Source organism: Pseudoalteromonas sp. M58 (genome assembly GCF_042604605.1).
GTDB lineage: Bacteria > Pseudomonadota > Gammaproteobacteria > Enterobacterales > Alteromonadaceae > Pseudoalteromonas > Pseudoalteromonas tetraodonis.
The window spans coordinates 3141806-3257148 of sequence record NZ_CP152390.1 but is presented as its reverse complement, the minus strand read 5'-3'; the positions used below and the strand labels follow the sequence as shown (position 1 = coordinate 3257148).

The 115343-nt window shown below is 40.8% G+C and carries 105 protein-coding genes, 4 tRNA genes and 1 pseudogene (2 of these 110 running past the window's edge); 62 read left to right on the top strand and 48 right to left on the bottom strand.

Translation table 11 applies throughout. From position 1 onward, the window contains the following. The 3 genes from AAGD16_RS15015 to AAGD16_RS15005 all read left to right on the top strand — a co-directional run. Positions 1 to 1253, top strand: the 3' portion of a protein-coding gene (locus tag AAGD16_RS15015) for an efflux RND transporter permease subunit (protein ID WP_013466226.1). It extends 1879 nt beyond the left edge of the window; the window shows 1253 of its 3132 coding nt (coding positions 1880-3132); the start codon falls outside the window, past its left edge; its stop codon occupies positions 1251 to 1253. A gap of 277 nt (positions 1254 to 1530) precedes the next feature. Next, positions 1531 to 2106: a hypothetical protein gene (locus tag AAGD16_RS15010; RefSeq protein WP_013466224.1), complete on the top strand. Its 576-nt coding sequence runs from the start codon at positions 1531 to 1533 to the stop codon at positions 2104 to 2106. A gap of 151 nt (positions 2107 to 2257) precedes the next feature. Continuing rightward, on the top strand, positions 2258 to 4330 hold the full coding sequence (locus tag AAGD16_RS15005; RefSeq protein ID WP_036957027.1) for a S9 family peptidase: 2073 nt from the start codon (positions 2258 to 2260) through the stop codon (positions 4328 to 4330). A 64-nt stretch (positions 4331 to 4394) separates the two neighbouring features. On the opposite strand, the gene AAGD16_RS15000 is transcribed toward AAGD16_RS15005, so the two are convergent. Further along, positions 4395 to 4868 (bottom strand): Dps family protein, encoded by a 474-nt coding sequence (locus tag AAGD16_RS15000; RefSeq protein ID WP_008112861.1) that lies wholly within the window; start codon positions 4866 to 4868, stop codon positions 4395 to 4397. Positions 4869 to 5267: 399 nt separating this feature from the next. Here AAGD16_RS15000 and AAGD16_RS14995 point away from each other — a divergent pair, with 399 nt between their 5' ends. Next, entirely contained in the window at positions 5268 to 5477 is a 210-nt protein-coding gene (locus AAGD16_RS14995; RefSeq protein ID WP_016899028.1) for a hypothetical protein, read from the top strand. On the opposite strand, the gene AAGD16_RS14990 is transcribed toward AAGD16_RS14995, so the two are convergent. Beyond that, positions 5474 to 6079, bottom strand: coding sequence for an alpha/beta hydrolase (locus AAGD16_RS14990; RefSeq protein ID WP_028834704.1), 606 nt, complete (start codon positions 6077 to 6079; stop codon positions 5474 to 5476). The genes AAGD16_RS14995 and AAGD16_RS14990 overlap by 4 nt on opposite strands. A gap of 184 nt (positions 6080 to 6263) precedes the next feature. Continuing rightward, the gene (locus tag AAGD16_RS14985; RefSeq protein ID WP_016899030.1) at positions 6264 to 6800 is read right to left on the bottom strand and encodes a YaeQ family protein; all 537 of its coding nucleotides are present in this window, start codon (positions 6798 to 6800) and stop codon (positions 6264 to 6266) included. Between the two features lie 91 nt (positions 6801 to 6891). Here AAGD16_RS14985 and ylqF point away from each other — a divergent pair, with 91 nt between their 5' ends. Together ylqF and AAGD16_RS14975 are read left to right on the top strand one after the other, a co-directional pair. Further along, positions 6892 to 7836, top strand: coding sequence for a ribosome biogenesis GTPase YlqF (gene ylqF / locus AAGD16_RS14980; protein ID WP_008465001.1), 945 nt, complete (start codon positions 6892 to 6894; stop codon positions 7834 to 7836). Between the two features lie 425 nt (positions 7837 to 8261). Beyond that, positions 8262 to 11717 carry a PAS domain-containing hybrid sensor histidine kinase/response regulator gene (locus AAGD16_RS14975; RefSeq protein ID WP_096038853.1) on the top strand — a complete coding sequence of 1152 codons (3456 nt, stop codon included), beginning with the start codon at positions 8262 to 8264 and terminating at the stop codon, positions 11715 to 11717. A gap of 104 nt (positions 11718 to 11821) precedes the next feature. On the opposite strand, the gene AAGD16_RS14970 is transcribed toward AAGD16_RS14975, so the two are convergent. From AAGD16_RS14970 to AAGD16_RS14955, 4 genes are all read right to left on the bottom strand, one after another. Then, a complete protein-coding gene (locus AAGD16_RS14970; protein WP_290172099.1) occupies positions 11822 to 13366 on the bottom strand; it encodes a tetratricopeptide repeat-containing sulfotransferase family protein in 1545 nt (514 codons plus the stop codon). A 71-nt stretch (positions 13367 to 13437) separates the two neighbouring features. Next, entirely contained in the window at positions 13438 to 15834 is a 2397-nt protein-coding gene (locus AAGD16_RS14965; RefSeq protein ID WP_016899050.1) for a TonB-dependent receptor, read from the bottom strand. A gap of 370 nt (positions 15835 to 16204) precedes the next feature. After that, positions 16205 to 16867: a response regulator transcription factor gene (locus tag AAGD16_RS14960; protein ID WP_010392247.1), complete on the bottom strand. Its 663-nt coding sequence runs from the start codon at positions 16865 to 16867 to the stop codon at positions 16205 to 16207. 102 nt (positions 16868 to 16969) lie between these two features. Then, on the bottom strand, positions 16970 to 19258 hold the full coding sequence (locus AAGD16_RS14955) for a TonB-dependent receptor (RefSeq protein ID WP_377112740.1): 2289 nt from the start codon (positions 19256 to 19258) through the stop codon (positions 16970 to 16972). A 256-nt stretch (positions 19259 to 19514) separates the two neighbouring features. Between AAGD16_RS14955 and AAGD16_RS14950 the strand changes: the two genes are divergently transcribed. The 6 genes from AAGD16_RS14950 to fusA all read left to right on the top strand — a co-directional run bounded on the left by AAGD16_RS14950 (position 19515) and on the right by fusA (position 26524). Next, positions 19515 to 20816: a GntP family permease gene (locus AAGD16_RS14950; protein ID WP_024602249.1), complete on the top strand. Its 1302-nt coding sequence runs from the start codon at positions 19515 to 19517 to the stop codon at positions 20814 to 20816. A 9-nt stretch (positions 20817 to 20825) separates the two neighbouring features. Then, positions 20826 to 22007, top strand: coding sequence for a homoserine O-acetyltransferase (locus tag AAGD16_RS14945; protein ID WP_016899054.1), 1182 nt, complete (start codon positions 20826 to 20828; stop codon positions 22005 to 22007). Between the two features lie 4 nt (positions 22008 to 22011). Further along, positions 22012 to 22773, top strand: a complete 762-nt coding sequence (locus AAGD16_RS14940) for a 3-hydroxybutyrate dehydrogenase (RefSeq protein WP_377112735.1) — start codon at positions 22012 to 22014, stop codon at positions 22771 to 22773. 10 nt (positions 22774 to 22783) lie between these two features. Next, positions 22784 to 23491, top strand: a complete 708-nt coding sequence (locus tag AAGD16_RS14935; RefSeq protein ID WP_016899056.1) for a CoA transferase subunit A — start codon at positions 22784 to 22786, stop codon at positions 23489 to 23491. 10 nt (positions 23492 to 23501) lie between these two features. After that, positions 23502 to 24161, top strand: coding sequence for a CoA transferase subunit B (locus AAGD16_RS14930; RefSeq protein WP_016899057.1), 660 nt, complete (start codon positions 23502 to 23504; stop codon positions 24159 to 24161). Positions 24162 to 24439: 278 nt separating this feature from the next. Then, positions 24440 to 26524: an elongation factor G gene (gene fusA / locus AAGD16_RS14925; RefSeq protein WP_013466210.1), complete on the top strand. Its 2085-nt coding sequence runs from the start codon at positions 24440 to 24442 to the stop codon at positions 26522 to 26524. 182 nt (positions 26525 to 26706) lie between these two features. On the opposite strand, the gene mdoH is transcribed toward fusA, so the two are convergent. From mdoH to AAGD16_RS14855, 14 genes are all read right to left on the bottom strand, one after another. Then, positions 26707 to 28671: a glucans biosynthesis glucosyltransferase MdoH gene (mdoH, locus tag AAGD16_RS14920; protein ID WP_377112729.1), complete on the bottom strand. Its 1965-nt coding sequence runs from the start codon at positions 28669 to 28671 to the stop codon at positions 26707 to 26709. Beyond that, a complete protein-coding gene (locus AAGD16_RS14915; RefSeq protein WP_064662681.1) occupies positions 28643 to 30262 on the bottom strand; it encodes a glucan biosynthesis protein G in 1620 nt (539 codons plus the stop codon). The genes mdoH and AAGD16_RS14915 overlap by 29 nt, the downstream gene beginning before the upstream one ends. Positions 30263 to 30585: 323 nt before the next feature. Beyond that, complete coding sequence (locus AAGD16_RS14910) at positions 30586 to 33249, bottom strand: ExeM/NucH family extracellular endonuclease (RefSeq protein WP_377112725.1); 2664 nt, start codon at positions 33247 to 33249, stop codon at positions 30586 to 30588. Between the two features lie 274 nt (positions 33250 to 33523). After that, positions 33524 to 34531: a porphobilinogen synthase gene (hemB, locus tag AAGD16_RS14905; protein WP_008108557.1), complete on the bottom strand. Its 1008-nt coding sequence runs from the start codon at positions 34529 to 34531 to the stop codon at positions 33524 to 33526. Positions 34532 to 34544: 13 nt separating this feature from the next. Further along, positions 34545 to 36404: a diguanylate cyclase gene (locus AAGD16_RS14900; RefSeq protein ID WP_377112721.1), complete on the bottom strand. Its 1860-nt coding sequence runs from the start codon at positions 36402 to 36404 to the stop codon at positions 34545 to 34547. Then, positions 36404 to 37189: a TatD family hydrolase gene (locus AAGD16_RS14895; protein WP_377112718.1), complete on the bottom strand. Its 786-nt coding sequence runs from the start codon at positions 37187 to 37189 to the stop codon at positions 36404 to 36406. The genes AAGD16_RS14900 and AAGD16_RS14895 overlap by 1 nt, the downstream gene beginning before the upstream one ends. Continuing rightward, complete coding sequence (locus AAGD16_RS14890; protein ID WP_033103535.1) at positions 37189 to 37698, bottom strand: hypothetical protein; 510 nt, start codon at positions 37696 to 37698, stop codon at positions 37189 to 37191. Before AAGD16_RS14890 ends, AAGD16_RS14895 begins: the two co-directional genes overlap by 1 nt. Before the next feature lies 1 nt (position 37699). Further along, the gene (tatC, locus tag AAGD16_RS14885; protein ID WP_013466202.1) at positions 37700 to 38440 is read right to left on the bottom strand and encodes a twin-arginine translocase subunit TatC; all 741 of its coding nucleotides are present in this window, start codon (positions 38438 to 38440) and stop codon (positions 37700 to 37702) included. Positions 38441 to 38489: 49 nt separating this feature from the next. Further along, positions 38490 to 38822 (bottom strand): Sec-independent protein translocase protein TatB, encoded by a 333-nt coding sequence (gene tatB, locus AAGD16_RS14880; RefSeq protein ID WP_013466201.1) that lies wholly within the window; start codon positions 38820 to 38822, stop codon positions 38490 to 38492. 5 nt (positions 38823 to 38827) lie between these two features. Next, a complete protein-coding gene (gene tatA, locus AAGD16_RS14875) occupies positions 38828 to 39088 on the bottom strand; it encodes a Sec-independent protein translocase subunit TatA (protein ID WP_013466200.1) in 261 nt (86 codons plus the stop codon). A 79-nt stretch (positions 39089 to 39167) separates the two neighbouring features. Continuing rightward, positions 39168 to 40769, bottom strand: coding sequence for a ubiquinone biosynthesis regulatory protein kinase UbiB (ubiB, locus tag AAGD16_RS14870; RefSeq protein WP_013466199.1), 1602 nt, complete (start codon positions 40767 to 40769; stop codon positions 39168 to 39170). A 17-nt stretch (positions 40770 to 40786) separates the two neighbouring features. After that, positions 40787 to 41446, bottom strand: coding sequence for an SCP2 domain-containing protein (locus AAGD16_RS14865; protein ID WP_377112713.1), 660 nt, complete (start codon positions 41444 to 41446; stop codon positions 40787 to 40789). A 12-nt stretch (positions 41447 to 41458) separates the two neighbouring features. Further along, complete coding sequence (ubiE, locus tag AAGD16_RS14860; RefSeq protein ID WP_008108541.1) at positions 41459 to 42214, bottom strand: bifunctional demethylmenaquinone methyltransferase/2-methoxy-6-polyprenyl-1,4-benzoquinol methylase UbiE; 756 nt, start codon at positions 42212 to 42214, stop codon at positions 41459 to 41461. A 108-nt stretch (positions 42215 to 42322) separates the two neighbouring features. Continuing rightward, on the bottom strand, positions 42323 to 43282 hold the full coding sequence (locus AAGD16_RS14855) for a diguanylate cyclase domain-containing protein (protein ID WP_013466197.1): 960 nt from the start codon (positions 43280 to 43282) through the stop codon (positions 42323 to 42325). Between the two features lie 342 nt (positions 43283 to 43624). Between AAGD16_RS14855 and AAGD16_RS14850 the strand changes: the two genes are divergently transcribed. Together AAGD16_RS14850 and AAGD16_RS14845 are read left to right on the top strand one after the other, a co-directional pair. Continuing rightward, positions 43625 to 45403, top strand: coding sequence for a DUF885 family protein (locus AAGD16_RS14850; protein ID WP_013466196.1), 1779 nt, complete (start codon positions 43625 to 43627; stop codon positions 45401 to 45403). Between the two features lie 77 nt (positions 45404 to 45480). Beyond that, positions 45481 to 46962, top strand: a complete 1482-nt coding sequence (locus AAGD16_RS14845) for an FMN-binding glutamate synthase family protein (protein ID WP_016899068.1) — start codon at positions 45481 to 45483, stop codon at positions 46960 to 46962. A gap of 70 nt (positions 46963 to 47032) precedes the next feature. Here AAGD16_RS14845 and mtnK read toward each other — a convergent pair whose 3' ends face one another. Then, the gene (mtnK, locus tag AAGD16_RS14840) at positions 47033 to 48250 is read right to left on the bottom strand and encodes an S-methyl-5-thioribose kinase (protein WP_218029678.1); all 1218 of its coding nucleotides are present in this window, start codon (positions 48248 to 48250) and stop codon (positions 47033 to 47035) included. Between the two features lie 130 nt (positions 48251 to 48380). Here mtnK and mtnA point away from each other — a divergent pair, with 130 nt between their 5' ends. Beyond that, positions 48381 to 49406, top strand: a complete 1026-nt coding sequence (mtnA, locus tag AAGD16_RS14835; RefSeq protein WP_290191622.1) for an S-methyl-5-thioribose-1-phosphate isomerase — start codon at positions 48381 to 48383, stop codon at positions 49404 to 49406. A gap of 63 nt (positions 49407 to 49469) precedes the next feature. Here mtnA and AAGD16_RS14830 read toward each other — a convergent pair whose 3' ends face one another. The 3 genes from AAGD16_RS14830 to AAGD16_RS14820 are packed head-to-tail and all read right to left on the bottom strand — an operon-like array spanning position 49470 to position 51309. Continuing rightward, a complete protein-coding gene (locus AAGD16_RS14830; protein ID WP_096038839.1) occupies positions 49470 to 50012 on the bottom strand; it encodes an acireductone dioxygenase in 543 nt (180 codons plus the stop codon). Then, positions 50009 to 50695 (bottom strand): acireductone synthase, encoded by a 687-nt coding sequence (gene mtnC, locus AAGD16_RS14825; RefSeq protein WP_290191624.1) that lies wholly within the window; start codon positions 50693 to 50695, stop codon positions 50009 to 50011. Before mtnC ends, AAGD16_RS14830 begins: the two co-directional genes overlap by 4 nt. Continuing rightward, positions 50692 to 51309, bottom strand: a complete 618-nt coding sequence (locus AAGD16_RS14820; protein ID WP_013466190.1) for a methylthioribulose 1-phosphate dehydratase — start codon at positions 51307 to 51309, stop codon at positions 50692 to 50694. The genes mtnC and AAGD16_RS14820 overlap by 4 nt, the downstream gene beginning before the upstream one ends. 107 nt (positions 51310 to 51416) lie before the next feature. Between AAGD16_RS14820 and AAGD16_RS14815 the strand changes: the two genes are divergently transcribed. The 3 genes from AAGD16_RS14815 to AAGD16_RS14805 are packed head-to-tail and all read left to right on the top strand — an operon-like array spanning position 51417 to position 54803. Next, the gene (locus tag AAGD16_RS14815) at positions 51417 to 52559 is read left to right on the top strand and encodes a methionine aminotransferase (protein WP_013466189.1); all 1143 of its coding nucleotides are present in this window, start codon (positions 51417 to 51419) and stop codon (positions 52557 to 52559) included. After that, entirely contained in the window at positions 52547 to 53320 is a 774-nt protein-coding gene (locus AAGD16_RS14810; RefSeq protein WP_290191626.1) for an amidohydrolase, read from the top strand. Before AAGD16_RS14815 ends, AAGD16_RS14810 begins: the two co-directional genes overlap by 13 nt. A gap of 58 nt (positions 53321 to 53378) precedes the next feature. Beyond that, positions 53379 to 54803 carry a mannose-1-phosphate guanylyltransferase/mannose-6-phosphate isomerase gene (locus tag AAGD16_RS14805; protein WP_377112703.1) on the top strand — a complete coding sequence of 475 codons (1425 nt, stop codon included), beginning with the start codon at positions 53379 to 53381 and terminating at the stop codon, positions 54801 to 54803. Positions 54804 to 54955: 152 nt separating this feature from the next. Here AAGD16_RS14805 and AAGD16_RS14800 read toward each other — a convergent pair whose 3' ends face one another. The 3 genes from AAGD16_RS14800 to AAGD16_RS14790 all read right to left on the bottom strand — a co-directional run bounded on the left by AAGD16_RS14800 (position 54956) and on the right by AAGD16_RS14790 (position 58434). Beyond that, positions 54956 to 57112 (bottom strand): response regulator, encoded by a 2157-nt coding sequence (locus tag AAGD16_RS14800; RefSeq protein ID WP_013466186.1) that lies wholly within the window; start codon positions 57110 to 57112, stop codon positions 54956 to 54958. An 80-nt stretch (positions 57113 to 57192) separates the two neighbouring features. Further along, positions 57193 to 57849, bottom strand: a complete 657-nt coding sequence (locus AAGD16_RS14795; RefSeq protein WP_008108518.1) for a response regulator transcription factor — start codon at positions 57847 to 57849, stop codon at positions 57193 to 57195. 213 nt (positions 57850 to 58062) lie between these two features. Further along, a complete protein-coding gene (locus AAGD16_RS14790) occupies positions 58063 to 58434 on the bottom strand; it encodes a histidine triad nucleotide-binding protein (protein ID WP_013466185.1) in 372 nt (123 codons plus the stop codon). Positions 58435 to 58526: 92 nt separating this feature from the next. Between AAGD16_RS14790 and AAGD16_RS14785 the strand changes: the two genes are divergently transcribed. Then, positions 58527 to 59129, top strand: a complete 603-nt coding sequence (locus AAGD16_RS14785; RefSeq protein ID WP_377112698.1) for a DUF2057 domain-containing protein — start codon at positions 58527 to 58529, stop codon at positions 59127 to 59129. A gap of 57 nt (positions 59130 to 59186) precedes the next feature. Here the strand turns inward: AAGD16_RS14785 and AAGD16_RS14780 are convergent, their stop codons facing one another. Then, positions 59187 to 61028, bottom strand: coding sequence for a M1 family metallopeptidase (locus AAGD16_RS14780; RefSeq protein ID WP_377112695.1), 1842 nt, complete (start codon positions 61026 to 61028; stop codon positions 59187 to 59189). A gap of 142 nt (positions 61029 to 61170) precedes the next feature. On the opposite strand from AAGD16_RS14780, the gene murB reads away from it, so the two are divergent. The 9 genes and pseudogenes from murB to AAGD16_RS14735 all read left to right on the top strand — a co-directional run bounded on the left by murB (position 61171) and on the right by AAGD16_RS14735 (position 66183). Beyond that, a complete protein-coding gene (gene murB, locus AAGD16_RS14775) occupies positions 61171 to 62181 on the top strand; it encodes a UDP-N-acetylmuramate dehydrogenase (protein WP_377112692.1) in 1011 nt (336 codons plus the stop codon). After that, entirely contained in the window at positions 62178 to 63170 is a 993-nt protein-coding gene (gene birA / locus AAGD16_RS14770; RefSeq protein WP_377112689.1) for a bifunctional biotin--[acetyl-CoA-carboxylase] ligase/biotin operon repressor BirA, read from the top strand. Before murB ends, birA begins: the two co-directional genes overlap by 4 nt. After that, complete coding sequence (locus AAGD16_RS14765; RefSeq protein WP_377112686.1) at positions 63167 to 63865, top strand: type III pantothenate kinase; 699 nt, start codon at positions 63167 to 63169, stop codon at positions 63863 to 63865. Before birA ends, AAGD16_RS14765 begins: the two co-directional genes overlap by 4 nt. Positions 63866 to 63991: 126 nt before the next feature. Further along, positions 63992 to 64067, top strand: a tRNA-Thr gene (locus AAGD16_RS14760). A 39-nt stretch (positions 64068 to 64106) separates the two neighbouring features. Beyond that, positions 64107 to 64191 (top strand) — tRNA-Tyr (locus AAGD16_RS14755). A gap of 46 nt (positions 64192 to 64237) precedes the next feature. Next, positions 64238 to 64312 (top strand) — tRNA-Gly (locus tag AAGD16_RS14750). A gap of 10 nt (positions 64313 to 64322) precedes the next feature. After that, a tRNA-Thr gene (locus AAGD16_RS14745) sits at positions 64323 to 64398 on the top strand. A 135-nt stretch (positions 64399 to 64533) separates the two neighbouring features. After that, positions 64534 to 65722 (top strand): annotated as a pseudogene (gene tuf, locus AAGD16_RS14740) (elongation factor Tu). A 320-nt stretch (positions 65723 to 66042) separates the two neighbouring features. Then, positions 66043 to 66183: a hypothetical protein gene (locus tag AAGD16_RS14735; RefSeq protein ID WP_164907914.1), complete on the top strand. Its 141-nt coding sequence runs from the start codon at positions 66043 to 66045 to the stop codon at positions 66181 to 66183. 158 nt (positions 66184 to 66341) lie between these two features. On the opposite strand, the gene AAGD16_RS14730 is transcribed toward AAGD16_RS14735, so the two are convergent. The 4 genes from AAGD16_RS14730 to AAGD16_RS14715 form a co-directional block, all read right to left on the bottom strand. Further along, positions 66342 to 67253 carry a hypothetical protein gene (locus AAGD16_RS14730; RefSeq protein WP_377112682.1) on the bottom strand — a complete coding sequence of 304 codons (912 nt, stop codon included), beginning with the start codon at positions 67251 to 67253 and terminating at the stop codon, positions 66342 to 66344. A 174-nt stretch (positions 67254 to 67427) separates the two neighbouring features. After that, positions 67428 to 68618, bottom strand: a complete 1191-nt coding sequence (locus AAGD16_RS14725; protein ID WP_377112679.1) for a dipeptidase — start codon at positions 68616 to 68618, stop codon at positions 67428 to 67430. A 60-nt stretch (positions 68619 to 68678) separates the two neighbouring features. Next, a complete protein-coding gene (locus AAGD16_RS14720; RefSeq protein ID WP_008114225.1) occupies positions 68679 to 68924 on the bottom strand; it encodes a YheU family protein in 246 nt (81 codons plus the stop codon). After that, on the bottom strand, positions 68921 to 69913 hold the full coding sequence (locus tag AAGD16_RS14715; RefSeq protein WP_064664247.1) for a hydrolase: 993 nt from the start codon (positions 69911 to 69913) through the stop codon (positions 68921 to 68923). Before AAGD16_RS14715 ends, AAGD16_RS14720 begins: the two co-directional genes overlap by 4 nt. A gap of 588 nt (positions 69914 to 70501) precedes the next feature. On the opposite strand from AAGD16_RS14715, the gene AAGD16_RS14710 reads away from it, so the two are divergent. Further along, complete coding sequence (locus AAGD16_RS14710) at positions 70502 to 71002, top strand: hypothetical protein (protein WP_016900071.1); 501 nt, start codon at positions 70502 to 70504, stop codon at positions 71000 to 71002. Beyond that, positions 70995 to 71228 carry a helix-turn-helix transcriptional regulator gene (locus AAGD16_RS14705; protein ID WP_013466171.1) on the top strand — a complete coding sequence of 78 codons (234 nt, stop codon included), beginning with the start codon at positions 70995 to 70997 and terminating at the stop codon, positions 71226 to 71228. Before AAGD16_RS14710 ends, AAGD16_RS14705 begins: the two co-directional genes overlap by 8 nt. 77 nt (positions 71229 to 71305) lie before the next feature. On the opposite strand, the gene AAGD16_RS14700 is transcribed toward AAGD16_RS14705, so the two are convergent. Together AAGD16_RS14700 and AAGD16_RS14695 are read right to left on the bottom strand one after the other, a co-directional pair. Further along, a complete protein-coding gene (locus tag AAGD16_RS14700; RefSeq protein WP_013466170.1) occupies positions 71306 to 71722 on the bottom strand; it encodes a TIGR02444 family protein in 417 nt (138 codons plus the stop codon). Then, complete coding sequence (locus AAGD16_RS14695) at positions 71709 to 73628, bottom strand: ATP-binding cassette domain-containing protein (protein WP_013466169.1); 1920 nt, start codon at positions 73626 to 73628, stop codon at positions 71709 to 71711. Before AAGD16_RS14695 ends, AAGD16_RS14700 begins: the two co-directional genes overlap by 14 nt. Positions 73629 to 73760: 132 nt before the next feature. On the opposite strand from AAGD16_RS14695, the gene AAGD16_RS14690 reads away from it, so the two are divergent. Beyond that, a complete protein-coding gene (locus AAGD16_RS14690; RefSeq protein WP_008114218.1) occupies positions 73761 to 73964 on the top strand; it encodes a YheV family putative zinc ribbon protein in 204 nt (67 codons plus the stop codon). Positions 73965 to 73975: 11 nt separating this feature from the next. Here AAGD16_RS14690 and AAGD16_RS14685 read toward each other — a convergent pair whose 3' ends face one another. Continuing rightward, positions 73976 to 74191: a SlyX family protein gene (locus AAGD16_RS14685; RefSeq protein ID WP_013466167.1), complete on the bottom strand. Its 216-nt coding sequence runs from the start codon at positions 74189 to 74191 to the stop codon at positions 73976 to 73978. Beyond that, positions 74178 to 75176 carry a WD40 repeat domain-containing protein gene (locus AAGD16_RS14680; protein ID WP_377112671.1) on the bottom strand — a complete coding sequence of 333 codons (999 nt, stop codon included), beginning with the start codon at positions 75174 to 75176 and terminating at the stop codon, positions 74178 to 74180. The genes AAGD16_RS14685 and AAGD16_RS14680 overlap by 14 nt, the downstream gene beginning before the upstream one ends. Before the next feature lie 195 nt (positions 75177 to 75371). On the opposite strand from AAGD16_RS14680, the gene fkpA reads away from it, so the two are divergent. Beyond that, a complete protein-coding gene (gene fkpA, locus AAGD16_RS14675; protein ID WP_013466165.1) occupies positions 75372 to 76124 on the top strand; it encodes an FKBP-type peptidyl-prolyl cis-trans isomerase in 753 nt (250 codons plus the stop codon). Positions 76125 to 76183: 59 nt separating this feature from the next. Here fkpA and AAGD16_RS14670 read toward each other — a convergent pair whose 3' ends face one another. Further along, positions 76184 to 76654 (bottom strand): Rsd/AlgQ family anti-sigma factor, encoded by a 471-nt coding sequence (locus AAGD16_RS14670; protein WP_013466164.1) that lies wholly within the window; start codon positions 76652 to 76654, stop codon positions 76184 to 76186. Between the two features lie 507 nt (positions 76655 to 77161). Here AAGD16_RS14670 and hemE point away from each other — a divergent pair. Then, positions 77162 to 78226 carry a uroporphyrinogen decarboxylase gene (gene hemE / locus AAGD16_RS14665; protein ID WP_013466162.1) on the top strand — a complete coding sequence of 355 codons (1065 nt, stop codon included), beginning with the start codon at positions 77162 to 77164 and terminating at the stop codon, positions 78224 to 78226. Positions 78227 to 78299: 73 nt separating this feature from the next. Here the strand turns inward: hemE and sthA are convergent, their stop codons facing one another. Together sthA and AAGD16_RS14655 are read right to left on the bottom strand one after the other, a co-directional pair. Next, positions 78300 to 79730, bottom strand: coding sequence for a Si-specific NAD(P)(+) transhydrogenase (gene sthA / locus AAGD16_RS14660; RefSeq protein ID WP_016900074.1), 1431 nt, complete (start codon positions 79728 to 79730; stop codon positions 78300 to 78302). Between the two features lie 13 nt (positions 79731 to 79743). Next, the gene (locus tag AAGD16_RS14655; RefSeq protein ID WP_013466160.1) at positions 79744 to 80877 is read right to left on the bottom strand and encodes a fatty acid desaturase; all 1134 of its coding nucleotides are present in this window, start codon (positions 80875 to 80877) and stop codon (positions 79744 to 79746) included. Between the two features lie 130 nt (positions 80878 to 81007). Between AAGD16_RS14655 and fabR the strand changes: the two genes are divergently transcribed. From fabR to leuD, 5 genes are all read left to right on the top strand, one after another. Continuing rightward, positions 81008 to 81625, top strand: a complete 618-nt coding sequence (gene fabR / locus AAGD16_RS14650; RefSeq protein ID WP_013466159.1) for an HTH-type transcriptional repressor FabR — start codon at positions 81008 to 81010, stop codon at positions 81623 to 81625. 395 nt (positions 81626 to 82020) lie between these two features. Beyond that, the gene (gene leuA, locus AAGD16_RS14645; protein ID WP_377112664.1) at positions 82021 to 83574 is read left to right on the top strand and encodes a 2-isopropylmalate synthase; all 1554 of its coding nucleotides are present in this window, start codon (positions 82021 to 82023) and stop codon (positions 83572 to 83574) included. After that, positions 83571 to 84647: a 3-isopropylmalate dehydrogenase gene (gene leuB / locus AAGD16_RS14640; protein ID WP_013466156.1), complete on the top strand. Its 1077-nt coding sequence runs from the start codon at positions 83571 to 83573 to the stop codon at positions 84645 to 84647. Before leuA ends, leuB begins: the two co-directional genes overlap by 4 nt. A gap of 56 nt (positions 84648 to 84703) precedes the next feature. Next, entirely contained in the window at positions 84704 to 86104 is a 1401-nt protein-coding gene (gene leuC / locus AAGD16_RS14635; protein ID WP_008465616.1) for a 3-isopropylmalate dehydratase large subunit, read from the top strand. Continuing rightward, entirely contained in the window at positions 86104 to 86703 is a 600-nt protein-coding gene (gene leuD, locus AAGD16_RS14630) for a 3-isopropylmalate dehydratase small subunit (RefSeq protein ID WP_013466155.1), read from the top strand. The genes leuC and leuD overlap by 1 nt, the downstream gene beginning before the upstream one ends. 51 nt (positions 86704 to 86754) lie before the next feature. On the opposite strand, the gene AAGD16_RS14625 is transcribed toward leuD, so the two are convergent. Then, positions 86755 to 87048: a hypothetical protein gene (locus AAGD16_RS14625; RefSeq protein ID WP_013466154.1), complete on the bottom strand. Its 294-nt coding sequence runs from the start codon at positions 87046 to 87048 to the stop codon at positions 86755 to 86757. A 385-nt stretch (positions 87049 to 87433) separates the two neighbouring features. On the opposite strand from AAGD16_RS14625, the gene AAGD16_RS14620 reads away from it, so the two are divergent. Then, positions 87434 to 88030: a hypothetical protein gene (locus AAGD16_RS14620; RefSeq protein WP_028834823.1), complete on the top strand. Its 597-nt coding sequence runs from the start codon at positions 87434 to 87436 to the stop codon at positions 88028 to 88030. Between the two features lie 74 nt (positions 88031 to 88104). On the opposite strand, the gene AAGD16_RS14615 is transcribed toward AAGD16_RS14620, so the two are convergent. Continuing rightward, positions 88105 to 88485 (bottom strand): hypothetical protein, encoded by a 381-nt coding sequence (locus tag AAGD16_RS14615; protein ID WP_377112659.1) that lies wholly within the window; start codon positions 88483 to 88485, stop codon positions 88105 to 88107. 95 nt (positions 88486 to 88580) lie between these two features. Between AAGD16_RS14615 and AAGD16_RS14610 the strand changes: the two genes are divergently transcribed. Further along, a complete protein-coding gene (locus tag AAGD16_RS14610) occupies positions 88581 to 89024 on the top strand; it encodes a TerB family tellurite resistance protein (protein WP_013466151.1) in 444 nt (147 codons plus the stop codon). Positions 89025 to 89031: 7 nt separating this feature from the next. On the opposite strand, the gene AAGD16_RS14605 is transcribed toward AAGD16_RS14610, so the two are convergent. After that, positions 89032 to 89598, bottom strand: a complete 567-nt coding sequence (locus AAGD16_RS14605; RefSeq protein WP_377112656.1) for an NADPH-dependent FMN reductase — start codon at positions 89596 to 89598, stop codon at positions 89032 to 89034. A gap of 116 nt (positions 89599 to 89714) precedes the next feature. Between AAGD16_RS14605 and AAGD16_RS14600 the strand changes: the two genes are divergently transcribed. Beyond that, positions 89715 to 90611 (top strand): LysR family transcriptional regulator, encoded by an 897-nt coding sequence (locus tag AAGD16_RS14600; protein ID WP_013466149.1) that lies wholly within the window; start codon positions 89715 to 89717, stop codon positions 90609 to 90611. Between the two features lie 5 nt (positions 90612 to 90616). On the opposite strand, the gene norR is transcribed toward AAGD16_RS14600, so the two are convergent. After that, on the bottom strand, positions 90617 to 92182 hold the full coding sequence (gene norR / locus AAGD16_RS14595) for a nitric oxide reductase transcriptional regulator NorR (protein WP_377114834.1): 1566 nt from the start codon (positions 92180 to 92182) through the stop codon (positions 90617 to 90619). A gap of 165 nt (positions 92183 to 92347) precedes the next feature. On the opposite strand from norR, the gene hmpA reads away from it, so the two are divergent. Beyond that, positions 92348 to 93529 (top strand): NO-inducible flavohemoprotein, encoded by a 1182-nt coding sequence (hmpA, locus tag AAGD16_RS14590; RefSeq protein ID WP_377112651.1) that lies wholly within the window; start codon positions 92348 to 92350, stop codon positions 93527 to 93529. Positions 93530 to 93568: 39 nt separating this feature from the next. Here the strand turns inward: hmpA and AAGD16_RS14585 are convergent, their stop codons facing one another. Further along, positions 93569 to 94222 carry an endonuclease gene (locus AAGD16_RS14585; RefSeq protein ID WP_013466146.1) on the bottom strand — a complete coding sequence of 218 codons (654 nt, stop codon included), beginning with the start codon at positions 94220 to 94222 and terminating at the stop codon, positions 93569 to 93571. A gap of 252 nt (positions 94223 to 94474) precedes the next feature. Here AAGD16_RS14585 and AAGD16_RS14580 point away from each other — a divergent pair, with 252 nt between their 5' ends. Further along, complete coding sequence (locus AAGD16_RS14580; protein ID WP_036983336.1) at positions 94475 to 94855, top strand: hypothetical protein; 381 nt, start codon at positions 94475 to 94477, stop codon at positions 94853 to 94855. Positions 94856 to 94884: 29 nt separating this feature from the next. Here AAGD16_RS14580 and AAGD16_RS14575 read toward each other — a convergent pair whose 3' ends face one another. Further along, positions 94885 to 95328 (bottom strand): PaaI family thioesterase, encoded by a 444-nt coding sequence (locus AAGD16_RS14575; protein WP_013466144.1) that lies wholly within the window; start codon positions 95326 to 95328, stop codon positions 94885 to 94887. A 198-nt stretch (positions 95329 to 95526) separates the two neighbouring features. Between AAGD16_RS14575 and lexA the strand changes: the two genes are divergently transcribed. The 5 genes from lexA (at position 95527) to AAGD16_RS14550 (ending at position 100813) form a co-directional block, all read left to right on the top strand. Beyond that, positions 95527 to 96144 (top strand): transcriptional repressor LexA, encoded by a 618-nt coding sequence (lexA, locus tag AAGD16_RS14570; RefSeq protein WP_008114166.1) that lies wholly within the window; start codon positions 95527 to 95529, stop codon positions 96142 to 96144. 493 nt (positions 96145 to 96637) lie between these two features. Beyond that, positions 96638 to 97780, top strand: coding sequence for a cytochrome c oxidase subunit II (gene coxB / locus AAGD16_RS14565; RefSeq protein ID WP_013466140.1), 1143 nt, complete (start codon positions 96638 to 96640; stop codon positions 97778 to 97780). After that, positions 97780 to 99372 carry a cytochrome c oxidase subunit I gene (gene ctaD / locus AAGD16_RS14560; RefSeq protein WP_028834828.1) on the top strand — a complete coding sequence of 531 codons (1593 nt, stop codon included), beginning with the start codon at positions 97780 to 97782 and terminating at the stop codon, positions 99370 to 99372. The genes coxB and ctaD overlap by 1 nt, the downstream gene beginning before the upstream one ends. After that, positions 99372 to 99902 (top strand): cytochrome c oxidase assembly protein, encoded by a 531-nt coding sequence (locus tag AAGD16_RS14555; protein ID WP_013466139.1) that lies wholly within the window; start codon positions 99372 to 99374, stop codon positions 99900 to 99902. The genes ctaD and AAGD16_RS14555 overlap by 1 nt, the downstream gene beginning before the upstream one ends. A 35-nt stretch (positions 99903 to 99937) precedes the next feature. Then, the gene (locus tag AAGD16_RS14550; protein ID WP_028834829.1) at positions 99938 to 100813 is read left to right on the top strand and encodes a cytochrome c oxidase subunit 3; all 876 of its coding nucleotides are present in this window, start codon (positions 99938 to 99940) and stop codon (positions 100811 to 100813) included. Here AAGD16_RS14550 and AAGD16_RS14545 read toward each other — a convergent pair. Further along, positions 100716 to 101024, bottom strand: coding sequence for a DUF2909 family protein (locus AAGD16_RS14545; RefSeq protein WP_081745118.1), 309 nt, complete (start codon positions 101022 to 101024; stop codon positions 100716 to 100718). The genes AAGD16_RS14550 and AAGD16_RS14545 overlap by 98 nt on opposite strands. 14 nt (positions 101025 to 101038) lie before the next feature. Between AAGD16_RS14545 and AAGD16_RS14540 the strand changes: the two genes are divergently transcribed. The 13 genes from AAGD16_RS14540 to AAGD16_RS14480 all read left to right on the top strand — a co-directional run bounded on the left by AAGD16_RS14540 (position 101039) and on the right by AAGD16_RS14480 (position 113475). After that, the gene (locus AAGD16_RS14540; protein WP_013466137.1) at positions 101039 to 101779 is read left to right on the top strand and encodes an SURF1 family protein; all 741 of its coding nucleotides are present in this window, start codon (positions 101039 to 101041) and stop codon (positions 101777 to 101779) included. Beyond that, positions 101769 to 102263 (top strand): hypothetical protein, encoded by a 495-nt coding sequence (locus AAGD16_RS14535; protein WP_013466136.1) that lies wholly within the window; start codon positions 101769 to 101771, stop codon positions 102261 to 102263. Before AAGD16_RS14540 ends, AAGD16_RS14535 begins: the two co-directional genes overlap by 11 nt. Before the next feature lie 12 nt (positions 102264 to 102275). Beyond that, on the top strand, positions 102276 to 103265 hold the full coding sequence (locus AAGD16_RS14530; protein ID WP_024602181.1) for a heme A synthase: 990 nt from the start codon (positions 102276 to 102278) through the stop codon (positions 103263 to 103265). A 12-nt stretch (positions 103266 to 103277) separates the two neighbouring features. Beyond that, on the top strand, positions 103278 to 104207 hold the full coding sequence (cyoE, locus tag AAGD16_RS14525; protein WP_377112641.1) for a heme o synthase: 930 nt from the start codon (positions 103278 to 103280) through the stop codon (positions 104205 to 104207). Beyond that, on the top strand, positions 104204 to 104821 hold the full coding sequence (locus AAGD16_RS14520) for an SCO family protein (RefSeq protein WP_058155347.1): 618 nt from the start codon (positions 104204 to 104206) through the stop codon (positions 104819 to 104821). Before cyoE ends, AAGD16_RS14520 begins: the two co-directional genes overlap by 4 nt. 164 nt (positions 104822 to 104985) lie before the next feature. Further along, entirely contained in the window at positions 104986 to 105258 is a 273-nt protein-coding gene (locus AAGD16_RS14515) for a lipid asymmetry maintenance protein MlaB (RefSeq protein WP_024602184.1), read from the top strand. Positions 105259 to 105266: 8 nt separating this feature from the next. After that, positions 105267 to 105629, top strand: coding sequence for a response regulator (locus AAGD16_RS14510; protein ID WP_013466131.1), 363 nt, complete (start codon positions 105267 to 105269; stop codon positions 105627 to 105629). A gap of 14 nt (positions 105630 to 105643) precedes the next feature. Then, the gene (locus AAGD16_RS14505) at positions 105644 to 107719 is read left to right on the top strand and encodes a chemotaxis protein CheA (protein ID WP_138686994.1); all 2076 of its coding nucleotides are present in this window, start codon (positions 105644 to 105646) and stop codon (positions 107717 to 107719) included. After that, positions 107701 to 108186 (top strand): chemotaxis protein CheW, encoded by a 486-nt coding sequence (locus AAGD16_RS14500; protein WP_013466129.1) that lies wholly within the window; start codon positions 107701 to 107703, stop codon positions 108184 to 108186. The genes AAGD16_RS14505 and AAGD16_RS14500 overlap by 19 nt, the downstream gene beginning before the upstream one ends. 48 nt (positions 108187 to 108234) lie before the next feature. Next, positions 108235 to 110934, top strand: coding sequence for a methyl-accepting chemotaxis protein (locus AAGD16_RS14495; RefSeq protein WP_377112636.1), 2700 nt, complete (start codon positions 108235 to 108237; stop codon positions 110932 to 110934). Between the two features lie 69 nt (positions 110935 to 111003). Continuing rightward, positions 111004 to 111834 (top strand): CheR family methyltransferase, encoded by an 831-nt coding sequence (locus AAGD16_RS14490; RefSeq protein WP_377112633.1) that lies wholly within the window; start codon positions 111004 to 111006, stop codon positions 111832 to 111834. After that, positions 111818 to 112435 carry a chemoreceptor glutamine deamidase CheD gene (gene cheD / locus AAGD16_RS14485; protein WP_024602188.1) on the top strand — a complete coding sequence of 206 codons (618 nt, stop codon included), beginning with the start codon at positions 111818 to 111820 and terminating at the stop codon, positions 112433 to 112435. Before AAGD16_RS14490 ends, cheD begins: the two co-directional genes overlap by 17 nt. Positions 112436 to 112443: 8 nt before the next feature. Then, entirely contained in the window at positions 112444 to 113475 is a 1032-nt protein-coding gene (locus AAGD16_RS14480) for a chemotaxis response regulator protein-glutamate methylesterase (protein ID WP_028834833.1), read from the top strand. A 3-nt stretch (positions 113476 to 113478) separates the two neighbouring features. Here AAGD16_RS14480 and AAGD16_RS14475 read toward each other — a convergent pair whose 3' ends face one another. Then, on the bottom strand, positions 113479 to 114504 hold the full coding sequence (locus AAGD16_RS14475; RefSeq protein WP_377112629.1) for a polysaccharide deacetylase family protein: 1026 nt from the start codon (positions 114502 to 114504) through the stop codon (positions 113479 to 113481). Positions 114505 to 114546: 42 nt separating this feature from the next. Between AAGD16_RS14475 and AAGD16_RS14470 the strand changes: the two genes are divergently transcribed. Continuing rightward, positions 114547 to 115343, top strand: the 5' portion of a protein-coding gene (locus tag AAGD16_RS14470; protein ID WP_028834835.1) for an MATE family efflux transporter. The gene runs 475 nt beyond the window's last position; only the first 797 of its 1272 coding nucleotides appear in the window; the start codon lies at positions 114547 to 114549; its stop codon lies beyond the right edge, outside the window.

Below are 115343 nucleotides of genomic sequence, written 5' to 3'. Positions count from 1 at the left end.
CGCCATTGGTTGATGAAGATTTACGCCCTTATAATGCCTTTGAGCTTTCGCGCCGCTGGCGTGAAGCGATGCCTAATATTGCGGGCGTTAAATCGTTAACTATTCAGGATGATGTTGGCGGTGGAGGTGGCGGCGGTAACGGTGAGTTTGGTTACTTGCTGTATGGCTCTGATATCGATACATTGAATGAAGCAGGGCGTCGCTTTATTGGATTATTGCAGCAGCAAGAAGGCTTATTTGATATAAGCTCTACCATTGATCCTGCTAGCAAAGAAGTACAAATGAGCTTAAAACCAGTCGCCTTTGACTTAGGGTTAGATTTGGCCTCAATTGCAAATCAAGTCGGTGCCAGTTTTTATGGTGGCGAGGCGCAACGTGTTATTCGTCGCGGTGAAGAAGTACGGGTGATGGTACGTTACCCTAAGCTTACTCGCGAAGCGTTTTCATCGCTTAAACACGCGGTTATCACCACGCCCCAAGGCAAAGAAGTATTGCTAGGAGATGTGGTTGAGCTAACTGAAACCCCTGGTATTAGTTATATTCGTCGTGAAGGCGGTTATCGCACTGTTTATGTGTATGGCAACATTGATGAGGAAGTGATTGAGCCAGGCGAAGTGGTTAAGCAAGTAAAAGAAAATTTACTACCACAACTGTTGGACGAATACCCAAGTGTTAAGTCAGAACTAGGTGGCGCAATTGAAGAACAGCAGGCGCAAGCTAATGAGCAACTGCTATTTTTTGCTGGTGGTATGATTTTAGTTTATATACTACTTGCCGTACCGTTAAAAAGTTACTCACAACCTCTCATTGTAATGTCGGTTATTCCATTTAGTTTAACGGGGGCAATATGGGGTCATTTTTGGTTTGGTTTAGATATTAGTTTAATGTCGGGCTTTGGTTTAATTGCTGCTGCAGGGGTGGTTATTAACGACTCCTTAGTGATGACTGATTTTATTAATCAGGCGCGTCGTGCTGGTATCAGTATAAAAGATGCGGTTATTGAAGCAGGCTGTGCACGTTTTAGGCCCATATTACTTACCTCAATTACGACCTTTGCAGGGGTATTGCCGATTATGTTTGAGACCAGTTTACAAGCCAAATTTGTAATACCTATGGCGGTAGCTCTGGGCTTTGCGGTTATGTTTGCAACACTGATCACCCTTATTTTGGTGCCGTGTTTGTATATTATTTTAACCGACATAGGCGCGCTATTTAAGCGCCCGTTCGCAAGTAAAAAAGCGAGCGTAAGTTAACATCACCCAGATCATGTAGCTGAAAAAAGCCAACCGTTTATAAAGCGGTTGGCTTTTTTGTTTTATGCTCATTAGTGCAAACTTTAGTATTGTTTTTAAACTCTGGTTACATTCTTTTGTTTGATTATTGCAACATTGCGAATTACAATCAGTCGGTATTGGTATTACACAATGGTTTTTAACCTAATACTTTAGTTAACGCATATTAGCTCACGAGCTAGTTTGCCTGTTGAAAGCCATATGTTATGGGCGACGTTTGACTCTTTAAGGTTTTGCAGTGTTTATACATTCATCATTAACATGTGGAGAATGGTTAACTATTGGCTGTCTTGGGCTCGATCAGTATAGCCAGCTCTTTGTTGGTGATACGGTTAGTGTGAGCTTTTACGATGAGCATGGCGAATTAACTCAGCTAGCGTTTGATTATGAAATACTCTCTCCAGAGCAGGGCGAACCGCATGCTTGGAGTTTGCTGGTGGTTGAGCATATTAATATGCATATTCCGCTTGTGTGCGCTGGTAGAATGACAGAGCAAGGATTGGTGGTTGCGTACCGACATAACAAAATATTTGCACTTGAAAGCAGTGGTATTTGTAGCGCGGTGGTTCACTTTAATCGCGCTGAAAAAAATAAAAAATTAATCACAGTCAATAGCCTTGGATACGACGCGGTTTATCCTCAAAATGGCGATATGTACAGTGCGGGCACCAAAGTATTACAGCCAAAAACAGGGCATATATACCAGTGTAAGGCATGGCCATTTAGTGAGTTTTGCCGTGTGAATGAGAATAGCGCTATGTTTGAGCCAGGCGTTGGTGAAAGCTGGGCGATGGCTTGGCAGCAAATACAGTAAATCAACTTCCCTTAGGTATAACGACAACAATAAAAATTCTCGTAGTTTTTAGTTATCGAATTTATACCGCTTTAGCCCACTCAACTATGAGTGGGCTTTTTTATTTTTATGATAAACTGACCGCCATTGTTATTTTTTAAGCGGTTTTTTTGTGTCTTCTTCTGATTATTCTTTAAGCTTATTACCTAATTTCCCTGTTGCTAAAAAGCAAGCTCATGCGCTGACTACTCATGCTAAAACACGCAGTGATGATTATTATTGGATGCGCGATGATGAGCGACAAAATGCCGATATACTCGCACATTTAGCGCAAGAAAATGCCTATTGTGATGCACAATTAGCTGCCATTAAGCCACTACAAAATACATTATTTGAGGAGCTTAAAGGTCGTATTGTAAAAGACGATAACACTGTACCGGTAAAAGACGGCCAGTATTGGTATCACTCAGAGGTTCGCGGAGATGATGAATATGCGCGTCATTATCGCAGCCGCAGTATGGCAATGGCTGATAAAGAACTACTACTTGATGTTAATGAGCTTGCCAATGGCTATGAATTTTATGAGTTAGGGGAAGTGGCACTGAGCCCCAACGAGCAATTAATGGCTTACTCTGAAGATACCGACGGCAGACGTATATACACAGTACGGTTTAAAGATTTAAGTAGCAATACAATGCTCGACGATGCACTTGAGATTACCGAGGGGCAAGTTGTTTGGGCGAACGACAATAAAACCGTATTTTATGTAAAAAAGGATTTAAAAACCTTATTGGGTTATCAAGTTTTTAGACATGAGCTAGGGACTGAGCAACACCAAGATGTGCTGGTATACGAAGAGCAAGACAGCAGCTTTTTTATGGGCTTAGGTAAAAGTCGTGATGAAAGCTTAATTATTATTGATTTAGCGAGCACAGAAACTAACGACATGTGGGTGCTTGATGCCAATCAACCGCAAGGTGAGTTTACCGCTTTAATGCCGCGCGAAGAGGGGCATGAATTTGATATCGATAAGCTTGGTGATACTTTTTATATAGTGACTAACTGGCAGGCCAAAAACTTTAGATTAATGACCGCAACAAGCGACACCATTGCTGATAAAAACCAGTGGCAAGCACATACCCCTCACCGTGAAACTGTATTATTAGAAGGCGTTGAACTATTTAACGACTTTTTAGTGCTTAGCGAGCGCGAACAAGGCCAAGCACGCTTTGTTGTGGTTAACAAAAACGGCGAGCGAATGAACCTTGAGTTTGATGATCCTTGTTACTACGCCGCTATTGCGATGAACCCAGAGCCAAGTGTAACCCATGCACGCATTTACTATTCAAGCTTAACAACGCCAGGTTCGCTCTATAATGTTGATTTAACCACAGGCGAAAAAACCTTACTTAAACAACAAAAAATACTCGGTGATTTTAACGCAGAAGGCTACCAGTCAGAGCGACTTATGGTAAGCGCTCGAGATGGAGTAAAAGTACCCGTGTCGTTGGTATATCGTAAAGATAGCTTTAACAAAGATGGCTCAAATCCGTTGTTTCAATATGGTTATGGCGCGTATGGGATCACCATAGATCCTAGTTTTTCGAGTACATCACTGAGTTTACTAGACCGTGGCTTTGTCTATGCGATTGCGCATGTGCGTGGTAGCGAAATGCTAGGGCGTTCATGGTACGAACATGGTAAAAAACAGCATAAACAAAATAGCTTTAATGACTTTATAGATGTAACCAAAGCGCTCACTGAGCAAGGATATGGCAACAAAAGTAAAGTGTTTGCCTCTGGTGGCAGTGCTGGGGGGTTATTAATGGGAGCTGTGGTAAATCAAGCGCCTGAGCTTTACTGTGGAGTGGGCTGCCATGTGCCATTTTTAGATGTACTCACCACAATGTTAGATGAAAGCATTCCGCTTACAACAAATGAGTATGATGAATGGGGTAACCCAAATGACCCCCATTTTTACGACATTATTGAAGCGTATTCACCGTACGACAATATTAGTGCGCAACACTATCCCAATATACTGGTGACAACCGGTTTGCACGACTCACAAGTACAGTATTGGGAACCAATGAAATGGGTGGCTAAAATGCGTGAATATAAAACCGATGATAATATTTTAGTGTTTAAAACCGACATGGATGCAGGACATGGTGGGGCATCGGGTCGCTTTAAAAGCTTAGAAGAAAAAGCGCTAGAAATGGCCTTTTTTATCGCTTTGTCATAGCCCGTAAATGATTGTTACAAAAAAGCCTCAGTAATAACTGAGGCTTTCTATTTTTTAAAATAACTTAATCTAGGTAGGCTTTTAACATCCACACTAGTTTTTCTTGCTCTTTAATGTAGTCACTCATTAATGACGCGGTACCTTCATCATCAGCTTCAGCGGCTTGTGCAAGAATATCGCGCTGCATTTTAATTAAGCTGCTGTATCCGGCAAGTAAGTTCTCTACTGCGGTTACGCCATCGCTGATCCCTTTTGCTTCTTTAATTTCACTTACTTCTAAGTAATCTGAAAATGCATGTAGCGGTGCACCATCAAGCGTTAAAATACGTTCTGCGATTTCATCTACTTTTAATAGTAGTAAGTTATAAATTTCTTCAAACTTTAAATGTAATTCAAAAAAGTTTCGGCCTTTAATATTCCAGTGAAAACCGCGCGCATTCATATATTGAATTTGATAGCTGCTTAAAAGCGTATTCAGTGACTTAATAATATCTTCACTTTTTGTACTGTTTAAACCAATTGCATTTACTTGCGACATACTTTGCTCCTTAAATAACCGTTTTATGAATTTGTTTACACCTTGTTCAATACAGTCAGTATTACCTAAGATGGTGTATTAATAAAATCGTTTATACATATTGGTGTAATAGCTAAAAGCTATCACCTTAGCTCGACTTTTTAAATAAGTTAGCTAACGCTGTTCAATAGATATGGGTTGTGTTTATAAAAATACTACCTTGAGCAGCGAAATTGTTTATTTTGTGAGTACAAAATATGATCTAAAACAAGCTTTTGACAGGCGCAGCGGACACTTATTTTATTTATTGATGTAGGTCAAAAAACGCTCATAAGTAAAGCGCATAATCACTATAACCCAACTTGATAGGGATCACTTTATTGAGTTAAGGGGCTACTTGATTAGATACGGAGAGAAATTATGGAAGCTAAAACACGTAAAGAAAATAAAGCTGAACTCATCGTTATTGGTATTGCTTTGCTAGGGTTTGTATTAGGGTTAGTTGCGCACTTAGCGGGTGCGAGTTTTGCAAACTCTGATGCCTTTGGCTATATTGCTGCACCAATGCCCTTAGTGCTAGGTATTATATTTTTGATCAGCTACAAAGTGGCGGCTGCAGCCGAGGACTAAATGTCCTCATTCAAACGCTCAAGAATATAATTAACGACTTGGCGTGAGTAAATCATACTGGTATGGCTTAAGTGAAATACCTTATGTTCGGCCATACCCTTTAGCTTGGTTTCATCTAGTAATACGGTGCCATCAGAGCGGCTGCCTTTTACAATGAGTGGCATTAAGCCAATCGGTAAGTCGCCGGCAATGCTATATAGCTTGGCTTTAAAAGGCCAATCACCATTCTTAGAGAGTAAAAACTCAACGCTATTTTTTAATAATAGCTCGAACCCTTTTTGCTGCATTTTTTCAGCAATATGGCTGCCAGTATGTGGCGTTCCTAAGGTGATTACCTTTTCAACATGATGACTTGGCGCTGAGTTTGCCTCTAAATAGGCGCGAGCAACTAAGCCCCCCATAGAGTGACACACTAAAGCAGAAGGCTCGTTGCCAATAAATTCATCTATTTGCGAAAAAATAGCATCCCGATTAGGGTCACGCGTATTGTAGGTAAGGTTTAAAACTTTCACCCCCGACTCCTCCAAGCGTGAGCACAACGGGCGCATAACCAAGCCAGACATATATAAGCCATGTAAAACAATAACGTGTTTAACTTTCATACGCCCCCTAATACCAATTTTATTAAAAACATGATCATTCTAGCGTATTAAATAATCCGCTACCTACGTTAAAAATTATTTATATAGAACAACTATATGTCACAATTTTCGCCTTGTTACCGACTTATTTACTTGTCGCTATAATAGATAACTAATTTAATGCAATTGGTATAACCTATTCTAGTTACATTAATTGCTGAGGTTTTATCTCAATATTGGTAGTGTCGGTATTAACCCAAACTTCGCCATCTTGAATGGTAATTGCCAATTTAATATTACGATCAACCAACGTAGCTAATAGCTGAGTAGCAGCATAATCAAGACTAAAGATGCTTAAGTTTTTAAACTCATACAATTTAGGCTGATGCTTTTGCCACCAAATAGCTTGGTTATTCTCGCCATAGGTATATAAAATTACTTTTTTAGCTTTATTACAGGCTTTTTTAAGGCGCTTTTCATCTGGTAACCCCAGCTCAATCCACAGCTCTATTTCTTCACTGTAATTGACATGCCAAAGCTCCGGCTCATCATCAGCGCTTAACCCTTTGGTAAACTCTAAACCATCACAGCTATTAAGTGCAAAAGCGAGTAAGCGGATCATCAACCGCTGATCTGTTTCTGATGGGTGTTGTGCCAAGGTCAGGTGAAAGTCTTGGTATACGTGACGGTCCATATCGCTAAGCGATAGCTGCGCCTTCATGATGGTAGATTTGAGAGCCATAGTGTCTTATATGAAAAAATTTGCGTCAGTATAGCGCAATTAAATGAATTGCCAGTTAAAATAGCTACAAATTATATGTTAGGAGTTAAAAATGGCTATCCAGTGGTTCCCTGGGCACATGAATAAAGCCCGAAATGAAATTAAAGAAATAATGCCACAAATGGATGTGATCATTGAAGTGCTAGATGCGCGCATTCCTTACAGTAGCGAAAACCCGATGGTGGCTACCCTGCGTGAAGGTAAGCCGGTCATCAAAATTCTCAATAAAGCCGATTTAGCTGATCCTAAAATGACGCAAACCTGGAAAGACTATTTTGAGCAAGAAAATGGCGTAAAAGCCATTGCATTTGGTAACGATAAAGCCGCAGAAGTGCATCGAATTAATGAGCTATGTAAAAAGTTAGTGCCACATAAAGTCGGTGCCGATAAGCAAATTAAAGCCATGATCATGGGTATTCCTAACGTAGGTAAATCGACGCTCATAAATGTGCTTGCTGGGCGTATAGTGGCTAAAACGGGTAACGAGCCTGCAGTTACTAAGGCGCAGCAACGTATTAAACTTGATGATGGCATTATGCTTTACGATACGCCAGGGATGCTGTGGCCAAAAGTAGAGAACGAAAACTCAGGTTATCGTTTAGGCGCAACCGGTGCGATACGTGATACCGCTATTGAGTACGAAGAAGTGGCAAGTTACACCGCTGAGTATTTATTGCATGCTTATCCTGAGCTTTTAAAAGCGCGCTATAAATTAGATGAACTGCCAGAAAGCGATTGGGAGTTTGTTGAAATGGCGGGTAAAAAGCGCGGCTGTATTCGCGGTGGTAACCAAATCGATACGTATAAAATGTCGGAAATTCTAATTAATGAATTACGAGATGGCATTATCGGTCGTATTACCATGGAAACACCTGCCATGCGTGAAGAAGAAGAAATAATGGTGGCTGGATTGCGCGCGGCAGCAGAGGCGAAAAAGCAAGCCAAAGAAGAAGAGAAAAAACAACGCCGAGCACGTGCACGAAAAAACCGTCGTTAATTTATAAAAGCGCAGGTTAAGGCCTTACGCACTAAATTACAGACATAAAAAAAGCCCGTAAGGGCTTTTTTAGTTTCATATCTACCGTCACCGATATGAGCAATGTAGCAAGTAAATGAGTAGGGCGGAAACAGGTCATAAACAGCAAGGGGCGTTGTGGTTTATAACAGGTTTCCATAGCTGTTAACGTGCGCCACACGTTGTTTCAGGGTCGAGAAACAAATGAACTTTTCCGTCACAAGAAGTGTGCTTCGTCTTGTTGATAGTGATTATCAATTAGATTTAAACAACTGTCAACACCTAAATGCAAATAATTCTTATTTTACCTTTTTGTTCATTTATAGCACTAAAGTAAGGGCTGCTTTTTGCTACACATCCCCTTATGCTAAGTTAAGTATTATAAAAATAATAACAAGAACAAAAATATGTTTTCAATTTGGTTTATTAGCCTTATTGCTGTGGTGTATCTAGGGATATTATTTGCAGTTGCGGGCTGGGCGGATAGGCGTAAGGTACTTCCTTTCAAAGGTTTAACCTACGGGCTGTCATTGGGTGTTTATTGTACCTCATGGGCTTTTTACGGCACCACAGCACAAGCGGCTAGTAATGGCTGGTGGTTGGCGCCTACCTATGCGGGCACGATTATATTATTTATTTTTGGCTGGCAGCTGTATTGTCGTATTGCGCATATTTGTCGACAGCAAAAGCTTACCTCTATGGCTGACTTTATTGCTACTCGCTATGGGCAGTCGTCGAGTTTGTCAGGGCTTATCTCACTTATTTCAGTGATAGCAATTGTACCGTATATTTCTTTACAACTTAGTGCGACCGCACAAAGTATTAATTTACTCACCGACCGAGCCCCCACTCAAAGTAACCAAGTATGGGCAGACAGTACGTTTTATATTACGTTATTGCTGGCTTTATTTGCTATTTTATTTGGCGCTCGCAGGCTTAAGCCCAGTGAGCATAACCCCGGGTTAATTGCCAGTATTGCCTTTGAATCGATTGTTAAGTTACTTGCCTTTATTGCGGTGGGCTTGTATGTGTGTTTTTCTATATTTGATAGCCCTATTGCTTTGTATGAACAGGCGCAAGCGCTAAACATACCAACACACGTTGCCGCGACTCAAAGCCCCGTTTATGTCTATGTTGCACATACCTTGTTGGGGATACTGGCAACGTTATGTTTGCCGCGTCAGTTTCATATGAGCTTTATTGAAAACAATAACAATAATGAACTGGCAACTGCTCGCTGGTTATTTCCGTTGTATTTATTACTGATCAACTTATTTATTTTACCTATAGCTTACGCTGGGCTGGTTTATTTTAGTGATAGTAGCGTTGGTCAAGATACCTTCGTATTAGCGCTGCCAATGGCGACAGATAATAGCGGGGTAACCTTACTGGCCTTTTTAGGTGGCTTTTCAGCGGCCACAAGTATGGTGATTGTGTCGGCAATTGTGCTGTCGGTGATGATCACTAATGATTTTATTAATCAGTTTATTTTGCGTCGCTCACAGTTAACGTCAAGCAGCCGAGGATTGGATAAAAACAACTTATTGCATGCGCGTAAAATTGTAATTGTACTTATTTTATTACTCAGCTATTTCACTCATAGAGTGCTTGCAGAAACCACCACACTTGCAACCGTTGGGCTTATGTCGTTTACCTTAGTTGCGCAATTTGCTCCTGCGATGATTATTGGTTTATGGTGGCGCCACGCATCGTGTCGTGGTGCACAGCTCGGTATTTTAAGTGGCTTTGTAATTTGGGGTTACACTTTACTGCTACCTAATTTAGCCAGTGGTTTTGGCAGTCAAAGTAGTTGGTTAATAGAAGGGCCATGGCAAGTTGCTTGGTTAGCGCCCACTAATTTACTTTCATTGAATTTAGAAAGTATTAGCCAATCATTACTGTTGTCGTTAGGGGTTAATACGTTAGTGTATTTGCTTGTACCACTATTTAGTCGTGCAACGCTTGCTGAGCGCCTGCAAAGCAATAAGTTCATATCTCAATTAAACGACTCGCGATTAAACACCACATTGCAGCCACTCAATTATGAAGATTTAGGGGCATTATTACAGCGTTTTGCTGAAAAAGACGCGAGCCATTCTTTAGTGCAGCAGTATTTTCCGCATGACAAAAGCCAATGGAAACGTATCGCTAATGTTGAGCTTGAGTTATTAGTTGAGCGTGAAATGTCAGCGGTTATTGGTGGTGCATCAGCACGGCTAATTTTAGATGTAGCGAAAAATGAGCAGCGCCAGCCTTTAGAGCAAGTTGCTGAGTTTGTCGATGAAGCTAGCCAAGTGCTTAAATTTAATCGTGATTTACTGCAATCTACCATTGAAAACATTCAACAAGGGATTAGCGTGGTTGATAGTGAGTTGCGTTTGGTCGCTTGGAATCAGGGCTATAAGCACATGTTTAATTACCCCGATAGTGCTTTATATATAGGCCGACCCGTTGCCGATATTATTCGCTTTAACGCTGAGCGAGGCTTATTTCGTGGTGAGGATATTAATACAGAAGTCGATAAGCGTTTAGCCTATTTAAAACAAGGCAGCGCGTATAAATATCAACGCGCACATAGTGATGGCAGAGTATTTGAAATGCAAGGAAATCCCTTGCCTGGTGGCGGGTTTGTAACGACCTACACCGACATAAGTGAGTTTGTAAAACAACAAAAAGCACTTACCGAAGCGAATGTTAGTCTTGAAGAAAAAGTGGCTACGCGCACTGCCGCATTAACACAGGCTAACCAAGCGCTTTCTAAAGCTAAGCAAGTAGCAGAGCAGGCAACAGTAAGTAAAACACGTTTTTTTGCCGCGGCGAGTCACGATTTATTGCAGCCATTTAATGCCGCAAGTTTATTTTGTTCGCTAATGAACGAAAAAGCTCAAGATACTGAGCTTAAAGATCTAGCTATGAATATTAAAAATTCCTTAGCAAGTGCAGAAGAGCTACTTTCGAGTATTTTAGAGTTAACTAAACTCGATTCAGGTTCGTTTAAAGTGCAGTTAACGGAATTTAATGTGAGTAGTTTAATAGAGCCACTGCGTAATGATTATTTAGCACTAGCTCAAGAAAAAGGCCTCGGTTTTATCGTTGAGTCGTGCGATGCGCGAATTTATACCGACAAAGCATTACTTAAGCGTGTACTAAGAAACTTACTTAGTAATGCTATACGCTACACAGAGTATGGTGAAGTACGTTTAAAAGTTTTACTTGATGAACATCATGTATCGTTTGTGATTGAAGATACAGGCATAGGCATTGCTACCAGTGATCAGCAGAGTATTTATCAAGAATTTAAGCAGCTGGGCGATAAACCTAACGCCGAGGGATTAGGATTGGGGCTTTCTATCACCAAACGTATTTGTGATTTATTAAATATTCCTTTGGTAATGGGCTCTCAGCTTAATAAAGGCACTCAATTTACTTTAACCATGCCATGCAAACCTAGTTTAAAAACACCAGCCACTGCGCATGTACCTGCCAATTCAGAAACTGAATTGGGTCGTTTATGTATTTGGCTTGTGGATAACGATCGTAATGTACTTGAAGCGCTAAAACAGTTGCTAGAAAACTGGGGCTGTGAAATTGCCACCGCCACTAACTTAATTGAACTTGAGCAACTCAAAGCAGAAAATACACTACCACAACTACTTATTGTTGATTATCAATTGGATGATGGTGTAACGGGGCTTGAGGTGATTGAACAAGCAGGATTAATGACGTTGCCTGCCATTGTTAATACTGCAAACCACGATGAGCAAATACGCGAGCGCGTACTCGATGCAGGTTATCCTTTATTGTACAAACCACTTAAAGCACCGGCATTAAAAAGAATGATAAAACGACTGACTTTACTTTAAGCTAAGTGGGTTAATAACACACCAGAGCCTTGTTTTTCATGATTTTTAGCTATGTTTAAATCACTAATTGCGGGTGAAAGGCATGACTTGCTAATTATTATCGATTAATTAAACTTATTCGATAACATATCACAGGCTTGCTGATAATGTTGCCAGTAGCCAATACTCTTACTATTGAGTGGTTGGCGAATTTGCACTTTGCTAGCAGTAGCCGAGGCGCTGTTGCTTTTATAAAACGCTAAGCAGCTGGGCTGCCATTGTAAATTACAAAAATTAAATAATGTTTGAGTTTGCAAGGTGGCATCTGTTACTAGCTCTTCATAGTGTTGAATCATTACATTATTAGGATACTTTTTCTGAAAGTGGTTGATAAGTAACTTATAATCTTGATAAAAATGAGCAATATCTTGTAAGTCATAGCTGTAATGATGAAATGCACTGTGCGGGCTATATAGCTGCCTGTAATTTGCAATACAGCTATCCACAGGGTCGCGCAGCATACAGACTATTTTTGCCTCTGGAAACGCAGCTAAAATAAAATCAATAAAGTAAAAATTAAAGGGTTGCTTGTCACAGCTCCTAGGTGAAGTCATCATGCTTTCGCAGCGCGATTGGTAGCCATTTAAGGGGTTATCAAGCTTAAACTTTTGAAATGCCTGCTCAATCATACGGATATCTAAAACATGTTTTGACGCTGCAGTGCTTTGTAGTAACTGTGCAATGTCATTTAGCTCCCCAAGGCCGGTCACCTCGGTACTTTGATTAATAATTTTTTCTACTAATGTGGTGCCTGAGCGAGGCATACCCATGACAAATATGGGTGAGAAGTCAGCGTTTTTTGCTGTTAATTGAATCTTTTCACTTAATGCTATTAATTGTTGGCAAAATATTTGGTGTTTGCTGGCTTCATAGTTTACTTGATGTTTTATAGCCAATTTACTATCACGAAAGTAACTAAAAGCTTGTTCATAATCACCAATATGTTCGTGATTTAGTGCCAAACTGTGATAAATCATTTGCTGTTCTGTTGCAGTTAAGCTACTACTAAGTCGTTTTTTTAGCTCGGTAATATGTGTTTTTGCTTCAGTTGAGGTATTTAGTTCTGCAAGAGAGTAATGTGCTTGTAAGTAACTTGGCTCGCGTTTTATAAGCGCTAATAATAGCGTTTTTGCGTGATCTAATTGGCCATTTATTTTATAGGCAATGGCTAAGTTGTAATTAATTTTGGGGTGTGTAGGTGCGGCTTCATAAGCTATTTTTTGCCATGCTAAAGCATGTTTATAGTCACCAAGTCGAGTCGCTATATTAGCTAAGGTATCCCACTCTAGAGGCCCATAACCTTGATACTTGATAGCTTCCTGATAGTAACTGGTCGCCAATGTTACGTCACCCTTTAGTATCATTAGCTTAGATAAATGCAGCACATATAAGGGATGGTTATTGATTGTTAAGGCTTTTTCTATCAGTTGTATGGCTTTGTAGTTGTCGCCTGCAGCAATATTCACTTCGGCTAGTAGGTAATAGCAAAAATGGTCTGTCGCATCGTACTGTAATTGCTTAACTAGCAGTTGGTGAGCGGCGGATAACTGGTTATTGTTTATTGCTGTAAATACCTGTTTTTTTAACTGATGTTGATGTGCTGTTAGCATAAATAACCTTAACGAGAGGTAATAATAAAGCCTTGCTGATTATCAACAAGGCTTTTAACTATCGCTCAGTTTTATAGTTCAAAGTTATAAGTAAACTTCATACCAATAGTGCGAGGCGTTGTTGTATAGTGAGCGTATACGCGTTGTAATTCAGGTAACGCTTTATTAGCGCCAGAGGTCGACATACCAGCCCATGACTTATCACGGCGTACCGAAGTAAAAGCATACTTATCGAACAGGTTGTCGATATATAATGTAGCTGACCACATATCACCTGTTAACTTAGCTGATAAGTTGCTTAATGAATAGCCAGCTAATGTCTCACCATCGTCTCTTAAGCCCACTTTGGTAATCATATCGCTTTGTGCAGTCATACCGTAGTTAACGCTCAGTAGTTTATCGTCGAGCACATCTTGCTCATAACGAAGGCCGAATGAAAACTGATGCTCAGGGGCGCCGGGTAATCGATCCCCATTCATAGCGCCAATGCCAATACCAAATAAATCTGGTGCATCTTCAGTTAGTTCTGCTTTTGCATAAGCGTAAGTCGCGTAAGCTGTCCAGTGATCGCCAATGATTGCACGAGATGAAATTTCTACGCCTTTTGAGTTTGCTGAGCCTGCATTTGATGTAATAAGCTCTTGGCCATTAACAGTAGAGCTACCCACTTGGGCGTCATTCCAGTCAACATTAAAGAGTGCAGCATTAAAGTGCAATCGATTTCTGAGCCAGGTTGATTTAAAGCCAAGTTCATAGTTTACCGTGGTATCAGCCTTATAGTCTTCTTCACTTGGAAGAGCACAAACAATTTGCTGTTCTGGTAACACATCTGGACACGGCGCAATACCATTACCGCCACCAATTCGAAACCCTTCACTGACAGTAAAGTAAGCGAGTACACCAGAATCAAACGTATAGTTTGCATTAAACTTAAATAGATTACCGTTATCATTGGCGCTAACATTTTCCATCTCAATTTGGTCAAGAGACGAGAAATTGCCAGAATAAAGTGGTGTAGCTGACCCTGCATTGGTGGAGATATCATATTCATATAAACGCGCGCCCAAAGTGATATCAAACTGATCAGTAAAGCTATAGCCAGCCTCACCAAATAATGCTTTTTCTGTTATTTCTGAATTACTAAGGGCGATATATTCTAGATCTTTTTGTACGTTCGCAATACCACCGCCCCAAAAGTCAGTTAAGCCTGGGGTATATTCGCGGTCATCTGATAAGTTTTCTTGTTTATTATAGTAGCCGCCTACAATCCAACTTAATGGGCCCTCTGAAGCCGATACTAAACGCAATTCTTGAGTGAAGTTATCTTGATCTGAAGTATCTAAAGTTTGACCAACAAATGCAGGAAAATCAGCGTAACCAGTCCAAATATCATAAAGTAAGTCGGTTTGATCTCGCTGCCCAGACTGCTCATAGCTTGACCAACCAGAGGCTGATACAAGTTCAGCAAAGCCTAAATCAGCTTTGATTTCTAAGCTAAGTAAATCGTTTTCTTGCTCGCCCGGTTCAAGCACGCGAGCTGCGTTTTCATATTTACCTACAGTACCTTGAAGTGCGCTGCTATTTGCTAATGCGCCATATTGTGACGTTGAGTTGCCGCCATTTTCTTGTTTTTGATAAAAGTAATTGAGTGTTGCATCAATTGATGAGTTTGGCTGCCAACGAACAGAAAAGCGTCCCGTAGTGATTTGCTCATCGTTAACGTCATTAACGCGTTGTAAGTTTTCATCAATATCATCTTGGTTTGTAAAATCTGGATTAGGGTTTGAGACCCCTGGGTTTCGTACTACGTATTTATAATCAATATAACCAGGTCTGTCATAATGATTAACGCTGGCACGAACGGCTAACACGTCATCGATAAGCGGGGTATTAAATACCAGGCCAAACTCACCCCCAGTATCATCGCTTTCATTAATTGCGAATAAATCGCCACTCACGCTACCTTCAGTAATGTCTAATTGTGGTTGCTTTAATAAATAGCGTATAGCACCACCTAAAGTACCAGCACCATATAAGGTACCTTGCGGGCCAATTAATACTTCGACTCGATCAATATCAGTCAAGCGAAGATTAATATTAAGCGGTATTTCACCAACATAAGTAGCTACAGTGCCCCCATCAGAGCCGCGATCTGACGAGTTAGTATTTAAACCTCGAACAATAATTGGAGAACCTTCACGACCACCTTGATCTGAAACTGTTAGGCCTGGGACCCAACGAGCTACATCTTCTAAATCACCAATGTTTTGATCCTTTATGACATCACTATTAAGCGCTGTAATATTTAAAGGAGCCTCTTGAATTGAACCTGAGCGACGTGTAGCAGTAACCTCAATCTGTTCAATTTCTTTATCAACTTTAGGCTTTTCTTCTGCTGAGGCATGATAAGAGGTGATTAATTGAGTTGTAATTGCGCAAGCAAGAATTTTTCTTTTAAACTTTTTCATTTTGACCCTGTGAATGTTTATTTGATTATTGTTTTATATCAAGAAAGCATGTTAATGAGGTGTAATCAAGCGCGGTGGGTGTGGCTTTAAAATCAATATTCATTAATCTAGGGAGGTTATTCATTAAAAAGGTTTTTTTCGGTGTTTTTTAGTTTTTTATTGCATAAAAATATCAACATGAAATTTTTTAAATTTGGTTTGTTTTTTGCAATTTTACATTATTTGTTAACTTTTTGGTTGGCGTGTTTGGTGGGCAGTACAGTCCGCGTATGAGCCAGCTAGTTGCAGGTGCTAATGTATGTATTAACAATTTCAGCTAGACAGCCTTAAAAAAGATTATAAAGAAATACTTAAAGTGTATTAATTTATATTAGCTCGCCTCTAACTTACCAACTTGAGATAGCTGATTAAACAAAATGCCTGCTTGGGTACGGTTATACACATTCAGCTTTCGCAAAATGGCCGATACATGTTGTTTTATGGTGGTTTCTTGAATCGACATTTCAAAGGCAATTTGTTTGTTCAAGAGCCCGTCGGCTATCATCGCGAGTACACGGTATTGCTGTGGAGTGAGTTTTTCTAGGTTGCGGGCAAAATTGCTCTGTTCGTCATTAACAACCACATCAGTTAAGTCAATATCTGTTGGCAACCAAGAGTCTCCATTGAGTACATGTTCAATGGCTTCACTGATCACATCAAGGGATGATGACTTTGGAATATAGCCTGCAGCACCTAAGCTCATGGCTTGTTTTATGATAGTGGGGGTTTCGTTAGCCGATACCATAATAATTAATATATCAGGGTATTGATTTCTTAGTTGCGAGAGCGCTTGTAAACCATTGGCGCCAGGAATTGTTAAATCTAAAAATATCAGCTCTATCTCGGGGTGTGATTTTAATAAGCTAAACAAACCGTCGATATCGCTGGTTTCTTTTATATATTGTTCTGGTACTGAAGTCGCTGCTGCTTGACGTAGCGCACTTCTGAATAAAGGGTGGTCATCAGCAATTATGGTATTCACAGCACAAGCCATTTCAAATAGTCTCCAATGCATTAAGTTATATGTGATTTTGCGATGTGAAACAAGGTTTGTCTGTGGGGATATACAGACAAACCTTAACGCTTAAATTAAATTTTAAAAACGATAGCCCACAGTGAGTGATATTGTGCGGGGGTCACCGTAATAACCAATTAAGGTATTATCGCCACCAAGACCCGGTGTGTATTTGCTGGTATCAGTTGGATCTGATGGGTCAGGAGCCACGAACTGATAACCACCAATCATGTATTCTTCATCGGTTAAGTTTTTACCATAAATACCCGCAGTCCAATGGCCATCTGCGCTATACCAAGTAACACCAATATTTAATAATCCGTAGGCGTCTTGTGTTAAGAGGCTATCTTCTTCGAATAACGCATAATCACCGCGATGGTAATAATTACCGTTTATAACGAAGTCGCCCATTTCTGTGTATAAACGATAGGTAGCGCCCAAGTTAAAAGTTAGATCTGGGGTGTTTGAAACACTAAAACGGTCTGATTTATCAAATGTTTCACCGGTATCAGGATTGGTATCAATTACATTTTCAAAACTACTGTCGATGTAACCTATTGACGCGTCAAAAGTTAGTGCATCGTTTGCAACATAGCTAAGTTCTAATTCAACGCCATCAGACTTAGACTCGCCAATATTACCTAAGCGCTGGTTTAAATCGGCGGCGCTGTCACCGGGTAATACCGATATGTATTGACGGTCTTTATGATCAAGTGTGAATACAGTTAAATTTGCGCGTAAATTATCATTCCATTCGCTTTTCATGCCTAACTCAATAGAGTCAACCACTTCGGGCCTTGCTGCAGGTTCTGCTGTTGTAGCTCGTGGATTAAATGTCCCTGACTTAAACCCTTGCGAGTAACTAGCAAAAAACATGATGTCGTTATTATATTGATATTCAACACCCGCACGAGGTGTAAAGCGTGACCAATCTTCGCTGTCATCTAGTACCGTAGGCACGAGTTGTCCTTCTGGGCGAACATAACCCGGGATCCAACCTGATTCAGGGTAAACAATGTCAAAAATAAGACCATTATTTACAATCGCTTCTTTGCTGTCTTTGGTATAGCGCGCGCCAAGTGTCATTGACCATTTTTCATCAAAGTCGTAGCTTCCTTGTATATAAGCCGCTTTGCTGGTGGAATTGCTGCAACCGCTTACTTCACGCGTAAGCCCAGGGGCACCTAAACTTTGACCAAGCACACCTAATATTGCTTCAAACTGGCCACACGATTCACCATCATAGTAATATAAGCCCGATACTAATTTGTAGTTATCGCCACTGTGATTTAGCTGCAACTCATGCGTGGTTTGTTCATCGTCATAAATGGCTGGAACATCAAAAATAGGTAAAGAGGTATTATCAAAGTCGATGTTAGTTGGTGAATAGCTCTCTCTTGTTGCTGCAACGTATTTAATACTCGTGTTTGCACTCATATCCCAGCGAGCAGTTAAGCTCATACCTTCAAGTTCTACTTTGTTCCATGTAGGTAAACTAGTATAAGAGTCATACACGCTATCGGGTACAGGCGCATTCGTTAACAAGCTTGGAAGTAAGCGATACCCGCCTTTCGCGTTGGAGTCATCATCAGTTTTATCCCACGCGAAACGAAAGAATAAGTCATCGGTAGGGGTGTACTCTAACGTAACCCGTGCTGCGGTAACATCTTTGTTGTAGTTTTCGCGGTCTTGATTATCAAGCGCTGACGTTAAAAATTCACCATAGCCATCACGGTTTAATGTAGCAAAACCAAAACCAATATAGAGTTTTTCGTCAATAAGCGGGAGCTGCCCAGTGACTTTTAAATCTTTTTGGCTGTAGCTGCCTACGGTGCCTTGAATATTTAGCGTTGCATCTCCGCTCATTTCTTTGGTGACATACTTAACTGCACCACCAATAGTGTTTTTGCCATATAGCGTACCTTGTGGGCCACGTAACACCTCAATTTGTTGTACATCAAGTAAGTCGAGCACGGCACCTTGCGGGCGGGCGATGTATACATCATCAATGTAAATACCTACGCCAGGTTCATAGCCCCAAAGCGGGTCTTGCTGACCTACACCGCGAATAAACGCAGTGATGGTAGAGTTAGTGCCTCGGCTTGATTGTAGCGTAGTGTTGGGTGAAAACTGCTGTACTTCAGTCATTACGCTGATGCCGTTTTCTGCTAATTCTTGTGCGCCAATTGAGGTTACGGCAACCGGAACTTCTTGTAAGTTTTCAACGGTTTTGCGAGCGGTTACTTCTATTCGCTCTAACTCTGCTTTTTTTACTTTAGGCGCTTGTTCAGCTGCCACACTTGTTGCACTTAATAAGGCGAGTGAAACAGCGAGTGTAACGGGTGTGATATTTTGTTTGAGCTTTATCATGGTGTGTTCCTGTTGTTATTAGTTGATTATTTGTTTGCTCATGTCACCTGCACTTAATGTAGAAGATAGTGTTAAAAAATGAATTAGTACCATAGTGCTATAAAAGCTTAACACCTTGACTTATATGATTTTTGTGTAAGTTTTATAACGTATAGTACCTTAGTGCTATGTCTTTATTTGCGCTGAGCGATAAAACTAACAACAGTTACTGCGATGTCACCTCATCTGGGTAATAACAATAATTATAGGAATGTCTATGCTGAGCATGATAGGGCTGTTAGGCGGTTTAATACTGCTGATAATTTTAACGTTGCGCGGGGTCAATTTATTTATTGCCGCGCCAATATGTGCATTGTTGGTGGCACTAACAAGCGGGATGGCTATATTCCCGGTGACTGCCGACAGTAATTTTATTAACGCGTACATGGATGGCTTTGCTGGATTTTTAAGTGCATGGTTTTTTATGTTTTTACTGGGCTCGTTGTTCGGTAAGTTTATGGAAGATACTGGTGCAGCAGATAGTGTAGCCAGTTACATTGTTGGCAAGTTAGGTATGAAGCATGCGGTGCTGGCGGTGGTGATTGCTTGTGCCGTGCTGACTTATGGCGGAGTCAGTGTATTTATTGTGGCGTTTTCGGTTTACCCGATGGCGCTCAGTTTATTTAAAGATGCCGATTTGCCGCGGCGCTTTATACCCGCAACATTAGCGTTTGGCTCAGTGACATTCACTATGACCTCTGCGGGCTCGCCTGAAATTCAAAATTGGATACCCGTAAAGCATTTAGGTACCTCACCCTATGCGGCATGGGAAGTAAGCTTAGTAGTGGCCATTTTTATGGCAACAGTCGGTTACTTTTGGCTAAATAAAATGATTAAAAAGGCGGTTGCCAAAGGTGAGCGTTTTGCTGCAAGAGACGATGACCCAATTATTTTAGAGCGTGAACGCCCTCATCCAATCACCGGCGTAATTCCTTTGCTGGTGGTGCTACTCTTATCATTTATGTTGCATGATGTTTTACAACAAACCGCACTAATTGTGGCGTTGCTTGGTGGTGTTTTAAGTATTGTGGTCATCAATTATAAGTATTTTCATAACATGGCAAATGCCATCAATATGGGGACCACTGGCGCCTTAGTTGCTATAGGTAACACTGCTGCTGTAGTAGGGTTTGGCGCAGTGGCTAAAGTATCGCCGGCGTTTATTGCTGCTGTTGATGCTATGACTCATATGCCAGGTAATGAGTTGGTGGGGGCTGCTGTTGCCGTGAGCGTAATAGCCGGATTAACGGGTTCAGCATCCGGCGGGCAAGCGATTGCACTACCGCTTGTGGCTCCTGGATATTTGGATATGGGGGTTAATCCAGAGCAATTACACAGAGTGGTTGCTATTAGTTCTGGTGCATTAGACAGCCTGCCACATAATGGTTACGTGGTCACAACTATACGTGCCATTTGTAAAGAAACACATCAACGCGCTTATTGGCCATTAGCCGCATTGACGGTGGTTATCCCATTGGTTGGGGTGGCTCTTGCGCTGAGCTTATTCATCACTTTTTAAGGAATTGCAATGAAAACAATATTAATAATAGGGTTGCTGTTTTTATTTAGTAGTACGGTGTCTGGCGCTGATAAAGCCGAGCCGTTACTAGTAGAAAAGCAACATTTCAGCACAGAAAACTTCACAACGGTTTCTGGCACAACGTTGCCACAGGTTGATATTGGTTGGGAAAGTTATGGTGAGCTTAACAAAGCCAAAGATAATGTAATCTTGATCACTCATTATTTTTCAGGAACCTCTCATGCAGCAGGTAAATATTCAGCCGACGAAGCCGTAGCAGGATACTGGGATGCGTTAATTGGCCCAGGAAAAGCCATAGATACTAACAAGTATTTTGTGATCAGCTCTGACACCTTAGTCAATGCTAATTGGCATGACCCACACGTAATCACTACGGGGCCTGCATCAATTAACCCTGCGACAGGTAAACCTTATGGCTTGGATTTTCCAGTGGTTACTATTACTGATTTTGTTAACGTACAAAAACGCTTATTAGAGAGTTTGGGTATTACTAAATTACATGCCGTGATGGGCGCATCTATGGGCTCTTTTCAGGCGCTAGAGTGGGCAACGCGTTATCCAGATCAGGTTGAACGCCTAATCCATGTTATTGGTGCAGCAACCATGGATGCATGGACTGTCGCTGCGCTTGAAAAATGGGCACTCCCCATTCGTTTAGATAAAAACTGGCAGCAAGGTAATTACTACGACAAGGAGCGCCCATTAGATGGACTTGCCGCAACCATGCTAAATATTACCCAAGATGCGATGCATCCAATTATTTATAACGCTAGCTTCCCTGACTTTAACGTACTTGATGAAGGCGCGTTAAAAGACATTCGTACCTTGCCTAAGTTAAACCAAGTACTAGCACAGCGTGCAATGGCGCGTGCACAAACCCAAGATGCAAATCATGTATTGTATTTGGTACGGGCATCACAACTGTTTACTGCCGGTATGGAAGGCAACTTAAGCGCAGCACTTAAAAAAATTAGCGCTAAAACACTGTTATTGCCTGCAACCAATGATTTACTGCTACGCCCTGAAAATATGCGCACTGTATATGAGTCAATGAAGTCGCTTGGGAAAGAGGTTCAGCTTTCTGAAATTGAAGGCGGCTGGGGGCATCTCGATGGAATTTTTTCAATCTCGCCTAAAGCGCAGCTGATCAGTGAATTTTTAGAGGAGTAGCAGTATGAGTAAAAACGTATTAATCACCGGCGCGGCTAGTGGTATAGGGCTACACATTGCTGAGCAGCTAGCCCGAGCTGGGCATAGCATTATTGTAACCGACCTTAATGAACAGGTAGCTCAACAAGCCGCGCAAAAAATAGTTAATCAGGGCGGTAACGCTCAGGGCTATGCATTGAATGTGGCAGATAGCCAAGCGATTGAAGATTTTTTTAGCACTCTTACGCAACCTGTGGATGTATTAATTAATAATGCAGGAATACAGCATGTAGCTAAATTAGAAGACTTTCCTGCAGATAAGTGGCTGCTTTTACAGCAAGTGATGTTGGTAGGTCCCGCAATGATGACTAAAGCGGTACTGCCACGCATGCGTGAGCAAGATTTTGGCCGCATCATTAATATAGGTTCTATTCACGCCATGGTGGCCTCTAAGTATAAATCTGCTTATATCGCCGCGAAGCATGGCTTAATTGGCTTTGCTAAAACCATAGCATTAGAAACAGGTGATGCCAATATTACTATTAATACAGTGTGCCCAGCGTATGTAAAAACGCCATTAGTGGAGCAGCAAATTGCCGCACAAGCCAAAGAGCATGGTATTTCTGAGCAGCAAGTAATTGACACCATTATGCTGGCACCCATGCCGAAAAAGGCATTTATCGGCTTAGACGAAATCTTGCATACCGTGAGTTTTTTAATGGCAGATGCTGCACGCAACATTACCGCTCAAGCAATCGCCATTGATGGCGGTTGGACTGCACAATAAGGGGGAGCTAATGGCAGGTTTTGATAAAGTAGTAACAAGCTACAGTGACGCTATGACTGGGCTTGAAGATGGCATGACCGTGATTGCTGGTGGTTTTGGTTTATGTGGTATTCCTGAGGGATTAATTGCACAGATTAAGCGCCAAGGCACCCGAGACTTAACCTTAGTATCGAATAACTGTGGTGTTGACGGCTTTGGATTAGGATTGTTACTTGAAGACAAGCAAATTAGCAAAATGATTGCCTCGTATGTGGGCGAAAATGCGTTATTTGAGCAGCAGTTACTGAGTGGCGAGTTAGATGTTGAACTAACGCCACAAGGGACGCTAGCCGAAAAAATGCGCGCAGGCGGCGCCGGAATTCCAGCATTTTATACCGCAACGGGTGTCGGTACGCCTGTGGCTGAAGGTAAAGAAACCCGTTCAATCAAGGGGCGCGAATATTTATTAGAGCCCAGTATAATCGGTGACTTTGCCATTGTTAAAGCGTGGAAGGCAGATCGCTATGGTAATTGTATTTATCGTCATACAGCGATGAACTTTAATCCAATGGCCGCAACCGCAGGTAAAATAACCGTATTAGAGGTTGAAGAAATTGTCGAGCCCGGAGAGCTTGAGCCAGGCCAAATTCATACGCCAGGTATTTATATCGATCGCGTTATTAAAGGTGAGTTTGAAAAGCGTATTGAAAAAACCACCACTCGAGCGGCAAAGTCCTAAGGAGCACATAATGGCATTAACACGAGAGCAAATAGCAAAACGCGTGGCAATGGAATTACAAGATGGCTACTACGTTAACTTAGGAATAGGGATACCTACATTGGTGGCCAATTATGTGCCTAAGGGCATTGAGGTAATGCTGCAATCAGAAAATGGGTTACTGGGCATGGGGCCCTATCCTACCGCTGAAAATGTAGATGCCGATATGATCAACGCAGGAAAAGAAACAGTAACCGCAGCTACGGGTGCCGCTATTTTTAGCTCTGCTGAGAGCTTTGCCATGATCCGCGGTGGGCATGTTGATTTAACCGTGCTGGGTGCGTTTGAAGTGGACCAAAACGGTAACATTGCCAGTTGGATGATCCCTAATAAATTGGTCAAAGGTATGGGCGGGGCGATGGATTTAGTGGCTGGGGCAAAAAACATTATTTGCACTATGACCCATGCTAATAAACACGGTGAATCAAAGCTACTGAATAAATGCAACCTACCGTTAACCGGCGTTGGTTGTATCAATAAAGTAATTACTGATTTGGCTCTATTAGAAATAAAAGATGGCGCTTTTCATTTATTAGAATGCGCACCCGGTGTGACTATTGATGAAATCAAAGCCAAAACTGCGGGTAATTTAGTTATTAGCGACAAAGTCAAAACTATGAGTTTTGAGTGATTTTACTAACGATTTACATGGAGCAAAATAATTGTGTTTGCTTCATGTCATCATCCGATTGCGCTTTTGACGTTCAACAATGACGCTGATAAAGACTTAAGTCGTTTAAATACAGTTTATAATATGCCTCTTTTAAGCCCATCTCATACCTCAAAATATCTTTAAAGCAAGTTTTTTATAAATTGATTGCATTTTAAGCGACTTCTATGGTGATGTTCGCTTTAAGTAATGCTATACTCCCGCCGAATAATTTATCGACTTTATTAAGAGTAAAATTAATGGCAGATTTATCGAAGTACAGAAACATTGGTATTTTCGCGCACGTTGATGCGGGTAAAACCACAACTACTGAGCGTATCCTAAAGCTTACAGGTACTATCCACAAAACAGGTGAGGTTCATGATGGTGAATCGACTACCGATTTCATGGATCAAGAAGCTGAGCGCGGTATTACTATCCAGTCTGCGGCAGTAAGCTGTTTCTGGAAAGATCACCGTTTTAACGTTATCGATACTCCTGGACACGTTGACTTCACCGTTGAAGTTTACCGTTCACTTAAAGTATTAGATGGCGGTGTGGGTGTATTCTGTGGTTCTGGTGGTGTTGAGCCACAATCAGAAACTAACTGGCGCTACGCGAATGAGTCAGGTGTTGCACGTATCATCTTCGTAAACAAATTAGACCGTATGGGTGCTGATTTTTTCCGTGTAACAGCGCAAGTACAAAAAGTACTTGGTGCTACTCCACTTATCATGACTTTACCAATCGGTATCGAAGATGAGTTCTGTGGTGTTGTTGATGTTTTAAACAAAAAAGCATACATCTGGGATGAGACAGGTCTTCCAGAAAACTACACTATTGAAGACGTTCCTGCAGACATGGTAGAGAAAACTGATGAATACCATGAAATGCTTATCGAAACTGCTGTAGAGCAAGACGATGACCTAATGGAAGCGTACATGGAAGGTGAAATCCCTTCAATCGAAGACATCAAGCGTTGTATCCGTAAAGGTACTCGTGACCTTGCGTTCTTCCCTACATTCTGTGGTTCTGCATTCAAAAACAAAGGTATGCAACTTGTACTTGACGCAGTAGTAGATTACCTACCTGCTCCTACAGAAGTTGATCCTCAACCTCTTATGGATGAAGAAGGTAACGAAAACGGCGAGCATGCAATCGTATCTGCTGACGAACCTTTCAAAGCGTTAGCATTTAAGATCATGGATGACCGTTTCGGTGCATTAACATTCGTACGTATCTACTCTGGTGTGCTTAACAAGGGTGACACTATCCTTAATGCATTTACTGGTAAAACTGAGCGTGTTGGCCGTATGGTTGAGATGCAAGCAGATGAGCGTAAAGAGCTTACTTCAGCGCAAGCGGGCGATATCATCGCTATCGTTGGTATGAAGAACGTGCAAACTGGTCACACTCTTTGTGATCCTAAGCACCCAGTAACACTTGAGCCAATGGTATTCCCAACTCCAGTAATCTCGATTGCTGTACAGCCTAAAGATAAAGGCGGTAATGAGAAAATGGGTGTTGCTATCGGTAAAATGGTTGCAGAAGATCCATCTTTCCAAGTTGAAACTGATGAAGATTCAGGTGAAACTATCCTTAAAGGTATGGGTGAGCTTCACTTAGATATCAAAGTAGATATCCTTAAGCGTACTTACGGTGTAGACCTTATCGTTGGTCAACCACAGGTTGCTTACCGTGAAACTATCACTCGTGAAATCGAAGATAGCTACACGCATAAGAAACAATCTGGTGGTTCTGGTCAATTCGGTAAAATCGATTACCGTATCAAGCCTGGCGAAGTGGGTTCTGGTTTCACGTTCACATCTTCAGTTGTTGGTGGTAACGTACCTAAAGAATTCTGGCCTGCAGTTGAGAAAGGCTTTAAGTCAATGATGAACGAAGGTGTTCTAGCTGGCTTCCCAGTACTTGACGTTGAAGTTGAACTTTTCGACGGTGGCTTCCACGCCGTGGATTCATCAGCAATCGCATTCGAAATCGCAGCTAAAGGCGCTTTCCGTCAGTCTATCCCTAAAGCGGGTGCACAACTTCTTGAGCCAATCATGAAAGTTGACGTGTTCACGCCAGAAGATCACGTAGGTGACGTAATCGGTGACCTTAACCGTCGTCGTGGTATGTTAAGCGACCAAGAAGCTGGTTTAACTGGCGTTCGCATTAAAGCAGACGTACCGTTATCAGAAATGTTCGGTTACATCGGTTCACTACGTACAATGACATCAGGTCGTGGTCAGTTCTCTATGGAGTTCTCACACTACGCACCATGTCCACAAAACGTAGCTGACACAGTAATCGCTGCAGAAAAAGAGAAAAAAGCAGCTAAGTAATTAGCACTTTAACTCTTTAAAAAAACCCGCACTTGTTGCGGGTTTTTTATTGTCTGAAGGTTATTAAGCTCGAAAATTAAAGCGTGCGGTCATAAAAAAGGAGCAACAGTTAGTTGCTCCTTTTTTATTTATTATGACTATACCAATCTTCAAAATAGCTGACTTAATTAAGCGAATTGGTATTAATTTAGCTTATTAGCTGTTTTTGTGATGAGTGCTTTAAACTTCTTACGATGTGATTCACTACTAAAGCTCTGAATAGGCATGGTTACTTTATGTTCTTGTGGTAACAGCGGTATTGCTGTTGAATAACGCCCTGCAGGTGGAACGGTTATCTCTTTGAGGTGTACTTTAAGTGCCACTAATGTTGCATCATTATCGACTTCACTCGGGCAGAGAAAAATCCCCCATTGTCTGAGCTTAACGCCTAGCTTGATACTACTTGAATAGCGCACAATAGGTGCAGCGAGTATGAGCCCTAATAAAATAGGAGATAACCACCAAAAAAAGACTGGCGTAAAGTAATAAGCAACGCTACCCCATACAATGGCAATCAGCGAAGAAAGCAATGTATAACTAAACGCTTCTTTCCATGGCACCATTCTGCCTTCACGCGGTTGAGCGTCCCATTTTACTTTTTTGCCTAAAAATACACAGACTACAAAGTACGCATGAAAAACCATCATTAATGGTGCCACAATAATGGCAAATACGGTTTCAATTATAGACCCTAAAGTAAGTTTTAATGCACCACCAAAGCGCTGCTTACGGTGTACTAAGGTAACAATCACGCCCATGAGTTTAGGCAATAATAAAATAATGATAGTTAGGTAAAGTAATGAGTCAATGAGTTCTGTTTTGGCTATTTGCCAAGTTGGAAATAGTTGATAGGCGCGATTAAAATAGACATCGCTATTTAAAGCGCGTGTTATCGCATCTATGGTACTTAACGCCAGCATAGATAACCAAATGAGTGATGATATATACGCGGTTGCACCCAGTAAAAAATGCAGCTTACTCATTAGCTTTAATTTTGCTGATGATAATAAGCCAAGGTGTTGAATATTACCTTGAACCCAGCGTCTATCGCGTACAGCATAATCTAATATGTTGCTCGGAACTTCCTCGTAACTGCCTTCAATATCGGCAAGTAATAATACGTCCCAATTCGCGCTATGTAATAAAGAGGCTTCCACAAAATCATGACTTAAAATTTCACCACCAAAAGGCGCTTTACCTTTTAGTGTTGGCAAGCCACAGCAATCAATAAATGCTTTGACGCGAATAATGGCATTATGGCCCCAGTAATTGGCTTTGTCGGTCTGCCAAAAAGCAGAGCCGGTAGCTAACATTGGACTATAAAGAATTGAAGCGAACTGTAAAAAGCGTCCAAAAAAAGTATCTTGGCGCACAGGAATAGGGATAGTCTGAATCAATCCCGCTTGTGGATTATTTAGCATACTGGTAGTGAGCTCTAGCATGCATTGACCCGTCATCACACTATCGGCATCCAATACAATCATATGCTCGTATTGGCTACCCCAGCGCTCACAAAAGTCGGTTAAGTTACCCACTTTACGATGTTTGTTATCTTCACGGCGACGATAAAATACCTGCTTTGCAGTATCACCTAAGCGCTCACATAACGCATGCCATGCACTTAATTCATTACTAGCAATAGTTGCGTCTTGTGTATCGCTTAGTAAATAAAAATCAAAGTGTTTTAATTGCCCTGTCGCTTTTAATGATTGTAAGCTGACTTCAAAGCCTGCAATCACTCTGTGCGTATCTTCGTTATATATAGGCATAACCACAGCCGTTTTTTGCTGTGACAGTGCTTCACTGTTAATAGAGACCGGCTTTATTTTTTTAAGTGTGAGTGGATCTATCCGAAATAGCTGCAGTATAAAACCAATACAACCACTACAAAATGCGGTGACTATCCACGCAAAAGTAATAGAAAATAAAGCAAGAAGTGCATACTCAAGCAAGGTCATGCCATTTGAGTTTAAAATTTCAAACATAATTGAAATGCCATAGCCTGAAAGACCAATAGCAGCAATAGCAAATAACCACACACGAAGTGTTTTAAAAGGCATCGGCGTGCCTGCGCTTTGTTTACTTGATGTCATTTGGATACCAAACATAGCTCCATACCTCGCTCACTTCTTTATTACGTAGCTTTAGCGATAAACGCATATCTACAGGATCACTACCTTGGGGAGCGACTTTAAAAGCAACACGCCAACCTAATGATTTTGGTAATTTTTGCACTGTAATATCGCGGGCTTCACCGGTAGTCAGCTGAAGATCTGCGCTAAGTGCTAATTTTGCTGATAACTGATTGATATCAGGGCCGGTAAAGTCAACAGTAAATTGACGATGGCTTTTTGGCGGTGGATTATCTTCACCAGGTAATGCGGCACTACCAATACGCGTTCTAGCTACATTGGCCAAATTATTTTGGCTTAGATAATCATTAAACGTCGTCATCTTATAGCTAAACTTTAATGCCTCTCCTGCTTTGAACGGCTTTTCAGGAACCCAATAACTTACAATATTATCGTTTGTTTCAGTATCTGTTGGAATTTCTACTAGCTCAACACGGCCATTACCCCATTCACCTTGTGGTTCTATCCAAAGGCTAGGGCGGTCATGGTAATGCGCTTCGATATCAAAGTAGTTATTAAAGTCACGGTCACGCTGCACAAGGCCAAAGCCTTTTGGATTCTCATATGAAAAAGAGGTTACACTGAGTTGGGATGGATTATTAAGCGGACGCCATACCCAATTACTCTCTTGTGACTGCGTGAGCAAACCATCTGAATCATGTACTTCAGGGCGGTAATCATCAAAAAACTTAGTGCTATTTTCACCGTGATAAAACATGCTCGTTAATGGCGCTATACCTAGCTTTTTAACATCTTTACGCGCAAAAATTTGCATGTCGACGTTAACTCGTGTCTGTGTGTTTGGGTCTATTTCAAACTTGTAGGCTCCCGCTACCGATGGGCTATCGAGTAAAGCAAAAATAGTAATATTAGTTTGCTCTGGTGTTGGTTTTACTAACCAAAACTCTTTGAATGAAGGAAACTCTTCACCAGATGTTTGTGCGGTATCAATTGCCAATCCGCGTGCTGATAAGCCATAAACTTGATTAGGTCCAACTAGGCGAAAATAAGAAGCGCCCTGAAACACCATAATTTCATCTTTATAGTCATCGTTATTTAGTGGGTAGTGCAATCTAAAACCAGCATGCCCTAACTGTGTACCTTCAACACTTTTCGCTATTTCATCTTTTAGGTGTGCTGCTGTTCCATCATATTGATAAAAGTCTGTGCTAAATGGGAGACGGCTAAGCTTGGCATCTTGATCAACGATATTGATTTTGACTGGGGTTTTATATAAAAAACCTGGGTGAAATAGTTGCAGCTCATAAAGCCCTTCATCTTTCCATACCGATTGATCGTGTTTGAAGCGGATTGAGCGGTAGTCTTGATAATCAATACTATTGAGCGCTTCTATTTGTATGTTTTTAGGTGCAATGTAATCTTGCTCAGCAAGCTTTTTAGCACGCGCACTTATCACATCAAATAAGCTGCCTTGTGGTATTGCCGCTTCTAATGAGGTTGCTGCAATGGCGTTGTTCGTTCCCCACAGTGAAAAAACTATCAACATCCCTACCAAAGGTTTAAAAGCCCTTTGACAAGTTGATATAAGGTGAATGCGTTCTTTCATTTTGAATCCTTTATAAAAATATATTTACAGCGAGAGTAACGTCTATCTCAATGGTTTTTATATGGGTTAGCAGGACTGGGCAATTATCGTTTTAGCGCAGGTGTAGTAACGCAGCTTCACACTTTGTATTTATTAAACAATAAATGAAAGGTGTGAAATTTGATAAAGGCCATATCAAGGTTTGCATAGATAGTAAGCAATGTTTGCTGAAGCTTGTCTGAATTACATTTGTATAAAAAATAAAAAAGCCGCGAAAGCGGCTTTTGAGTAACTATATAGATATTTTAGGTCACAATACCTAATTGTTAACCGACTAATTAAGCTTAATCAGCATACTTTGTTGCTTTGTACGTTAATTTAACATTACCAAAAGGAATGGCGCCGTTTACACGCACTCGCCACTTACCTTCTTTAGGATTGGTAAATGAACAGCTTTCATTATTACCGAAGCTTATTGAGGCGCAATCTTTTCTGAAAAGAGTCGGGTTTCTTTTATGACGTACAAATAAGTTTGCATCACCCCAGCCACCTTCAAGGCTAACCGTTAGCTCGTCATAACCTTGTGGGATTTCAAAGCTGTAGCTTTTCCACCAAAACCACCCGCCAATATTATTAATTTCGCCAATAATTACTTCAGGTTCTGGCTCAGGTGGCGCGATAATGGTCGAGCGAATATCGACAATAACAGGGTCATGATCTGACGCTCTGTAAGGACCTTGAGCATATAAGGTTGATTGTTGTGCGTCAGATTTAAACTCAACGTTATAATCAAGCGAGATAGGCTCATCGGCATTAATGTGCCAATCGGTTGCACTGACTACTTTATTTAATAAGCTTGGACTGACTAGGGCGTGATCTAAACTACCCGCTCGGCCAGAAAAGCTATAAGAGTAACCTAAAGTGTTGCCATCTAGCTCAGCAACCACATTTTTAAGGCCTTTATCAGCAAATGCACGGATTGGATCTTCCATTGCATAGGCGTTCATGTCACCAACAAGAATGATATCTTCATCATCAACCCCTGTTGGTTTGCTATTTAACCAATCAGCAAATGCATTGGCGCCAGCAGTTCGAATTTCGTTCCAACATGCTTGGCCGTCATTTTGATCAGCGTTTCCACCAGTTGCACTTCCACAACCACCTTTAGATTTTAAGTGAGCAACGGCAACAGTAAAGACTTCTTCTGTCTCTAAAGACTTAAAGCTTTGCGCAATAGGTGCGCGATTGCTGTAGTCAAAAGGCGCGTCAGTTGTAATCGCTGCTGTTCCTACTTGCTGTACTTTATCAGCACGATAAATAAGCGCGGTAGTAATAGCGTCGGTGCCGATTTTATCAACGCCAAAGTCCACAAATGCATATTGATTTTGACTGTCGGCATCATTAAGTGCATTTACTAAGCTTGCAACTGCGCTAAATTCGCCAAAGCCGTCATTTTCAATTTCCATTAAGCCAATCACATCAGCTTGCATAGCACTGATAGCACTAACTAGTTTGGCCTGTTGACGAATTAATTCTACTTCTGAGTCAGCGCCTCGGCTAGTTGGGAAACCGCTGCCTTGGCCGTCGCCATTAAAGTAGTTAAGTACGTTAAAGCTGGCAACACGTAAATCAGCGTCAGGGTTTAACTCTGGTGCATCGGTACGCGGATTCGTTGCTATAAACTGAGGTGTGACCGTTGGGTGAATACGGTAAGTGCTAAAACTGTACGCTAGGGCGCCAGTAACGGTATTTACTGTATCGCCAGTACGCAGCGTATTCTCTGCTGATAATCCAGGTACAGGGTAAGCAATAGGGTCGCGATTTTGACGAGTTGAGCCATCATCTACGAGTATTTTTTTAGTTAGATTTTGCGCTTCAACCGCATTTGCTGCCGCACCAGGAAGTGCAACTTGTGTCCCTTGATATAAACGTTCGGTGGCAAGCTCTAATTCACCGTAACGACCTAAACCATAGTTATTCGTGACAACTAATGGCTGCTCTAGGGTCACCAACATACCTTCAAATGCTTCTAACTCACTTTGATCGATAACGGGTAAAGTGATTTTAGTCGGATAAGCTGAAAGGCCGGTATCACAAATAGCAACTTGGCTAACATTACCAATTTGGGTGGCATCAAAGTACTCTTCAACAGTACCTTGTACGCGAACATGGTCGCCAACATTAACATCAGTATTGGTAAAGTAAACAAATACACCTTCAGAAGTAAGGGGATTTGCATCTTCATCACTATTAAGTGAATTTACAAAAAAGCCTTTGAGCTGATCATCTGCTTGGAAATCAGCCGTCACAACGCCTTCAAATTCAACCACAGTGTTAACCAGTGGACTGCTTGCGCCTTCACCTTGAATACTGCTAATTAATGTTTTATCAGCGCCACATAGTAAAGGATCTTCAGGTTCTGGCTCAGGATCTGGATTAGGTGACGAATTCCCTGCAAAGATACCTAGATCACTAAAATCATCTTGATCAAATTGCAGCCATAGCTCACTTGGATTAAAAGCGCCATCGGCATCAGTGCGTCCGTTTAATTGAGTTTCTTTACGACGCAGTGTTTTATTTTGTGTTTGTACGCCACCTTCAGACCAAAATGAACCTGGATCTACACCGCGTTGACCAAAGCTGTCAATAACGGTTGAGCCTTGCGTAAGTACCAGTGCGTCATCACCATTAAAGTTAGTGACGGCGCTGAGTTGATCTGCTTTTTCTTTTAATTCAACTGAAGCATTACCATTAACAATGACATACGTGCTATTAGCAGCAAGTTCACCGGTTAAATCGAGCGTATTGTTTGCCTCTGTATTGCCATTTGAATAGAGACTTAGGGTGTAGCCATCCAATGACAGTGGGGTTGTCGAATTATTAAATAGTTCTACTGCTTTATTATAGCTACTGCCCTCTACGTATTCTGATATAACGAGGTTAGCGGTAGCGGGTGCACTGAGGCTTGCTAACACAAGCGCCAATGGCGTTATTTTTGTTTTCAACATTATTATTTTTTCCCGTGTTTTTGTTTCCCCAAATGGGACGCTTAGTGTAATGAAAAATGATTACAAATAGAATACAGAATGTTAACAATATTAAGTTTTGTTATTTTTTGAGGTAGAACGTACAGTTGTGTGTTTAGTTTTAGGTAAGACAGAGCCTGTGTAGTGTGATTACTATCTATAAAAATAGGGGGTAACGCTGCATAAATGCCAACTATGTGTTGTTCTTAAACATAAAAAAAGGGCAATAAAGCCCTTTTATATCAATATGCTTTTATTACTTATTTAAATAGCGGGCTGCCTGCTTTGCAAAGTAAGTCAGAATGCCATCAGCACCTGCACGTTTAAATGCTAATAAAGATTCCATAATAGTGGCTTCCTCACTCAGCCAGCCGTTATCAATAGCGGCTTTATGCATCGCGTACTCACCACTTACCTGATAAGCAAATGTTGGTACACCAAATTCATCTTTAACGCGGCGTACAATGTCTAAATAAGGCATACCTGGCTTAACCATTACCATATCGGCGCCTTCTTGCAAATCAAGAGCTACTTCACGAATAGCTTCATCAGAGTTGGCAGGATCCATTTGGTAAGTTTTTTTATCAGCGCCTTTTAAGTTTCCTGCTGAACCGACAGCATCTCTAAATGGGCCATAGTAGCTTGATGCATACTTTGCTGAATAGGCCATAATGCGAGTGTGAATAAAGCCATCGGCTTCAAGGGCTTCACGAATTGCACCAATACGCCCATCCATCATGTCTGATGGGGCAACAACATCAGCACCTGCATGTGCGTGTGATAGCGCCTGCTTAACTAAAATTTCGGTAGTGACGTCATTAATTACATAACCTGCATCATCAATAATGCCGTCTTGACCATGCACAGTAAATGGGTCAAGTGCAACATCGGTGATCACGCCAAGCTCTGGAAAGGTTTCTTTTAATGCGCGAACAGTTCTTTGTGCTAAGCCATCATCGTTATACGCTTCTTCAGCGAGTAGAGACTTTTTATCTGCAGGGGTAACAGGGAAAATAGCGAGCGCAGGGACGCCTAAATCAACTAATTCTTTAGCTTCTTCTAGCAGTAAATCAATTGATAAACGTTCAATGCCGGGCATCGATTCAATGCTTTCACGACGATTTTTACCTTCAAGCACAAAAACAGGATAAATAAGATCATTAACACTCAGCTGGTTTTCAGCCATAAGGCGACGAGAGAAATCATTACGGCGCATTCTACGCATGCGAGTATATGGGAAAAGGTCTAGTCCAGATTGGGCCATAAGTTATACGCTCCTACTGTGAGATTGGAAAATTAACCACTTGATTGCGGCCATGTTGTTTTGCTAGATAGAGTGCCTTATCGGCACGCTCAGTAAATGTTTCAGGGTTATGAACATCATCGGCAATATGAGTATAAACACCGGCACTAATGGTGTATTTAATCGTAGTACCTGCAACACTGACAGTGCTTTTTTCTATTGCGCACCGTATTTGCTCGGCAATAGCTAACGCACCTTGATTATTAGTATTGGGTAGCAGGACGACAAATTCTTCACCACCATAACGCGCCACTTCATCAAGAGGACGTTTTAATTGTTGTTTAATAACATCACAGACTGCTCGAATTACCTGATCGCCGGTTAAGTGGCCATACGTATCGTTGATTGCTTTAAACTTATCTATATCAAGCATAATGATGCTCAAGGGTGTTTGCTCACGGCGTGAACGGCGAATTTCCATGATTATTTTTTTATCAAAGAAGCGTCTGTTTTTTACCCCTGTTAGAGCATCTTCCATATTGAGTTGTTCAAGCTCACGGTTTTTATCTTCAAGTTCCCTAAGCGTGACTTGTAACTCAAAGGTGCGCTCATCAACTTGGTTTTCAAGTTCATGACGAGTGCGCTCTTGTAATTCAATCCGCTCATTTAAGAGCGCATCTTGCGCTGCACTTTTTGCAATCAATGCCTGTTGTGTTGTGACTTGCTCATCGCGTTGTAATATAAATAATTTTATGACGGTGTAGCTTAAACAAAATGAGCAGCTTAAAGAGGCCGCGAAGGTGAGTATTAAGCTGGATCTAGTGACGGTATACAGGCCTGTTAACGCAACGGAAAAATGAATGACTACAATTAAAAAGAACCCGAGTGCCATAAATAGAGATTTATTGGGGCTCGTGGGGTTTTTTCGTAGGTAAAATAATGTTGTGGCAACATGATAACTTAAAATGACAGGAATGCTTAAAATAGCAAACAAAGCCACGCTTGGAGTAGGCAGCAACCCTATAAGTACAATAACCAATGCATATAAAGTGGTAATTATTGTTTGCCCTTTAACTAAGTTGGATTTAATGGGTATGCAAACATGGCGCTGTAAAGGAAGAAACAATACCGTGATCAGCATTAGCAAAATAGGCAGCATTAACTGTTGCAAGGCTGCTATGCTTGGGAGGGCATAACGAAACCCAAACCCGCCTAAATATGCTAAAAATAGGCTAAGCATCAGTGTAATCACACCGGCATAGGCAAAATAATGTTTACGTGAAAAAGCAAATAAAACCAAGCTACTGATAGCCAAAGAAAAAATAAATCCAATCAGTAATCCATAGTGCAAGTTAAGCATACTTTTATGGGCTAATAATGTATCTTGTTGCCATAATGTGAGGGGGACGCGAAGCCCGATTCCTGCATTATTATTAACGTTAAGATAAACGGTGGTTTCGCTGTTAGCGGGAAGTGTTAATTTAACCAACAAAGACTCACTTTTAATCGCTCTATCAGATAAAGGAAGAGCATCACCAAGATGTTCCGATTTTAGTTGCTTCTCACCCATAAAGTGGTACAGGTATACATTGTTTAGAAGTGGGTTATCTAACGATAAAATTGGCTCTGTTGGCTTATTAAGATAATTATTTAGTTGAAATTGAATCCACACAGGGCGAGTTTCAAGACCTAAATTAAGCGGTTTATTATTAAGTGACTGCCATTGTTGTAAGTTGCTTTGTTGTGCATCTTCTAATGAGTTGGGGGTAAATGAATAATGAATAGACTCTATTTTTTTTGAGCTAAATTCACTATTTATATCAATTGCAGTTGCAGGGAAACAGGATGTAAAAAACACCATGATGAATGCCAGCAAGGTGCTAAAGATGCGCATTATTTTTTCTCTAATCCAAATAAGCGATTAAAGTTTTCACGAGTATGCTTTGCCACTTCAGATGCCGGAATGCCATAAAGCTGAGCAAGCGTGTCACACACATAATGCAGCAGTGCTGGCTCGTTTCGTCTTGATTTTGGCTTTGGTTTAACTGTACGAGGAATTAAAAAAGGCGAATCGGTTTCTATTAATAAACGTTCAATAGGAATACTCGGTATAAGTTGTTGTAACTCCTCGCCACGTCTTTCGTCACATATCCAGCCGGTAATACCAATATAAAGTCCTAAGTTTAAGTAACCTGAGAGTGCTTGTGCATTACCTGTAAAGCAGTGCAGTACACCGCGAACAGTAAATTCTTTTAAAATAGTGAGCATATCCTCACTGGCATCACGTTCATGCAAATAAACAGGCAAGTTGAGTTTTTCAGCTAATGCGAGCTGACGACGCAAAACAGCACGTTGTATATCTCTAGGGGAAAAGTCGCGATTGTAATCTAGTCCGCATTCACCTATGGCAATAACCTGCTCATTTTGAGCGAGCTGAGTAAGTTGTTGCTCAAGCTCAGGGGTTGCTGTTTTAGCGTCATGAGGGTGAATACCAGCGGTAGCATATTGATTATAGTGCGCAGCAACTGCTAATGATTCTTCACTGGAGCTGATATCACAGCCAATAATCAGCATCTGGTTTACGCCCGCATCTTTTGCTCTGGCGAGCACCTCTTGATGCTGACCATCAAATTGATGATTAGTTAAATTTACGCCAGCATCAATTAACGTGTATTGCATTACTGAGTACGTTTTACACGAATTGAACGGTTTTGATCTGCTTTTTTAAGTAAAAAAGAGTTGAATACGCCACGGCTAATAATAACAGTATCGCCTTCGTCTAATCTTAAGCTATCTGAACCAATTTGACGCCATTGCTGGTTATTTTCTAAGGTAATGATTAGCTCACCATAAGGTGCTTTTTTAACAGATGAAATCATTGACGTAATAGACTCTTCACCATTTTCCGCAATTTCTTTATGCTCTAAACCAAACTCTTTTGCTTTAGTGGCCACAGGCGCTGTTGCAGCGGGAGCCTCAGCTTTTACATTTGTTTGTGCCGATTTGCTTAACTGGCTTTGTGCTGGTTGTGTTAATGACTTTCCGGCAATGGTGTTGTCGTAGCAGAGTAAACGATTAAAGTCGTTTTCAATAAAACTACAGGCTTGCAAAGCTTGCTCATTAATAGGAGTAGCGGCTAAAACCGGTACGCTGACTAAAGCGAGTAAAGAAAGTAAATACTTGTTCATATTATTCCTTAGATTCTTGTTGTGGTTTTGCGGTATAAAATTTAGCTAAAATTAAACCAAGCTCAAATAAAAGCAGCATAGGTAGTGCCAATAGGGTTTGTGAAAGCACATCAGGAGGCGTTAAAAACATTGCCACTACAAATACGCCAACCACTATATAGGGGCGCTTTTCTTTTAGACTTTGTGTGGTTGTTGCACCGCTCCAGCAGAGCAACATAATTGCAACTGGGATTTCAAATGCGATCCCAAAAGCAAAAAAAAGCTTGAGCACAAAGCCTAAATAACTACTTATATCGGGCGCAAGCGTCATCATTTGCGGCCCTACACTGGTGAAAAACCCTAAAATTATAGGTAGCACCACAAAGTAACAAAAAGCAATGCCACTATAAAATAAGATAATACTGGAAGCCAATATGGGCATCAGCATTTTCTTTTCATGTTGATATAAACCCGGAGCTATAAACCCCCAAATTTGATGCAAAATCCAAGGAATGGCAGCAAATAAAGCAACAAACAACGTCAGCTTAAAAGGGGCAAAAAACGGTGCAGTAACATCCGTTGCAATCATAGTGGCTGTACTAGGTAAATGAGCAACTAAAGGAGCGGCTACAAAGGTATAAATATCGTTTGCAAAGTAAATTAAGCCAATAAAAATCACTAAAATACTTAATAACGATTTAATTAGCCGGTCACGTAATTCAATTAAATGAGCGACAAACCCTGATTTTACTTCCTCAGTCATTGTGTTTTATACCGTGTATTAAGTGCATGAAAAAAAGAGAGTGCTATGTTCACTTTGAGTCATCTGTTTGTTGGCTATTTGATGCTGGCGTTTGACTTTTTTTATAGCTATGGGTGACTGATTGCGCCGCTTGTTGTAGCTCAGAAACAGAGTTTTGTAGGTCAGGACTTAAATCTTTAAGACCTTGTTGCTCTGCTTTTTTTAGATTTTCGTGTAGTTCATGCACACGAAGCTCCTCGCTCACCTCCGCTTTTACGGAATTGGCCATTGCTTTTGCTGTTTTAACCCAACGGCTCACAGTTCTAATAGCGACAGGTAAGCGCTCAGGACCAAGCACCACCAAACCGACAATAAATACAACAACAAGCTCCCACATTCCCATGCTGGTTAAACCTTGTCGTTGTCTTTAGTTTTGCTAGTTGTACTTGAATCGATAGGTGTTGATTCTGCTGATTTTTCAATGTGTTCTGTTTTATTTTCGCTGGCTTGTTTTTCAGCGCTTTGTTCATCCGACATCGCTTTTTTAAAACCTTTAACTGCGCCGCCTAAATCACCACCGATACCGCGTAGCTTTTTGGTACCAAATAAAAGTACAATGATTGCAAGTACAATTAATAGCTGCCAAATACTAATACCACCAAACCCCATGGTTTTCTCCTGCTTTTAAAGCCGTTAATATTAAGATTAAATGCTGATTATACGCCCACAGCGGTAAATAGCACTTAGTTTATGCGCGGCGCCAAGCCGCTATAAAGCCAACTACAGCACAGCCTAAGACAACGCCAGCAGCCATTAAGTTGTGTTGTAAATAAAATAATGCTGAAACAATCATCGCTGCACTACTAAAAAGTCCTAAAACCAAGGGTTTATGTGAAACCGTTGATGTTGGAGGTTGTGCGTGCGGTGCTCGTTTTAAATTTTGATAAATTAAATCAGGCAACTCAGGCATTTTTTCTGCCCAAAACGGTAAGTTTGCATACATTTGCTTTAGTACAGAAAGCGGGCCAACCTGTTGTTTTACCCAGTCTTCTAAAAACGGTTTTGCGGTTTTCCACAAATCTAGTTGTGGATAAAGCTGGCGACCTAAGCCTTCAACATACAACAAGGTTTTTTGTAATAATACGAGTTGTGGTTGAACCTGCATATTAAAACGACGTGCAGTATTAAATAAATTAACCAGTACATGGCCAAATGATATTTCAGCAAGTGGTTTATTAAAAATGGGCTCGCAAACGGTACGAATAGCAAATTCAAACTCTTCAATGCTGGTATCGGGCGGCACCCACCCTGAATCAACATGTAGCTGAGCTACTTGGCGGTAGTCACGATTAAAAAAGGCAATAAAGTTTTCAGCTAAATAACGTTTATCTTCTTTGTTAAGTGTTCCCACAATGCCGCAATCTATGCCAATATATTTAGGATTGTGCGGGTTTTCGCGCGACACAAAAATATTGCCAGGGTGCATATCTGCATGAAAAAAACTATCGCGGAATACTTGGGTAAAAAACACTTCCACTCCGCGCTCAGCTAGTAATTTCATATTGGTATTTTGTGCCATCAGTGCTTCAGTATCTGACACCGGAATTCCGTAAATTCGCTCCATAACCAGCACATTATTGCGGCTGTAGTCACTGTATACTGTTGGAATATATAGCGATTCTGAGTCTTCAAAATTACGCTTTAATTGAATGCCGTTAGCACCCTCACGCATTAAGTCTAGTTCATCGAGTAATGTTTTTTTATACTCTTTAACCACTTCTACAGGGCGTAAGCGTTTCGCTTCATTAATTAACTTACCAACAACTTTAGCTAATTTTTCCATTAAGGCTAAATCGGCATTAATTTGCTGCTCAATGTTAGGGCGAATAACTTTAATAACAACATCTTGCGATTCGCCCTGCGCGTCAACGAGGGTGGCAGTATGCACTTGAGCAATTGAGGCCGATGCCAAGGGGGTTTGTGAAAACTCGCTAAATAGCTGGCTAATATCATCTATTTCTAATGCTTTTTCGATGATCTTTTGCGCTAATTCACCTTCAAAAGGTTCTACCTGATCTTGTAAAAATGCTAACTCTAGCGCGATATCGTGGGGTAACAAGTCACGACGGGTTGAGAGCATTTGGCCAAATTTTATCCACACCGGGCCAAGTTGTTGCAGCGCTAAACGAAGTCTTAAGCCCGGGGGTTTATTTTTGTGTTGGTTGCGCAACCAAAACAAACTTCCTCGTGCAAGTTTAGCAAACCAAGGTACTTTGTGTTTTGGAATAAGCTCATCGAGTCCGTAGCTAAGCAGGGTTTTAGTTATGTAATACAGTCGGGCAGTTGACACAAAAAATCCTTAGCGCGTTAAAGTGCTTTAATTAGGGCGTTAATGCGTTGCTCAATGGCAGCAACTTGGCTTTTTAGTGCTCTATTTTGTTGTTTAAATTGCGCAAGCTCTAATGGGTGAATTGTAATTGCCAATTCATCTTGGAACAGGCTGATCAAGGTGCTATCGAGCTGTGATTTTGCTTTTTTACCTTGCTGCTTAAACGACTGAAAGTGCAAATAAAGTTGTTGTGCAGGTGCATCCCCAACATACTTTGCTAGTTGCTCTGGCCAATCAATGTCTAAACTTGAAAAGGCGGAACTATAATTTTGAGCTATGTTTAAATCCCCTTGCAAATCAAGTTTGTCTTGACGTATAAGCTGGGTAAGCATGGCTGGATTTTTAAGAGCTAACAAGGTGTTTATATTGGCACTGATCATACAGTCAGCGTCAGCATGTGCTAATGCAGTGTAAAGATGTAGCTGCTGATTGGCATAAGTAATGGCTATTTTTTGCTGCCAATCTCTAACTTCAACTAATAAACGCTGATGTTCTACCGCTTTTAGCTTATCGACTAAGCTCGGGTCGAGTTTAAGCGCTTGATTTAATACTTGTTCAATAAGCGAAAGCACAAAGCTCGGTAGCATAAAAAAACTGTTTTCAGCCGATTGTTCTTTATTGTTTTCTTCAAGCGCCATAAATTACTAACCTTAGTATTTAAACCCACGGTGAAGTGCAACAATGCCGCCTGTAAGGTTTTGATAAGTTGCTTGTTCAAATCCTGCTTCGACCATCATCGCTTTTAGCGTTTCTTGATCTGGATGCATACGAATTGACTCAGCTAAATATTGGTATGATTCACTGTCGTTAGCAACCAACTTACCCATAGTAGGTAAAATGTTGAAAGAGTAAAAATCATATGCTTTGCTCAACAATTCTTGCTCTGGTTTTGAAAACTCAAGAATGAGTAAACGACCACCTGGCTTTAAAATACGATACATAGAGCGCAGCGCTTTATTTTGATCCGTCACATTACGTAAACCAAAAGCAATCGTAATTAAATCAAAGCTATTATCAGGGAAAGGCAAGGCTTCGGCATTCATTTGTACGTAATCAATGTTGCCTACAAGGCCTAAGTTATGCAGCTTTTCGCGGCCTACTTTTAACATTGAAGAGTTTATATCACCTAAAACAACCTGACCGGTTTCGCCAACAAGCTGGCTAAACTTTGCAGTTAAATCGCCAGTACCACCGGCTAAATCTAATACATGATGACCTTTACGAATACCTGAGCTGGCAATTGTTTGACGTTTCCATAAACGATGAATACCAAAAGACATGAGATCATTCATAACATCGTACTTTGTCGCAACAGAATGAAATACATCAGCAACCATAGAAGCTTTTTCGGTTTCGGCAACAGTTTTATAGCCAAAATGCGTGGTCTTTTCAGGGTTCTCGTTCATGATTAATCTCTATCGTGGTAATAAAGACTAGTGTACTTGATTGTGCACCAAGGGTGCAATTTGAATATGATTTATCAGTTAATTTTATTGTTTGAACAGTGTACTGGGTTATTGAGAAGAGCGTGACTTAAAAGCGGCGTTTGAGGCACTTTTAACCAGCTGGTTAAAGTCGCCTTGTTGTTGCTCAGTGATCCCTAGTGAGAGAGAAATGGGGGGTAGTTTTAGATCGCTTTTTGAACTAATAAAACGTAGCTTTTCAACTCCGCTTATCACTTTTTGTGCAATAAGGTTAGCGGTTTCGGGCTCTATGTTAGCAAGTAAAACGATGAATTGATCTTTTGCAGAGCGCCCAGCTAAGCCACTTTGCGAAACATATTTTTGCACTTGCTTAGCCACTTTATTTAAAATCACTTCGCCAATGGCATCGCCAAAATTATTAATAAAATGCTCTAAATTATCAATTTGAATTGCAATAGCTGAGATTGATTTGTCTTGTTTTAACCATAACTGTGTTTGTTTGGTTAAATAATGGCGTTTATATAAGCCAGTTTGTGGGTCAATCACATGTTGTTTGCGTAAGGTATTAAGTTGTTTTTTAGTTGCTTCGTGTAGTTTTTTGGCCTGACTTAGTTGGTGTTTAAATTGTGCTTGTTGCGTTAATAAAAGCTGAGTTTGTTCATTAAGCCTTTCTAAAGCAATACGGCTGTTGGCAATATTATTTTCATCTAGAGAGTGCATACAGTCATTAACATGACCTGCAAAGTCATTTAGCTTTTTTTCGGTCTGTTGAGCATTTTGCGATAGTGAATTGATCACGCCATTGACGTTTTCAATTATTGCTACTTCGGTTTTATGCCCTTGATTTAAATATTCAAAATAGAGTTGTTCAATAAACAGCTCATCAATATTTTGATGGGCATCTATGGCATCATCAATGGCATTATTAAGCGCAAAATGGATTTTACTAATGTATGTATACACAACTTGAAAATTTAAGGGGGTGGGAGGCAAAACATGATGCTCTAAAAACATACATACTTTTGTCATTTTTTCTTGTGCTAAAGCCATGGAATCATGGAACATCATTTGCAATTACCAACCAAATACGCATAAATGCTGATTTATAAAACTCGTCCAATGAGGCAATTTGCTTCCAAGCAACGATACAATAATCATTATATCCGTTATTTAAAAGTAAAATGAGTCGGAGTTGGCTAAAATAGCACTATAATTTCAATAACCGTTGTTTTTCTGAGCAATTACTCTAAGTTATTTATAGTTTTGTATTAACTTAAGTTAATACAATGTCTCACGGGCGTATATTTTGCGCAGTTGGTCGTATATCTATTTGCTATTTATCTAGGCTACGATAGGTTTATCACATCTGTAATATTACTAAGATCACTCACTATGAATTTATCTCTTTCAAAACAAATGCGTCTTTCCTTATTAAGTGTCACTTTAGTGTGCTCACTAAGCGCGTGTCAGCTCACCGCAATTAATGCGGATCAACAATTTACGCAAGCGGCTGAAAATATCGTACAGCATCGCCAAAATGTTAGCCCGTATAGTAACCCCGAAGGAGTTGATGGCTACTTATTACCTAATTTGTCAGCTGAATTTTTAGCGCAGCAATATCAAAAAAACACCCAGTTATTAGCAGATTTAGATGCCATAGATGTAAGTAAGCTCAGTGATGAAAACCAAATTAACTACAGTATTATTCGAGCGCAAGTGCAAAATAGTGTTGATGAATATGTATTTAATACGCACTACATGCCTTTAACGTCAGAATATGGATTCCATTCAAGCCTATCGTTTATTGTTAATAGCTCTGATTATAAAACCGCACAAGATTATCAACACTATTTAAAGCGATTACAGCAAGTTCCGCGCTTTTTTGAGCAAAATATGGCATGGATGCGTAAAGGATTAGAGGTTGGTTTAACTCAACCCAAAGCGGTGTTAATTGGTTATCAAGACTCGATTACTGCTTACATTGTTGATGACGTCACACAATCTGAATTTTATAAGCCATTTTTAAACAATACCGCGGGTTTAAGTGATAGTGAATTTGCAGATTTGCAACAACAAGCTAAAGCAATTATCAGTAGCCAAGTTATTAATGCCTACAAAGACTACTTAACTTTTTTTAATAACGAATACTTACCAGGCGCACGTAGTGATATTGGTATTTCGTCAACACCAAATGGTGAGGCCTTTTATGCAAATCGTGCTAAATATTACACCACCACACAAATGACCCCAAAAGAAATACATGAGCTGGGTTTAGCGGAGGTTGCGCGCATTCGTAGTGAAATGGAAGCGGTTATTAAAGAAGTAGGTTTTAAAGGCACGTTTGCAGAATTTATCCACTTTTTACGAACAGATCCGCAGTTTTACGCCACAACGCCTGAGCAATTATTAAAAGAGGCCGCGTATATTGCCAAAAAAATGGATGCGCAGTTGCCTAAATTATTTCATACCTTACCGCGCAAACCTTATGGCGTAGCGCCGGTGCCTGCCAATATTGCTCCTAAGTACACTACTGGGCGCTATTCGGGTTCGAGCCGTGATGATCAAGCCGGCTTTTATTGGGTGAATACCTACGCTTTAGATAAACGACCACTCTACGCTTTAGAAGCATTAACTTTGCACGAAGCTGTTCCGGGTCATCATTTACAAATATCACTCAATGCAGAACTTGAAAGCTTACCTAGCTATCGCCGTGATGCGTATTTATCAGCGTTTGGTGAGGGCTGGGGACTGTATTCAGAGTACTTAGGTGTTGAAGCGGGTTTTTATCAAGACCCGTACAGCAACTTTGGTCGTTTAACCTACGAAATGTGGCGTGCTGCACGTTTAGTGGTTGATACGGGTATGCACATGTACGGCTGGAGTCGTGAGCGTGCAATGAATTTTATGGCCGATAATACGGCGCTTTCATTACACAATGTAAAAACAGAAACCGATCGTTATATTTCATGGCCTGCACAAGCGTTGTCATACAAAATTGGTGAGTTAACAATTAAACGTCTGCGTGCAGAGGCCGAGCAAGCATTAGGTCAGCAGTTTGATATTCGTGAGTTTCATCATCAAATATTGCGCCATGGTTCAGTGCCTTTGTCGGTGCTTGAGCAGCAAATACGTTTGTATATACAAGCAGAATTAGCAAAAACAGATAGCTAAAAGCGCATTATTTTGAAACTATAAAAGTGTGGTGTTATTTAATGACATCACGCTTTTTTAGCATTTAAGGATAAGTAATGAGTCAATTTATAATGTTCAGTATCGATGTGTTTGCCAGCTTATTTATTGTTGTATTTGGATTGCTGGTTATATTAATTGCTATTTTTTATGTTCGAGATGTTACCCAAACAAAGCATGCTATTAGGCGTAATTATCCAGTAATTGGACGTTTTCGCTACTTTTTTGAACGCCAAGGTGAGTTTTTTCGTCAGTATTTTTTTGCTCTCGACCGTGAAGAAATGCCCTTTAATCGCGCCGAACGCAGTTGGGTATATCGGGCTGCTAAAGATGTTGATCATACGGCTGCTTTTGGTTCAACCCAAAGCTTAGAAACGACAGGCACCGTAATGTTTATGAACTGCGCATTTCCTACCTTAGATGAAGAAGCCCTAGCGCCTAGCAACGTAACGCTTGGGCCTTATTGTAAATTTCCTTACACCACAAATTCGTTATTTAATATATCGGGCATGAGCTTTGGCGCGTTATCTAGTCCTGCTGTTCGTGCACTCTCAAAGGGGGCAAAATTAGCCGGTTGTTGGATGAACACGGGGGAAGGCGGACTTAGTCCGTATCACTTAGAAGGTGGTGCCGATATCGTGTTTCAAATTGGTACGGCTAAATATGGTGTACGCGACGAGCAGGGAAATTTAAGCACAGAAAAACTAAAAGCCGTTGCTGCACACCCAGCAGTTAAAATGTTTGAGCTGAAAATGAGCCAAGGTGCCAAGCCAGGTAAAGGCGGTATGTTACCTGGGCGAAAAGTGAATGCTGAAATTGCTAAAATAAGAGGCATACCTGAGGGGCAGGATTCAATTAGCCCAAATGGGCACCCAGAAATAAAAAATCCAAACGATATTTTAGACATGCTCACCACGATAAGAAGTACAACCGGTAAACCGACAGGCTTTAAAGCGGTAATTGGTGAACATGCTTGGTTAGAAAGTTTATTTGCCGAGATAAATCATCGTGGTATTGAGTCTGCACCCGACTTCATTACCATAGATAGTGCTGATGGTGGTACCGGCGCTGCGCCTCAGTCTTTACTCGATTCGGTGGGGTTACCGCTAAAAGAAAGTCTTCCTTTAGTTATTCAGTTACTAAAAAAGCATGGCCTTAGAGAGCGAGTTAAAATTATTGTCTCTGGCAAATTAATTGTGCCCTCAAAAGTTGCGTGGGCATTAGCACTAGGTGCCGACTTTGTTGTGTCTGCACGTGGACATATGTTTGCACTAGGCTGCATTCAGGCTATGCAATGTAATAAAGATACCTGCCCCACAGGAATTACTACGCATAATGAACGTTTACAGCGTGGTTTAAATGTTGAGGATAAAGCGCAGCGGGTCGCAAATTATAATAAATACATTCATTACGGTGCGGGGCTTATTGCACATTCTTGTGGCGTTACCAGTGCTCGCGAATTAAAACGCAAACATGTGCGTATAGTGCAAGAGAGCGGTCTTTCTGAGCCACTAGATAAAATGTACGAGCACTATCATTAAATATAGCTTAAAAGGCGCTTAAAGCGCCTTTTTTAATAAAATAAAGACTTAGTTTAGGGTCAAACAGACCCTAATTTAAATGGCTTATTAGCAAGCTGAAAAACGCGTCTTTAGTATCGCAAGTGTGGGCATTTAAAATCAATTGCTCACCCAGTGCTAATGTTTGTTTTTGTACGTTTAACCGTGCGGCCTCATCGGTAATGCCTTCTATATCAATTACATTAGCAAGGCCTATAGTGCGTCTAATTAGCTCTATGCCACAGTAGCCAATAGCATCTTGTAAAACATGTTTCATAAAATACTCTGCGTAGCCTGAAGCTTTAAGTGTCTCATCAGTTGTTTGCTTATTTATGAGCTCAAACCACTGTTGTTCAAATGTGGCGTAGCATTCAACCAATGTACTTAATAAATGGGTTTGATAATTACGACGTGCTACAAAGTCGTCAATGCGACCGTGCTGAGCACAGTAATTTAGTAGTAAGTTACCGATAAAAGATCCAATATCAAAGCCAATAGGGCCAAAAAAGCCAAACTCAGGGTCGATCATTTTAGTGGTAGTTTGATTAACAAAAATACTTCCGCTGTGCATATCGCCATGCAACAAGGTTTGTGGGTTCGATAAAAAGTTAGCTTTTAGCTTTGCTACTTCAAGTTTTAATGCCCCGTTTTTACGAATAGCCTCAACTTCAGTTTGTAATTGTGCCGGATAGTTGTTGCGTTCATGTTCTGTGTACGGATCGCTAAAAAATAAATCTTCAGTAATTTGGCACAGTTCAGGGTTGGTAAATTGGCTAATACGTGCTTTTTTATCTTGCGCTAATAAATAAAAGTCAGAGTTATAAAAGCCCGTTTGGCTTAAATACACAGCTACGTGGTGAGCAAGGTTTGGAAATTGTTCAGCATTATTTTGCGCTGTTCGCAAAATTTGCAAATCACCTAAATCTTCTAAAATGGTCAGAGCTAAGTCTTTATTGTAATGTAAAACAGTAACCGTATGCGCAGGGCAAATAGTCCCATGATTAAGTAAAACTTCTGCCTCAATTCGTGCCCTATCAAGTGTTAATGGCCACGACTCACCTACACAACGCGCATACGGTAAAGCTTGCTTTAATATAATACTGTTGTTTAGCTCATCCGTAATTCTAAATACTAAGTTGAGATTACCGTCACCAAATTCATAAGCGGTAAGCGCTTGTCCCGGCTTAAAAAAGTCGTATTGATTAGATTCAATTAATGAATTGATGTAATTAATAGCGTGCTGTGCATTAAAAGCAACATAGTTAGTCATGGTTTTATTCTCAATAAAGATGCATTTAAGCATTCTATACTTTTAAATGTTTAGATGTCTATAAGTCCAACTTGAGAGTTCTTCAAAGTGGTGTAAAATAACCCTACGCACTTCTAATCTTTTAAGCCTTATGCAAAATTTAATCGCAAGCAGTTTAAAATATGAAAATAGTACGCTGAGCGTACTTGATCAATATTTGCTTCCTCATCAACAAGTGTGGCATGAATGCCACACTGTAGAGACAATGAAAGAGCTGATCATCAGCTTAAAAGTGCGTGGTGCGCCACTTATAGGCTTAGGGGCCAGTTTATTAATTGCTTATTTAGCTGAGCAAGGTATGACTAGAGACGCGCTTGCAACCGCCATAAATGAGCTAGAAGCCACTCGCCCAACAGCGGTTAACTTAATGCATTGTATGGCGGCGTTGCGCCAAGCGCTTAAACAAACTGATTATGTTGCCAGTATTGTTGCAACGGCTGAGCAGTTATTTATTGAAGACATTGAGCTATGTGAGCGTATGGCAACACGTGGTGCCGAGCTAATAAATAGCGGCGACAATATATTAACTCACTGTAATACCGGCGCTTTAGCCACTGCGGGCATAGGTACTGCATTGGGTGTTATTTATAAAGCACAACAAGTCCATGGCAATGTCCATGTGTGGGTGGATGAAACACGCCCCTTACTGCAAGGCGGGCGTTTGACCGCGTTTGAATTGGAGCGTTGGCAAATACCTTACACGCTAATTTGCGATAATATGGCGGCCAGTTTAATGGCTGCAGGTAAGGTAGATAAAATTGTTGTAGGGGCTGATCGTATTGCTGCTAATGGCGACTTTGCCAATAAAGTCGGTACTTATAATTTAGCGGTGCTTGCGCATTTTCATAATATTCCATTTTATGTGGTGGCACCGGTTACTACGCTTGACGTAAATACTGCCCAAGGTAGCGATATAGAAATAGAGCAACGTAATCCACAAGAAGTGCGTGGTGTTAGTGGTAGTTTTGGCGAGGCATTGTGGGCTCCCACGAATGCTAATGTATATAACCCCGCATTTGACGTAACACCCGCAAACTTGGTTACTGGGTGGGTGTTAGATACCGGTGTTTATAACCAAAGTCAGGTAGAAAGTGGCGTGCTTTTAAAGCTGAAGTAATTTTGCGATGCGTTTGGTCCACGTTATGTTTATTAGTGTGGACCAGGGTTTTGAATGATTAAATTACGGTAATAATGGAAATTGCTCTGCAATCGGTGATTCCGTGCTTTGTGCTACCCAACCTTGTGTATTGTTAAATAAACGAATAGCGGTAAATTCTGGGTCGCTACCCATATCAAACCAATGAGGGGTCAGCTTAGGTACTGAGATCAAATCGCCTTGTTGACAAAGTACTTGGTACACTTTACTGCCAATGTGTAAGCAAAATAACCCTTGGCCTTTGACAAAAAAGCGTACTTCGTCTTCGCTGTGAGTGTGTTCAAATAAAAATTTTTTGCGCAATTCTGCAGCATCAGGGTTGCCTTTAGCTAGTGATATAACGTCAACAGTTTGATAGCCGCCTTGCTGTTTTAAGCGTTCAATATCGCCGCTGTAGGCAGTTAAAATATCATTATTGCTGGTGCTTTCAGTGATCTCGGTATTTGCCTGCCATTGCTCAAAACGCACATTAACCTTAGCAAGTTCAGCGGCAATATTTTGAACGTCGCTACTGGTCAGCAGTGCATTATTGGCGTCAGAATCTGCAAAAATAGTGAGTTGGCTCATGCTAAATGCTCCGCTTTAAATTGGCTAAAATCGTTAATGTAGCTGTGCTTTGATGAGCTTTCTTGCCCATCGCGAATTAAATGTAAAGTTTTAAGCCCAACGGTTTTTGCAGCATCAAGCTCTGCAACTACATCACTTAAAAACAATACTTCGTCTGGGTTAAAAGGCAATTGCGTTATTATGTTTTCATAGGCGCTTGGCGCTTGTTTAGCGCCTACTTTGGTATCAAAGTAATCACTAAATAGTGAGCGAATATCGCCAAAGTCAGAATACTGAAAAATTAAATGCTGTGCTTTCACAGAGCCCGACGAATAAACGTATAACTGTTGGCCAGCTTGCTTTTGTTGTTGTAAAAATTGATAAGCATCTGGGTATAAGTGACCAGTAAAATCACCGTTTTCATAGCCTGTTTGCCAAATTAAACCTTGTAATTGTTTAAGTGGCGTTATTTTTTTATCTTCTTCAATCCAAGTAAGTAAAGTGCTAATAACGGTGTCGATATCGGCATTAGGCTCGTTAATTTCAGCTTTTACAGCGCTAATTTGTTCTGCTACTTCAGGCTGTTCTGTGTGACCGCGCACAAATGCAGGCAGTTGTTGTGCGGCATAAGGAAATAGCACATCTTTTACAAACGAAATACGCGTAATAGTGCCTTCAATATCAGTTAGCAATGCTTTGATCATAGTGCGGTTCCTGTTATTTTTAAGCGTTCTAGCTCGCAACTAAATAAAAACTCTAATGCCTCTAAATGGCGGCGAACTTCATCAATGTTACGGCCAACAGCATATAAACCATGACCTCTGATCAATACGGCATGCTTAATTGGTGAGTGTAAGTGATGGTCGCTCACAAGTAGGCTTAAACGGTCTATATCTTGATCGTTATCGAAAATAGGGATGGCCAGTGATTCTAAGTGCGATGTAATACCGCTGAGCGCTTTTTGCATCTCGTAGCCGGTTAGTTCAAGCTGATGGCGTTGAATAATATTTGAAAGTACAGTTGCCGCTACCGAGTGAGTATGCAAAACATATTGCGCGTCAGGAATAAGTTGATACAAGCTCAAATGCAGTTGTGTTTCGGCTGAGGGTTTTATTGCCCCTGCAACACGCTCACCTAAATGATTTAATTGTAGAAAATGCTCAGGCATTAACGCGCCTTTGTCGTGGCCACTGGCTGTGACTACAAAGCCCGTACTGGTGCGAGCTGAAAAGTTTCCACCTGTTGCGGGTACCCAACCTTTTTGACTGACCCATTTTCCGGCTTCAATAAGTTCTGAAATAGCGGTATTGTTTTGCATACATTCCTCACTAATGAGCATAAAGCTATTTGTTTTAGACGGCTATACTTCTGTTTTAAGCAATGATAGCATCGCTTTGGGCGTAAAACCATCATTAAGGGTAACCAGTGTTTGAAAGTAAATTGCCAAATTTAGGCACCAGTATTTTTAGTCAAATGACTGCTTTAGCAAATCAATTCGAAGCGATTAATTTATCGCAGGGTTTTCCTGAGTTTGATGCGCCTGAGCTACTTAAAAAACAGCTTAATCATTATGTGCTTGAAGGAGTTAATCAATATTCACCTTCATCTGGTGTACCGCGCCTGCAGCAACAAATTGCCCAGTTAGCAAAACGAAAATATGCGGTTGAAATAGATGCCGCGCAGCAAGTAACGGTAACCTCAGGGGCAACCGAGGCGCTGTTTGTTGCCATTCAAGCGCTAGTGCGCGAAGGTGATGAAGTCATTGTATTTGACCCTGCTTATGACTCTTACCAGCCAGCGATTGAATTGGCCGGTGGTAAGTCAGTTAATATTGCTCTGCATGCTCCGAGTTATGTAATTGACTGGCAAACGGTGGCTGCGGCTATTAATAGCAAAACGCGGGCTATTATTATCAACACTCCACATAACCCAAGTGGTAAAACGTTAAAACAGCACGATATTAATGCCCTAAAAGCCTTAGTCATCGAGCATGATTTATACCTGATAAGTGATGAAGTATACGAGCATATTACTTTTGATAAGCAACCACATTTAAGTGTGTTACGAGATGAGGAATTGTTTGCTCGCAGCTTTGTGATCTCAAGCTTTGGCAAGACTTTTCATAGCACTGGTTGGAAAATGGGTTACTGCATCGCACCCGCTACACTTGCGGTCGAGTTTCGTAAAATTCACCAATATGTGACTTTTTCAAGCTTCACGCCTGCGCAACATGCACTCGCCGATATGTTAGAACAGCAAGGTGAGCATGTGGATGCGCTAAGTGAGTTTTATCAACAAAAACGCGATGTGCTCAGTAATGCTCTACAAGATAGCCGCTTTAGCATTTTACCAAGTGAAGGCACCTACTTTTTACTGCTTGATTACAGTGATGTATCGGATTTAAATGACGTAGAATTTTGCCAATGGTTAGCAGAACAAGCAGGCGTTGCAGCCATTCCACTGAGCGTGTTTTATCAGCAACCAAGCAATGATAAAGTTATTCGTTTATGTTTTGCTAAAAATGATCAAACCTTAATAGAGGCGGCACATATTTTATGTCAACTTTAACCTTCGCATTATTACAAAGCTCGCTGCATTGGCTCGATAAAAAAGCCAATTTAGCTATGTTTGAAAAACAGCTTGCTAATATCACCAATCAACCTGATTTAATTGTACTTCCTGAAACCTTTGCCACTGGATTTGCGGTTAACCTTGACTGTGGCGAAGCTGAAAATGGCTCAGTACTGAGTTGGCTCAAGGCACAGGCGAAGCACTATAATGCGGTAATTGCAGGCTCGGTATTGGTAACCCAAGGAAGTAAAAAAGCGAATCGGTTTTACTGGGTACAACCAAATGGAGAAGTGAGCTATTACGATAAACGGCACTTATTTTGTTTAGGTAACGAAGGCGAGTTTGTAGTGGCAGGACAAACGCGTGAAGTGTTTGAACTCAATGGGTTTAAAATATTGCCACAAGTATGCTACGACTTACGGTTTCCGGTGTTTCAGCGCAATAACAATGACTACGACGTGATGATAAATATTGCCAATTGGCCAGCAGCAAGGCGCAATGTATGGGACACTTTATTAATGGCACGAGCAATGGAAAACCTATGCTACGTGGTTGGCGTAAACCGGGTTGGTGAAGATGGCAATGGTATTGACCACAGTGGTGGAACTGCAGTGTATGACTTTAAAGGTGAGCCACTGATTAAAGCGAATGACGACCAGCAAGCACTACTAACAATCATGTTAAATAAAGCGCCGCTTGATGAGTTTAGAGCTAAATTTCCGGCACATTTAGATGCTGATGCTTTTACATTGGTATAAATTAGCGCCCAGCCGATAAAGTGCTAAAATAGCCGCTGATATTTTTATTGGCGGCTTTATGAATACAACCCTTATTACACCGGTAATTTTAGCTGGCGGCATTGGCACACGGCTTTGGCCGCTGTCGCGCCAAGCAATGCCAAAGCAGTTTTTATCTTTGCTTGATAATAAAAACCAGCAGTCGTTATTGCAAAGCACGTTAGTGCGTGTTGCAACTGAGGACTTTAATCCCGCTATTTTGGTCTGTAATGAGCAGCATCGATTTATTGCCGCGCAGCAGGCAGCATTTGCAAAGCCCCATGCCATAGTACTTGAGCCAGAAGGCAAAAATACCGCACCAGCCATTGCCCTTGCCGCGCACTATGCATTAAAAAATAATATTACAGGTCCTTTGTTGGTGATGCCTGCCGATCATTATATTGAAGATTTTACGCCATTAACTGCTCAGTTATCTGATGCGGTGACACTGGCTGAGCAAGGTAAATTAGTTACATTTTCAATTACGCCAACAGAGCCGCATACCGGTTATGGCTATATCAAACAGGGCACAGCAATTATAGGTACTGCTTGCTTTGAGGTAGACCAGTTTAAAGAAAAACCTGATTTAGCAACTGCATCAACCTATTTAACTGAGGGCGGTTATAGTTGGAACAGTGGAATGTTTTTATTTACTCCCGCTGCATATCTAAAAGAGCTGGAACGCTTTGCGCCAAAAATAGCTAAAAGTGTTGCTAGTGCCACTGATTTTAAACAAGACTTAGCGTTTACAAGAGCAAATACTCATGCACTTGAATCTTGCCCAAGTGACTCGATTGATTATGCTATTTTAGAGCGTAGTAATAATGTGGTGGTAATGCCCGTTGCATTAAATTGGAGCGATGTGGGTAGTTTTTCTGCGCTGGCAGCGCTAAGTAAAAAAGAGCCACAGGGTAATAGCCCACACCAAGAACATATCGCCCAAAACAGTAGTAACAACTTAGTTATTAGCGAAGATGGACACACAATAGCGACGTTAGGGGTAAGCGATTTAGCGGTTATTCATACCCACGACGCCACTTTAATTGCTGATCAAAATGCGCTTGATGCCCTCCCGTTATTACTCAAGCAATTGACAACAACACATAATAACAAACTGACACACCATCAGGTGGTTTACCGCCCTTGGGGAAATTATCGTACGCTGGTAGAAAGTATCGGTTTTAAAGTAAAAAAAATAACCGTTAATAGTGGGGCTAGGCTCTCAACGCAGCGTCATCAGCATCGCGCTGAGCATTGGGTTGTGGTGTCGGGCACTGCAGATATATGTATTGACCAGCAAAGCTTAACGCTGACCCATGACCAGTCTTGTTATATTGCTGCAAAACAGCTGCACAGTTTAGCGAATAATCAGCCCGAGCGCTTAGTTGTTATTGAAGTGCAAACGGGTGCCATTTTAGATGAAAGCGATATAGAGCGATTTGACGATATATACGGCAGAAAATAACAGTATAAATAGTGAAAATGCTTGATTATTTGTCACTGCAGTAAAACTTGGTAGCCCGTAGCCCGTAGCCCGTAGCCCGTAGCCCGTAGCCCGTAGCCCGTAGCCCGTAGCCCGTAGCCCGTAGCCCGTAGCCCGTAGCCCGTAGCCCGTTTTTACCCTAGTCCTTGCCGTACATACTTTAAATACGCCTCTAAACTGTGTTGCCACAGTGTGCTGGCTTCATTTAACGAGTTATTTAATGGTTTTTTATCTAGTAAGCGTCGCTCAATTTTTTTTAGAGCTAGTCCATAGCTATTAAAACCAAGTTGCATAGCGGTGCTAGCTTGGCGATGTAATAACTTAATGCATTGCTCGGTGTCTTGCTCTAATAAAGCTTGGCAACGGCTCAGCTTATTACGAGCAGAAAGAATAAATTCATTATAGATAGAAGATACTTCATCAATACTAAAAGAGCTTGTCAGGGTGTCTGTTGCGGTTTCATCGTATAACGTATCAATCAGCTCGACAGCAATATTAGCTGTTTGTGTTGACTGTGAATCACTCAATGCTTGGCGTAGTTTCTCTTGCTTTAATGGCTTGCCAACAATGTCTTTAATACCCAGTGCTAAGTATTCTTTTATTTCATCAGGGCTCAAACTGGCAGTAAAGGCCAGCACCGGCGTTCGCTGATTTTTATGCTCCACCCGTTTGAGAGTTTTTAGTACCTGTTGCCCTGTTAAATCGGGTAAGTTCATATCAAGTAGCACCACATCAAAGTGGTATTTTTTCATCAACTCAATCGCACTTTTGCCATCTTTAGCGAGCTTAATTTTATGCTCGTCGTCAGCCATAAATTCAACGGCAATTTTTTGGTTCAGATCTAAATCTTCAACAAGTAATACATCGAGTCCGGTTAAATAGTCCTTACTTTGATGGCGTTGCTCTACGAGACTAAGCTCACCAATAGCTAACGTCATGTTAAAGCTAAATACACTGCCTACTCCCAGCTCACTGGTAATTTCTAGCTGGCTATTAATTTTATCGAGAAGGCGACTGGTTATAGCTAGTCCTAGACCTGTTCCGCCTTTTTCTTTACCGGCACTGCTTTGAATGTAGGGCTCAGTTAAATAATCAATTTCATCTTTTTCAATACCAGGGCCTGAATCGAGTACGCTTACTTTAAGGGTATGATCTAGCTGGGTTTCATTAATTAAGTCTATTTGTACTTTTACCATCCCCGTATCGGTAAATTTAATCGCATTACCGACAAGGTTAATAATAATTTGTCTGAGTTTTTGTTGGTCGCAGTAGTAACAGGCTTTGTCGGGGATATTACAGGCGAGCTCAAATTTAAGTTGTTTTTGTTCGGCCAGAGGGCTTAACAGCAAACATAAGTTTTGCAGCCACGTTTTAAACTCTATGTCTTCTTCGTACAGGGCTTCGTCGTGCTGATCTAAGCTTGCATATTCCAGCACTTTATCTACCAGTAAGTTGAGTGACTCAGCTGAGTTGATAATGGCCTCACAATAGGCTTTGTTACGGCTGTCGCTGGTTTGATTTAATACCAGTTGTGCACTGCCTAATATGCCGTTTAGTGGTGTGCGTATTTCATGGCTGATGGTGGATAAAAACAGTCCGCGAATTTCTAAATCTTTATGAGCTTTTTCGGTGAGTTTATTAAGTCGTAATTCCCTGCGCTCATTACATAACAACGCCATACCTGCAGCATAGAACATGGGGGCAATAACACTATTTAAAAATAACAGTGAGTTAAACCATGAATTTAAAATGGCATCCTGTTGTGCAATGTCATCCATAAATAGGCTTCGGGTAATAAAACTTGCTGCAACTAAAGTTAAAATAATTATGTAAACAATACTGGCGTTAGGGTAGGGTTTTCGCGCATATTTTATAAATATAAATAATAAAAAAGTGGCCTCTACAATATGCTGCAAATCAGAAATATATACCCGTGAGCGCATTGAGGGCTGTAAAAATGTGAAATAAACAAGCAGCAAAGCGCTGAGCGCTGTAAATAGGCAAACAAACTTAAGGCCACGACCATGATAATTTAAAAATTGACTCAGTGACAAACAATGCACAATAGAGGCTAAAAACATCATGTTATTAGCAAGGGTAATGGCAATCTGATCAGGAATTTTGCCTATTAGCGCAAAACTAACAATGGCAGCTAATAGCAGTAAAGGATAGAAAATATAAAGTAACGTGCCGGGAACATGCTTATTGGTACGCCAGGTTAAAAAGTTCAGTAGCGTCATCACTGTCATAACGGCGATACTGGCAAAATAAAGCGTAAATGAGTCGAGCATTAAGACCCCAACAGCGTTTTTTAAAGAAGATATAAAAACAGGCACTTAAAGTGCCTGTATGGTATTTATTCAAACAAACGTTAACGAATTTCGTCAGGAATGTTTTGTTGTGCCCAAGAAAGTAATTCAATACGGTTACGACATTTAGTTTTTCTAAATGCACTGTATAAATGAGTTTTAACCGTATGCGGGCTAATACTTAACTCTTCAGCAATTTCTTTATTTTTAGAACCATTACTCATTAACGAGATAATTGCTTTTTCACGCTTCGTTAGCTTTATTGGTTCAATATCACCATCAGTTAGCTTATGCAGGGCATCTTTATTAAATTGCAGCATGCGGTTAAGCGCATTACACATAATGTCACGACGATACCAAAGCTGATCTTCGAGTAATAAACGAATCCCTTTCATGAGTACATCGGCATTATCTGTGGTGTAAAATACACCACGAATACCGCTAAGTAATGCGCGATTAGCAAGCTCTGGGTTTTCATCTAAATTGAACAACACAATATCGCACTTGATGCGTAAATTAACTAGTTGCTCTTTTAGCTTTGTCCATGCGTCTTTACTTGATGTTTCAATGAACAATAAGCGAGTACCTACCGGAACATCTAAAATATTTGTACCCGTAGTTACGTCAAGGCCTTGCGTTTTTAACAATGGCTCTAAAACGTTAATACCAATAGTGTTAATTGGTTCTTCATCTAACAACAAAAAGGCTGAACTGCTCATGTTTTTTTACTCTTTTATAAAGCTGGCTAATTAATTTTACCACAATCCCTACACACCTTTTGTATTAGAAAATCATTATTTCACTGGAGAAAAGGTGCGATTTCCGATTATTTAAACATAAAATGTTGCAAATAAGTAATTGTTTTTTTTCGTGTAGTAAGAAAAACGCCGTATTTTTGATTTTTTTAAACTAATCTAAGATTTAACTAAGCACTATAGCGCCGTTTTTTTAGTTTCTTGGTATGGAGGCCAGCCCATTTCTTTACCTGCGAGCATATGTAAATGTATGTGATACACAGTTTGGCCACCATGTTCATTACAGTTCATCACAACGCGGTAGCCGTCATCGCTAAAGTTGTGTTGCTTGGCCAGTTTTGCGGCGACCGTGTATAAATTACCAACTAAATGTGAGTTTTCATTATTTATATCATTTATAGTGGCAATTGGTTGCTTGGGAATAATTAATACATGAAATGGCGCTTGAGGATTAATGTCTTTAAACGCTAGCGTGTCATCGTCTTCGTAAATAATATCTGCTGGAATTTCGCGATTAATAATTTTAGTAAAAATAGTCTCTTGGCTCATAATGATGACTCTAATTTATTTGATTAATATATGTGTCACTAATGACAAATTTTGCTAGCAGTGTCAAACTGAAATCAACTAAAGGAGTAATTATGCGTAAATCAATATTATTAGGCAGTGTAGCGGCGCTCTTAGTGAGTGCATCGAGTTTGGCAGAAAATATTCACTTTCCTGAGGAATTTGTTCCTTTGCAAGTGGGTGAACGAATAATTGAAAGTTCGCTTTTTAGTCGTGTTGATGATGTTGAATTAGCACCGGGTACTTATCAGCTAAAACTTAAATACACAGATTTATATGACTTAGGTTATGACGATCATGAAGTGATTGAGTCAGAACCTTTTTGGGTGAATGTAACCATTGAAGCGGGTAAAGATTACACCTTAGTATTTAATCGTGCTGAAAATGCGGTAGCGGCAAAAGTATTTGCTGAGGCACCGCAAGTGAGTTTAAAAGCAAAAGGCAGCACCTTAGCTAAGCCATTAAATATTATTGCCGAACGACAAGTTCAAAGCGCACAGTTTAACCAGCAAACAACAGCAACCCCAGCGGGCCCGCAAAAACCGAGTCCTCCCATTAAACCGATTACGCCAATTAATGGAAAAGGCATGCCAAGTGCGGCAAATATGCTCGACTTTTGGTGGCAACAAGCAACGCTCGCTGAAAGGCAGGCTTTTTTAGATAAAGTAACAAAATAATTAAGCATTAAAAAAGGGCCAAATTGGCCCTTTTTAGTTTATTGGTAACGCTATTATTTATTCAAATAACGCGTCAATGGTACCTTGTGCAAGTGGGTGATAACCCGGACGTGCTTTTAAGTACACGCTTTGTGCCCAGTCTTTTTTACCATGTGTAATAAGTGCTTTGTAAAGTGGCACTATTAGCTTACGACGACCAATACCCGATAAGTGTTTATCAAGCGCAGGGTAAATCGGTTGGTAACCGTTACCCACTGCTAGCATGTACCATGCAAATGCGCGTTCTGCGTTAGTTGATTGGGTTAAGTTAAACTCGCCGTCTAATTCAGTCATTTTTTCAATGCTTAAATCGCGCGGTAGGTTATTTAAAAAGTGCAGCCACTCATGCACTGTCCAATTTGCAGTAGGTAATTGTGCGGCAGTTGTATCCCCCTTTAACCATGCTTGTGTTGCAGCATCTACTTTATCGAACGCATCAGAGGTAGGGTTAGGTGCATCACTTGGTAAACCAGGCTCAAAAATCCACTCGTTCACTTTATCCATGCTCACTACACCAGGGTACTTTTCAATTAAGTTAGCTTTGATGTAAGTCACAAATTGCGCAGTGGTTAGTGACTTAAACGCAAATTCATTAAAGTAAGTTTTAACAAAGTCATCAAACTTATCACGGCCATATTTTTCTTCTAGGTAGATTAAAAATAGCTGACCCTTTGTGTAAGGCACTGAGCTAAACGCATCATCCGGATCGCGGCCATTAAGTTTTAAATTAAGGCGAGTGTCTGGTGCATCAATGGTTTTAAGTTGCGCACGCAGACCAGCAGCATCAAGCGCTTGCTCCATTACTGCACGGTCGCGACCAAATACTTCTTCCATAATGCGGTTTTCAACGTAAGAGGTAAATCCTTCGTTTAACCATAAGTCTTCCCATGTGGCATTGGTTACTAAGTTACCAGACCAAGAGTGAGCAAGCTCATGTGCAATCAGGTTAACGAGGCTTTTATCGCCAGCAACAACGGTTGGGGTAATAAATGATAGACGCGGGTTTTCCATGCCACCAAATGGGAAGCTAGGCGGTAGCATAAGTAAGTCATAGCGACCCCAAGCATATTCACCATACATCGCATTGGTTTTGTCGATCATCGCTTGGGTGTCATTAAATTCAGCAACTGAGGCATCCAAAATAGTCGGTTCAGCAAAAATACCGGTTTGTTTAGACATCGCTTTAAATTCTAAGTTACCAGCACCAATCGCAATTAAGTAAGGCGAAATTGCTTGTGGCATATTGAAGTGGTAATCACCGTCTTTATAAAGGGCATCTTTATTATCGGCACTCATTACCGCACGCACATCTTCAGGGGTATGAATACGTGCAGAATAAGTCACACGCATTGCCGGTGTATCTTGCACAGGGATCCAACTACGTGCATGTATCGCTTGCGATTGACTATACATAAACGGGTGCGTTTTACTGGCTGTTTGCTCTGGCGTTAACCACTGTAAGCCCGACGCTTCTGGGCGACTGTTGTAGTAAATACGGACTTTTTCAGCTTGGCTTTTAAATGTAATGGTTAGTTTTGAGCCTTTAACATCGTCGCGATTAGCAAGGTTAAAACTGGCTTTATGCCAATTGCCATTGGCTGTTTGATACATCACTTTATCAATATCAAGATCGCGAGTATCAAGTACTAGCCTTGTGCTTTTCGCGTTTTGCCATTGTAGCGTATGCTCAACAAAACCTTCTAATTGCTTGTCGGCAAAGTCGATGTCTAAATCAAGGTTTAAATGCGTGGTGATAACATCATCAAGGTTGGCGTAGGAATTTTGATCAATAGCGCTAGCCATTGCTTGCGAGCACATACCGGCCATAGCGAGGCTTAAAAAAAGAGGTTTGATTTTCATAATTACCTTGAGTACAAATAAAAAAGTACCCGTTTTATAACATGATTGCCACAGTGGGTTGAACAATTTTTACAAGCTGATGCGCAATTTGCGACGATGAGTTAAACTAGAGCGATTAATTACTGGTACCTTTAGGACCCTTGTGGCGCACTCATTACAACCCCTACATACATTTGCATTAAGTAGCCAATGCCAAAATTTTATTGAGATCACCGACTCAGCGCAGCTTCAAACTCAGAGCTTTAACGCGCCTTTTTGTCTGTTAGGGGAGGGCAGTAATACCATTTTTTTAAATGATTATGCTGGCACGGTTATTAAAATGGCGACCCAAGGAATTAATATTACTGAACGGGAAAATGATTTTTTAGTCAGTGCGGCTGCCGGTGAAAATTGGCATCAATTAGTGACTGACTTGCTTGAGCAAGGCATAGCAGGGTTTGAAAACTTAGCACTCATACCAGGCACAGTCGGTGCCGCGCCAGTGCAAAATATTGGTGCCTACGGTGTAGAAATAGCACAATTTGTAGAAGCTGTTGACTATTTTGATATTAATAGCAACTGCTTCAAATCTTTAACTAATCAGCAATGCCACTTTGCTTATCGTGAATCGGTTTTTAAACACGCGTTAAAAAATAAAGCGGTGATCACCCAAGTGCACTTTAAACTGCCAAAAATATGGCAGCCAGTACTTAGCTATGGGCCGCTACAACAACTAAAAAATCCGACGCCACAGCAAGTATGTGAGCAGGTGATACAAACACGCAATAGCAAACTCCCAGACCCTTATAAACTAGCTAATGCTGGGAGTTTTTTTAAAAACCCAATTATTACGAATGCTGCGTTAGTGCCGTTACTTGCGCAGTTTCCTGAGTTACCTCATTACCCACACGGAGCCGGTCATCATAAAGTCGCAGCGGGGTGGTTAATAGAACAAGCGGGGTTAAAGGGATATAAGATTGCCGGTATTGAAGTGCATCAGCAGCAAGCTTTGGTGCTCGTTAACCATGGTCACAGTACAGGGGATGATTTGATCAGCATGATCACCCATATTCAAAACACCGTTTTAGCGGGCTATAACATAAACTTAGAACACGAAGTGCGGTTAATTGATCAACACAATGAATGCCATATCTCTTTGGAGCAATCAGCATGAAAGCACCTGATGGAAACAAGCTGGCTATTTTAAATGCGCTTAATAAAGGCGGGTTTGTCTCTGGGCAAGCTTTAGGAGAGGAATTAGGAATTAGTCGTGCCGCTGTTAGTAAACACATTCAAAGCCTACAAGCTATGGGCTTAGATGTATTTAAAGTTACAGGTAAAGGCTATTGCTTAAATAACCAAGTAGGGTTACTTAATCAGGAAAAAATACAACAGCTTTATGCTGAGTTAGGGCAAAATATCGCTAATATTGAAGTGCAGCCGCTCATTGATTCAACCAACAGCGAACTAATGCGCCGCATTCAGGCTAAAACACCACTTCAGTCGGGCACGGTAATCGTTGCCGAAATGCAGCAAGCAGGTCGGGGGCGTCGAGGGCGTGTATGGCAATCGCCATTTGGTGCCAACTTATACTACAGCTATTTTTGGCGATTAGATGATGGTTTACAAGCCGCTATGGGTGTATCGATTGCTGTTGGTTTAGCGGTGTATGATGCGATAAAAGCACTTTATGGTATTGGTGTAGAGTTAAAGTGGCCAAACGACATTTACATAAATAAACAAAAGCTCGCTGGCGTATTAGTTGAATTAGACGGGCAACCACAAGGGCCGTGTCAGTTGGTGATAGGAATTGGTATTAATTTAAATATGCCACAAAGTGCCAGTCAGCACATTGACCAAGCATGGACAGATTTAAGTCAGCACACCCAGCAGCTAGATAAAAATCAACTAGTAGCTTCATTAACTTATTGGCTAGAGCAACGCTTAGCGCAATATCGTGAGAATGGCTTACAAACTATGTATCAACAATGGAATGCATTAAATGCGTTTGCAGGCGAGCAGGTAGAGCTTAATACCGGGCATCGTAGTTGGTGTGGCATTTGTGAAGGTATAGATGCGCACGGTGGTGTACGTATTCGCCAAGACGGCGAAGTAAAAAGTTATTATGGCGGCGAGATTTCATTAAGAAAGGCGCAAGCATGAGATTGTTAATTGATGTAGGTAATACTTCACTCAAAGCCGTATTGTGGGAAAACGGGCAAATACAGCCATGTGATATTAATAATATTTCATGGCAGCAAATTACGGTTGTTATTTACGCTTGTGTTGGTCGTAGCGAGTTACTTAAACAATTATTAGCGCAAGCCAAAACGCATAATATTGATTGTTTTGAGGCTACGGTTAGTAGTGAGCTCGGTGGGTTACGCTGCGCGTATCAGCAAGTAGGTAATTTGGGTATAGATAGATGGTTGGCGCTTATTAGCGGTTATACGCTTTACCCTAATATGGCTGCTATTGTTGTTGATGCTGGCACGGCTACCACCATAGACGTTCTCAATAATGATGGGCAGCATCTAGGAGGCTGGATATTACCTGGGCTTGATTTAATGACTTCATCACTCACTCAAAATACTCAGCGGGTATTTGATGATGCAAACACGCCATTTGCTAATGAGCTTGGAAAAAACACCCCTAATGGGTTAAAAAACGGAGCCTTAGTGGCAACTATGGGTGCCATTGAACAAGCAAGATTGCATTTAAAGACAAAAAATAGCCTCTTAATTTTTGCGGGTGGTTATGGTCAGCTGTTACAAGGGCATTTTTCACTGAGTATTTTCGACCCAATGCTAGTAATGAAAGGCTTAAATTACTGGTATGAGTTAGCTAAAAAGAGTTAAAAACAACAAAAAAACAGCTTTTTGCGCGAATAGTGAGCGTTTGAAGCATTAAATCACATTTTTTTTAATTTTTTGGTTGCATCCCAATAAACCTTACTCTAGAATCTCGCCCCGTACTAAAGCAGTGCCGACTTAGCTCAGCTGGTAGAGCAACTGACTTGTAATCAGTAGGTCAACCGTTCGACTCGGTTAGTCGGCACCACTTTCCTTTTACCGGAAGTGCTTAGTAAAGAATTATCGTGGAGGGGTTCCCGAGCGGCCAAAGGGATCAGACTGTAAATCTGACGGCTCAGCCTTCGCTGGTTCGAATCCAGCTCCCTCCACCACTTTATTCTAGACGGTTAGAGGTAGTTTAAGAACAGGTTCCTTAAAGCGGGCATCGTATAATGGCTATTACCTCAGCCTTCCAAGCTGATGATGCGGGTTCGATTCCCGCTGCCCGCTCCAATTTGATGATGCTGATATAGCTCAGTTGGTAGAGCGCACCCTTGGTAAGGGTGAGGTCGGCAGTTCAAATCTGCCTATCAGCACCAGTCAATCGAATCGCCTTAAACACTTCCTTTATCTGTCAGAAAAAACTATTTGAAATTTGAAAAAATTAACTTAATCTACCTATGGTGGATTATTTTCATATGTAATCTAGATACACAAAACTGATAGGTTCCGTCATGGCAAAAGAAAAGTTTGAACGCGTAAAACCGCACGTAAACGTTGGTACAATCGGCCACGTTGACCACGGTAAAACTACACTAACTGCAGCAATCACTAACGTACTTGCAAAAGTATACGGCGGTGTTGCTAAAGATTTCGCATCAATCGATAACGCTCCAGAAGAGCGCGAGCGTGGTATCACAATCTCAACTTCACACGTTGAGTACGATACTCCTACTCGTCACTACGCACACGTAGATTGTCCTGGTCACGCCGATTATGTTAAAAACATGATCACTGGTGCTGCTCAAATGGACGGCGCTATCTTAGTAGTTGCTGCGACTGACGGTCCTATGCCACAAACTCGTGAGCACATCCTACTTTCTCGCCAAGTTGGCGTTCCTTACATCGTTGTATTCATGAACAAATGTGACATGGTTGATGATGAAGAGCTACTTGAGCTAGTAGAAATGGAAGTTCGTGAACTTCTTTCTGAATACGACTTCCCAGGTGATGACTTACCACTAATTCAAGGTTCTGCACTTAAAGCACTTGAAGGCGAAGAGCAATGGGAAGCTAAAATCGTAGAGCTTGCAGAAGCACTAGATACTTACATTCCAGAGCCAGAGCGTGACATCGATAAGCCATTCATCATGCCTATCGAAGACGTTTTCTCAATCCAAGGTCGTGGTACTGTTGTAACTGGCCGTGTTGAAGCTGGTATCATCAACGTGAACGACGAAGTTGAAATCGTTGGTATCAAAGAGACGACTAAGTCTACTTGTACTGGTGTTGAGATGTTCCGTAAGCTTCTTGACGAAGGTCGTGCTGGTGAGAACATTGGTGCACTTTTACGTGGTACTAAGCGTGAAGACGTTGAACGTGGTCAAGTACTAGCTAAGCCTGGTTCAATCAAGCCACACACTACATTCACTTCAGAAGTAAGTATACGTACTTTCGAAAGATGAAGGTGGTCGTCACACTCCATTCTTCAAAGGTTACCGTCCACAGTTCTACTTCCGTACAACTGACGTAACAGGTGACGTACAGTTACCAGAAGGCGTAGAAATGGTAATGCCTGGTGATAACGTTAAGATGACAGTAACGCTAATCGCGCCAATCGCGATGGACGAAGGTCTTCGTTTCGCTATCCGTGAAGGTGGCCGTACTGTAGGTGCTGGTGTTGTAGCAACTATCGTAGAGTAATAATTAACGTTTAAGTTAATTGTTAGAAAAAGGTCACTTAGGTGGCCTTTTTTAATGGCTGCGATTTACATCATGTGAAGGTGGCGCAGTTACCTTAGGCGTAGGTGCTTTGTAGCAACTATCGTAGAGTAATAATTAGCATAGCTAATTAATACGAAAAAACCCGAGCTTAGCCTCGGGTTTTTTAATGTCTGCAATTTACTTCATGTGAAGGTGGTGCAGTTACCTTAGGGGTAGGTGCTTTGTAGCAACGTTCAACGAGTAATAATTAGCCTAGCTAATTAATACGAAAAAAACCGAGCTTAGCGTCGGGCTTTTTAATGTCTCAAGAAAAATACAGGTTTCAGGTATTAGGTGCGAGGCTTCAGGCAGAGCAAAGCGGTATTAATTTGATCATCGTAGCATGGGTTGAGTTTTATCGAACTCAGAGGATAAAGCATGAAGGTGGCGCACTTACTTAGGCATCGGTGCTTTGTAGCAACTATCGTAGAGTAATCATTAGTTGTAATGCATTAAGCATTAATAAAACCCGAGCTCAGTCTCGGTTTTTTTATGCCTGAGGTAAAGTGTAATTATTAATGTTATCGCTGTAACAAAGTAGGAGTATGGACTTAATTAGTTAGTAACTAGCATTCTTACGTAATTCATCAAGCATATCTTGGTTACCCATCATTTCGTCAAGCGTTGCCCTGACTGCATTGTCAGAGGTATTGTCATAAACTGAAAGTAGATGTTGCGCCATTTGCTTCGTATAACCACCTTGTTTATTTTGAGCTTGGTAGTATTGCGCCATCAACCCTTGTGCAGCTAAGCGACGGATATAATCATTCGAGTCTTGCTCTAACAAGTTTGTAAACTGCTCTGCAAGGCGGTAATCAAGTACCGGTGTTTGAGTTGATAACTCAACAGCTTGAATTTTAAATTTTTCGTCACTACTGTTGTTCGCTAAATTTAAAATGTTACCCACTACTTCATAGTCATACTCAGGCATAGTAGATTTATTTAGAATATACATATTCATTTGCAGTTGGCTCAGTGCAGCTAACCTATTTAAATCAGAGATGCTTGGATCTAAAGTTTGCTCTCTTAATTGAGAGTTTATTTGTTTAGCATAATCAGGTTCTGATTTGATCCTTAAATCATAGTCTTCTGGTAAATCTGCATAAAAGCTATAAAGAGGATTTTGCTCACGTCGTTTTTCATCTTCTTGCTGCTGTTTTTCCTCTAGTACGTCAAGAACAAGCTCCTTAAATTCGTCGGTATCTTGTTCTTGATAAGAGTCATTAGCGTGCAGTTTTAAGTTTGCTATTTTGCGTTGTAGCGAACTTACTTTCTTGCTTAGTTCGTCAATTAGGGCTTCATTTGATTGCTGGTATTCTACAGGAGTACTAATAGAAACTGTGGAGCTTAGCTGTTGCTGGTTGGGTTTATTAAGCGAACTGGCCTGATCTTTAAAAAATGTTCCGTAGCATGAAATTACCAAGGCAAGTGTTGCTATAGCAATCGCAATAGTTCCTTTGTTTATAGTCATAAAATAATCAGCCTCTAAAATGGGTAATTTATCTGTTTTCGAAATATAAGTCTGTTAAAAAGTGTGTTAAATGAGGGTTAAATATACGGGTTAATTAAGAATGCGGGGCGTGAGTGGCGAAATACGTTGTTTAAAGTGGCTATAAGCGCTAGACCTAAGCCTAGCGCGTAAAGCTTAATGAGATTTTGCGTATTGCTCAGCTTGCTTCCACACTCTTAGCGTATTGCCGCTTAAAATCTTTTTAATATCGCTATCGCTGTAGTCTCTGTCCATTAAACCTTGAACTAGGTTGGGGTAGCTAGACACATCTTTTAAACCGATAGGCAGTGAGTCACCTACGCCGTCGTAATCAGAGCCAATACCAACATGCTCTATACCAATTAACTTCACAACGTGATCAATATGATCAAGCACTTGCTCTAAGCTTGCAAATGGGTAAGGGTTTTTAGCGCGGTACATCGCATCAAAATCTTTACTTAACTTAGTACCATCTTTTTTTACCGCTTCTTTTTTACTTTTTAACTGTTTGCCCCACGTACCTGCTTTAGCAGTAACAAAGCTTGAACCAAAGTTAATTTGAATAACACCACCGTTCTTTTTAAGAGCTAATAACATGTCGTCATTCATATTACGCTCAAAACCTGGTGTGTATTTACGTAGTGATGAGTGTGATGCAATCACAGGAGTGTTAGACAGTTCCATCACTTGATAAAATGCATCGTCCGAGATATGAGACACATCAATCAGCATGCCGATATTATTCATCTCTTTTACTAGTTCTTTACCAAATGGGCTTAGGCCTTTCCACTTGCGACGAATATCGTATGATGAGTCAGAAATATGGTTGCTTTGCGAGTGAGCAAGGGTGATATAGCGCACACCACGGTCAAAAAAATGCTGTAGGTTGTTTAAATCGCCTTCAATGGGTGAGCCGTTTTCCATGCCCATAGCAATCGACATTTTACCTTGCTTAAATTGTGCTTCGATATCGCTTGTTGAGCTGGCAACGGCAAACTTGTCAGGTGCACGTTGTGCAATTGCTTCCATACCATCAATAAGTTGATTCGCTAATTGAAAGCTTTTGCCTTTGCCTTCAAACTCTAAATGAGCAGGAATATAAATCGACATAAATGGCGCGTTTAAACCGCCTTTTACTGCACGAGGGTAATCAAAATCGCCGCCATCAGTAGCTTTAGTTACATCAGCCCATTTTGCGTGAATACGGTAAGGTACATCAATGTGGGTATCGATTAAAATGGTATCGTGTGCAAGCTTAATTGCTTTATCCGAGGGAGTAATTTCTGCGTGTACTGCACCTGTTAATGCAATCGACATTGCAATAACTATTGAGCTTAGTTTTGTCATTTATAATGGCTCTTTAAGTTAAAAAAGCCATTGTCTATTTTTACGCCGTGTCTGACAAGTTTACTCGTCGAATTGCGCTTCACTCTGTAGTGCTTTGAATTCACTTTTAGAAATTATGGTGACCGACTCATGTAGCTCAGAGAAAAATACCATAGCTTCGCCGCTTTTTAATTGCTGATTTACTTGCGCTACTTTACTTTCAATACTGAACTCTTGCTCGCCATAGTCAGTGCCTTCGCGCAAAACGTAGCTTTCAATTAGGTTGTACAGTGTGTCTTTATCAAGTTGTTCAAAAGGAATAATCATAGCCACTCTTTATCGGTGTTATTAAATACACATTGCTTAAAATAATCAGGCACCACTTGCTCTAACCAAAACACGGGTTTAAATGGGTTGTTACCGCTAATAAAACCTACGTGGCCGCCCTTCTCTGAGATGCGCAGCGTAACATGCTCACTTACATCCTGACTACTTGGAACTGCTTTAATCGACAGCATAGGGTCGTCTTTGGCATGAATAATTAGTGTGGGTGTCGCAATATCTTTTAAATACGGCATGGCACTGGCTTTTTTGTAGTAGTCGTGCGCATTTTCAAAGCCATGTAGCGGCGCAGTGAGTTGATTATCAAATTCTAATAAATCGTCAATTTCCATTAACTGATCGGTGGTGATCGGTATTTGCTGTTTAATTTGTGGCAGTTTGCGTTGCATCGACTTTTTCATCCGATCGAGCAAATATTTTTGATAAATTTTACCTAAGCTTTTACGAATAACATCACTAGATGATGATAAATCATAGGGCGCAGATATCACGGCGGCTGCACTAAGCGGGCAGTGAATGTGTTCTTCCCCTAAATATTTAGCCAGCACATTACCACCCAATGAAAAGCCAACCGCCACAATCGGGCGCTTTGGAAATTGCTGTTTTAAATGGTTTATAAAAAAAGCTAAATCGGCAGTGTCGCCACTATGGTAGGCTCTTGGCAGGCGATTGACTTCGGTTGAGCAGTTTCTAAAGTGCATTAGCACCACTGCAAACCCTTGCTTTTTTAATGCTTTCATCATGCCTTTGGCATAAAAACTATTTATGTTGCCTTCAAGTCCATGAAGTACCACTGCGAGCGGCGCCGTTTCGTTATGCGGGAGTGACCAAGCAAGCTCAATAAAGTCACCATCGGGTGTATCAAGTTGCGCAAGTTCGTAGCGAGTATGGTGAAAAGGACGAAAAAAACGCGGCATTATGGTTTGAACGTGTCGGTTGGTCATCCACCATGCGGGTTTGAACTTAGGGATCATGTCTGTACTACGCACTTTGCAATAAACGAAGCGCTAGTGTAGCAAATTTTTTATATTTAAAAATAAAAAGCGCCTAATCAGTAAACTAATAAGGCGCTTTGTGCGTCGTGCTTAATGCTGTTCTTTAATATCTGCATCGTGTACTTTTTTCATGAAAAAATACACAAAGAAGAGGCATAAACTAATAACGACGCCTAAAAATCCAAATGATAAAAATAGTACTGGGTCGCTAAAAAAATCTCTAAAGAATACGTCCATAATGGCCTCCTGATGTCTATGGGTTAATCATAGGCTGGCTTGGCAGGGCTTGATATGATCCAGATCAAGCTACTTAACAGATTATAAAATGGGCAATGCAGATGTTGATTTTGATCAATAAAGTTAAGTCGATTTTGCACTTTTTAGTAAATTATCTGCGATTTTTTAATCACTTTTATAATAAAGATGGTCAGCAAAGTTCAGCTTTGAATAACCGTTGCTTTGTTTTAAGTTAAATACAATAAACCTGGTGTTAAATATATTTGACATGGCTAAAGAGTGAACTTATAGTTTTAAAGTCAAAAATATTTTACTTGGGGTTAGCTTTATATGACTCGTTCAGAGCACTTTAAAGAACTTTTACAAAGCATAAGTTTTAGAGAACTGACGCTGAGTATCGATTTACTAGTAAGCGTGTACATATCTTACTTTTATGTAAACAGCCTAATGAATGCGAGTACGCAGCAGCTTAGTTCTGTTTCTTGGTTATCTGGTTTATTGCTACAGGTGTTAATTTATTCTGTGATACTTATAGTATTGAGCTATTTATTACTTTCATTTATCAGTGATAATGAATTAAATCAGCCACCTGATGTGAGAGAAAAGCAAATAAATTTAGTGGGTTATAAATACAAGGCCATAATATTACAGACGGGAATTTGTGTTGCTATTGTTCAATATCAAATTGAAGCTAATAACTGGGGCCCAGCTATCGAATATAATATTCCATACTTACCAATGCACGTCATGGTAGGTGCTTTTTTGATTGCCGAAATAGTCAACTATATAGCGCAGCTTTATAAAGGTAGAACGGGTAATATTTATGAGTGAGTATGTAATAACTAACTCTATTCGAACATTACGCTTTTTACGCGATGAAATGACGCAAAAGCAATTAGCAGATGCTATTGGTGTAACTCGGCAAACGGTAATGGCAATTGAGGCAAATAAATATTCACCCTCTCTAGAAGTGGCTTTTAAAATTTCTATAGTTTTTAACTTGCCATTAGAAGAGGTGTTTCAATACAAAGCCAAAGATATGCAGCTTGGTTTATAAAACAAACTAAAGTAACCACGTATATAACGAGCTAATATTCATAATATAAGTGATCTGATGAAAATAATGGTGATAAATTATGCCAAATATTTATCGCTGTTATTGGGCGTTGAACAGGCTGTTAAATCCATACTATTAACTACATCAATCAATATTATTTGTTGCTGCTTTTCTAACTTCAACTCGGCGCCGAGAAGTGCTTTTCGAATTGCGGCGTAATCGGTAATCTCGGTTTGAATTGTTTTTAAATAGGCGCGGGTAGTACGTAGAGGCTTTAATACCTGCTGCTCAAATTCACTAATAGATTGTTCAAGCTTGCTCAGCTGTGTTTGGTTAATAGCTAGATTGAGAGAATCTAAGTAATACAGCAACAAGCATAGGTTGACGTTTTTACCTTGCAGGTTTTGGTAATCTAACAGGCGCGCTTGCATGCCATCTTCGCTATAGAGCTGGCATGCAAACTGCCAAAAATCGTTGCTGTTAAGCAAGTTCATCGGCGAATGCCTGTTCTTTTTGTTCCATCTCTTCAAGGGCCATTAATAACTCTTCTTCAACATTATTAAGCTTAGGCGTAAGTGTGGCTTGCTTGGTAATTAGCTCTTTGAGCTTAGCTTTATTTTCATCGTTATAAAGTGTGTTATCGCCGAGCGCCTCTTCAACGTCAGCTAATTCTGCAGCAAATTTATCCAATTGCTTTTCAAGCTTTTCAATTTGCTTTTTAAGCGGTTGAATCGCTTTTCTAAACTCGGCCTCTAAGCGCTTTTGCTCTTTTCGGTTTACTTGTGAGTGGGCTTTTGGCTCGTCATCGGTGTCGCTTTTAGCGGCTTCTTTATTAGCATTAAGCAGCCACTGATAATACGCGTCTAGGTCGTAACCAAACTGAGTAACTTCGCCGTTATCAACTAAGTAAAATTCATCAGCGGTGTTTTTAAGCATGTGGCGATCATGCGATACCGTGACCATGGCACCTTCAAAGCCTTGTAATGCCATAACCAACGCGTGGCGCATTTCTAAATCAAGGTGGTTAGTTGGCTCATCGAGTAGTAATAAATTTGGTTTTTGATAAACCAACATAGCCAGCACTAAACGGGCTTTTTCGCCGCCTGAAAAGGGGGCAACTGGGTCGAGTGCTTTATCGCCTACAAAGGCAAAGCCGCCTAAAAAGTCACGCAGTGATTGTTCGCTGGCTTTAGGGTTTAAACGTTGCAGATGAGTGACGGCACTGGCTTTTAAATCAAGTGATTCCAATTGATGCTGCGCAAAGTAGCCAATGTTTAACCCCTGATGCTGAAACACTTCACCTGCTTGAGGTTGTAAGTCACCAGAGAGCAGCTTAATAAGTGTTGATTTACCTGCGCCATTTCTACCAAGCAGCGCGATACGGCTACCTGGCACTAAGTTCAGCTTAATACTGTTTAAAATGGTGACATCACCATAACCGGCTTTAGCTTTGTCGAGTGTCATTAGCGGGTTAGGCAGAGCGGTTGGCTCGGCAAATTCAAAATCAAATGGCGAGTCAGCATGTGCAGGGGCAAGTTTTTCCATGCGTTCTAGCGCTTTAACGCGGCTTTGTGCCTGTTTGGCTTTACTGGCTTTAGCTTTAAAACGAGTAATAAATTGCTCTAAGTGGGCAATTTGATCTTGTTGTTTTTCAAACATGGCTTGCTGCTGTAATAAACGCTCAGCTTTTTGGCGTTCAAACTGCGAGTAATTGCCTTTATATACATTGATAAGTTGTTTATCTATATGCCAAATTTGATCAACTACCGCATCTAAAAACTCTCGGTCATGAGATATCAGTACCAATGTACCAGTGTAGGCACGTAAAAAACGCTCAAGCCAATACACAGCATCTAAATCAAGGTGGTTTGTAGGCTCATCCAGTAACAGCAAGTCGGCATCGCGAATAAGCGCTTGGGCTAAGTTTAAACGCATACGCCAACCACCCGAAAATGCACTTACTGGGTTTTCTATTTGGTTATTAGCAAACCCTAAGCCATGTAATAGCTCTCCTGCCTTGGCTTCTATGCTATAGCCTTTAATATTTTCAAGCTGAATATGCACTTTAGCTTGAGTGTCGCCATCATTGGTTTGCTCAGCTTCACGTAAAGCAATTCGTAGCGCATAATATTCAGGGTGGCCTTGCAGTACGTAATCTATAGCGCTTATTTCAAGGGCGGGGGTTTCTTGTTTTACTGAGGCCAGTGACCAATCTTTAGGAATACTGCAATTACCGCCATCTAACGAAAGCTCAGACTTTAATAAACTAAATAGCGTTGACTTACCACAGCCATTAGCACCAACAAGGCCTACTTTGTGCTCTGGAAATAATGTAGCCGATGCATTTTTTAATAAAGCTTTGCCACCGCGAAGCAGTTCTATTTCTGAGATTTGGATCATAAATACGTTACTTTACTGTGCCTTGATTGAATTGCGGCCATTATAACACGGATCTTATTAGCTATATCAATCGTATCAAGTAGGCAAATATTGCGATAAAATAACGTCAGTCAAAATGGTAGGAAAAACGAAGTGAAACATAAAAAACGATTTATTGCTGGAGCAACGTGTCCTGAGTGTAAAACCATGGATATGTTAATGCTCTACAAAGAGCATGACGTAGAAAAAGTTGAATGTATGCAGTGTGGTCATAAAATGGCTCAACCAGAGCAGGCTGTGCAGGCATCAACACGCCAATTTGAACAGATCATTGGCGTGTTTAATCCAGGCGACTAAACCTAAACAGTTTAGTAATGCGGTGGCGGAGGCTCCGGCATATTCGACATCATAGGTTGCGATGCTTGCGACTCTTTAAGTTTTTCAGCCAGCAACTCGGTTTGGCGCTTTATTTTTGCCAACTGTTGCTGGTGAACTTTTATTTCATCATTCAAAATTTCAATTGTTTCGTCTTGAAAAGCCACTTTAGCCTCAAGTTCCATTAGCCGATGTTCAATTGTGTTCATTTGGTTCTCGTATAATAAAGCGCTCAGCGATTCCGCTCGAGCTTTCAGTTAACAATGATTTACCGTTATCTGTAAATGCCACATCAAGTACCACTGCCGATTTGGGCTTACTGCCTTCTCGCGGAGTGACTTGCCATGTTTGAATTTTTTCACCGTTGGTTAGCTGCCATAAATCAACCCGTTTATTGGGTGAACCGGTTGCTAATAAAGTGCCTTGATCGTTAAAGCGCACTGCGGTAAAAATTTTCTGACGCGCAATATACTTTAGTTTACTAACAAGGTCACCTGTAGTCAGCTTCCATACATTTGCTTGTGCCATACTGTCGGCGGTAAAAGCATAGCGCCCTTGAGGATCTAAAGCGACCTGCGTTACTCGGGTTGGGTGATTAAAGCGATGAACTACTTGCCCACTTTGAGTATCCCATAAGTAGGCAACATAATCGTTAGAGCCGCTTAGGGCATAGCGCCCGTTGGGTGATAGGTCAACGGTATTTACTTTTTCTTGATGGCCTAAAAATTCAATGCGCCTACCTGTGTTAAGGTTTATAAATACCACAACGCCATCGCTGCGCCCGTAAACAACACTTTGGCCTTGGTTGCTAATGGCAATATCGCGAATGCTGGCTTTTTGTATTTTATAAAAGCCTTTATTTTTGCCGGTGGCAATATCCCAGACCGCAAAGGTGGTTTTTTCGGCGGTAACAGCCACGCTATTATCAAAAGCAATGGCTACGGCATAAACTAAGCTATCTTCAGCCTGCTGTTGAAACCATTGGTATTTAAGCGCTTGCTGTTGATTATCCCAAAGGGCGACCCCATGATGGATAGAAGACACTAAGCTGTATTGACCATCGTGCGATAACGCAGATGAAAAGGCGCCCTGTGCAGTGTGCTCAAAACTGGCCACTGCTTGTTGTTTTTCATCACTACATGCAATTGTTAATAAACAGCAAGTGGCGACTAAAAAAGTACGAAATAACGACATATTACAGGTATTTCCTCTTAACTCTTAGTGACTGAGAGGTTAGACTAGGTCTCGTTAAACGCCTAGGTTGTTTGTCTAATCACTGGATATGTTTTTAGTTTAGCTATTAAACAAGCAGCCTACCATGTAGGCCGTTAATCTTTAACTAGTAATATTACAATAAATGGCAACTGCAAAGTGTGTCGGAGATTTAAAATGAGAAAGACGATTAAATTGTCATTGATTGCAGCGTCAGTTTTAGCGCTTACAGCTTGTAATCAAGAAGCAAAAAAAGAGCAAGCAGACGTTAAGCTAGATACTGTAGCACAGCAACAAGCGTACGGTATTGGTGCATCTGTGGGTAACTTTTTAAATAAAGACCTAGCGGATAAAAAAGAAATTGGTATTGAATTAGACCAAGCTTTATTAATGCGAGGCTTTGAAGATGCACTTGCGGGTAATGCAAAAATTGACGAAGAGAAAATTCGTGAAGTACTAACAGCATTAGACGAATCAGTGCGTACTAAACAAGAAGAAAAAGCAAAAGTAGAGTCTGAAAAAAGCAAAGCTGAAGGTGAAAAATACCTAGCTGATAACGCTAAAAAAGAAGGCGTGATGGTTACTGAGTCTGGTTTACAGTACGAAGTAATGAGCGAAGGCGAAGGCGCAAAACCAGTAGCAACTGATGTGGTTAAAGTACATTATAAAGGCACATTGTTAGACGGTACTGAGTTCGATAGCTCTTACTCACGTAACGAGCCGACAACGTTCCCACTAAACCGTGTAATTCCTGGTTGGACTGAAGGTTTACAACTTATGCCTGTAGGGTCTAAGTACAAATTTACTATTCCTTCAGACCTTGCTTACGGCGATCGTGACTTAGGTAAAATTCCTGCTAATTCAACACTCATTTTTGAAGTTGAATTATTAGAAATTCAAAATGATGCAGCAGCTGCCGCTGCAGAATAAGCGTTATAGATAATAAAAAAGGGACCTTAGGTCCCTTTTTTATTACGTTGAATAACTAATTAGTCAGTGTGATTAGAAAATAAGTTATCAATCAGCTCATCTTCAAGTGCAAAGCGCGCTTCGAGTGCTTCACCCATTACTGAAAGATCGTTATCAAAGCCTTCTAGTAAATCTTCAGCGTCTACCTCAGCGTACTTATCGTTGAAATCCAGAGCGATGTCAGTGGTATCTGAAATACGTGGGTATATCGTATTAGCGAGTTGCTGGCTTTCTAGGCCTTTCTTTTCGCAGGCTTTAGCAATATCGTCGTACACTTCAAAGTGGCCGGCAGATAAATAATCCATTAAAATTTGGCAAAATGCCTGAATTTGTGATGGTTCAGGCAAAGACTGATCTTTTTTCTCATAAGGTGAAAAGCCTGCAATTTTACAGTAAAGCACAATCAACTCTTGGCGTTCGTTTAACCAATTATCGATGACCGTATGGCTACCCCCCCACTTTTGTTGAGCTTTTTCTACACGCTTCAGCATAATTCTTCTCCTAAGCTGGGTTGGATTTTTTAAATTAAAAATAAAACTTATGTTATCCAAGATATATTTAATTGGCGTGTATATCAACAAGTAAAATAGATGTAATACCAGAGGGAATTTTGTTTAAGGGTATAAGTTGTAAGTAATTTATTCCAGGCAAGAAAAAACCACCTATTACGGTGGTTTAATTTCTTTATTAGACTTGTTTAAACAAGCATTCTTATTTTTATTAGAGATTTTTATTATTTTTATATTAACAATTTTTGTTATTGTTTTGTTAACGCGGGAGATACAATATCAAGCTTTTTTAGATGTTGCAAATAGTTTAATGAAAAGTTTTTATTATTAACGTTTGTTTGGTTGTTTTATGTACAAAGTAACATGAAAATTAAAAATTACTTGATCTAGCGCTACTCTGTAGCGATTTAATCGCTTAGCGATAGAGGGGGCGTGAATATGGTGGTACAATCTTGCACAATTTCTAAAAGCCCTAGGACTCTATACGCTATGAGCGAATTAAAAAACGACCGTTATTTACGTGCCCTTGCCAAGCAACCTGTTGATGTCACGCCGGTATGGATGATGCGTCAAGCAGGACGTTATTTACCTGAATACCGTGCTACACGTGCACAAGCGGGCGATTTTATGAGCCTGTGTAGAAATGCTGAGTTAGCCTGTGAAGTAACATTACAGCCTTTGCGCCGTTACCCATTAGATGCAGCTATTTTGTTTAGTGATATTTTAACTATTCCCGATGCAATGGGATTAGGCTTGTACTTCGAAACAGGCGAAGGCCCTAAGTTTGAACGCCCAATTTCGTCACTAGCTGATGTTAAAAAAATTCCTAAACTTGATCCTACCGATGAGCTTGGCTATGTAATGAACGCAGTGAGCACTATTCGTCGTGAACTTAAAGGCGAAGTGCCATTAATTGGTTTTTCTGGTTCGCCTTGGACACTTGCAACTTACATGGTTGAAGGTGGTAGCAGTAAAGTATTTGGTAAAATCAAAAAAATGGCGTTTGCTGAGCCGCAAACACTGCATTTATTACTCGATAAACTAGCTGATTCGGTGATAGATTACTTAAACGCGCAAGTTAAAGCGGGTGCGCAATCGCTAATGGTATTTGACTCATGGGGCGGTGTACTAAGCCCGCGTGATTACAATGAGTTTTCATTGCAATACATGCATAAAATTGTTGATGGCTTAATTCGTGAATACGATGGCCGTAAAGTACCGGTTACTTTATTTACCAAAAATGGTGGTCAGTGGATTGAAGCGATTGCCGCAACGGGCTGTGACGCAGTAGGTTTAGATTGGACTATTAACATTGGTGATGCTAAACGTCGTGTTGGCGATAAAGTTGCACTGCAAGGTAATATGGACCCATCAATGCTTCATGGTACGCCTGATCGTATTCGCCAAGAGGTTGGTACTATTTTAGAAGACTTTGGTACTGGCAATGGCCATGTATTTAATTTAGGCCACGGTATTACACCAGATGTTGACCCAGAAAATGCCGGTGTATTCATTAACGCCGTGCATGAATTAAGTGCGCAATATCATAAATAGTTTCTAAATAACGATGAGTTATTAAAAAAGCCCGCTTGATTCAAGCGGGCTTTTTGTTACCTAGTGCTTGATATTACTTAAACAAGCGATTTAAACCATTTAACGCCGCAACTCGGTAGGCTTCTGCCATCGTTGGGTAGTTAAACGTGGTATTTACAAAGTAGTCGATGGTGTTGCCACCATTTTTTTGTTCCATAATAGCTTGGCCAATATGCACAATTTCAGAGGCACGCTCACCAAAGCAGTGCACGCCGAGTACTTCTTTGGTTTCAGTGTGAAATAATATTTTTAAACTGCCCACATCGGTGCCTGCAATTTGCGCGCGGGCTAAATGTTTAAATTGCGCACGTCCCACTTCATACGGTACTTTTGCAGCAGTTAATTGTTGCTCTGTTTTACCGACAGAACTCATTTCAGGGATAGTATAAATACCGGCTGGAATATCAATAATCAGCTTTTCATCACAATTACCACACGCGATGGCATCTGCGGCAATTCGACCTTGATCAAAGGCAGCACTCGCAAGGCTTGGATAGCCAATAACATCACCTACCGCGTATACATTGTCTACTTCTGTTTGGTAGGTTTCGTTTACTTTTATCTGTCCGCGGCTATCTGCTTTTAAGCCAATGGCTTCTAAATTAAGGGTATCAGTGTTACCTGTTCGGCCATTGGCAAATAAAATACAGTCAGCTTTAACACGTTTGCCCGATTTTAAATGCATAACAACGCAGTCATCACGGGTTTCAATGCGATCAAACTCTTCGTTATGACGAATTACAATACCGCTATTCCAAAAGTGATAGCTTAATGCATCAGATATTTCAGCATCCATGAACGCCAATAAGCGATCGCGAGTATTCACTAAGTCGACTTTGGCACCTAGCCCTTTAAAGATAGACGCATATTCACAACCAATTACACCCGCGCCGTATATAAGTACGCGATGCGGGTCGTGTTCAAGGCCTAAAATAGTGTCACTTTCGTAAATTCGTGAGTGGGTGAAATCCACCCCTGGTGGGCGATAAGGTCGTGAGCCGGTAGCAATAACAATCGTTTGTGCAGTAAGGCGCTCAGTAGAACCGTCATTACGTCTAATTTCAATAGTGTGCTTATCAACAAAGCTAGCGTCGCCTTGAAACATATGAATGCGGTTACGATCGTAAAAACTGCTGCGTAAGTTTGACTGCTTTGAAATTACCGAACTGGCATGGCGTAAAATATCAGGAAAGGTAAGTCTTACCGGACGCTCGCCTACGTTAAATAAAGGATTTGCTTTGTATTCAATGTAGCGACTAACAGAATGACGAAGTGCCTTTGAAGGAATGGTACCCCAATGTACACAGCCACCACCCACGGCTGTTTGGCGTTCAATAACCGCTACTTTTTTGTTACTTTTAGAGAGGTTCATAGCGGTCCCTTCACCGCCAGGACCCGTGCCAATAATGATTGCATCATATTGGTATGTCACGGGTACTTTTTTCTTTTCTGGTTGTTTGGCCACAGCCACTCCTATTTTAACTAAAAGAGGCTTTTAATAACCTCGCATTAAGTGCTAGCCATGCCTGTTTTTGTGTTTCCCAGGCGGCCTCAAGCTCGTGATATTGTGCCATTAATGCCGACTTTTCACACTGCTTTGCCATATTATTTTTTTTAGCTTCCAACACTTGTTTTTGTAATGAGCAATAATTTTGCAGTTTTTTAAGCAACAAATCGTACTCTTGTTGTAATAATGTAAGCTTATCTTGCGCTAAAGGCAATTTTGCGAGGCGACCTTGTGTTTTGCTCATCAAGGTTTCTGCTTTAGCTTTTTCTATGCGCTCAACCGGTGTGCGCTTTAATTTACTCGCTAAACCAAGTGCAGCTAACGAGCGGATCATCCATTTAGTTGGGTCGTAATGAAACCACTTAATGCCGTTGCGGTAATCGCTAGCAAAAATATGATGAAAGTTATGATAACCCTCGCCATAAGTAAATAAGGCTAAAAAGCCGTTATCGCGTGCGGTATTTTTTTCTGTGTAAGGGCGAGAACCCCAAATGTGCGCAACAGAGTTAATAAAAAAGGTAAAATGCTGGCTCAGTACTAAACGAAGTAGTCCCGTTAGTAATAACATGCCCCACACATCACCTAACATTAAACCTAATACCAGTGGTAAACCAACATTCATGGCAACTACCAGCTTTAAGTAATGTTTATGTTGCCACATCACTATTTTATTGCGTTGTAGGTCGCGGCAATTGCTGTAATCACCGTAGCTATCGCCTTGGTAGTCGCGCAGCATCCAGCCTATGTGACTATACCAAAAGCCGTTGGTAGCGGCATAAGGGTCTTTTACAGGGTCATCAACTTGACCGTGGTGAATACGATGATCGCTGCTCCAATGCAGCGCACTGTTTTGCAAAGCAAACGCGCCGCCTAAGGCAAAAATAAATTCAACGACCGGGTGTGCGTTGTAGGTTTTGTGCGCCCATAAACGATGGTAACCCGCAGTGATCGATAATCCCGCGAAAAACATGCAAGCTACAAAAGCAGCCCATTGTGTGCCTGTAAAGCCATAGTTAAACCCATACCAAGGTACAAGTGTAACAGCAGCCAAAAACGTCAGGCTAAAGAAAAGGACGTTGGTCCATATAAGTGGTGGTTTTTTCATCTTTCTCATTTCTCAGCGTACAACTGTACGCTAAAATAATATTTCAATCTGCTGCCGTCAAGTATTAGACTGTACTATTAGCTATTTTTTTAATTAAAAATTTATTACAAATTCATTCAGGGAGCTGTTGATGTCGGGCGTTAGAGCACAACAGAAACAAAAAACACGACAAGCATTAATTGAAGCTGCTTTTAATCAGCTTAGTGCTGATCATAGCTTTTCAAATTTGAGCTTGCGTGAAGTAGCGCGCGAAGCCGGTATTGCGCCCACCTCTTTTTACCGTCACTTTAAAGATATGAACGAGCTAGGTTTAACCATGGTTGATGAAGCGGGTTTAACGCTGCGTCAGCTGATGCGTCAAGCTCGTAGGCGAATAGCCAGTGGCGGCAGTGTAATAAATACGTCTGTGGTTACTTTTATGGAGTTTATTGATAACTCTAGTAATCAATTTAGATTATTGCTGCGTGAACGCTCAGGTACCTCAAAAGCATTTAGAGCGGCAGTAGCACGTGAAGTGAAACACTTTATTTTAGAGCTTGCTCATTATTTAGAAAGTGAAACGCCCTGTGATGCGATTCATGCGTATATTCAGGCAGAGGCTATGGTTACGTTGGTATTTAATGCTGGCGCCGAAGCGCTAGATATTGAAGGTCAGCAACGCGATGAATTAATTGAGCGAGTTATTTGGCAGTTACGCTATATTACTCGTGGTGCGTCAAATTACGTACGCGCAGAAAAGAAAGAGTAAATATTAAAAAAAGTTAAAATAAGCACTGTACTTTACGGTGCTTGTTAATTTAAACGCCACGCCCTCCAAGGTTGAATTCTTTATCTCTTTTTTATCTATTTATTGAATTTAAAATCCCTTAAAAGTCTTGTGTAATTATTTTTATGGCATTTTTATGCTTGCACCTACTGCGCTGCAATGATAAAAATAAGCCTCATTGGACACACACACAAGAAAACAAATGCAAACTAATCGTTTAATTACACTAAAACTAAACCTCTTACTGCTGTGGCAAGTGAGCGGGGATTAGTGTGTTTGCATTGAGCTAAACAACAAAACCCCGCAATTGCGGGGTTTTTTTTATCTCGCTGCAGGGATAAATCGAAATTTGGGTAACACAGGAATGAGAGGCAGTTATGCAAGAGCAAGATAAAGTATGGATTTTTGATACCACCTTACGTGATGGCGAACAGGCACTTAAAGCAAGCCTGACTGAAGATGATAAAATTCAACTAGCGCATACCATTAGCCGCTTAAATGTGGATGTCATGGAAGTGGGCTTTCCGGTTTCGAGCCCCGCTGACTTTCGCTCAGTGCAGCGAATTGCCACTGAAGTAAAAGGCCCTATTATTTGTGGCTTAGCACGCTCGGTTGCCAAAGATATTGAAGCCTGTGGCGAGGCGCTTCGCAGTGCACAGCAAAGCCGTATTCATACTTTTATTGCAACCAGCCCTTTACACCTTGAGCATAAACTACGTATGAGCTTAGATGATGCAACCGCGATGGCGGTTAAATCAATCAAGCTTGCCCGTAATTACACTGATGATGTGGAATTTTCATGTGAAGACGCAGGACGTACACCACATTGGGATTTATGCAAAATAGTTGAGCAAGCTATTAATGCCGGTGCATCCACGATTAACTTGCCAGATACCGTCGGTTTTGTAACGCCAGATGAATACGCAGCAATGATCCGTCATTTAATGAACAACGTGCCAAATATTGATAAAGCCCGTTTAAGTGTGCATTGCCATAACGACTTAGGCTTAGCCGTTGCTAACTCTGTTGCTGCCGTTCAAGCCGGTGCGCGCCAAATCGAATGCACCATTAATGGTATAGGGGAGCGCGCGGGTAATTGTTCACTTGAAGAAGTGGCGATGATCATGAAAATGCGCAAAGACCATTTAAACGTATATACCGATATAAAAAGCGAAGAAATTTACCGCGCCTCTCGCCAAGTAGCCAAAATTTGTAATATGCCGGTACAGCCAAATAAAGCGATTGTTGGCGAAAATGCGTTTGCCCACAGTTCAGGTATTCACCAAGATGGTGTATTAAAAGCGCAAAATACCTATGAAATTATGTTACCTGAAAGTGTGGGTGTGCCAAGTAATCAATTAAATATGACCTCGCGTTCAGGGCGTCATGTTATAGAGCATCGCTTAGAAGAGTTAGGTTATCAAAAATCTGATTACGACATGGATAGCTTATACCAAAGTTTCGTTGCGTTAGCTGACCAAAAAGGCACAGTATATGACTACGACCTAGAAGCAATGATTTACTTTAATCAAATCAGTGACAAAGATGAAAAATATCAATTAGAGTTTGTTCACTCTACGTCGAACTCTCAATCGGTAGCCAGCTCAACGATAGGTTTGTTGATTGATGGCGAAGCAAAACAAGAAGCGGCCACAGGTAACGGCCCGGTAGAAGCCTCATTTGCAGCCATTGAGCGCTTAACTGGTATGAGCGTTGAAATGATTGAATACAATTTAGAGGCCACGGGCCAAGGTGCAAGCTCATTAGGACAAGTGAATATTATTGCTAAATATGATGGCCGTCCTTATCACGGTGCCGGTATTGCGGCCGATGTGGTCGAAGCCTCAGTACGCGCTATGGTTCGGGTTTATAACTTAATTTATCGAGCACAAAAAGTGTCTGATTTAAAACAACAAAGGAAAGCAGGATGAGTAAAACACATTACAGCGTTGCCGTATTAGCGGGCGACGGTATTGGCCCAGAAGTTATGGCAGCTGCAGAGCAAGTGCTTGATGCAGTAAGTGATAAGTTTGGTTTTACTCTGAACCGTGAACACCACGCGATTGGCGGAGCAGCGATTGATGAGTTTGGCAAAGCCCTTCCTGATACCACTTTAAAAGCATGTGAAAACGCCGATGCTATTTTATTTGGCTCCGTGGGTGGTCCTAAGTGGGAACATTTACCACCTAATGACCAACCGGAGCGCGCGTCATTGTTACCACTGCGTAAGCACTTTGGTTTGTTTTGTAACTTACGCCCTGCTCAGTTGTTACCCGCATTAAGCGCTGCATCACCACTACGTGCTGATATTAGCGAAAAAGGCTTTGATATTTTATGTGTGCGCGAGCTAACGGGTGGTATTTATTTTGGTGAGAAAGGCCGCAGTGGCGAAGGGGCAGAAGAAACTGCATTTGATACGCAAACTTATTCACGTAAAGAGATAGAGCGTATTGCACGTTTTGCTTTTGAGGCCGCTAAGTTGCGCAGCAATCATGTGACCTCGGTTGATAAAGCCAATGTTTTAGCATCAAGCGTTTTATGGCGCGAAGTGGTAACCGAAGTGAGTAAAGACTTTCCAGAAGTGAGCTTAGATTACATTTATGTAGATAACGCAGCAATGCAGCTGGTTAAGCAACCTAGCCAATTTGATGTATTACTTTGCGATAATTTATTTGGTGATATTTTATCGGACGAGTGCGCCATGATCACTGGTTCGATGGGTCTATTACCGTCGGCAAGTTTGAATCAATCAGGCTTTGGCTTGTATGAACCCGCGGGTGGTTCAGCGCCTGATATCGCCGGAAAAGGGGTGGCAAACCCAATCGCACAAATTTTAAGTGCCGCCTTAATGCTACGTTACTCATTAGGCCAAGACGAAGCGGCTCGTACGATTGAAAAAGCAGTCGCAGAGGCGGTTGAAGCTGGTGTGGGAACGCCGGATATTTATCCGCAGGGCGGCTATACCACCACCGATGTAGCAGCGGCCATCGTTTCACGCATTTAATTATTAAAGCCACAACACCGTCAGGCTGTGGCTCAATCAGATCAGGGAGTTAGCAAGTGGCCCAAACCTTATACAATAAAATTTGGCAAGCACACACCGTTGCCAGCATTAATGAGCAAACCGATTTACTTTATATTGACCGTCATTTAGTACACGAAGTGACGTCACCACAAGCATTTGCCGGCTTACGTGAAAAAAATCGTAAAGTGCGTTGTCCAGAAAAAACCATTGCCACCATGGATCATAATGTTTCAACTAAAAGTCGTTCACTGGATGCAGCCAGCGAAGTCTCTAAAAATCAATTAATGGCACTGGATGCAAACTGTAAAGAATTTGGCATTTTGCTGTACGACTTAAATTCAGTAAACCAAGGCATAGTGCATGTTATTGGCCCTGAGCAGGGGATTACTTTACCAGGTACCACTATAGTCTGCGGCGATAGTCATACTTCAACGCATGGTGCGTTTGGTGCCTTGGCACATGGTATTGGTACCTCAGAGGTTGAGCATGTATTAGCTACGCAAACACTACAGCAAAAAAAGGCGAAGTCGTTAAAAATTCAAATTAACGGTGTATTACGCCCTACAGTAACAGCTAAAGATTTAATTATGGCGGTTATTGGTAAGCTAGGCACTGCTGGTGGCACTGGCTATGTGGCTGAATTTTGTGGTGAAGGCATAGAAGCTCTATCAATGGAAGCCCGTATGACATTGTGTAACATGAGCATTGAAATGGGTGCCAAGGCAGGTTTAATTGCCCCAGATAAAATCACTTACGAGTACTTAAAAGGCCGCCCGTTTGCACCCAAAGGTGCTGATTTTGATGCCGCTGTTGCCTACTGGGAAACTTTAAAAACGGATGATGGTGCTCATTTTGATTTAGAAGTAGAGTTAGATGCAGGCAGTATTCAACCGCAAGTTACTTGGGGGACTAATCCAGAGCAAGTGATTGGCGTTGATGAATGTATTCCAGATCCAGATAAAGAAACCGATTTAATTAAAGCCGATGCAATTCGCAGTGCGCTTAAATACATGGGCTTAAAAGCGGGCGATAAACTATCAAGCGCCAAAGTAGACACGGTATTTATTGGCTCATGCACCAACAGCCGCATTGAAGATTTACGCGCTGCAGCAAAAATTGTTGAAGGTAAACAGGTTTTAGCTGGTATTGAAGCGCTGATTGTTCCAGGCTCAGGCTTAGTTAAGCAGCAAGCTGAAGATGAAGGCTTAGCCGATATTTTTAAAGCTGCAGGGTTTGAGTGGCGCGAGCCGGGTTGTTCGATGTGTTTAGCTATGAACGATGACCGTTTAGGAGCTGGTAAACGCTGTGCTTCCACCTCGAATCGTAATTTTGAAGGTCGCCAAGGTCGCGGCGGGCGTACACACTTAGTGAGCCCTGCAATGGCGGCAGCAGCTGCAATACATGGTCACTTTGTTGATATTAGAGGAGAAGCTTAATGAGCATCTATTTTAGCGGCTTAATGGCCCCACTTGATAAAAACAACGTCGATACCGACCAAATTATTCCTAAGCAGTTTTTAACCTCAACAAGCCGTGATGGTTTTGATGCAGCACTGTTTTACGATTGGCGTTATTTAGATAATGGCGAGCCAAACCCTGAATTTATTTTAAACCGTCCTTGTTACCAAGGCGCGCAAATATTATTAACCCGCGATAATTTTGGCTGTGGCTCATCACGCGAGCACGCACCATGGGCATTAAAGCAATATGGGTTTGAAGTGATTTTAGCTGAAAGCTTTGCTGATATTTTCTTTAATAACTGTGGTAACAATCAAATGCTTGCTATTGCATTGCCAGCGCAAACGCTGGAAGAGTTATTTGTGTTAAGTGAGCAGCACGACGATATTCACATTGATGTGGATCTTGAAAACCAAGTGCTTACCAGCAATAAGTTTGCGCCAATTCGCTTTGATATTCGCAAAGACGTAAAAGAGCGTTTATTAAGTGGCTTAGATTTTATTGGTGTAACCGAAACCCTCAATCCGCAAATTGATGCGTTTGAAAAGCAGTTAGCCGCAGAAAGACCGTGGCAGTAACCTTTTACATATGAAACTGGAGCGCAACTTAGGTTGCGCTTTTTTAATCGCTTATATTAAAAAACCACGCAATAAGCTTGCTAATGTAATCATTGCCATTAGTAATAAATTGAGAGTTTTAAATTTCTGGTAGCGGACTACCTTTGGGTCGTTGATAGTCGAAAAAAAACCATCTTTAAATGACTCAGCAAGATTGGCATAGGGTGTCCCATCTAATGAATTTTGTGATAATTTTTTCCATTGTTCTGGGTGCTGCTCAGCAAGGTGTTGATATATGTGCAGAGTGTAGCGATTTTGAATAATTAATAGTAATACGATGATTATTAAGCCGATATATTTTTCCATTTAAATATGTGCTCCGCGCTAAAACTGGCTTTACGTTTATACCAATCCGCAATAATACTCAATCATTTTGCGGGGCTAAACGTGTCGCTATCTGTGTTAAAAAATTCTCATTTAGAACAACTAAATAGCGAATTTCTTGCCTAGCTATCAACCCGTTTTTCCTGCCTCAAAATAGACCGCTTAATTAAGCGAGTTGGTATTAGTTATTTCTCCTTTATCAAACAACGATATTTAATTTCTCATTTTCTTTCAAGCGATATTTTTTTACCAATTAATTAAAGCAAAGCTCCATTGTTCTGTTAATTTTTATTGCTGTTCATCGTGATTATTTTCTTTGTGTTTGCTTAAACGCTAAGCTGATTTTTTACATGTTTAGGGACACATTATGAAATTATTAACAGCTGCAGCGTTTATGCTGGCATCAACCGCTGCATTAGCTCGCCCAGCACCTTTAGTATCAATTCCAAGTCATGATAGCTTTTTCAATAGTATTGCTGCTCACTGCGGTAAAGCTTTCGAGGGTAAAGTAACGGTTGATAATGCAACAGGGCCGAGTTCATTTGCCGATAAAAAGTTAATTATGCATGTGCGTAAGTGTAATGACCGTGAGTTACAGGTGCCGTTTCATGTCGGTGATGATGCTTCACGTACGTGGATCATTACTAAAACAGGTAGTGGTTTGAGCCTAAAGCACGATCATCGCCATAAAGATGGCAGCGATGATGTGTCTACTATGTATGGCGGTCATACTGTGGATGCGGGTTTTGCTAATATGCAGTCATTCCCTGCAGATCAGTATTCAAAAGAGTTATTTGTTAGCCAAGGCATACCGCAATCGGTAGGCAATACATGGCAAATGTATATTTACCCTGAACAGTTCACTTATCGACTTATTCGCCAAGGTCGCGAATTCCGTGTTGATTTTGATTTAACTAAACCTATCACACCACCGGCTGCGCCGTGGGGATATGGCGTTAACTAACTTAGTTCAGGTTAACTACAGTAAAACCACAGGCTATTTTAATACTCAGTGGTTTTACTGAAAATAACGAGGTGTTATTTTTTTGAGGTTTTTTCTGCAGGCATTTCACACTGCACAAATACACTGAGCGGTGGCTGATAAGCACGCGGTTTAGTTGGAAAGCGTTGGTACTCCTGTACGCCCTCGGTCACTTTTAACATAAAAGGATTATCGTGACATAAACGATTTGCGTGGCGCAACAAAAACACACTTTGGTTTCTAAAATGTGGGTAGTCGTCAGACTGTATTTCTAAGTGGTAATTGTTAGTGTCTATTTGAGTTTGCTTATAATGCACCTTTTCATCAAAATCATAAAGTCGCTGCATTTCACTTTGCTCTGCCGACACACTCAAACACCCCGTTAATAAACAGCAGCTAATGATTCCATGTATGTAATGATTGGCTTTTATACTCATAAACCTTTAACTCCATCTTGATTTTGGGTAGTGTGATCAGCATATCTATTAAACCCGTTATAATATAAGTCTAACACCCAAAAAGGGGAAATGTGATGTTCAAGCAAATTAAACAGCTTTTTTCGAGTATTGATCAGCAAGATTATGATATTGAACAACATGATTTAAAAACAGCGGTTGCCGCATTATTAATTGAGGTAATGCGAGCGGATAACGATTTACAGGCTGATGAGCAACATACGCTAAGTCTAACATTAAAAAAATATTTTGATTTAACGGATGAAGCAGTAGATGAGTTAACCGAGCAAGCAAGTGCAAGCTTAGATGACGCCATTGATTATTTTCAATTTTCTAAGCAAATTAACAATCAATGTAGTGCACAGCAACGCATTGATATAGTTGAATTACTTTGGCGTTTAGCGTACTCCGATGGAGAACTTGATCCACAAGAAGAATACGTTATTCGTCGTGTTGCTAATTTATTGTATGTTACCCATGAAGACTTTATTGCTGCAAAGCTTGCAGCAACAAAGTTATAGTGGCTGCTTATTTAAGCTTACTTGCTACGCTAACTAACTGCTGTGCAAGACCAGCCACTTTTTCAGCGGTAGCGGGGTCGCTAATTCGACCGTTGTCATCTAATAAAGTATGAATAGCCGGTACTGCCAGTTGGTTCGCTAATACTAAGCTGCCAATGCCTGATAATATATCACGCACATGATTTAAGCCCCGTAAACCGCCCAACCCACCTGGTGAGGCTGCATATAACGCGGTTACTTTATTTGCAAATGCAGGCTCTGCGCCTTGTTCGGTGCGCGATACCCAATCAATAGCATTTTTTAACACGGCGGTAATAGAGCCATTATATTCTGGGCTGGCCAGCAAAATGCCATCGGCTGCGCGAAGTTTGTCTTTAAGTTGTTGTACACCGGCTGGTGTGCCTTGTGCCTCGAGATCTTCATCAAACATAGGAATGGCTAAGTCTGCGAGTTTAATCACTTCTACTTCAGCGCCACTTTCTAAAGCAAAGCGTGCCGCTTCGTTAATGAGTTTTTGATGAAAGCTATCTTTACGTAAGCTACCTGCTAGGGCAATAATTTTTGGTGTTGTCATGAGCTGCTCCTGATAATGAGTTTGTATAATGTGACTTTAACAAATAATCACTTGCAGAAAAGCCAAATAAACGCAAAACTTGTGTGCGTATATGCACAGATTAAAGAGTAGTTATCATGGCAATTCAATTTAATGATTGGCAAGACCTGAAGGTTGCTTACGAGGTAGCGCGCTTAGGTACTTTAACTGCCGCGGCCGAAGTGTTAGATGTTCACCATAGTACGGTGCTCAGGCGAATAAATAACTTAGAAAAAAGCTTAAATGCGCGACTATTTCATCGCCATGCTCGCGGCTACAAAGTCACAGAAATTGGCGCTAAGTTATTTACCACAGCACAAGCGATTAATGGTGAACTAGAGCGCCTACATAATGACATTATTGCTGCAGATAGCACCTTGCAAGGTAGCTTGTTACTCACCACAGTTAGTGGCTTTATTGATGTATTAAGTGAGGTGTGTGAGCAGTTTCAAACCTTGCATCCGCAAGTGCAATTACAAGTGATTATGGATCAAAAACGCTTACGTTTAGATCATGGCCAAGCACATATCGCAGTAAGAGCTGGACCCAGACCGGATGAGGGTGATTATATTGCTCAGCATTTAGCGGCGCTCTCGTCAGGATTTTATGCATCAAAGCATTACATTAGCCGTTATGGGTTGCCACAAACATTAGCGCAACTATCGCTGCATAGCTTTGTGTCAGGTGTAGCAGGGTATAATGCCAAAGTGCCTTACTTTGCATGGGTTGATGAAAATATTCCCCCGTCGCAAGTTAAGCTAAGAGTGTCAGAAACCTCAGAAGCGACCCGCGCCATAGTTAAAGGACTCGGTATTGGCGGATTACAGCATGATGTTGCAGCGCAATACTCTGATTTAGTCCCTGTACTGCCTAATGAATTGAGTTGGCCAACCGATTTGTGGCTGGTTACGCATCATTTAGTGCATCGAACGGCAAAAGTTCAAGCGTTTAGTCAGCTATTAAAAAATTATTTTAGGCAGCGAAAGTTAAGTTAAAAAGGCTACAACGATTTTTTTATTGAAACACCTAAGCGCTTGGCTAGCCGCGTTAAGTTAGCGCGGTCCACCTGTAAACTACGCGCTGTGCTTGCCCAGTTATAATTATGTTGTTTAAGTTGCTGTATTATAAGTTGCTGAGTATAGGTATCTATGGCTTGCTTTAACGAAATGTTGTTTGCTAAAGGTGGGATTACAAGCTGGTTTGAGTGTTCAAGAGCTAAGGTGTTAACAGCGCTTAAATTTAGCTCACAATGCGCAGGTTCAATAGTAATAATTGGTTGCTGCCACTGATGTTGCTTAGCCTTTAATGCAGCCCGATTAATCACATGCTCAAGCTCCCTCACATTGCCTGGCCAGTCATATTTTTTAAGCAGCAGTTGCGTTTCAATACTGAGTTTTAGCTGTTTAATAGCGAGCTTGCGGGCTGTTTTTTCTGCAAAATAACCGGCTAATAAAATAACATCTTCATCACGGGCTTTCAATGGAGCGACTGTGAGTGGATAAACACTTAATCGATGGTACAAATCGGCGCGAAACCGTCCTTGTGTTACTTCGTGTTTTAGGTCGCGATTGGTTGCTGCAATCACTCTAACATCGACATATTTAAGTTCATCTTCGCCAACGGTTTGTACTTCGCCACTTTGCAGTACGCGTAATAATTTACTTTGCATAGCCAGAGGCAGCTCGCCGATTTCATCTAAAAATAAGGTGCCGCCATCGGCTAACTGAAATTTACCTTGGCGGGCATTTTGGGCGCCGGTAAAAGCGCCTTTTGCATGGCCAAAAAATTCACTTTCTGCGAGGTTTTCAGGCAGTGATGCACAATTTAAATGAATTAATGGCTGATCTTTACGTGCGGAGTGTAAGTGAATATTACGTGCCACCAACTCTTTGCCGACCCCAGTATCACCTAAAATAAGGACACTAAAGTTTGATGCCGCAACCAGTTTTATCTCATTTTTAAGCGTTTGTATTGTAGAGCTTTGGCCAATAATTTCACCACCATCACGTTTGAGCGCCTCACGGTTTAACGCTTGTACTAATTCACTAGAGTGCTGCGCATGTTGTTTGTAATGGGCAAGCTCTAGGGCTGTTTTAAAGTGCGCACTGCACAAGGTTTGTAAGGTGTTGAGTGTATCAGTGGTAATACCGTAAAACGCATTGGCGTTAAGGCTATCAAAGGTCAGAATGCCAAGTAGTGCGTTTTTATCATAAAGGGGTAACCCTAAGCAGGCATGCACTGGAATATCACCGGTTTTAGCCAGTAGTAGCCCGTCGTATGGATCAGGTAGTGGACAGTCATGTGCAAATTGCAGAGCCAAACGACTACTGCAGATGGCTTTAAGGCGAGGATGCTCCGCAATATCAAAACGTCGTCCTAGGCTATCGGGCATAAGACCTTTAATGGCTAAGGGTTTTAATTGCTCACCTTGGCGAATTAATAATGCACTGGCATCGCTGGGAATAACACGTTCAACCGTGGCTAAAAGTTGCTCAAAACTGTGAGCATGTAACGTACTTTGCGCAAGTTCTAATGCAACTTGCGTCAGGTTGAATTGTTGGTTCATGTCAAAATGACCTGTTAGTGTATTTTTACAGGTTTTATAGTAGGTCATAAAGACTCATCTTGTAAAGTGAGTTAATTTAACCTTTTGAATATTATAGGTTTAATTAGTTGGCACGCTCTGTGTAATGCTAAATGCAAGCAGTTAGTTAGTACATAGGAAATAAACATGTTATCCGATAAAACCATACAAATAGTTAAAAGCACGGTGCCATTGCTTGCAGAGGCAGGTACGGTCGTAACCGATCATTTTTACAAGCGCATGTTTAGTCATAACCCCGAACTTAAACATATTTTTAATATGACTAATCAAGAAACGGGTCGTCAGCAATTTGCATTATTTAATGCGTTGGCTGCGTACGCGCAAAATATTGATAATTTAGCCGTGTTAAAAGAGGCGCTAGCGCGAATTAATCATAAGCATACCAGCTTAAATATTTTACCTGAGCATTATCCTATTGTGGGCGCACATTTAATTGGTACGTTAAAAGAGCTTATTCCTGAGCAGTTTACTGCCGATGTTGAATATGCGTGGCGCGAAGCCTACGGTGTACTTGCTGATATTTGTATTACCGAAGAAGCGGCATTGTATGCGCACAGTAAAAACAACCATGGTGGCTGGGCAGGCACGCGCCAGTTTGAAATTACTGATAAACATGTTGAATCTGAATTCGTAACTAGTTTTACGCTGACACCTGTGGATGGTAAAGCAGTTATTACCTACAAGCCAGGACAGTACATTGGCATTAAAGTTAAGCCTGAGGGCGCAGAATATGAAGAGATCCGCCAGTATTCTATTTCGCAAAAGAGCAATGCTAAAAACTATCGTATTAGCGTTAAAAAAGAGTGCCTACCAAAGCCTGGCGTGGTGTCTAATTATTTACACTCACTAGAGCAAGGCGCACGAGTAGAGTTATACCCGCCAGCGGGAGATTTTATTTTAAAAAATGAGACAACTCCAGTGGTACTTATTTCAGCAGGTGTTGGCCAAACCCCGATGATGGCAATGCTGCAAACGCTACTTAGTGGTGATAAAAATCAAGCGATTAGTTATTTGCACGCGTGTGAAAATAGCCGCGAATTTTCATTTAAAGGGTATTTAGCGCAGCAAACGGCAATGCATCCACAGCTAAAAACATTTACTTGGTTTAATCAAGGTGGCGAGGAGTGTGATTTCACTGGGCTAATGGATTTAACGGTGCTTGAGGCATCATTACCTATTAGCGAAGGGGCATTTTATTTGTGTGGACCAGCATCATTTATGGCTAACGTAAAAGGCCAGCTACTTGATTTAGGTGTGCAAAGCTCAAACATTCACTACGAAATATTTGGACCACACCAAGCGTTATAGGTTAATTAAAAGCGTGTGTTACACGCTTTTAATTTAAACTTACAGCTTTTTACTATTTGTGTTAGCAGCATAAGCTTGTTGTTGCCAAGCATTAAATAGCTTTTGTTGTTTAGCTGAAATTTTTAAACCATACGTTTTTTGCATGTAAGCGTACGCATCGGCAATGCGTTTACGTGCATGAACAGGCGGTTCAACAACACGTTGTTTAAAATTAACTTTAACCTCACAGCGACCATATTGCGTCGCGTTTTGGGCTAACATACCAAAGCGATAGTTTGAGCGATCGGCGTTAATTTCACCAATTGCAGGGGCTAAATTGTTTATATCGGCTTCCATCATGCGAAACTTAGCGCTAACTTTGCGGCAGTTTTTACGCCCACCATCTTGCCAACATTGTAACTGGTGACCAAATTCCCATGCAGGGACAATATGTTCCCATTCAATTCGCAATGCACGTTGATTTACTTTGCCTGAGCGGGTTAGTGTGTTGCGAGGCACGTAGCCACAATGGGTAGGATCGGGTACTAACTTTTTGCCTTGTTTTTTTATATCGCAACCACAATAAATACTTTTAGCGTTTTCGGGAAGGGTATTAATTAAGTGCTTTTTGGCACTCGAAAACCGCGTAAATTGTTCGCCCATTGCTGAAAAACAAGCACAGCAAGCCAACAAAGCTAAAATAAACCGAATCATATCCATCACATACGTGAACTACAGGAGCGGCTAGTTTAAGGCCTAGAATAAAAAAGTAAACTGCCACCGGCATGCTTTAATTTTAATTTGCGTATTTTGTAGAGGGCGTTTTTGAGGAGTAAATAGTGGGCAATATTCAGAGGCTAACGCTAAAAATGCGTTAATGAGGTGATTCCTGCGTTGTTGATTTGGTATAACGGTAAAACTGCGTTAAAGTTTGCAATGAAATTAATAGAGGGTAAAAACGAGATAATGTCGGAAATTCAATTTTTAAATGTAGATCTAGAGCTTGAGTCAAAGCAAGATATTAGCGTATTAGTTGCTGATTTAAAAAAGGTCGCAACTATTTTACATTATGATAAAGACGAATACCGTCAACTTGCTCGCATAGAGGTTGCAGGTGAAATAACCACGCCAGATAAAGCGATTAATCACTTGTGTGAGTTAATCGAGTCGTGTTCACGCAATGCATTAAAGCAATGGTTGAGTTGCTCACGCAGAACCTTCGATATGGGGTTTGAGTCTGGCACTTCGCCAAAATGCTTTAACCAAGCCTTACATGCAGATACCTTGTTACGTATATCTGCAATTGGTGCAGGCGTAGAAATTACTATTTACCCTCTCGAAAAGTAATTTAATTTCAACCTTGGTTAATTGACTTACTAGCCTTTTCGCTCAACTACGGCTGCGGTCATCCGTGATACGCAGCAAAGCTCATTGCGGCTATTGGTTATTTTAATATCCCAAACCGAGCTGCGTTTGCCGATATGATAAGCTCTCGCTGTGGCCGTTAATGTGCCATTGCGTGATGCCTTTAAATGACTTGCACTGATCTCTTGGCCAACACAATAAAACCGATTGAAATCAACTACAAAATTAGCGGCATAACTTGCTACTGTTTCAGCAAGCACCACATTTGCACCACCATGAACGATACCCATAGGGTTATGATGCTCTGGAATTGCCGGCATAGTTGCCACTAAGTAGTCATCACCAATTTCACTGATCTCTATTCCCATGGTTTTCATGAGTGTCCCTTGGCCTGTAATACCTTGATCTAATTGCTTACAAAACTCTAATGTAATCGGTTGATGCCAAATACTCATGCTAGCTCCTTGGATAAGTAATTGAGAATTAAAATTTATTAATATGATAATGCGTTGCTAATAATTACATTTATCACCCTGCTTTTAAAGTAGGTTATTGTTTGATGATAACGGCATATAAGGCATTAATTTATATTTGCGATTTTTAAATAACTGTATATACTCACAGTTAATTGTACTGTATGGAAAACCAGTTGTATGCGACCATTAACGAAACGCCAAGCGCAAATACTCGAACTCATTAAAGTGTTTATTAAAGACACTGGTATGCCTCCTACACGTGCCGAAATTGCACAAACACTGGGTTTTAAAAGTGCGAATGCTGCAGAAGAACACTTAAAAGCACTGGCCAAAAAAGGTGTGATTAAAATGAAGCCAGGCGCGAGTCGGGGCATTCAGCTTGTTGAAGAAGAGGAGCCAGAGCAGTTAGGCTTACCTTTAATTGGCAGGGTGGCTGCCGGTGAGCCTATATTGGCGCAACAGCATGTAGAAAGCCACTGTAAAATTGACCCTTTAATGTTTAAACCTGCGGCCGATTTTTTATTGCGTGTTAACGGTATGAGTATGAAAGACATTGGTATTATGGATGGTGATTTACTTGCTGTGCATAAAACCCAAGTTGCCGAAAATGGACAAGTTATTGTTGCCCGTGTTGACGACGATGTAACCGTGAAGCGTTTAGAAAAAGCGGGCAGAAAAGTACTCTTACATGCTGAAAATGATGAGTTTTCAGCTATTGAGGTCGATTTAGAAAATGAGTCGTTCAATATTGAAGGCTTAGCGGTAGGTGTTATTCGTAACGCTGACTGGATGTAGTATTAAAGCATAATTTAGCGCTTAATAGTGATTAGGCGCTGGGTTTGTTAGCAGCACAATGTCTAACTTATCAAATGTATGACTATATGTTGTCAAGTGCTTCTCCTATCATAAATAAAATCACTAAATACTTTATAAATAAACAAATTTACTCTGCTTTTTTAAGTTAACAATTTTTTATATTTCTATCCTGTAATTTCAATACACCCCTTACTAAACCTGACTCTTAGATTAATTGCCTGACTAGTTGCTATTTTTTTAGCTGCGCATTTTAAAAAATACACCTTGTTTATTTTTCATACTCACCTTGCTTATTGTTTATTTTTTAACTAGTTATTAAAGAGCTGGAATAAAAATAACTCACAGCTTAGTCGTTTTGAGAACACACATTTACTAAATCCAGCACCCTTATAAAAAATAAAAATAACGAATAGGCGTTTAAGCCGTATGCCTCTTCGCTTTGCGTCAGCAATAGCATCAAAGGAGCCGTCACATGGGTAAGCTGAGTTCTTCCTTGTGGCTTATATTGTTTGTTTTTTCGCAGAATGTGCTTGCTAATAGCCAATATAATATGCGTAAAGGCGTAACCGATATAAGTAATAATGTATACCAACTGCACATGACTATTTTTTTAATATGTTGTGTGATTGGGGTGATCGTGTTTGCCATTATGTTTTGGGCACTCATTCATCATCGCAAATCTAAAGGGGCTGTCCCTGCCCAATTCCATGAAAGCACCAAAGTAGAAATACTGTGGACTGCGATCCCTTTTGTCATATTAATTGTTATGGCCATTCCTGCGACTAAAACCTTAATTGCCATGGAGGATGCCAGCAAAGCTGATCTCACCATTAAAATTACAGGCTCACAGTGGAAGTGGCATTACGAGTATATGGGGGAGGACGTTGAGTTTTATTCCATGCTAGCTACACCTCAAAATGAAATAACCAACCTTGCTGATAAAAACCCGAATTATTTACTCGAGGTCGATAAACCGCTGGTACTACCAATTAATCAAAAAGTACGTTTTTTAATGACTTCAGATGATGTTATTCACTCATGGTGGGTGCCTGACTTTGCCGTTAAAAAAGATGCAAACCCTGGGTTTATTAATGAAACATGGACCAATATTAATGAGGTTGGTACTTACCGTGGGCAGTGTGCAGAGCTTTGCGGTAAAGATCATGGTTTTATGCCTGTTGTGGTAGAAGCTAAAACAGAAGAAGACTTCAAAACGTGGTTAGCAGAGGCTAAACAAGCCAAGCAAAAAGCAGCTGCAGCAGACGCTGCGTTATTAGACCAAGTTGTACCAAAAGAAGAGCTGATGGCGCTTGGTGAGCAGGTTTATATGGCGAGCTGCGCGGCGTGCCATCAGCCAACAGGATTAGGCTTGCCGGGTGTTTTTCCGGCTCTTAAAGGCAGCCCAATAGTCATAGGTGATATCAAAGGGCATATAGATATTTTGCTCCACGGTAAACCAGGTACGGCTATGCAGTCTTTCGCAAAGCAATTATCAATCAAGCAAATAGCAGCTGTTATTACCTATAAACGCAACGCGTGGGGTAATGACACTGGTGATGTAATTCAACCGAGCGAGATACAAGCGGCACTGGATGCTGATGGGGAGGCTAAATAATGAGTAGCATTGCAGAACAACCTAATACCAATGAGGCTCATCATGCCCATCAACCTGCCACAGGCTTTAAGCGCTGGTTATTTACAACCAACCATAAAGATATAGGTAGCTTATATTTAATTTTTTCACTCACCATGTTTTTAATTGGTGGGGCAATGGCGATGGTTATTCGAGCTGAGTTATTTCAGCCGGGCCTACAACTGGTTGATCCTCACTTTTTTAATCAAATGACCACAGTGCATGGTTTAATAATGGTGTTTGGTGCGGTTATGCCAGCCTTTACCGGCTTGGCAAACTGGATGATCCCGCTAATGATTGGTGCGCCAGATATGGCCTTACCGAGAATGAATAACTGGAGCTTTTGGATTTTACCGTTTGCGTTTTTAATCCTATTAGCTTCATTATTTATGCCTGGTGGTGGCCCTGCATTTGGTTGGACCTTTTACGCGCCGCTTTCCACCACTTATAGTAACGACAACACAGCAATGTTTGTATTTGCTGTGCATATTATGGGTATTAGTTCGATTATGGGGGCCATTAATGTGGTGGTCACCATAGTAAATATGCGTGCTCCGGGTATGACGTGGATGAAGCTGCCGTTATTTGTGTGGACATGGTTGATCACGGCGTTTTTACTTATTGCAGTTATGCCGGTACTTGCTGGTGCAGTTACTATGGTGCTCACCGATAAATACTTCGCGACCAGTTTCTTTGATGCCGCTGGTGGTGGCGATCCGGTGATGTTCCAACATATTTTTTGGTTTTTTGGTCACCCTGAAGTTTATATTATGATTTTGCCTGCCTTTGGCATTATTTCTACGATTGTTCCCACCTTTTCACGTAAAAAACTATTTGGTTATGCCTCTATGGTGTATGCCACCTCCTCCATTGCCTTGTTGAGCTTTATTGTGTGGGCGCATCATATGTTTACCACTGGTATGCCCGTGGCGGGTGAGTTGTTTTTTATGTACGCGACTATGCTGATATCGGTACCTACCGGCGTAAAAGTATTTAACTGGGTAGCGACTATGTGGCGCGGGTCTATTAGCTTTGAAGTGCCAATGCTGTTTAGTATCGCATTTATTGTGTTGTTTACTTTAGGTGGTTTTTCGGGGTTGATGCTAGCGATTACACCTGCCGATTTCCAATATCATGATACCTATTTTGTGGTTGCACACTTTCATTATGTACTCGTAACGGGCGCGGTGTTTTCTATTATGGCGGGGGCTTATTATTGGCTGCCAAAATGGACCGGAAACATGTTCAATATTACCTTAGCAAAATGGCATTTTTGGTTGTCGTTAATAAGTGTAAATGTGCTGTTTTTCCCAATGCATTTTGTGGGGTTAGCCGGTATGCCACGCCGTATTCCAGATTATGCGCTACAGTTTGCTGATTTTAACGCCATTATTAGTATAGGTGGGTTTGCCTTTGGTTTATCGCAATTATTATTTGTGGTGGTTGTGTATAAATGTGCAAAAGGGGGCGACAAAGTGCCTGCAAAAGTTTGGGATGGAGCTGAGGGGCTTGAATGGGAAGTTGATTCACCTGCGCCTTATCATACGTTCTCAACGCCGCCGGACATTAAATAATGACTCACTTGCCGTTATTAAAAAAGCTGGTGGTGATTTGCATTGCAATGTTTGCATTTGCATTTGCCATGGTCCCTTTGTATGACGTGTTTTGCGATATAACGGGGCTTAATGGTAAGCCCTCGTTAGAGCAGGCACAGCAAAGTACCTTGGTCACTGAAAATAGAGAAGTCAGCGTTAGTTTCACTACGCATGCGCAAAGTGGTGCGCCTTTTGAAGTTAAATCTAAAGAGTACAGTGTAGATGTAAAGCCTGGGGCTATGCGTGAAGTTAAGTTTAGCGCTAAAAATAACAGTAATGAAGATAAAGTAATGCAGGCTATACCGTCGGTAGCACCAGGAAAAGCGGCCAAGTATTTACACAAAATAGCGTGTTTTTGCTTTGATCAGCAACCGTTAAAGGCAGGTGAAGAGCTGGAGTTTACATTATTGTTTTATGTAGATACTGAATTACCCAGTGATGTAGAAGAGTTAACCCTGTCTTATACCGTATTTGATATTAGCGAGCGGCTAGTAGCCAGTAATAACTAGCTTATAAAACTAGTGAAAAACTAGGAGCAAATAAAATGAATCAAAAATATGAACATTATTATGTACCAGAGCAAAGTCCATGGCCAATAGTTGGGGCAGTTGCGTTATTTTTTATTGCGGTAGGCGCAGCCTTAACCGTAATGGATATGGGCAAAGAGGGTGGTAATGGCGTTTACTTGTTATACGTAGGTATAGCTGTACTCCTTTACATGCTGTTTAGCTGGTTTAAAAATGTCATACACGAGTCTGATCAAGGGCTTTATTCTGCACAAATGGACCGTTCTTTTAGGCAAGGTATGAGCTGGTTTATTTTTTCAGAAGTGATGTTCTTCATGGCATTTTTTGGGGCGCTTTTTTATGCTCGCATGTTTTCTGTGCCTTGGCTTGGAGGTGCGGATAACAACGCCATGACAAATGAAGTATTGTGGCCGACGTTTGAAGCCATGTGGCCATTGCTAAATACCCCAGGAGGCACTTCGACCCAAGCGATGGGCTGGCAAGGGTTGCCGCTTATCAACACCCTTATTTTGCTGGCCTCGTCGGTAACTTTACATTTTGCCCATGTGGCGATGGAAAATAATAAACGTACCCCACTCAAAGTATGCTTGGGAGCGACCATTTTACTCGGAGTGTGCTTTTTAGGGCTGCAGGTAGAAGAGTATATATATGCTTATAACGATCTTAACTTAACCCTTGATGCGGGCATTTATGGCAATACCTTCTTTTTGTTAACCGGCTTTCACGGCATGCACGTCACCTTAGGAACAATTATTTTATTGGTGGTGTTTTTACGCATTATGAAAGGACATTTCACTAAAGATAAGCACTTTGCCTTTCAAGCTGCAGCTTGGTACTGGCATTTTGTTGATGTTGTTTGGCTGTGTTTGTTTGTATTTGTGTATGTGCTTTAGTGATTAAGGGAGACTGATTTGCCTTAATAAAACCAAGTTTTAGTGCGGCAATCACCATCACTAATACCACAACAGAAAATAACACCCGACGCCCTAAAAAGTGAGACATAGGGCGTCCATTGGTTTTCCCTGACACCATAATTAATAAAGCACGAAATAAATTAAATAATATAAATAATAACAGTAGAACAATAATAATTTTAATAATCACTGGATTATACCCTTATGCAGTTAGTTGTATTTAACAAACAAAAGCTTAGCTCAATAATAACAATTTGCTTGGTTGTTATTGTGGTATTGGTTTGTGTGCGACTAGGGTTTTGGCAATTACAGCGAGCAGAACAAAAGCAACAGCAGCTTAGTGCCATTGAAAATATACAACAACATGGCGTAATGAGCTGGGCAGAGTTACAACAGCTGCCAAAAGAGTGGAACAAAACCGGTGTATTGGTTTCGTTAAATGGTTATTTTGACACTAATAATTATTGGTTGCTTGATAATCAAATCTATAATGGTCAGGTTGGTTACGACTTACTGGCATTATTAAAACTGTCTGATGAATCACGCTTTTTGTTAGTGAACTTAGGCTGGGTAAAAGCAGAACGTTCAAGAGAAATCCTACCAAACGTAACAATACCTAGTGGTAAATTTACGTTAACGGCACAAATTAAAGAAGATAATTTAAGTGGCTTTACCTTAGCCAATAACAATACTCAGTCGGATTTAGCCAAACGAATTCAAATCATTGATTTACAAGCATTGAGTAGCCAATCTAATCGCCCTTTAGTGAATTTTATGGCTTACCGCCAAGGTCAAGCTGATGAAATTGCTGCCCCTCATTATGAAGCCGTTGTTATGAGTCCAGAAAAACATTATGCCTACTCAGTACAGTGGTTTTTAATTGCGGTTGCCTGTGTGGTGGTCGCTATTTTTGCAAGCAGGAAGAGGATAGATAATGAAAAATAAACCCCTGTTACTCTTTGCTGTGTGCTGCGCTATTCCCTTAGTGCTGGCTTACAGCGCGTTAAAACTTGATTGGCTACCTACAGCAATTACTAACCATGGTGAATTTTTAGAGCGTGAAATTAAGCTAGACAATTGGGCGCAGCATAATCCTAAGCAATGGACCATCGCTTTAAATTATTCAGCACAATGCAAAGCGTCTTGCACAGAGCAATTAGCCGCTTTAGACAATTTATATGTTGCCCTTGGCAAAAACCAACACAAAGTTGATATGGCTATTATGGGACAGCCTGAGCTAGTTACAACGCGTTGGCATGTTATTGATGAGCAACAGCAGTTAAAACCTGCCAGTTTGTATTTAATCGATCATATGGGGCTAATTGTACTGGAGTATCCATTTAGTTCTCAACCACAAGAAAACCGTTTGATCCAAAAAGGGTTATTAAAAGATCTAAAAAAATTACTCAATTACTCTCGTTCGAGCTAAGTAGAGGATGCTATGTATAAAAACTATAAAAATTTGGTATTAGCAACGAGTTTATTCGCATTAATTGTGGTGGCTCTGGGCGCATACACGCGTTTAAGTGACGCAGGGCTTGGTTGTCCCGATTGGCCTGGTTGTTATGGCTTTTTAACCGTGCCTAAACACGAAGCAGAGATTGCACAAGCGATTCAAAGTTATCCCGATATGATATTTGAAAAAGCAAAAGCATGGAAAGAAATGATCCATCGCTACTTTGCAGGCACGCTTGGGGTATTAATTTTAGTGTTGTTTATTTTAGCTTTTCTAAAGCGTCAGTACCCAACCACGCCTGTAAGGTTGCCTATGATATTGCTGCTGCTTGTTATTTTTCAGGCCGCATTAGGTATGTGGACGGTTACTATGAACCTACAGCCGCTTATAGTTATGGGGCATTTGCTCGGAGGATTTAGTATTTTAGCGTTATTAACGCTATTGTATTTGCGTCTGACCAGCCAACCTATTACGGGTGGTGATGCGGGCGCAAAACCTCACTTTAAATTAAGCCTCGTGGCATTAACGGTACTGATTTTACAAATCGCCCTTGGTGGTTGGTTAGCGGCTAATTATGCGGCTCCACATTGTAATGGCTTACCGCTGTGTAGTTACGCTCAGCCTTTTTCATTCAGTAGTGTCTTTCAGCTCCCCCTTGAGCACAGTAATTATGAATTTGGTGTGTTGTCGCAACAGGCGCGTATGTCTATTCATTTACTGCATCGAATATGGGCCTTAGTTACTTGCATTGTTTTAGCCTTGGTGATGTGGCGTATATACAGTCATGCCTATTCGCAAAAAATTAAAAGCTGTACGGTGAGTGTGTTAGTGGCGTTATTCTGCCAGATAGCTTTAGGGTTAGCCGTGGTGCATTTTCATTTTCCGTTAGGCGTGGCACTGGCGCATAACTTAATGGCTGCCATACTGTTATTAACTATGGTTAGGTTATGTTATTACCTAAAAGTACGTACTTAGAGGGGAATGATTATGGCACTTACAATTAATAAAAAAGCAATGCAGCCCGTTTACAGCGCATCGTTATTGACTAAAAGTTACCACTTAATCCAAGATTATTTGGCAATAAGTAAATTTAAAGTAGTGGCTATGCTAGTGTTAACAGCATGGGTTGGCTTAGCGCTAGCCCCTGATGTTGGCAGAGGTGTTGGGGTTCAGTTCATCAGTTTATTAGGGATTGGATTACTCTCTGCGGCCGCCGCAGTCATTAATCATGTGGTTGATAGCGAAATTGATAGCAAAATGGCACGCACCCGCCATCGCCCTGTTGCTAAAGGGCGTTTAAGTAAATTACATGCACTGAGCTTTGCTGCTGTGATTGGCGTTGCGGGCTTTATTATGCTGATGTTGTGGGCAAATACGCTCACAGCCATACTGACCTTATTTGCACTTGTTGGTTATGCGTTTATTTATACGTCATTTTTAAAACGTGCCACACCACAAAATATAGTTATAGGGGGATTAGCCGGTGCAATGCCTCCATTACTCGGTTGGGTGTCTGAAACAAATCAAATGGCGGCAGCCCCTTGGTTGCTGGTGATGATTATATTTACCTGGACCCCACCTCATTTTTGGGCGCTCGCCATCGCGCGTAAAAGTGATTATGAGCGGGCTAAAATCCCCATGTTACCGGTCACCCATGGTATCGATTTTTGTAAAACATGCGTGCTTGCATATTCGGTATTACTCGCCATTGTATGTGTGTTTCCTTATTTGATTGGCATGTCAGGGCTTATTTATCTAAGCGGGGCATGTCTTCTCAATATTGTATTTATATACAAAGCAATTAACTTAAAGTTTGCCGCCAAAGAATACACTGCGATGGATTTATTTCGTTTTTCGATTATTCATTTGATGATACTATTTATCATCTTATTTATAGATAAATGGCTAGTTATATGAAGCAGTTATGGTGTGGTTTAGTTGTTTTTTCAGTACTCTTTTTATCGGCCTGTAGTGATAAAAAAAATTTACAAGATCTTGATGCGTTAGTTTATGAAACCGCAAAACCGTTATCTGACTTTTCGTTGAGTGATCAACAAGGGAAGTTAGTAACCAAACAGCAGTTTTTAGGCCAATGGAATTTAGTGTTTTTAGGTTACACAAGTTGCCCTGATATTTGCCCGATGACGCTAGCTAAGCTCAACAATGCCTATAAAAATTTGCAGGCTGAGTATCCACTACAAGTATGGTTTATATCTGTTGATCCTAAACGTGATATTGCTCAAAAACGTAAAGAGTACATAGATTACTTTAATCCAGATTTTTTAGCTGTATCAGGTGAACATAAAGACTTATTTCCATTTGTCCGCGAGCTTGGATTAATTTACGCAATTAGTGATAGTAATGAATCCGACTATGCGGTGGATCATAGTGCATCTGTTGCCCTTGTTGATGGCAGTGGCGCACTAAGAGCTATTTTTAAGCCTGAATTTAAACAAGGAGATGTGCCTTTGGTTAATACTACAAAATTAACCGCAGAATTTATTGAAATAGCCGAATACTACAAAAACTAGCTTTTAAAGGTTTTACGATTTTAAAGGGGCTTTATGCCCCTTTTCGCGTTTTTTATTAACGGTTTTTAATTAATTAGTTATTTTTTTAGTCGTTTTTATGGCGTTTTCATTATCTCGGTCTAAGCTTTTGTTATGGATTGAGTTGATAAGGAAAAGCTTAAAAAATGCTTAAACTACCAAACGAACTTTCAATTGTTCATGTTGAAGTTTTACATCAAGATTTATTAAGCGAACTTAATAATAGCCGAGATATTTGCTTAGATATTAGCGATGTAATGTCTGCTGATACGGCCTCGGTTCAACTTTTATGTGCCCTACAAAAACATCTCCTTACTATTAATCAAAAAATTGCCTGGGTTGGCAGTAGTGATGCATTAACCAATGCCATTGATCAACTCGGTTTAAGTGAATACTTAGCACCAGAAAGTACTAATTAGAGGTCTATATGAAAAGAATATTAGCTGTAGATGATTCTGCATCAATGCGTCAAATGGTGAGTTTTACGTTAAAAACAGCAGGGTTTGATGTTACCGAAGCCAAAGACGGTAGTGAGGCATTAGCGATTGCCAAGCAGCAAGGTTTTGATGCAGTTATTTCTGATGTAAATATGCCTGTTATGGATGGGATCACGCTTATCAGAGAGTTAAGAGGGCTTCCGAATTACAAGTTTACACCGCTACTTATGTTAACCACAGAATCGGGCATGGATAAAAAGGTAGAAGGGAAAGCTGCTGGGGCAACAGGGTGGATTGTAAAGCCCTTCAATCCAGATCAACTATTAGCCGTGCTAAAAAAAGTAATCCGCTAACCTAGGAGTGCACTGTGAGTATTGATTTAAGCCAGTTTTTTGAAGTGTTCTTTGAAGAGAGTTTTGAAGGCCTCGATGTTATGGAGACTGAATTACTCAACTTAGTGCCGGGCGAAGAAGACTTAGAAACCATTAATACTATTTTTAGGGCTGCCCATTCTATTAAAGGAGGCAGTGCTACCTTTGGGTTTAATTCAATCGCAAACTTCACTCATGTTCTAGAAACATTACTGGATCAAATACGTGAAGGTCAGCGAAATATAAGCAGTGAACATATTAACTTATTACTTAAATCAGTAGATTGTTTAAGAGCCTTGTTGCATTCGCTTAAAGTACAGGAAGAGCCTGATTTAAGCCAAGCTGACTCATTACGAGAGCAGTTTGAAAGATTACTTGGCATGCCTGAAAGTGAAACCGTAGTGGCAGAAGCCAGTGTTGAACAGGTCATTATTAATACTTATCAAATTGATTTTAAACCGCATTTTCATTTGTTTAAAACGGGTAACGAACCGCTGTTTATGATTAGTGAATTAGCTGAACTTGGTGAATTGGAAGTACAAGCGTTTACTGATGTCATACCTGATATTAAAGATTTAACGACCGATGAATGCTTTTTATATTGGCGATTTTTCTTAAACACTGACCGTGACGATCAAGCAATTAGAGAAATTTTTGAGTGGGTTGAGGACGATGCCGATATTAAAATTGAGCTTTGTGGTGGCTTATTTAATGATGGTAAAGCAGCAGAAGCTGCAGTGGTCAACGAACCTGTTATTGAAACACCAAAAACGGTTGTTGAACCCAAAACCAATAAACCAAAAGCACCAACCAGTGCAAAAGCAGCGCCTGAGTCAACTTCCATTCGTGTTGGCATTGATAAGGTCGACTCACTGATTAATATGGTTGGAGAGTTGGTCATTACCCAAGCGATGCTAAATCAGCTTAGCGAACAAGAAATGACGCCTACCACGGTGACCTCGCTTCAAGAGGGGCTTGCGCAATTAGCGCATAACACCCGCGACTTACAAGAAAACGTGATGCGTATTCGCATGCTGCCAATTAACTTTGTGTTCAGTCGTTTTCCACGTTTAGTACGTGATATTGCTCAAAAGCTTAATAAAGAGGTGGAGTTAAAGCTGATAGGAGAACAAACAGAATTAGATAAAACCGTTATGGAAAAAATATCCGATCCTATGGTGCATTTAGTAAGAAACTCATTGGATCATGGTATTGAAACGGTAGAAAAACGTATTGCAGCAGGAAAAGATCCTGTGGGTAAGGTTACATTAAATGCCTTTCATCAGGGCGGCAATATCGTCATTGAAATTATGGATGATGGCCAAGGTCTTAACACTCAAAAGATCAAAGAAAAAGCGATTACCAATGAAGTGATCGCCGCTGACAGTGAGCTAACAGATGATGAAATTAACGAACTCATTTTTATGCCAGGATTTTCTACCGCTGATGAGGTAAGTGACTTATCTGGCCGTGGGGTGGGTATGGATGTGGTTAAGCGTAATATTCAATCATTAAATGGCTCGGTAGAAGTGACATCTGCTGCTGGAATTGGTTCTACTTTTACTATTCGGCTACCGCTCACTTTAGCTATTTTAGATGGGCAATTAGTCAAAGTAGCCAAGCATACTTACATTATTCCACTGATCTCGATTGTAGAATCGTTGCAAATTGATATTGCAAAAGTAAGCCGTGTTGGTAAAGACCTAGATGTACTCAGATTACGTGATGAATACATTCCTATTTTACGTTTATACGACATTTTTAATCACCAAAATGCCATTGAATCGTTAGATAAAACCTTACTAGTTGTCGTGGAAAACGATAATCAAAAAGTAGGGTTACTTGTCGACGATTTACTTTCACAACAGCAGGTGGTTATAAAAAGCTTAGAGGCTAATTACCACAAAGTGGATGGTGTGTCGGGGGCAACGATTTTAGGTGATGGGCGTGTTTCGTTAATTTTAGATATTAGCGGCTTGATAAAGCTTTCAGGGTTAAAAAAGCCAGGTAGCCAAGCATTGAGTATTGAGCCATCGACCATCTTGGAGGATTCATGTTCTCTGAATCAATAGCATTAAATAGCAATATTGAACTACAGCGCAAAGAGGGCATTAAGCAGTTTCTCACCTTTATTATGGCTGAAGAAGAGTACGGAGTAGATATATTAACGGTGCAAGAAATTCGTAGCTGGGAAGATATAACCGCACTGCCAAATGCCCCTGAGTACGTAAAAGGCGTGATTAATTTACGCGGCACCATTGTGCCAATTATTGATTTACGATTGCGCTTTGGTTTACCCACCATTGAGTATGGACCGTTAACGGTAGTCATTATTGTAAAAGTTGAGTTTGAGCAAGAAAGTAAAGTGATGGGGATCACGGTAGACGCCGTAGCGGATGTTTACAGTATTGCTGAGCAAGACGCTAAAGCAGTGCCGAGTTTAACCCAAACAAATGAAAGTGAATATGTCGCAGGGCTAGTGAATGTGGGCGATAAAATGGTCGCGCTAATTAACTTGCAGGCAACCATGAATATTTAGCGGTAATAGTAACTAAATAAAGCAAATAACTTAAAGGTGGTGATAAGCATGGGATGGTTTAGTAATTCAAAACAGTCTAAATCAAGCAATGATTTGATCATAAATGCATTGCATAAATCATTAGCAATAATTGAATTTGAGCCTAATGGAAGAATCATTACTGCCAATGTTAATTTTCTTCGTGTAATGGGCTACTCACTCGCTGAGATTCAAGGCCAGCACCATTCTTTATTTGTAAGCCCTAGCGAAACGCAAAGTGATGAATATCGTCAATTTTGGCAGCGTTTGAACGCGGGTGAATTTATTTCAGATGAATTTAAGCGTATTGGAAAAAATGGCAAAGAAGTCTGGATCCAAGCAACATACAATCCTGTTATAGACTCGCAAGGGCAAGTACTTAAAGTCGTTAAATTTGCAACAGACATTACTGAGCAAAAGTTAAAAGCGGTTGAAGCTACAGGCCAAATTACCGCAATCAGTAAGTCACAAGCGGTTATTGAGTTTAATTTAGATGGAACCATTATTGGCGCTAATGATAATTTTTTAAAAACATTTGGTTATCAGGCAAATGAAATACAAGGGCAGCATCATAGATTGTTTGTTACTTCTGAATATGCAAACAGCCAAGAATATCAAGCGTTTTGGGATAAACTTGGGCGTGGCGAGTATGACAGTGGTGAGTATTTAAGAATAGGTAAACAAGGCGAGGAAATTTGGATATATGCCTCTTATAATCCTATTTACGATATGAATGGTAAGCCATTTAAAGTGATTAAGTACGCCACCGATATCACAGCGCAAAAAGAGCTAGAAAAAACCTCTAAAAAAGCGGCCGACTTGGCTAACGCATTAAAAGTATGCCAAGCAAGTGTGATGATTGCTGATAAAAATTTAAACATTATTTTTGTGAATGACTGCATCAAGCAAATGTTTAAAGCACGTGAAAAAGAGTTGCAAACTGTTTTACCTAGTTTTTCAGTCGCTGGGTTAATGGATATCCGTGTTGATGAGTTTCATCAGGAACTAGCTAATCAGCAAGAGCGACTAAAAAACTTAGATGCTCCTTATAAAACTACGTTGAATTTGGCTGGTCTTATTTTTGACATCATTGCTTCTCCTTGGACAAATCAAGATGGCAAGTGCTTAGGTACTATTGTTGAATGGCAAGATATTACTGATGAGGTGTCTAAAGCGGATGCTGAACGTGCTAGAGCGCAAGAAAACTTACGTGTTCGCCAAGCATTAGATACCGTGGCAACCAATACCATGATTGCTGATGCCTCGAATGTCATTGTGTATATGAATAGCGCAGTGAGAAATATGATGAGTGTTGCGCAAAATGATATACGCACTGACTTACCTAACTTTGATAGCAAAAACTTACTTAATCAAAGTATTGATATATTTCATAAAAATCCAGCCCATCAGCAAAATATGTTGGCTAAGTTAACGGATACCTACAGCACCGAAATTAAAGTGGGCGGCAGAACCTTTGGTTTAGTGGCAAACCCTATAATCACCACAGACAATGAGCGTATTGGGACGGTAGTTGAGTGGGAAGACAGAACCGCAGAAGTTGCTATTGAAAAAGAAATTGCTCAATTAGTCGGCGCAGCAAGCAAAGGTGATTTAAATGCACGAGTAGCTGAGCAAGGTAAAAATGGCTTTTTCTTACGTTTAGCTCAGGGTCTTAATAGTTTAGTTAAAGTGGTTGACGATGCGGTAACTGATACTGGCAATATGCTCGATGCCATGGCCACTGGTAATTTATCTAAACGGATTGAAAAAGAATACCAAGGCTCGTTTGAAAAACTTAAAACAGATGCAAATGCGACAGCAGATAAACTAACTGAGGTTATTAACCGAATTAATACATCAGCCACTTTGGTGGCCAGTGGGGCTGAAGAAATTTCACAAGGCAATGCTGATTTAAGCCAGCGCACAGAAGAGCAAGCGTCATCGTTAGAGGAAACAGCCTCTAGCATGGAAGAAATGACCAGTACGGTTCGCCAAAACGCCGATAATGCTAAAGTGGCAAATGACTTAGCTGAAGAAACCTGTGATAAGGCGATTCAGGGTGGAGAAGTGGTTAATAAAGCGGTAACCAGCATGTCTGCGATTAATGAATCGAGTAAGAAAATTGCCGACATCATTGGAGTGATAGACGAAATAGCATTCCAAACCAATTTGCTTGCACTTAATGCTGCCGTAGAGGCTGCTAGAGCCGGTGAGCAAGGCCGAGGTTTTGCGGTTGTTGCAGGTGAAGTACGCAACTTAGCGCAGCGCTCGGCAGGGGCAGCGAAAGAAATTAAAGAGCTAATTAGAGACAGTGTTGGCAAAGTTGCTGACGGTAGCGCGCTTGTGAATGAGTCAGGTGTGACGTTACAAGAGATTGTGGTATCGGTGAAACGCGTAACACAAATGATAGCCGATATTACCCAAGCCTCTGAAGAGCAAAGTGCAGGTATTGAGCAAGTAAATAAAGCAGTATCGCAAATGGATGAAATGACCCAGCAAAATGCGGCATTAGTTGAACAAGCATCGGCTGCAGGTGAATCAATGGCGGAACAAGCCAATGAAATGCGCCGTTTACTGCACTTTTTCTCATTAGGCCAGCAAGATATGGCAGTGGTATCGCCTGTTATTCGTACACCTGAAATATCTCATCAGCAACAAAATAGCTTCGTTAGTAATAAAAGCAAAGGTGAAAATTTTGTAGACTCGGCTGAAGAGTGGGAGGAGTTTTAAACTCACTTTAGTTAGGTTCACCTGCAATGTATGCGTGAACCTCGCTTTATTTTTAAATGAGAGCAAATAATGAAAGAGTTTTTATTAACGGATAGTGATTTTAAGGAAGTGGCTCATTTAGTTTATAACGCCTGCGGTATTGTACTAGGAGAGCATAAGCGAGAGATGGTCTACTCACGCTTGGCAAGACGAATTCGTGAGCGAAAATTAACAAACTTTTCAAGCTACCTCGATTACTTAAAAAATCATAAAGATCAGGAGTTTGATGCATTTATCAATGCCATTACCACTAATCTAACCTCTTTTTTTCGTGAAATGCATCACTTTGAGTTTATAAAAGATCAGTTAATACCAACCCTGTTAAAGACAAATAAACAGACTAAGCGCGTTCGAATTTGGTCTGCAGGCTGCTCTACCGGTGAAGAGCCCTATAGTTTAGCAATGACGCTGCAAGGAGCTTTTCCAAATGATTGGGATGTGAAGATATTAGCCACTGATCTTGACTCTAATGTACTGGCGAAGGCGCAAAGTGGTATTTATACCGCAGCGAACGTAAATGGTCTTGATGATGCTTTACTAAAACGCTGGTTTTTAACCAGTAAAGATGGGCAAAGTTATAAGGTTAAACCTAAGCTGCAGCAATGTATTTCATTTAAGCGTTTAAACTTATTACAAGACTGGCCAATGAAAGGGCCGTTTGACCTGATTTTGTGCCGAAATGTAGTGATTTACTTTGATAAAGAGACAAAGGATCAGCTTTTTAACCGTTATGCCGATATTCTTAATGACCAAGGTTATTTATTTTTAGGGCATTCAGAAACCATGGGTAAAGAGCATGTTTTATTTAAAAACTTAGGGAAAACCATGTATCAAAAAGTAGCCCATGCACACGCAATTTAAGCCAGTATTAGCGGGTTTTGAGCATATTAAACGCTATTGGGACGCCTCGCGAGATCGTGTGGTCGCTAAGGTATTACCAGGTGAGTTTTATGTTTCTAAAAATGATGAGCTAATCACCACCGTCCTAGGATCGTGTATTGCTGCCTGTGTTTACGACGATAAGCTAGGCATAGGCGGGATTAACCACTTTATGCTACCAATTCAAAAAGGTGAGCGAATTGAGCAAGCGCATAGTTTAAGTTGCCGTTACGGTAATTGGGCTATGGAATATTTAATTAATGAAGTGCTTAAAAATGGCGCATCCCGGGCAAACTTAAAAGTAAAACTGTTTGGGGGAGGCAAAATAATTAGCGCCATGACAGATATTGGTATTGGCAATATCAGTTTTGCCAATGCATATATAGCAGAAGAAGCGCTAAATTTAGTGGCGCATGATATGGGCGGGCCTTGGCCACGAAAAATATTTTTTAATCCTCATAATGGAAAAGTACAAGTTAAAAAGCTACGTAACTTACACAATAATACGATTGAAAAACGTGAAGTGCGTTACTTACATAATCTTGAACAACAAACAAAAGCCACTGATATAGAGCTGTTTTAAGGATGGCTATGATTAAAGTATTAATAATTGATGACTCGGCACTGATCAGACAATTGCTGACAGAGATACTGCAACAGGCAAAAGATATTGTGGTAGTAGGGGGTGCACAGGACCCATACGAAGCCCGAGAGATGATCAAAAAATATAATCCGGATGTACTAACGTTGGATGTTGAAATGCCAAAAATGGACGGCATTAGTTTTTTAAAAAACCTGATGCGCTTACGTCCTATGCCGGTTGTGATGATTTCTACACTCACACAAAAAGGTTCACCCATTACGCTTGAAGCGCTTGAGATTGGTGCAGTTGACTTTATTGCTAAGCCAACAGTTAACGTTAAGGAGCAAATGAGTCAATATGCTGATATTGTTCAGCAAAAAGTCAGAGTGGCAGCCAGTGCACGGGTTCGAGGCTATAAAAAAAATAGTGCTGTAGCAGAACCTATCCCCACTAATGCCGAATTTTTAGTAAATAAAGTGATTGCGATTGGTGCGTCAACCGGAGGCACGGAAGCGATAAAAGAAGTACTTATACGCATGCCAAAAAACTGCCCACCCATTGTAATAACGCAGCATATTCCTCCTGTATTTAGTACCTCATTTGCAGAGCGAATGCAGCGCACCTGTACCATTAACGTAAAAGAGGCACAACAAGGCGATAAGCTGGTAGCAGGATGCGCTTATATAGCCCCCGGCGGGCTACATTTACGCATTAGCAAACAAGGTAGTGCATTATATTGTCAGCTTGATGATGGTGAACCTGTAAATAGGCATAAGCCCGCAGTAGATGTACTGTTTAACTCATTACTTGAAATTGGTGCTAAGTATATTGTTGCCACACTATTAACCGGTATGGGAAGTGATGGCGCGAAAGGTTTACTGGCGTTAAAACAACAAGGGGCTTATACATTGGCACAAGATGAGTTTTCGTCTGTGGTATGGGGAATGCCCAAGGCTGCTATTGATATCGGGGCTGCAAATGAGGTCGTACCGCTGGATAAAATGACCCAGCGGTTATTAAATCAAGTGATTAAAAAATAGAATTTAATTGATCACCCAAGGCTGTGAAAACCAATAATAACTGCCTGCTTTTTTTATTGATGGGGCGGTGCAGTTAAAGCGAGAGCGGCCTTTATTAAGCTGCTTTGGCGACGTCACCTCAACCGTATTATCGTTTAACCAATTTAAATTAGCTTGCCCAATGCTTGATACATAACAGGCAAATTGGCTTTTATGAAAGTCATCAGTCTCTAGATTTATAGTTAACGACGGTGGATTTTGTGTGGTTACACTATCTTTATAGGTTAGTTTATTAATAGTAAAAGCAGTTGAATTGAGCTTGGTAATTAACGTATCTAATTTGCTATAAAAACCAGATGCGGGAAAACGTGGTAAACGGCTAAAATTAGAATGTGGATTAACTGCACCAGAGTGCTGACCAATGCCAATAAAGCCTAGTTCAGTAACGAGAGCTTGTAGCTGATTGTTAAACTCTCCGTATGGATAGGCAAGGTATTTATAATCGTGGCCTATTTCTTCTTTAATACGCTGCTGTGAACTAAGAATGTCGTTTTTAGTGCGTTCACGCCATTGGCTTTGTGTTTCATTTTCGCGCTTTTTATGCAGATAGTTATGCTCGGCACTATGGTTGGCAATAAGGGCGCCTTTTTTTGCCAGCTCTCTGAGCTTATCCCATCCCATCACATAACCCGCTTGTTCATCAATGAGTTTTGGGTTTACAAAAATAGTGTACGGATAGCCAAATTTCTCAAGAATAGGCGCAGCTTGTTCGTAGTTATTGTTGTATCCATCATCAAAAGTAATCGCGAGCGTTTTATCGTCTAAAGCCTTACCTTGTTTTAATGCGCTAATCAGCTCATTTAGTGGAATAACGTTAAAGTTATGCTCTTTTAAATAATTTAAGTGTTTAGTAAAAGTGTTGGCGCTTACACTGGTCACCGCGGGAAGGGTTTCACTGACGTGATGATACTGTAGAATAACAGCTGCTTGCGCACGTAAAGAACCACAAATCAGGAACAATAATACTAAATGAAACAATTTCTTATACATAATAAAGCACACCATAAAAGCTTGTTGTTGTTAGCCGGTCCAATGATATTATCAAATATTACTGTGCCGTTGTTAGGAATTGTTGATACGGCAGTGATTGGTCACCTGGGGAGTGCGCATTATTTAGCGGGAATTGCCTTAGGTTCTACCGTGATCTCCATTTTATTTTGGCTTGCTGGTTTTTTAAGAATGAGCACCACTGGGCTGGTGGCACAGGCTTACGGTAAAAATGATTTAACTCAGCTTGCAGCTTTACTTAAGCGCAGTTTGTTATTGGCCAGCAGCGTAGCTCTAATTCTGATTTTATTATCCCCCCTTATAAAACATGCCATTGCGTATTTATCTGCTGCCAATAGTGATGTGCTCAATGAGGCCTATCGGTATTTTAGTATTCGTATTTTTAGCGCCCCAGCAGCGCTATGTAACTTAGTATTATTAGGCTGGATGCTCGGCGTTCATTATGGGCGAGGGCCATTTTATTTATTGTTAGTCACTAATATTACCAATATTGTACTCGACATTTATTTTGTAGTTTATCTTGATTGGGCGGTTGCAGGGGCGGCTTGGGCATCATTAATAGCGGATTACACGGCTTTAATTTTTGCTTTGCTGTTAGTGGTTCAGCTAGCTAAAAAACAGGGCATAAGTTTAGCGGTTGCAAATTGGTTTAGCATAGAAAAAATGGCAGGATTATTAAGTTTAAATCGCGATATTTTTATTCGCTCTTTAGTATTGCAGTTATGTTTTAGCTTTATGACCTTTTATGCTGCACGTATAGGTGAAACTACATTGGCAGCCAATGCGGTACTACTCAACTTTTTAATGTTGGTCAGCTTTGC

Bases quoted from the DNA above. Each gene is read 5' to 3' on its own strand.
- AAGD16_RS15000 (WP_008112861.1), bottom strand. From the start codon at position 4,868: ATGTCGCAAGTAAATGCAATTGGTTTAAACAGTACAAAAAGTGAAGAT.
- AAGD16_RS14995 (WP_016899028.1), top strand. From the start codon at position 5,268: ATGGAAGCTAAAACACGTAAAGAAAATAAAGCTGAACTCATCGTTATT.
- AAGD16_RS14990 (WP_028834704.1), bottom strand. From the start codon at position 6,079: ATGAAAGTTAAACACGTTATTGTTTTACATGGCTTATATATGTCTGGC.
- AAGD16_RS14985 (WP_016899030.1), bottom strand. From the start codon at position 6,800: ATGGCTCTCAAATCTACCATCATGAAGGCGCAGCTATCGCTTAGCGAT.
- ylqF (WP_008465001.1), top strand. From the start codon at position 6,892: ATGGCTATCCAGTGGTTCCCTGGGCACATGAATAAAGCCCGAAATGAA.
- AAGD16_RS14975 (WP_096038853.1), top strand. From the start codon at position 8,262: ATGTTTTCAATTTGGTTTATTAGCCTTATTGCTGTGGTGTATCTAGGG.
- AAGD16_RS14970 (WP_290172099.1), bottom strand. From the start codon at position 13,366: ATGCTAACAGCACATCAACATCAGTTAAAAAAACAGGTATTTACAGCA.
- AAGD16_RS14965 (WP_016899050.1), bottom strand. From the start codon at position 15,834: ATGAAAAAGTTTAAAAGAAAAATTCTTGCTTGCGCAATTACAACTCAA.
- AAGD16_RS14960 (WP_010392247.1), bottom strand. From the start codon at position 16,867: ATGGCTTGTGCTGTGAATACCATAATTGCTGATGACCACCCTTTATTC.
- AAGD16_RS14955 (WP_377112740.1), bottom strand. From the start codon at position 19,258: ATGATAAAGCTCAAACAAAATATCACACCCGTTACACTCGCTGTTTCA.
- AAGD16_RS14950 (WP_024602249.1), top strand. From the start codon at position 19,515: ATGCTGAGCATGATAGGGCTGTTAGGCGGTTTAATACTGCTGATAATT.
- AAGD16_RS14945 (WP_016899054.1), top strand. From the start codon at position 20,826: ATGAAAACAATATTAATAATAGGGTTGCTGTTTTTATTTAGTAGTACG.
- AAGD16_RS14940 (WP_377112735.1), top strand. From the start codon at position 22,012: ATGAGTAAAAACGTATTAATCACCGGCGCGGCTAGTGGTATAGGGCTA.
- AAGD16_RS14935 (WP_016899056.1), top strand. From the start codon at position 22,784: ATGGCAGGTTTTGATAAAGTAGTAACAAGCTACAGTGACGCTATGACT.
- AAGD16_RS14930 (WP_016899057.1), top strand. From the start codon at position 23,502: ATGGCATTAACACGAGAGCAAATAGCAAAACGCGTGGCAATGGAATTA.
- fusA (WP_013466210.1), top strand. From the start codon at position 24,440: ATGGCAGATTTATCGAAGTACAGAAACATTGGTATTTTCGCGCACGTT.
- mdoH (WP_377112729.1), bottom strand. From the start codon at position 28,671: ATGTTTGGTATCCAAATGACATCAAGTAAACAAAGCGCAGGCACGCCG.
- AAGD16_RS14915 (WP_064662681.1), bottom strand. From the start codon at position 30,262: ATGAAAGAACGCATTCACCTTATATCAACTTGTCAAAGGGCTTTTAAA.
- AAGD16_RS14910 (WP_377112725.1), bottom strand. From the start codon at position 33,249: ATGTTGAAAACAAAAATAACGCCATTGGCGCTTGTGTTAGCAAGCCTC.
- hemB (WP_008108557.1), bottom strand. From the start codon at position 34,531: ATGGCCCAATCTGGACTAGACCTTTTCCCATATACTCGCATGCGTAGA.
- AAGD16_RS14900 (WP_377112721.1), bottom strand. From the start codon at position 36,404: ATGCGCATCTTTAGCACCTTGCTGGCATTCATCATGGTGTTTTTTACA.
- AAGD16_RS14895 (WP_377112718.1), bottom strand. From the start codon at position 37,189: ATGCAATACACGTTAATTGATGCTGGCGTAAATTTAACTAATCATCAA.
- AAGD16_RS14890 (WP_033103535.1), bottom strand. From the start codon at position 37,698: ATGAACAAGTATTTACTTTCTTTACTCGCTTTAGTCAGCGTACCGGTT.
- tatC (WP_013466202.1), bottom strand. From the start codon at position 38,440: ATGACTGAGGAAGTAAAATCAGGGTTTGTCGCTCATTTAATTGAATTA.
- tatB (WP_013466201.1), bottom strand. From the start codon at position 38,822: ATGGGAATGTGGGAGCTTGTTGTTGTATTTATTGTCGGTTTGGTGGTG.
- tatA (WP_013466200.1), bottom strand. From the start codon at position 39,088: ATGGGGTTTGGTGGTATTAGTATTTGGCAGCTATTAATTGTACTTGCA.
- AAGD16_RS14865 (WP_377112713.1), bottom strand. From the start codon at position 41,446: ATGGCGCTTGAAGAAAACAATAAAGAACAATCGGCTGAAAACAGTTTT.
- ubiE (WP_008108541.1), bottom strand. From the start codon at position 42,214: ATGAACGAGAACCCTGAAAAGACCACGCATTTTGGCTATAAAACTGTT.
- AAGD16_RS14855 (WP_013466197.1), bottom strand. From the start codon at position 43,282: ATGGCTTTAGCACAAGAAAAAATGACAAAAGTATGTATGTTTTTAGAG.
- AAGD16_RS14850 (WP_013466196.1), top strand. From the start codon at position 43,625: ATGAATTTATCTCTTTCAAAACAAATGCGTCTTTCCTTATTAAGTGTC.
- AAGD16_RS14845 (WP_016899068.1), top strand. From the start codon at position 45,481: ATGAGTCAATTTATAATGTTCAGTATCGATGTGTTTGCCAGCTTATTT.
- mtnK (WP_218029678.1), bottom strand. From the start codon at position 48,250: ATGACTAACTATGTTGCTTTTAATGCACAGCACGCTATTAATTACATC.
- mtnA (WP_290191622.1), top strand. From the start codon at position 48,381: ATGCAAAATTTAATCGCAAGCAGTTTAAAATATGAAAATAGTACGCTG.
- AAGD16_RS14830 (WP_096038839.1), bottom strand. From the start codon at position 50,012: ATGAGCCAACTCACTATTTTTGCAGATTCTGACGCCAATAATGCACTG.
- mtnC (WP_290191624.1), bottom strand. From the start codon at position 50,695: ATGATCAAAGCATTGCTAACTGATATTGAAGGCACTATTACGCGTATT.
- AAGD16_RS14820 (WP_013466190.1), bottom strand. From the start codon at position 51,309: ATGCAAAACAATACCGCTATTTCAGAACTTATTGAAGCCGGAAAATGG.
- AAGD16_RS14810 (WP_290191626.1), top strand. From the start codon at position 52,547: ATGTCAACTTTAACCTTCGCATTATTACAAAGCTCGCTGCATTGGCTC.
- AAGD16_RS14805 (WP_377112703.1), top strand. From the start codon at position 53,379: ATGAATACAACCCTTATTACACCGGTAATTTTAGCTGGCGGCATTGGC.
- AAGD16_RS14800 (WP_013466186.1), bottom strand. From the start codon at position 57,112: ATGCTCGACTCATTTACGCTTTATTTTGCCAGTATCGCCGTTATGACA.
- AAGD16_RS14795 (WP_008108518.1), bottom strand. From the start codon at position 57,849: ATGAGCAGTTCAGCCTTTTTGTTGTTAGATGAAGAACCAATTAACACT.
- AAGD16_RS14790 (WP_013466185.1), bottom strand. From the start codon at position 58,434: ATGAGCCAAGAGACTATTTTTACTAAAATTATTAATCGCGAAATTCCA.
- AAGD16_RS14785 (WP_377112698.1), top strand. From the start codon at position 58,527: ATGCGTAAATCAATATTATTAGGCAGTGTAGCGGCGCTCTTAGTGAGT.
- AAGD16_RS14780 (WP_377112695.1), bottom strand. From the start codon at position 61,028: ATGAAAATCAAACCTCTTTTTTTAAGCCTCGCTATGGCCGGTATGTGC.
- birA (WP_377112689.1), top strand. From the start codon at position 62,178: ATGAAAGCACCTGATGGAAACAAGCTGGCTATTTTAAATGCGCTTAAT.
- AAGD16_RS14765 (WP_377112686.1), top strand. From the start codon at position 63,167: ATGAGATTGTTAATTGATGTAGGTAATACTTCACTCAAAGCCGTATTG.
- AAGD16_RS14735 (WP_164907914.1), top strand. From the start codon at position 66,043: ATGTCTCAAGAAAAATACAGGTTTCAGGTATTAGGTGCGAGGCTTCAG.
- AAGD16_RS14730 (WP_377112682.1), bottom strand. From the start codon at position 67,253: ATGACTATAAACAAAGGAACTATTGCGATTGCTATAGCAACACTTGCC.
- AAGD16_RS14725 (WP_377112679.1), bottom strand. From the start codon at position 68,618: ATGACAAAACTAAGCTCAATAGTTATTGCAATGTCGATTGCATTAACA.
- AAGD16_RS14720 (WP_008114225.1), bottom strand. From the start codon at position 68,924: ATGATTATTCCTTTTGAACAACTTGATAAAGACACACTGTACAACCTA.
- AAGD16_RS14715 (WP_064664247.1), bottom strand. From the start codon at position 69,913: ATGATCCCTAAGTTCAAACCCGCATGGTGGATGACCAACCGACACGTT.
- AAGD16_RS14710 (WP_016900071.1), top strand. From the start codon at position 70,502: ATGACTCGTTCAGAGCACTTTAAAGAACTTTTACAAAGCATAAGTTTT.
- AAGD16_RS14705 (WP_013466171.1), top strand. From the start codon at position 70,995: ATGAGTGAGTATGTAATAACTAACTCTATTCGAACATTACGCTTTTTA.
- AAGD16_RS14700 (WP_013466170.1), bottom strand. From the start codon at position 71,722: ATGAACTTGCTTAACAGCAACGATTTTTGGCAGTTTGCATGCCAGCTC.
- AAGD16_RS14695 (WP_013466169.1), bottom strand. From the start codon at position 73,628: ATGATCCAAATCTCAGAAATAGAACTGCTTCGCGGTGGCAAAGCTTTA.
- AAGD16_RS14685 (WP_013466167.1), bottom strand. From the start codon at position 74,191: ATGAACACAATTGAACATCGGCTAATGGAACTTGAGGCTAAAGTGGCT.
- AAGD16_RS14680 (WP_377112671.1), bottom strand. From the start codon at position 75,176: ATGTCGTTATTTCGTACTTTTTTAGTCGCCACTTGCTGTTTATTAACA.
- fkpA (WP_013466165.1), top strand. From the start codon at position 75,372: ATGAGAAAGACGATTAAATTGTCATTGATTGCAGCGTCAGTTTTAGCG.
- AAGD16_RS14670 (WP_013466164.1), bottom strand. From the start codon at position 76,654: ATGCTGAAGCGTGTAGAAAAAGCTCAACAAAAGTGGGGGGGTAGCCAT.
- hemE (WP_013466162.1), top strand. From the start codon at position 77,162: ATGAGCGAATTAAAAAACGACCGTTATTTACGTGCCCTTGCCAAGCAA.
- AAGD16_RS14655 (WP_013466160.1), bottom strand. From the start codon at position 80,877: ATGAAAAAACCACCACTTATATGGACCAACGTCCTTTTCTTTAGCCTG.
- fabR (WP_013466159.1), top strand. From the start codon at position 81,008: ATGTCGGGCGTTAGAGCACAACAGAAACAAAAAACACGACAAGCATTA.
- leuA (WP_377112664.1), top strand. From the start codon at position 82,021: ATGCAAGAGCAAGATAAAGTATGGATTTTTGATACCACCTTACGTGAT.
- leuB (WP_013466156.1), top strand. From the start codon at position 83,571: ATGAGTAAAACACATTACAGCGTTGCCGTATTAGCGGGCGACGGTATT.
- leuD (WP_013466155.1), top strand. From the start codon at position 86,104: ATGAGCATCTATTTTAGCGGCTTAATGGCCCCACTTGATAAAAACAAC.
- AAGD16_RS14625 (WP_013466154.1), bottom strand. From the start codon at position 87,048: ATGGAAAAATATATCGGCTTAATAATCATCGTATTACTATTAATTATT.
- AAGD16_RS14620 (WP_028834823.1), top strand. From the start codon at position 87,434: ATGAAATTATTAACAGCTGCAGCGTTTATGCTGGCATCAACCGCTGCA.
- AAGD16_RS14615 (WP_377112659.1), bottom strand. From the start codon at position 88,485: ATGAGTATAAAAGCCAATCATTACATACATGGAATCATTAGCTGCTGT.
- AAGD16_RS14610 (WP_013466151.1), top strand. From the start codon at position 88,581: ATGTTCAAGCAAATTAAACAGCTTTTTTCGAGTATTGATCAGCAAGAT.
- AAGD16_RS14605 (WP_377112656.1), bottom strand. From the start codon at position 89,598: ATGACAACACCAAAAATTATTGCCCTAGCAGGTAGCTTACGTAAAGAT.
- AAGD16_RS14600 (WP_013466149.1), top strand. From the start codon at position 89,715: ATGGCAATTCAATTTAATGATTGGCAAGACCTGAAGGTTGCTTACGAG.
- norR (WP_377114834.1), bottom strand. From the start codon at position 92,182: ATGAACCAACAATTCAACCTGACGCAAGTTGCATTAGAACTTGCGCAA.
- hmpA (WP_377112651.1), top strand. From the start codon at position 92,348: ATGTTATCCGATAAAACCATACAAATAGTTAAAAGCACGGTGCCATTG.
- AAGD16_RS14585 (WP_013466146.1), bottom strand. From the start codon at position 94,222: ATGATTCGGTTTATTTTAGCTTTGTTGGCTTGCTGTGCTTGTTTTTCA.
- AAGD16_RS14580 (WP_036983336.1), top strand. From the start codon at position 94,475: ATGTCGGAAATTCAATTTTTAAATGTAGATCTAGAGCTTGAGTCAAAG.
- AAGD16_RS14575 (WP_013466144.1), bottom strand. From the start codon at position 95,328: ATGAGTATTTGGCATCAACCGATTACATTAGAGTTTTGTAAGCAATTA.
- lexA (WP_008114166.1), top strand. From the start codon at position 95,527: ATGCGACCATTAACGAAACGCCAAGCGCAAATACTCGAACTCATTAAA.
- coxB (WP_013466140.1), top strand. From the start codon at position 96,638: ATGGGTAAGCTGAGTTCTTCCTTGTGGCTTATATTGTTTGTTTTTTCG.
- ctaD (WP_028834828.1), top strand. From the start codon at position 97,780: ATGAGTAGCATTGCAGAACAACCTAATACCAATGAGGCTCATCATGCC.
- AAGD16_RS14555 (WP_013466139.1), top strand. From the start codon at position 99,372: ATGACTCACTTGCCGTTATTAAAAAAGCTGGTGGTGATTTGCATTGCA.
- AAGD16_RS14550 (WP_028834829.1), top strand. From the start codon at position 99,938: ATGAATCAAAAATATGAACATTATTATGTACCAGAGCAAAGTCCATGG.
- AAGD16_RS14540 (WP_013466137.1), top strand. From the start codon at position 101,039: ATGCAGTTAGTTGTATTTAACAAACAAAAGCTTAGCTCAATAATAACA.
- AAGD16_RS14535 (WP_013466136.1), top strand. From the start codon at position 101,769: ATGAAAAATAAACCCCTGTTACTCTTTGCTGTGTGCTGCGCTATTCCC.
- AAGD16_RS14530 (WP_024602181.1), top strand. From the start codon at position 102,276: ATGTATAAAAACTATAAAAATTTGGTATTAGCAACGAGTTTATTCGCA.
- cyoE (WP_377112641.1), top strand. From the start codon at position 103,278: ATGGCACTTACAATTAATAAAAAAGCAATGCAGCCCGTTTACAGCGCA.
- AAGD16_RS14520 (WP_058155347.1), top strand. From the start codon at position 104,204: ATGAAGCAGTTATGGTGTGGTTTAGTTGTTTTTTCAGTACTCTTTTTA.
- AAGD16_RS14515 (WP_024602184.1), top strand. From the start codon at position 104,986: ATGCTTAAACTACCAAACGAACTTTCAATTGTTCATGTTGAAGTTTTA.
- AAGD16_RS14510 (WP_013466131.1), top strand. From the start codon at position 105,267: ATGAAAAGAATATTAGCTGTAGATGATTCTGCATCAATGCGTCAAATG.
- AAGD16_RS14500 (WP_013466129.1), top strand. From the start codon at position 107,701: ATGTTCTCTGAATCAATAGCATTAAATAGCAATATTGAACTACAGCGC.
- AAGD16_RS14495 (WP_377112636.1), top strand. From the start codon at position 108,235: ATGGGATGGTTTAGTAATTCAAAACAGTCTAAATCAAGCAATGATTTG.
- AAGD16_RS14490 (WP_377112633.1), top strand. From the start codon at position 111,004: ATGAAAGAGTTTTTATTAACGGATAGTGATTTTAAGGAAGTGGCTCAT.
- cheD (WP_024602188.1), top strand. From the start codon at position 111,818: ATGCACACGCAATTTAAGCCAGTATTAGCGGGTTTTGAGCATATTAAA.
- AAGD16_RS14480 (WP_028834833.1), top strand. From the start codon at position 112,444: ATGATTAAAGTATTAATAATTGATGACTCGGCACTGATCAGACAATTG.
- AAGD16_RS14475 (WP_377112629.1), bottom strand. From the start codon at position 114,504: ATGTATAAGAAATTGTTTCATTTAGTATTATTGTTCCTGATTTGTGGT.